General features: G+C 55.1%; 99 protein-coding genes, 1 pseudogene and 2 CRISPR repeat arrays (1 of these 102 running past the window's edge). Of the genes and pseudogenes, 69 read left to right on the forward strand and 31 right to left on the reverse strand.

What is annotated here, in order from left to right:
- The first annotated feature begins 41 nt into the window (after positions 1-41).
- Positions 42-489: a CRISPR direct-repeat array (repeat unit 28 nt; unit sequence GTGCACTGCCGTACAGGCAGCTTAGAAA).
- 274 nt (positions 490-763) lie between these two features.
- Positions 764-1,033, reverse strand: a complete 270-nt coding sequence (locus tag M8370_RS03045) for a GrxA family glutaredoxin (RefSeq protein WP_006809455.1) — start codon at positions 1,031-1,033, stop codon at positions 764-766.
- A gap of 184 nt (positions 1,034-1,217) precedes the next feature.
- Between M8370_RS03045 and nfsA the strand changes: the two genes are divergently transcribed.
- The 11 genes from nfsA to M8370_RS03100 all read left to right on the forward strand — a co-directional run bounded on the left by nfsA (position 1,218) and on the right by M8370_RS03100 (position 11,966).
- Positions 1,218-1,940 (forward strand): nitroreductase NfsA, encoded by a 723-nt coding sequence (nfsA, locus tag M8370_RS03050; RefSeq protein WP_013097374.1) that lies wholly within the window; start codon positions 1,218-1,220, stop codon positions 1,938-1,940.
- Between the two features lie 51 nt (positions 1,941-1,991).
- Complete coding sequence (gene rimK, locus M8370_RS03055) at positions 1,992-2,894, forward strand: 30S ribosomal protein S6--L-glutamate ligase (RefSeq protein ID WP_013097373.1); 903 nt, start codon at positions 1,992-1,994, stop codon at positions 2,892-2,894.
- A 63-nt stretch (positions 2,895-2,957) separates the two neighbouring features.
- Complete coding sequence (locus M8370_RS03060; protein ID WP_003858385.1) at positions 2,958-3,434, forward strand: YbjN domain-containing protein; 477 nt, start codon at positions 2,958-2,960, stop codon at positions 3,432-3,434.
- A 351-nt stretch (positions 3,435-3,785) separates the two neighbouring features.
- Positions 3,786-4,898 carry a spermidine/putrescine ABC transporter substrate-binding protein PotF gene (gene potF, locus M8370_RS03065; protein WP_013097372.1) on the forward strand — a complete coding sequence of 371 codons (1,113 nt, stop codon included), beginning with the start codon at positions 3,786-3,788 and terminating at the stop codon, positions 4,896-4,898.
- A 143-nt stretch (positions 4,899-5,041) separates the two neighbouring features.
- Positions 5,042-6,175 (forward strand): putrescine ABC transporter ATP-binding subunit PotG, encoded by a 1,134-nt coding sequence (gene potG / locus M8370_RS03070; protein WP_013097371.1) that lies wholly within the window; start codon positions 5,042-5,044, stop codon positions 6,173-6,175.
- 10 nt (positions 6,176-6,185) lie between these two features.
- Complete coding sequence (gene potH, locus M8370_RS03075) at positions 6,186-7,139, forward strand: putrescine ABC transporter permease PotH (protein WP_020689896.1); 954 nt, start codon at positions 6,186-6,188, stop codon at positions 7,137-7,139.
- Positions 7,136-7,981, forward strand: a complete 846-nt coding sequence (potI, locus tag M8370_RS03080; protein WP_013097369.1) for a putrescine ABC transporter permease PotI — start codon at positions 7,136-7,138, stop codon at positions 7,979-7,981. Before potH ends, potI begins: the two co-directional genes overlap by 4 nt.
- Positions 7,982-8,046: 65 nt before the next feature.
- Positions 8,047-8,520 carry a YbjO family protein gene (locus M8370_RS03085; protein WP_020689898.1) on the forward strand — a complete coding sequence of 158 codons (474 nt, stop codon included), beginning with the start codon at positions 8,047-8,049 and terminating at the stop codon, positions 8,518-8,520.
- A gap of 40 nt (positions 8,521-8,560) precedes the next feature.
- Positions 8,561-9,700 (forward strand): 23S rRNA (uracil(747)-C(5))-methyltransferase RlmC, encoded by a 1,140-nt coding sequence (rlmC, locus tag M8370_RS03090; RefSeq protein ID WP_161670612.1) that lies wholly within the window; start codon positions 8,561-8,563, stop codon positions 9,698-9,700.
- Between the two features lie 105 nt (positions 9,701-9,805).
- Positions 9,806-10,513: a response regulator transcription factor gene (locus tag M8370_RS03095; protein ID WP_029883196.1), complete on the forward strand. Its 708-nt coding sequence runs from the start codon at positions 9,806-9,808 to the stop codon at positions 10,511-10,513.
- A complete protein-coding gene (locus M8370_RS03100) occupies positions 10,497-11,966 on the forward strand; it encodes a sensor histidine kinase (RefSeq protein WP_048971432.1) in 1,470 nt (489 codons plus the stop codon). The genes M8370_RS03095 and M8370_RS03100 overlap by 17 nt, the downstream gene beginning before the upstream one ends.
- An 86-nt stretch (positions 11,967-12,052) precedes the next feature.
- Here the strand turns inward: M8370_RS03100 and artJ are convergent, their stop codons facing one another.
- The 6 genes from artJ to M8370_RS03130 all read right to left on the reverse strand — a co-directional run bounded on the left by artJ (position 12,053) and on the right by M8370_RS03130 (position 16,556).
- Positions 12,053-12,784, reverse strand: coding sequence for an arginine ABC transporter substrate-binding protein ArtJ (artJ, locus tag M8370_RS03105; RefSeq protein WP_013097364.1), 732 nt, complete (start codon positions 12,782-12,784; stop codon positions 12,053-12,055).
- Positions 12,785-12,939: 155 nt separating this feature from the next.
- Complete coding sequence (artM, locus tag M8370_RS03110; RefSeq protein WP_013097363.1) at positions 12,940-13,608, reverse strand: arginine ABC transporter permease ArtM; 669 nt, start codon at positions 13,606-13,608, stop codon at positions 12,940-12,942.
- Positions 13,608-14,324 carry an arginine ABC transporter permease ArtQ gene (gene artQ / locus M8370_RS03115; RefSeq protein ID WP_013097362.1) on the reverse strand — a complete coding sequence of 239 codons (717 nt, stop codon included), beginning with the start codon at positions 14,322-14,324 and terminating at the stop codon, positions 13,608-13,610. The genes artM and artQ overlap by 1 nt, the downstream gene beginning before the upstream one ends.
- A 6-nt stretch (positions 14,325-14,330) precedes the next feature.
- Positions 14,331-15,062, reverse strand: coding sequence for an arginine ABC transporter substrate-binding protein ArtI (gene artI / locus M8370_RS03120; protein WP_020689903.1), 732 nt, complete (start codon positions 15,060-15,062; stop codon positions 14,331-14,333).
- 20 nt (positions 15,063-15,082) lie between these two features.
- Positions 15,083-15,811 carry an arginine ABC transporter ATP-binding protein ArtP gene (gene artP, locus M8370_RS03125; RefSeq protein WP_013097360.1) on the reverse strand — a complete coding sequence of 243 codons (729 nt, stop codon included), beginning with the start codon at positions 15,809-15,811 and terminating at the stop codon, positions 15,083-15,085.
- Positions 15,812-16,037: 226 nt separating this feature from the next.
- A complete protein-coding gene (locus tag M8370_RS03130; protein WP_013097359.1) occupies positions 16,038-16,556 on the reverse strand; it encodes a lipoprotein in 519 nt (172 codons plus the stop codon).
- A gap of 107 nt (positions 16,557-16,663) precedes the next feature.
- On the opposite strand from M8370_RS03130, the gene M8370_RS03135 reads away from it, so the two are divergent.
- From M8370_RS03135 to M8370_RS03145, 3 genes are all read left to right on the forward strand, one after another.
- Positions 16,664-16,987, forward strand: a complete 324-nt coding sequence (locus M8370_RS03135; RefSeq protein WP_006174327.1) for a heavy metal-binding domain-containing protein — start codon at positions 16,664-16,666, stop codon at positions 16,985-16,987.
- Positions 16,984-17,814, forward strand: a complete 831-nt coding sequence (locus tag M8370_RS03140; protein ID WP_013097358.1) for an N-acetylmuramoyl-L-alanine amidase — start codon at positions 16,984-16,986, stop codon at positions 17,812-17,814. Before M8370_RS03135 ends, M8370_RS03140 begins: the two co-directional genes overlap by 4 nt.
- 263 nt (positions 17,815-18,077) lie before the next feature.
- Positions 18,078-18,701: a helix-turn-helix domain-containing protein gene (locus M8370_RS03145; protein WP_013097357.1), complete on the forward strand. Its 624-nt coding sequence runs from the start codon at positions 18,078-18,080 to the stop codon at positions 18,699-18,701.
- Here the strand turns inward: M8370_RS03145 and M8370_RS03150 are convergent.
- Positions 18,698-19,324, reverse strand: a complete 627-nt coding sequence (locus M8370_RS03150) for a type II secretion system protein GspB, cryptic system variant (RefSeq protein WP_013097356.1) — start codon at positions 19,322-19,324, stop codon at positions 18,698-18,700. The genes M8370_RS03145 and M8370_RS03150 overlap by 4 nt on opposite strands.
- Positions 19,324-20,877, reverse strand: coding sequence for an ExeA family protein (locus tag M8370_RS03155; protein ID WP_095439961.1), 1,554 nt, complete (start codon positions 20,875-20,877; stop codon positions 19,324-19,326). The genes M8370_RS03150 and M8370_RS03155 overlap by 1 nt, the downstream gene beginning before the upstream one ends.
- A 299-nt stretch (positions 20,878-21,176) precedes the next feature.
- Here M8370_RS03155 and gspC point away from each other — a divergent pair.
- The 15 genes and pseudogenes from gspC to M8370_RS03230 all read left to right on the forward strand — a co-directional run bounded on the left by gspC (position 21,177) and on the right by M8370_RS03230 (position 37,491).
- A pseudogene (gene gspC / locus M8370_RS03160) lies at positions 21,177-21,907 on the forward strand (type II secretion system protein GspC).
- 12 nt (positions 21,908-21,919) lie between these two features.
- Positions 21,920-23,848, forward strand: coding sequence for a type II secretion system secretin GspD (gene gspD / locus M8370_RS03165; protein WP_013097352.1), 1,929 nt, complete (start codon positions 21,920-21,922; stop codon positions 23,846-23,848).
- Between the two features lie 13 nt (positions 23,849-23,861).
- A complete protein-coding gene (gene gspE, locus M8370_RS03170; protein ID WP_013097351.1) occupies positions 23,862-25,340 on the forward strand; it encodes a type II secretion system ATPase GspE in 1,479 nt (492 codons plus the stop codon).
- The gene (gene gspF, locus M8370_RS03175) at positions 25,340-26,548 is read left to right on the forward strand and encodes a type II secretion system inner membrane protein GspF (protein ID WP_013097350.1); all 1,209 of its coding nucleotides are present in this window, start codon (positions 25,340-25,342) and stop codon (positions 26,546-26,548) included. Before gspE ends, gspF begins: the two co-directional genes overlap by 1 nt.
- A gap of 2 nt (positions 26,549-26,550) precedes the next feature.
- Positions 26,551-27,000: a type II secretion system major pseudopilin GspG gene (gene gspG / locus M8370_RS03180; protein WP_013097349.1), complete on the forward strand. Its 450-nt coding sequence runs from the start codon at positions 26,551-26,553 to the stop codon at positions 26,998-27,000.
- Positions 27,000-27,485, forward strand: coding sequence for a type II secretion system minor pseudopilin GspH (gspH, locus tag M8370_RS03185; protein ID WP_020689911.1), 486 nt, complete (start codon positions 27,000-27,002; stop codon positions 27,483-27,485). The genes gspG and gspH overlap by 1 nt, the downstream gene beginning before the upstream one ends.
- The gene (gspI, locus tag M8370_RS03190) at positions 27,478-27,852 is read left to right on the forward strand and encodes a type II secretion system minor pseudopilin GspI (protein WP_013097347.1); all 375 of its coding nucleotides are present in this window, start codon (positions 27,478-27,480) and stop codon (positions 27,850-27,852) included. The genes gspH and gspI overlap by 8 nt, the downstream gene beginning before the upstream one ends.
- Positions 27,849-28,520, forward strand: coding sequence for a type II secretion system minor pseudopilin GspJ (gene gspJ / locus M8370_RS03195; protein WP_013097346.1), 672 nt, complete (start codon positions 27,849-27,851; stop codon positions 28,518-28,520). Before gspI ends, gspJ begins: the two co-directional genes overlap by 4 nt.
- Complete coding sequence (gene gspK / locus M8370_RS03200) at positions 28,517-29,533, forward strand: type II secretion system minor pseudopilin GspK (protein WP_013097345.1); 1,017 nt, start codon at positions 28,517-28,519, stop codon at positions 29,531-29,533. Before gspJ ends, gspK begins: the two co-directional genes overlap by 4 nt.
- A 15-nt stretch (positions 29,534-29,548) precedes the next feature.
- Positions 29,549-30,679, forward strand: a complete 1,131-nt coding sequence (gspL, locus tag M8370_RS03205) for a type II secretion system protein GspL (protein WP_013097344.1) — start codon at positions 29,549-29,551, stop codon at positions 30,677-30,679.
- On the forward strand, positions 30,676-31,161 hold the full coding sequence (locus M8370_RS03210; RefSeq protein WP_013097343.1) for a type II secretion system protein M: 486 nt from the start codon (positions 30,676-30,678) through the stop codon (positions 31,159-31,161). The genes gspL and M8370_RS03210 overlap by 4 nt, the downstream gene beginning before the upstream one ends.
- Positions 31,158-31,955 carry a prepilin peptidase gene (locus M8370_RS03215; RefSeq protein WP_013097342.1) on the forward strand — a complete coding sequence of 266 codons (798 nt, stop codon included), beginning with the start codon at positions 31,158-31,160 and terminating at the stop codon, positions 31,953-31,955. The genes M8370_RS03210 and M8370_RS03215 overlap by 4 nt, the downstream gene beginning before the upstream one ends.
- Positions 31,956-32,218: 263 nt before the next feature.
- Positions 32,219-34,921, forward strand: coding sequence for a glycosyl hydrolase family 18 protein (locus M8370_RS03220; RefSeq protein ID WP_250020472.1), 2,703 nt, complete (start codon positions 32,219-32,221; stop codon positions 34,919-34,921).
- A 138-nt stretch (positions 34,922-35,059) separates the two neighbouring features.
- Positions 35,060-35,512 carry a type III secretion system invasion protein IagB gene (gene iagB / locus M8370_RS03225; protein ID WP_058679289.1) on the forward strand — a complete coding sequence of 151 codons (453 nt, stop codon included), beginning with the start codon at positions 35,060-35,062 and terminating at the stop codon, positions 35,510-35,512.
- A 137-nt stretch (positions 35,513-35,649) separates the two neighbouring features.
- Positions 35,650-37,491 carry a glycoside hydrolase family 19 protein gene (locus tag M8370_RS03230; protein WP_013097339.1) on the forward strand — a complete coding sequence of 614 codons (1,842 nt, stop codon included), beginning with the start codon at positions 35,650-35,652 and terminating at the stop codon, positions 37,489-37,491.
- Positions 37,492-37,636: 145 nt separating this feature from the next.
- Here M8370_RS03230 and M8370_RS03235 read toward each other — a convergent pair whose 3' ends face one another.
- The 4 genes from M8370_RS03235 to poxB form a co-directional block, all read right to left on the reverse strand.
- Positions 37,637-38,650: a 3-beta-hydroxysteroid dehydrogenase gene (locus tag M8370_RS03235; protein ID WP_045901416.1), complete on the reverse strand. Its 1,014-nt coding sequence runs from the start codon at positions 38,648-38,650 to the stop codon at positions 37,637-37,639.
- 92 nt (positions 38,651-38,742) lie between these two features.
- Positions 38,743-40,179 (reverse strand): SDR family oxidoreductase, encoded by a 1,437-nt coding sequence (locus tag M8370_RS03240; RefSeq protein WP_250020473.1) that lies wholly within the window; start codon positions 40,177-40,179, stop codon positions 38,743-38,745.
- 10 nt (positions 40,180-40,189) lie between these two features.
- Positions 40,190-41,191, reverse strand: a complete 1,002-nt coding sequence (gene ltaE / locus M8370_RS03245) for a low-specificity L-threonine aldolase (RefSeq protein WP_020689923.1) — start codon at positions 41,189-41,191, stop codon at positions 40,190-40,192.
- 38 nt (positions 41,192-41,229) lie between these two features.
- On the reverse strand, positions 41,230-42,948 hold the full coding sequence (gene poxB / locus M8370_RS03250; protein ID WP_250020474.1) for a ubiquinone-dependent pyruvate dehydrogenase: 1,719 nt from the start codon (positions 42,946-42,948) through the stop codon (positions 41,230-41,232).
- A 152-nt stretch (positions 42,949-43,100) separates the two neighbouring features.
- On the opposite strand from poxB, the gene M8370_RS03255 reads away from it, so the two are divergent.
- On the forward strand, positions 43,101-43,535 hold the full coding sequence (locus M8370_RS03255) for a DoxX family protein (protein ID WP_029883004.1): 435 nt from the start codon (positions 43,101-43,103) through the stop codon (positions 43,533-43,535).
- A 59-nt stretch (positions 43,536-43,594) separates the two neighbouring features.
- Here the strand turns inward: M8370_RS03255 and hcr are convergent, their stop codons facing one another.
- The 4 genes from hcr to aqpZ all read right to left on the reverse strand — a co-directional run bounded on the left by hcr (position 43,595) and on the right by aqpZ (position 48,123).
- Positions 43,595-44,563, reverse strand: a complete 969-nt coding sequence (gene hcr, locus M8370_RS03260; RefSeq protein WP_058681022.1) for an NADH oxidoreductase — start codon at positions 44,561-44,563, stop codon at positions 43,595-43,597.
- 10 nt (positions 44,564-44,573) lie between these two features.
- Positions 44,574-46,226 carry a hydroxylamine reductase gene (hcp, locus tag M8370_RS03265; RefSeq protein ID WP_250020475.1) on the reverse strand — a complete coding sequence of 551 codons (1,653 nt, stop codon included), beginning with the start codon at positions 46,224-46,226 and terminating at the stop codon, positions 44,574-44,576.
- Between the two features lie 144 nt (positions 46,227-46,370).
- The gene (locus M8370_RS03270) at positions 46,371-47,270 is read right to left on the reverse strand and encodes a LysO family transporter (RefSeq protein ID WP_250020476.1); all 900 of its coding nucleotides are present in this window, start codon (positions 47,268-47,270) and stop codon (positions 46,371-46,373) included.
- Between the two features lie 157 nt (positions 47,271-47,427).
- Positions 47,428-48,123 carry an aquaporin Z gene (aqpZ, locus tag M8370_RS03275; protein ID WP_013097330.1) on the reverse strand — a complete coding sequence of 232 codons (696 nt, stop codon included), beginning with the start codon at positions 48,121-48,123 and terminating at the stop codon, positions 47,428-47,430.
- A 371-nt stretch (positions 48,124-48,494) separates the two neighbouring features.
- Here aqpZ and M8370_RS03280 point away from each other — a divergent pair, with 371 nt between their 5' ends.
- Positions 48,495-50,153, forward strand: coding sequence for an ATP-dependent endonuclease (locus M8370_RS03280; RefSeq protein ID WP_013097329.1), 1,659 nt, complete (start codon positions 48,495-48,497; stop codon positions 50,151-50,153).
- On the opposite strand, the gene M8370_RS03285 is transcribed toward M8370_RS03280, so the two are convergent.
- Positions 50,150-51,106: a VirK/YbjX family protein gene (locus M8370_RS03285; protein WP_038419018.1), complete on the reverse strand. Its 957-nt coding sequence runs from the start codon at positions 51,104-51,106 to the stop codon at positions 50,150-50,152. The genes M8370_RS03280 and M8370_RS03285 overlap by 4 nt on opposite strands.
- Before the next feature lie 159 nt (positions 51,107-51,265).
- On the opposite strand from M8370_RS03285, the gene macA reads away from it, so the two are divergent.
- Together macA and macB are read left to right on the forward strand one after the other, a co-directional pair.
- Entirely contained in the window at positions 51,266-52,381 is a 1,116-nt protein-coding gene (gene macA, locus M8370_RS03290) for a macrolide transporter subunit MacA (protein ID WP_219246896.1), read from the forward strand.
- Positions 52,378-54,318 carry a macrolide ABC transporter ATP-binding protein/permease MacB gene (gene macB / locus M8370_RS03295; RefSeq protein WP_250020477.1) on the forward strand — a complete coding sequence of 647 codons (1,941 nt, stop codon included), beginning with the start codon at positions 52,378-52,380 and terminating at the stop codon, positions 54,316-54,318. Before macA ends, macB begins: the two co-directional genes overlap by 4 nt.
- Before the next feature lie 70 nt (positions 54,319-54,388).
- On the opposite strand, the gene cspD is transcribed toward macB, so the two are convergent.
- A complete protein-coding gene (gene cspD, locus M8370_RS03300) occupies positions 54,389-54,610 on the reverse strand; it encodes a cold shock-like protein CspD (protein WP_008499993.1) in 222 nt (73 codons plus the stop codon).
- A 267-nt stretch (positions 54,611-54,877) separates the two neighbouring features.
- Between cspD and clpS the strand changes: the two genes are divergently transcribed.
- The 9 genes from clpS (at position 54,878) to cas6f (ending at position 67,543) form a co-directional block, all read left to right on the forward strand.
- A complete protein-coding gene (gene clpS / locus M8370_RS03305) occupies positions 54,878-55,198 on the forward strand; it encodes an ATP-dependent Clp protease adapter ClpS (protein WP_006174393.1) in 321 nt (106 codons plus the stop codon).
- Positions 55,199-55,225: 27 nt separating this feature from the next.
- Positions 55,226-57,505, forward strand: coding sequence for an ATP-dependent Clp protease ATP-binding subunit ClpA (gene clpA, locus M8370_RS03310; protein ID WP_023622164.1), 2,280 nt, complete (start codon positions 55,226-55,228; stop codon positions 57,503-57,505).
- 415 nt (positions 57,506-57,920) lie between these two features.
- Positions 57,921-58,361: a hypothetical protein gene (locus M8370_RS03315; RefSeq protein ID WP_250020478.1), complete on the forward strand. Its 441-nt coding sequence runs from the start codon at positions 57,921-57,923 to the stop codon at positions 58,359-58,361.
- 176 nt (positions 58,362-58,537) lie between these two features.
- Positions 58,538-59,168: direct repeats of the CRISPR family, unit length 28 nt; unit sequence GCTCACTGCCGTACAGGCAGCTTAGAAA.
- A 331-nt stretch (positions 59,169-59,499) separates the two neighbouring features.
- On the forward strand, positions 59,500-60,483 hold the full coding sequence (gene cas1f / locus M8370_RS03320; protein WP_250020479.1) for a type I-F CRISPR-associated endonuclease Cas1f: 984 nt from the start codon (positions 59,500-59,502) through the stop codon (positions 60,481-60,483).
- Positions 60,480-63,707 (forward strand): type I-F CRISPR-associated helicase Cas3f, encoded by a 3,228-nt coding sequence (gene cas3f, locus M8370_RS03325; RefSeq protein ID WP_250020480.1) that lies wholly within the window; start codon positions 60,480-60,482, stop codon positions 63,705-63,707. The genes cas1f and cas3f overlap by 4 nt, the downstream gene beginning before the upstream one ends.
- 16 nt (positions 63,708-63,723) lie before the next feature.
- Complete coding sequence (csy1, locus tag M8370_RS03330; protein WP_250020481.1) at positions 63,724-65,034, forward strand: type I-F CRISPR-associated protein Csy1; 1,311 nt, start codon at positions 63,724-63,726, stop codon at positions 65,032-65,034.
- Positions 65,031-65,966 (forward strand): type I-F CRISPR-associated protein Csy2, encoded by a 936-nt coding sequence (csy2, locus tag M8370_RS03335; protein ID WP_250020482.1) that lies wholly within the window; start codon positions 65,031-65,033, stop codon positions 65,964-65,966. The genes csy1 and csy2 overlap by 4 nt, the downstream gene beginning before the upstream one ends.
- A 13-nt stretch (positions 65,967-65,979) precedes the next feature.
- A complete protein-coding gene (gene csy3 / locus M8370_RS03340) occupies positions 65,980-66,978 on the forward strand; it encodes a type I-F CRISPR-associated protein Csy3 (RefSeq protein ID WP_058679278.1) in 999 nt (332 codons plus the stop codon).
- Positions 66,979-66,988: 10 nt separating this feature from the next.
- Complete coding sequence (cas6f, locus tag M8370_RS03345) at positions 66,989-67,543, forward strand: type I-F CRISPR-associated endoribonuclease Cas6/Csy4 (RefSeq protein ID WP_038981404.1); 555 nt, start codon at positions 66,989-66,991, stop codon at positions 67,541-67,543.
- 22 nt (positions 67,544-67,565) lie between these two features.
- On the opposite strand, the gene M8370_RS03350 is transcribed toward cas6f, so the two are convergent.
- The 7 genes from M8370_RS03350 to trxB form a co-directional block, all read right to left on the reverse strand.
- Positions 67,566-68,039 (reverse strand): RES family NAD+ phosphorylase, encoded by a 474-nt coding sequence (locus M8370_RS03350; protein ID WP_040022898.1) that lies wholly within the window; start codon positions 68,037-68,039, stop codon positions 67,566-67,568.
- Positions 68,036-68,479: an Xre family toxin-antitoxin system antitoxin gene (locus M8370_RS03355; RefSeq protein ID WP_100168428.1), complete on the reverse strand. Its 444-nt coding sequence runs from the start codon at positions 68,477-68,479 to the stop codon at positions 68,036-68,038. Before M8370_RS03355 ends, M8370_RS03350 begins: the two co-directional genes overlap by 4 nt.
- 304 nt (positions 68,480-68,783) lie before the next feature.
- Entirely contained in the window at positions 68,784-69,002 is a 219-nt protein-coding gene (gene infA / locus M8370_RS03360; protein WP_002211347.1) for a translation initiation factor IF-1, read from the reverse strand.
- Between the two features lie 284 nt (positions 69,003-69,286).
- Positions 69,287-69,991 (reverse strand): leucyl/phenylalanyl-tRNA--protein transferase, encoded by a 705-nt coding sequence (gene aat / locus M8370_RS03365; protein ID WP_013097324.1) that lies wholly within the window; start codon positions 69,989-69,991, stop codon positions 69,287-69,289.
- 45 nt (positions 69,992-70,036) lie between these two features.
- Positions 70,037-71,758: a heme ABC transporter ATP-binding protein/permease CydC gene (cydC, locus tag M8370_RS03370; RefSeq protein ID WP_250020483.1), complete on the reverse strand. Its 1,722-nt coding sequence runs from the start codon at positions 71,756-71,758 to the stop codon at positions 70,037-70,039.
- Positions 71,758-73,524 carry a heme ABC transporter permease/ATP-binding protein CydD gene (gene cydD, locus M8370_RS03375; protein ID WP_029882997.1) on the reverse strand — a complete coding sequence of 589 codons (1,767 nt, stop codon included), beginning with the start codon at positions 73,522-73,524 and terminating at the stop codon, positions 71,758-71,760. Before cydD ends, cydC begins: the two co-directional genes overlap by 1 nt.
- A 114-nt stretch (positions 73,525-73,638) precedes the next feature.
- Positions 73,639-74,607 carry a thioredoxin-disulfide reductase gene (gene trxB, locus M8370_RS03380; protein WP_013097321.1) on the reverse strand — a complete coding sequence of 323 codons (969 nt, stop codon included), beginning with the start codon at positions 74,605-74,607 and terminating at the stop codon, positions 73,639-73,641.
- Between the two features lie 544 nt (positions 74,608-75,151).
- Between trxB and lrp the strand changes: the two genes are divergently transcribed.
- The 10 genes from lrp (at position 75,152) to M8370_RS03430 (ending at position 89,195) form a co-directional block, all read left to right on the forward strand.
- A complete protein-coding gene (lrp, locus tag M8370_RS03385) occupies positions 75,152-75,646 on the forward strand; it encodes a leucine-responsive transcriptional regulator Lrp (RefSeq protein WP_000228469.1) in 495 nt (164 codons plus the stop codon).
- Between the two features lie 135 nt (positions 75,647-75,781).
- Positions 75,782-79,495 carry a DNA translocase FtsK gene (locus M8370_RS03390; protein ID WP_250020484.1) on the forward strand — a complete coding sequence of 1,238 codons (3,714 nt, stop codon included), beginning with the start codon at positions 75,782-75,784 and terminating at the stop codon, positions 79,493-79,495.
- 128 nt (positions 79,496-79,623) lie between these two features.
- On the forward strand, positions 79,624-80,235 hold the full coding sequence (gene lolA, locus M8370_RS03395) for an outer membrane lipoprotein periplasmic chaperone LolA (RefSeq protein ID WP_013097319.1): 612 nt from the start codon (positions 79,624-79,626) through the stop codon (positions 80,233-80,235).
- A gap of 9 nt (positions 80,236-80,244) precedes the next feature.
- Positions 80,245-81,588 carry a replication-associated recombination protein RarA gene (gene rarA / locus M8370_RS03400; protein ID WP_191979557.1) on the forward strand — a complete coding sequence of 448 codons (1,344 nt, stop codon included), beginning with the start codon at positions 80,245-80,247 and terminating at the stop codon, positions 81,586-81,588.
- Between the two features lie 92 nt (positions 81,589-81,680).
- Positions 81,681-82,973, forward strand: coding sequence for a serine--tRNA ligase (serS, locus tag M8370_RS03405; RefSeq protein ID WP_008499983.1), 1,293 nt, complete (start codon positions 81,681-81,683; stop codon positions 82,971-82,973).
- Between the two features lie 210 nt (positions 82,974-83,183).
- Positions 83,184-85,628 carry a dimethylsulfoxide reductase subunit A gene (gene dmsA, locus M8370_RS03410; RefSeq protein ID WP_250020485.1) on the forward strand — a complete coding sequence of 815 codons (2,445 nt, stop codon included), beginning with the start codon at positions 83,184-83,186 and terminating at the stop codon, positions 85,626-85,628.
- A 10-nt stretch (positions 85,629-85,638) separates the two neighbouring features.
- Complete coding sequence (gene dmsB / locus M8370_RS03415) at positions 85,639-86,256, forward strand: dimethylsulfoxide reductase iron-sulfur subunit DmsB (RefSeq protein ID WP_013097316.1); 618 nt, start codon at positions 85,639-85,641, stop codon at positions 86,254-86,256.
- Between the two features lies 1 nt (position 86,257).
- On the forward strand, positions 86,258-87,121 hold the full coding sequence (locus M8370_RS03420; protein WP_013097315.1) for a dimethyl sulfoxide reductase anchor subunit family protein: 864 nt from the start codon (positions 86,258-86,260) through the stop codon (positions 87,119-87,121).
- 274 nt (positions 87,122-87,395) lie between these two features.
- Entirely contained in the window at positions 87,396-88,544 is a 1,149-nt protein-coding gene (locus M8370_RS03425) for an MFS transporter (RefSeq protein ID WP_013097314.1), read from the forward strand.
- A 123-nt stretch (positions 88,545-88,667) separates the two neighbouring features.
- A complete protein-coding gene (locus M8370_RS03430; RefSeq protein ID WP_058684574.1) occupies positions 88,668-89,195 on the forward strand; it encodes an anti-virulence regulator CigR family protein in 528 nt (175 codons plus the stop codon).
- A gap of 36 nt (positions 89,196-89,231) precedes the next feature.
- Here M8370_RS03430 and pflA read toward each other — a convergent pair whose 3' ends face one another.
- The 4 genes from pflA to ycaO all read right to left on the reverse strand — a co-directional run bounded on the left by pflA (position 89,232) and on the right by ycaO (position 95,528).
- Entirely contained in the window at positions 89,232-89,972 is a 741-nt protein-coding gene (pflA, locus tag M8370_RS03435) for a pyruvate formate lyase 1-activating protein (RefSeq protein ID WP_014831281.1), read from the reverse strand.
- A gap of 198 nt (positions 89,973-90,170) precedes the next feature.
- Positions 90,171-92,453 (reverse strand): formate C-acetyltransferase, encoded by a 2,283-nt coding sequence (gene pflB, locus M8370_RS03440; RefSeq protein ID WP_013097311.1) that lies wholly within the window; start codon positions 92,451-92,453, stop codon positions 90,171-90,173.
- Positions 92,454-92,504: 51 nt separating this feature from the next.
- Positions 92,505-93,362 carry a formate transporter FocA gene (gene focA / locus M8370_RS03445; RefSeq protein WP_013097310.1) on the reverse strand — a complete coding sequence of 286 codons (858 nt, stop codon included), beginning with the start codon at positions 93,360-93,362 and terminating at the stop codon, positions 92,505-92,507.
- A gap of 405 nt (positions 93,363-93,767) precedes the next feature.
- Positions 93,768-95,528, reverse strand: coding sequence for a 30S ribosomal protein S12 methylthiotransferase accessory factor YcaO (ycaO, locus tag M8370_RS03450; protein ID WP_250020486.1), 1,761 nt, complete (start codon positions 95,526-95,528; stop codon positions 93,768-93,770).
- A gap of 127 nt (positions 95,529-95,655) precedes the next feature.
- Here ycaO and M8370_RS03455 point away from each other — a divergent pair, with 127 nt between their 5' ends.
- The 13 genes from M8370_RS03455 to M8370_RS03515 all read left to right on the forward strand — a co-directional run bounded on the left by M8370_RS03455 (position 95,656) and on the right by M8370_RS03515 (position 110,582).
- A complete protein-coding gene (locus tag M8370_RS03455) occupies positions 95,656-96,348 on the forward strand; it encodes a DUF421 domain-containing protein (RefSeq protein WP_250020487.1) in 693 nt (230 codons plus the stop codon).
- Positions 96,349-96,510: 162 nt separating this feature from the next.
- A complete protein-coding gene (gene serC / locus M8370_RS03460) occupies positions 96,511-97,599 on the forward strand; it encodes a 3-phosphoserine/phosphohydroxythreonine transaminase (protein WP_045902750.1) in 1,089 nt (362 codons plus the stop codon).
- A gap of 68 nt (positions 97,600-97,667) precedes the next feature.
- Positions 97,668-98,951 carry a 3-phosphoshikimate 1-carboxyvinyltransferase gene (aroA, locus tag M8370_RS03465; RefSeq protein ID WP_013097306.1) on the forward strand — a complete coding sequence of 428 codons (1,284 nt, stop codon included), beginning with the start codon at positions 97,668-97,670 and terminating at the stop codon, positions 98,949-98,951.
- Between the two features lie 185 nt (positions 98,952-99,136).
- Positions 99,137-99,820, forward strand: a complete 684-nt coding sequence (cmk, locus tag M8370_RS03470) for a (d)CMP kinase (RefSeq protein ID WP_250020488.1) — start codon at positions 99,137-99,139, stop codon at positions 99,818-99,820.
- A 111-nt stretch (positions 99,821-99,931) separates the two neighbouring features.
- Positions 99,932-101,605, forward strand: coding sequence for a 30S ribosomal protein S1 (rpsA, locus tag M8370_RS03475; protein ID WP_008499966.1), 1,674 nt, complete (start codon positions 99,932-99,934; stop codon positions 101,603-101,605).
- A 170-nt stretch (positions 101,606-101,775) separates the two neighbouring features.
- Complete coding sequence (gene ihfB, locus M8370_RS03480; RefSeq protein WP_003858233.1) at positions 101,776-102,063, forward strand: integration host factor subunit beta; 288 nt, start codon at positions 101,776-101,778, stop codon at positions 102,061-102,063.
- A 214-nt stretch (positions 102,064-102,277) separates the two neighbouring features.
- Positions 102,278-104,542, forward strand: coding sequence for a ComEC family protein (locus tag M8370_RS03485; RefSeq protein WP_250020489.1), 2,265 nt, complete (start codon positions 102,278-102,280; stop codon positions 104,540-104,542).
- Positions 104,543-104,578: 36 nt separating this feature from the next.
- A complete protein-coding gene (gene msbA / locus M8370_RS03490; RefSeq protein ID WP_095427258.1) occupies positions 104,579-106,327 on the forward strand; it encodes a lipid A ABC transporter ATP-binding protein/permease MsbA in 1,749 nt (582 codons plus the stop codon).
- Positions 106,324-107,301 (forward strand): tetraacyldisaccharide 4'-kinase, encoded by a 978-nt coding sequence (gene lpxK / locus M8370_RS03495; RefSeq protein ID WP_114519101.1) that lies wholly within the window; start codon positions 106,324-106,326, stop codon positions 107,299-107,301. Before msbA ends, lpxK begins: the two co-directional genes overlap by 4 nt.
- A 44-nt stretch (positions 107,302-107,345) precedes the next feature.
- Positions 107,346-108,575: a winged helix-turn-helix domain-containing protein gene (locus tag M8370_RS03500; RefSeq protein WP_114519100.1), complete on the forward strand. Its 1,230-nt coding sequence runs from the start codon at positions 107,346-107,348 to the stop codon at positions 108,573-108,575.
- Between the two features lie 45 nt (positions 108,576-108,620).
- Positions 108,621-108,803 (forward strand): protein YcaR, encoded by a 183-nt coding sequence (ycaR, locus tag M8370_RS03505; RefSeq protein ID WP_013097300.1) that lies wholly within the window; start codon positions 108,621-108,623, stop codon positions 108,801-108,803.
- Entirely contained in the window at positions 108,800-109,546 is a 747-nt protein-coding gene (gene kdsB / locus M8370_RS03510) for a 3-deoxy-manno-octulosonate cytidylyltransferase (protein WP_013097299.1), read from the forward strand. The genes ycaR and kdsB overlap by 4 nt, the downstream gene beginning before the upstream one ends.
- Before the next feature lie 142 nt (positions 109,547-109,688).
- A complete protein-coding gene (locus M8370_RS03515) occupies positions 109,689-110,582 on the forward strand; it encodes a YcbJ family phosphotransferase (RefSeq protein ID WP_250020490.1) in 894 nt (297 codons plus the stop codon).
- On the opposite strand, the gene elyC is transcribed toward M8370_RS03515, so the two are convergent.
- Positions 110,559-111,338, reverse strand: a complete 780-nt coding sequence (elyC, locus tag M8370_RS03520) for an envelope biogenesis factor ElyC (protein ID WP_129327632.1) — start codon at positions 111,336-111,338, stop codon at positions 110,559-110,561. The two genes, M8370_RS03515 and elyC, sit on opposite strands and share 24 nt — an antisense overlap.
- A gap of 124 nt (positions 111,339-111,462) precedes the next feature.
- Between elyC and cmoM the strand changes: the two genes are divergently transcribed.
- The 4 genes in view from cmoM to mukB are tightly spaced (at most 3 nt apart) and all read left to right on the forward strand, a layout consistent with a single transcriptional unit that may run on beyond the window.
- Positions 111,463-112,242: a tRNA uridine 5-oxyacetic acid(34) methyltransferase CmoM gene (gene cmoM, locus M8370_RS03525; protein WP_013097296.1), complete on the forward strand. Its 780-nt coding sequence runs from the start codon at positions 111,463-111,465 to the stop codon at positions 112,240-112,242.
- 3 nt (positions 112,243-112,245) lie between these two features.
- A complete protein-coding gene (mukF, locus tag M8370_RS03530; RefSeq protein WP_013097295.1) occupies positions 112,246-113,568 on the forward strand; it encodes a chromosome partition protein MukF in 1,323 nt (440 codons plus the stop codon).
- A complete protein-coding gene (gene mukE / locus M8370_RS03535) occupies positions 113,549-114,253 on the forward strand; it encodes a chromosome partition protein MukE (RefSeq protein WP_013097294.1) in 705 nt (234 codons plus the stop codon). Before mukF ends, mukE begins: the two co-directional genes overlap by 20 nt.
- A protein-coding gene (mukB, locus tag M8370_RS03540) for a chromosome partition protein MukB (RefSeq protein ID WP_250020491.1) crosses the window boundary here: on the forward strand, positions 114,253-115,343 show its 5' portion. The gene runs 3,358 nt beyond the window's last position; only the first 1,091 of its 4,449 coding nucleotides appear in the window; the start codon lies at positions 114,253-114,255; its stop codon lies off the right edge, out of view. The genes mukE and mukB overlap by 1 nt, the downstream gene beginning before the upstream one ends.

Raw genomic sequence — 115,343 nt, forward strand, 5'->3', positions numbered from 1 at the left:
GCTTAGAAAGAGCTCCGCAACATGGCGGTAATCAGATCGGTGTGCACTGCCGTACAGGCAGCTTAGAAAATTACTCTATCCTTACCTGACACCCGCCCAGAGTGCACTGCCGTACAGGCAGCTTAGAAAAGATGCTGGCCAGCAGCGCGGTTACTTATGAAGTGCACTGCCGTACAGGCAGCTTAGAAAGCGAGCGTCATGCCTTTCCACTGACCTGATTGGTGCACTGCCGTACAGGCAGCTTAGAAAAGTAGGTCTGGCCGTCCCTTTTTTCAGACAGTGTGCACTGCCGTACAGGCAGCTTAGAAATTCCGGCTGCAGCTCGTTCACGACAGGGAAGTGTGCATTGCCGTACAGGCAGCTCAGAAAGCAAATAAATGGCAGCGGCAGACGGGCGGTGTGTGCACTGCCGTACAGGCAGCTTAGAAAAGCGGGAAACGAGCCAGCGCGATACTGGGTGGGTGCACTGCCGTACTGGCAGCTTAAAAAGAATTAACCGACAGTTCCGGGAGCAGAGACATTTTTACTGCCGTTCAGGAAGATTTATAGCAACCTGGCTGTCAACAATGCCGGGTGGCGCTGCGCTTACCCGGCCTACAATCGGCCAAAATTTCAAGGAAATGGTAGGGCAAAACGCAAGACGCGCACTGGATTAACAGGCTAATCCATGCTTCATATGGTTCAATTCTATTGGGTTAAGCGAAAAAGCAATGACTGGCAAATAGACAAAACCCCACGTCAGGGCGCGGGGTTTGCTTAGTGATTACTGAGCGGCAAACAGACCCAGATGTTCTTTAGCGTAAGCTTCAAAATCGGTGCAGCCGCCAATGTGTTTCTGATCGAGGAAGATCTGCGGTACGGTTTCAACCGGTTTACCCACGGTTTTTTCCAGATCGGCTTTGGTGATGCCTTCTGCGTGGATATCCACATAGCGGAAGTTAAAGTCATCACGCTCTTCAGTCAGTTTTTCAGCCAGCTCTTTTGCGCGCACACAGTAAGGACATCCTGGACGACCAAAAATTACTGCAAACATTTCTCTCTCCTCAAAAAAAAAGCCTGACGGCGAATGACACGTATAGTGCACGATAACCTGCCGTCATTAAAGTAGGTTTCGCCTGTCGCTTTAATACCCTTGAGCTATGTTTCGCCAATTACATGCCGCGCATCATTGCCTATACTGGCTGCCACACGTATTAAGCAAGACAAAGAGAGAGACGATGACGCCAACAATTGACCTGCTCCGTTCCCACCGTTCTATCCGCCACTTCACCGATGAGCCCATTACCGAGGCGCAGCGTGAGGCCATCATCGACAGCGCCAGAGCCACCTCCAGCTCCAGCTTCCTGCAGTGCAGTTCGATTATTCGTATTACCGACAAGGCCATGCGCGAGCAGCTGGTGACGCTCACGGGCGGGCAGAAGCATGTAGCCCAGGCCGCCGAGTTCTGGGTATTCTGCGCTGACTTTAACCGCCACCTGCAAATTTGCCCTGAAGCCGAGCTGGGGCTGGCAGAACAGCTGCTGCTGGGTGTGGTCGATACCGCGCTGATGGCGCAAAACGCCTTTACGGCGGCGGAATCGCTGGGATTAGGCGGCGTGTATATCGGCGGGCTGCGTAACAATATTGAAAGCGTAACCGAACTGCTGAAGCTGCCGAAGCACGTCCTGCCCCTGTTCGGTCTCTGCCTCGGCTGGCCTGCTGACAACCCGGATCTCAAGCCGCGCCTGCCTGCAGCGATGCTGGTCCATGAAAACCACTACCAGCCGGTCGACCAGGATGTTCTGAATCAATACGATGAAGAGCTGGCGCACTACTACATGACGCGCGGCAGCAATAACCGCCGCGATACCTGGAGCGACCACATCCGCCGTACCATCATTAAAGAAAATCGCCCGTTTATTCTCGATTATCTGCACAAACAGGGCTGGGCGACGCGCTAGTCCATTCGGTATGATACGCAGGCTTTTCCCATGTCTTTAGAGAGGTGCAGGGTGAAAATTGCCATTTTGTCCCGGGATGGAACGCTCTATTCATGCAAACGCCTGCGAGAAGCGGCGGCAAAACGCGGACATCAGATTGAGATCCTCGATCCGATGTCCTGCTATATGAACATTGACCCTGCAGCTTCCTCGATCCATTACAAAGGCCGCAAGCTACCGCATTTTGATGCGGTGATCCCCCGCATTGGCTCGCAGATCACCTATTACGGTACGGCCGCGCTGCGCCAGTTTGAAATGCTGGGCAGCTATCCTCTCAACGAATCTGTCGCCATTTCCCGCGCCCGGGATAAGCTGCGCTCGCTGCAGCTGCTCGCCCGCCAGGGGATCGATCTCCCGGTCACCGGCATCGCTCACTCACCGGACGACACCAGCGATCTGATCGACATGGTGGGCGGCGCGCCGCTGGTCATCAAGCTGGTGGAAGGCACACAAGGTATTGGCGTGGTGCTGGCAGAGACGCGACAGGCGGCAGAGAGCGTGATTGACGCCTTCCGCGGCCTGAATGCGCACATTCTGGTGCAGGAGTACATCGAAGAGGCCAAAGGGCGCGATATCCGCTGTTTCGTGGTGGGCAATGAGGTGGTGGCGGCCATTGAGCGTCAGGCGAAAGAGGGCGATTTTCGCTCCAACCTCCACCGGGGCGGCGTTGCGCGGGTTGCTGATATCAGCGAGCGCGAGCGGGAGATTGCCGTGAAAGCGGCGCAAACGCTGGGGCTGGACGTGGCAGGCGTAGACCTTCTGCGCGCAACGCGCGGGCCGCTGGTGATGGAAGTGAATGCCTCGCCCGGGCTGGAAGGGGTAGAAAAAACCACCGGTGTCGATATTGCAGGTAAAATGATTGCATGGATTGAGCGTCATGCCACGCCGGGCTACTGTCTTAAAACGGGTGGTTAAATGGATTACCGCGCACTTTTTGAGTACCCTATGCGAAGTTTTTACTAAAGAGGCTCCACCGCGATGGATTTACAGGTCGTTCCAACACTGGATACGTTACGTCAATGGCTTGATGATGCCGGTATCACCTTCTTTGAATGTGATTCCTGCCAGGCGCTGCATCTGCCTCACATGCAGAATTTCGACGGCATTTTTGATGCCAAAATCGATCTCATTAACGACGTGATCCTCTTCTCTGCGCTGGCAGAAGTTAAGCCATCTGCGCTGCTGGCGCTGGCCTCTGACCTCTCTGCGATCAACGCCAGTTCTTTGACGGTGAAAGCATTCCTCGATATACAGGATGATAATCTGCCAAAACTGGTCGTTTGCCAGTCTTTGTTCTCCGGCGCGGGGCTCTCCTTCAAGCAGTTCGCCTGGTTTATGCGTTTGAGTGAAGAGCAAATTTCAATGGTAATGATGGAAGCCAATGCACACCATCTGCTGTACAGCGCGGAAGACGATGCAGAGAATAATGATGCATCTCCCAATTTTCTTCACTAAGCCTGTCTGACTTTTGCGCAGTCGCTGCCAGAGCGGCTGCATAACGCCATTTATTCTGCTGCTTTTAACCTTTCTTTAAAGAATTTTTCACCTCCTCAAAGGCCATTTCGGCTTATCACGTAGACATAACCTGCATAAAAAATTGATAAAAGGCGTTTTTTCGTCTGGGCTATAGCCGGAGACACGGGCTACAGTTATTCTTGCGATGCTTAAAAAAGCGAGCGGATCCTGCCGGGTAAAGAGGTTTCTTTTTATTTTGAGCAGAGCGACAAACTATGCATGATTTTTGCATATATCCAGATTGCACAGTTTTGGTTCGTTTGTTAACGAGCTTTCAGAAGGAATAACACTATGATCGCCTTGAATAAAAAATGGTTATCGGGTCTGGTTGCGGGTGCTCTGATGGCCGTCTCTGCCGGCACGCTCGCTGCGGAACAAAAAACGCTGCATGTTTATAACTGGTCTGACTATATTGCCCCGGACACGGTGGCTAATTTTGAAAAAGAGACCGGCATTAAAGTGGTCTACGACGTGTTTGATTCCAACGAAGTGCTGGAAGGCAAACTGATGGCAGGCAGCACTGGTTTTGACCTGGTGGTACCGTCCGCAAGTTTCCTGGAGCGTCAGCTGACCGCAGGCGTTTTCCAGCCGCTGGACAAGAGCAAGTTACCAAACTGGAAAAACCTCGACCCGGAAGTGCTGAAGCTGGTCTCTAAGCATGACCCGGAGAACAAATACGCCATGCCGTATCTGTGGGCGACCACCGGTATTGGCTACAACGTGGATAAAGTCAAAGCGGCGCTGGGCCCGGACGTCAAGCTGGACAGCTGGGACGTGGTGCTGAAGCCGGAGAACCTTGCGAAGCTGAAAAGCTGCGGCGTCTCCTTCCTGGATGCCCCGGAAGAGATTTTCGCCACCGTGCTGAACTATCTCGGCAAAGATCCGAACAGCAACAAGGCGGATGACTACACCGGCCCGGCGACCGATCTGTTGCTGAAGCTGCGTCCGAATATCCGTTACTTCCACTCTTCACAGTACATTAACGACCTGGCTAACGGCGACATCTGCGTGGCAATTGGCTGGGCAGGGGACGTCTGGCAGGCGGCTAACCGCGCGAAAGAGGCGAAAAACGGCGTGAATGTCTCCTACTTCATTCCGAAAGAGGGGGCGCTGGCCTTCTTTGATGTCTTCGCCATGCCTGCCGATGCGAAAAACAAAGATGAAGCGTATCAGTTCCTAAACTACCTGATGCGTCCGGAAGTGATTGCTCATATCAGCGACCATGTCTACTACGCCAACGGTAACAAGGCCTCCTTGCCACTGATTAGCGAAGAGATCCGTAATAATCCGGCTATCTATCCGCCAGCGGATGTGTTTGCCAAGCTCTTCACCCTGAAAGTTCAGGATCCAAAAATTGACCGCGTACGTACCCGTGCGTGGACCAAGGTGAAAAGCGGGAAATAACGGCGTTTGGTAACGTTGCCCGGTGGCGCTATCGCTTACCGGGCCGACACAACCCGTAGGCCGGGCAAGCGTTCGCGCCGCCCGGCGATGCGCACCCTGACGGTGCGTTTGCACCAGTTTTGATCTATGCCGGAGAACACCCCGTGAATGACGCGATCCCCCGCCCGCAGGCGAAAGTCCGTAAAGCGCTGACCCCGCTACTTGAAATTCGTAACCTCACCAAATCTTTCGATGGCCAGCATGCCGTGGACGACGTCAGCCTGACTATCTACAAAGGCGAAATATTTGCCCTTCTCGGGGCGTCTGGTTGCGGTAAATCAACCTTGCTGCGCATGCTGGCCGGGTTTGAACAACCTACCGCCGGGCAGATTGTGCTGGATGGCGTGGATCTCTCCAGCGTACCGCCGTATCAGCGTCCGATTAACATGATGTTCCAGTCTTACGCACTGTTCCCGCATATGACGGTGGAGCAGAACATCGCGTTTGGCCTGAAGCAGGACAAGCTGCCAAAAGCCGAAATCACCGCGCGTGTGGCGGAGATGCTGAGCCTGGTGCACATGCAGGAGTTCGCGAAGCGTAAACCGCACCAGCTTTCTGGTGGTCAGCGTCAGCGAGTGGCACTGGCCCGAAGCCTGGCGAAACGCCCGAAACTGCTGCTGCTTGATGAGCCGATGGGTGCTCTGGATAAAAAACTGCGCGACCGTATGCAGCTCGAAGTGGTGGATATCCTCGAACGCGTAGGCGTGACCTGCGTGATGGTCACCCACGACCAGGAAGAGGCCATGACCATGGCCGGGCGTATCGCGATCATGAACCGCGGTAAGTTCGTGCAGATTGGCGAGCCGGAAGAGATTTATGAACACCCGACTACCCGATACAGCGCGGAGTTCATCGGCTCGGTGAATGTTTTTGAAGGGCTGCTGAAAGCGCGTGAAGAAGACGGGCTGATCATCGAATCGCCGGGGCTGCAGCATCCGCTGAAGGTCGACCCGGATAACTCCGTGGTAGACAACGTGCCGGTCTATATCGCCCTGCGACCGGAGAAAATCATGCTCTGTGAAGATCCTCCGGCCGATGGCTTTAACTTTGCCGTGGGCGAAGTGGTGCACATTGCCTATCTGGGCGATCTCTCTATCTACCACGTCCGTCTGAAGAGCGGGCAGATGCTCAGCGCCCAGTTGCAAAACGAACATCGCTACCGTAAAGGACTGCCGACCTGGGGCGACGAAGTGCGTCTGTGCTGGGATGCGGACAGTTGTGTCGTGCTGACGGTATAAGGAGCGGCCAATGAGTACACTTGAACCGCCAGCCCGCGTCGAAAAACCGGGCGGCTTTGCGCACTGGCTGGCGCGCATGCAGATGAACCACGGCCGCAAGCTGGTGATTGCCATGCCTTACGTGTGGCTGATCCTGCTGTTCATGCTGCCGTTCCTGATCGTTTTCAAGATAAGCCTGGCGGAAATGGCGCGGGCGATCCCGCCCTACACCAATCTGCTGGACTGGGCAGACGGACAGCTGACGCTGACGCTTAACCTTGGCAACTTCCTGCAGCTGACGGAAGATCCGCTTTATGTCGAAGCCTACCTGCAGTCGCTGCAGGTGGCGGCCATCTCCACGCTCTGCTGTCTGCTGATGGGCTACCCGCTGGCATGGGCGGTGGCGCACAGTAAGCCCTCGACGCGCAACATTCTGCTGCTGCTGGTGATCCTGCCGTCGTGGACCTCGTTCCTGATCCGCGTCTACGCGTGGATGGGGATCCTGAAAAATAACGGGGTGCTGAATAACTTCCTGATGTGGTTAGGGGTTATCGATCAGCCGCTGACTATTCTGCACACCAATCTCGCGGTCTATATCGGGATTGTATATGCCTACCTGCCGTTTATGGTGCTGCCGATCTATACGGCACTGACGCGTATCGACTACTCGCTGGTGGAAGCCTCGCTGGATCTGGGCGCCCGTCCGCTGAAGACTTTCTTCAGCGTGATTGTGCCGCTGACCAAAGGCGGGATTATCGCCGGGTCGATGCTGGTGTTCATTCCGGCGGTTGGGGAGTTTGTGATCCCGGAACTGCTCGGCGGCCCGGACAGCATCATGATTGGCCGCGTGTTGTGGCAGGAGTTCTTCAATAACCGCGACTGGCCGGTGGCCTCCGCGGTGGCGATCGTGATGTTGCTGCTGCTGATCGTGCCGATCATGTGGTTCCACAAGCATCAGCAGAAACAGATGGGAGACCACGGATGAACAACTTACCGGTAGTGCGCTCTCCGTGGCGAATTGCGATCCTGGTGATCGGCTTTACCTTCCTGTATGCGCCGATGCTGATGCTGGTGATCTACTCGTTCAACAGCTCCAAACTGGTCACCGTATGGGCAGGCTGGTCGACGCGCTGGTACAGCGAACTGTTTCACGACGATGCGATGATGAGTGCGGTGGGGCTGAGCCTGACCATCGCGGCGCTGGCGGCCACAATGGCCTGCGTGCTGGGCACGATTGCCGCGCTGGTGATGGTGCGCTTCGGGCGTTTTCGCGGCTCGAACGGCTTTGCCTTTATGATCACCGCGCCGCTGGTGATGCCGGACGTGATCACCGGCCTGTCGCTGCTGCTGCTATTTGTGGCGCTGGCGCATGCCATTGGCTGGCCGGCGGATCGCGGCATGCTCACGATCTGGCTGGCGCATGTGACCTTCTGTACCGCGTACGTGGCGGTGGTCATCTCCTCGCGTCTGCGCGAGCTGGATCGCTCCATTGAAGAGGCGGCGATGGATCTCGGTGCCACGCCGGTGAAGGTCTTTTTCATCATCACGCTGCCGATGATTATGCCTGCGGTGATCTCCGGCTGGCTGCTGGCCTTTACCCTGTCGCTCGACGATCTGGTGATCGCCAGCTTTGTTTCCGGGCCAGGGGCGACGACGCTGCCAATGCTGGTCTTCTCCAGCGTGCGCATGGGGGTGAACCCGGAGATCAACGCCCTGGCGTCGATTATCCTCGGCGTGGTCGGAATTGTCGGATTTATCGCCTGGTATTTGATGGCGCGCGCGGAAAAGCAGCGCGTGCGCGATATCCAGCGTGCAAGACGCGGCTGAAGGAATTATTATTTCCAGTGATGTGCCGCGCATGACGCGGCACTGTTTTTCAGGGAAGTAAAACATTGGGATTATTAAAAAAATCACGTCTTACGCACGCTCGTCCAAACGTACCTGCGCTGGTGCAGGTGGCGGCGCTCGCTATTATTATGATCCGCTGTCTTGATGTACTGATGATCCTCAACACCCTGGGGGCGCGCGGCATCGGTGAGTTCATTCACCGCAGCGTGCAAACCTGGAACCTCACGCTGGTATTCCTCAGCAGCCTTGTGCTGGTGTTTATCGAAATCTACTGCGCGTTTTCGCTGGTTAAAGGGCGCAACTGGGCGCGCTGGGTCTATCTGCTGACGCAGGTGACCGCCGCCAGCTATCTGTGGGCCGCCTCGCTGGGCTATGGTTATCCGGAGCTGTTCAGCATTGCCGGTGGATCCAAACGTGAGATCTTCCATGCGCTGGTCATGCAGAAATTACCCGATATGCTGGTGCTCCTGCTGCTCTTTGCTCCAGCCTCAAGCCGGCGGTTCTTCCGCCTGCAATAATGTGTATAATCGCAGCCCTCGTTATTCTTAAGGTTTTCCTATGCAGTGCGCACTCTATGACGCCGGACGCTGCCGCTCCTGTCAGTGGATAGAACAGCCGGTCTCTCAACAACTCACCGCCAAAATGGCCGACCTGCAACACCTGCTGGCTGAACATGCGGTGGGCGAGTGGTGCGCCCCCGTCAGCGGCCCGGAGCAGGGTTTTCGTAATAAAGCCAAAATGGTGGTCAGCGGCAGCGTAGAAAAACCGCTGTTGGGCATGCTGCATCGCGACGGCACGCCGGAAGATCTCACCGGCTGCCCGCTTTATCCTGCCTCGTTTGAGCCGGTCTTCGCGGCACTCAAACCGTTTATTGCCCGCGCGGGGTTAACGCCTTATAACGTCGCCCGTAAGCGCGGCGAGCTGAAATATCTCCTCCTGACCGAGAGCCAGATGGACGGCGGTATGATGCTGCGTTTCGTGCTGCGCTCGCAAGCCAAGCTGGAACAACTGCGCGCGGCGCTGCCGTGGCTGCAGGAGCAGCTTCCGCAACTGAAGGTCATTACCGCCAATATTCAGCCGGTGCATATGGCGATTATGGAGGGGGAGACAGAGATCTTCTTCACCGGGCAGCATGCACTGGCGGAAACGTTCAACGACGTGCCGCTGTGGATCCGCCCGCAAAGTTTCTTCCAGACCAACCCGACGGTGGCGAGTGCGTTATATGCCACCGCCCGCGACTGGGTGAGGGCGTTAAACATCCATCATATGTGGGATCTGTTCTGCGGTGTCGGGGGCTTTGGTCTGCACTGCGCCACGCCTGAGATGCAGCTGACCGGGATTGAGATCGCCGCCGAAGCGATTGCCTGCGCGAAACAGTCTGCCGCTGAGCTCGGATTAACCAATCTGCACTTCCAGGCGCTGGACTCCACGCAGTTCGCGACCGGCCAGGGCAACGTACCGGAGCTGGTGCTGGTCAACCCGCCGCGCCGGGGCATTGGCAAGGCGCTGTGCGACTATCTGAGCCAGATGGCGCCGGATTACATTATTTACTCCAGTTGCAACGCCCGTACCATGGCGACAGATATCGCTCACCTGCCGGGCTACCGCATTGAACGCGTTCAGCTTTTCGATATGTTCCCGCATACCGCGCATTATGAAGTGTTGACGTTGTTAACCCGCATCCCGGGTAAGGCGTAGCCGCCACCCGGCATGACATCCGCAAAATCTTCAACAAAATGTGAACTCTTCAACCCTGCGAAATCAGGTAAGCTTACGTCATAAGAGATGAAATAAGGCTTACCCATGAAGCAGATCCTGCTGGTGGAAGATGACCACGATATCGCGGCACTTCTGCGACTCAATTTAGAAGATGAAGGCTACATCATCACCCACGAGCCCGACGGCGGCAACGCGTTACAGTGCCTTGAAAAACAGCCGTGGGACGCGGTGATCCTCGATCTCATGCTCCCCAACGTCGACGGCCTGGAGATTTGCCGTCGTATTCGCCAGATGACCCGCTACCTGCCGGTGATCATTATTAGCGCCCGCAGCAGCGAAACCGATCGGATCACCGGCCTGGAAACCGGCGCGGATGATTATCTGGCAAAGCCGTTCTCGGTGCAGGAGCTGATTGCGCGCATTAAGGCGCTGTTCCGCCGCCAGCAGGCGATGGGGCAGGCGCAGAGTGCCGGGAATATTCAGGCGCATGGCCTGACAATCGACCCGCTGGCCCGCAGCGTGCTGCTTCACGGCCAGATAGTGGATCTCACCCCGCGCGAGTTTGAACTGCTGTACTTCTTTGCCCGCCATCCTGGCGAGGTCTTCTCGCGTCTGGCGCTGCTGGAGCAGGTGTGGGGCTATCAGCACGAAGGTTACGAGCATACCGTTAACACCCATATCAACCGCCTGCGCATCAAGATTGAAAAAGACGCTGCCGAGCCGGAGATCATTCGCACCGTCTGGGGCAAAGGTTATAAATTTGCGGAGCCGCACCATGATGCGCCGCTTTAGCCTGAGCCAGCGCCTGACGCTGCTGTTCATTTTATTGATGATGCTCTGTGCCGCCGTCGCCTGCGCCGTCCAGCTCTACAGCAGCATGCAGTATGGTAACGCCATGGTTCAGCGTCTCTCTGGCGGCCTGGCGCAACAGATCGTGCAGCGCGAACCAATTCTGAACGCCCAGGGCAGGGTCGACCGTACCGCGCTGAAACCGCTCTTTGACAGGCTGATGACCTTCAACCCGAGCGTGGAACTGTACGTCGTCTCCCCGGATGGCGATATCCTGGCCGATGCCGCCCCGCCGGGCCATATTCAGCGACAAAGCATCAATCTCGCGCCGGTACAGGAGTTCCTCAGCGGTGCGGCCATGCCGGTTTTTGGCGACGATCCGCGTAGCCAGAACAAGAAAGTGTTCAGCGCGACGCCGTTACGTCAGGACGGCGAGCTTAAAGGCTATCTGTATATTATTTTACAGGGCGAGGAGTCGAACGCGCTGGCGGACATGGCCTGGCACAAGGCGCTGTGGAGTACGGTGCTCTGGTCGATGCTGTGGGTGGCGCTGTTTGGCCTGCTGGCGGGCTTACTGATCTGGTACTGGGTCACGCGTCCGGTTAAACGATTGACGCGTGAAGTGGCCGGGCTGGAGCATGACAGCATGAGCGCGATACGCGCGCTGGCGGTCCAACAGCCGGATGTGGCAGCAAAAGATGAAGTGGCGCTCCTGCGTAACAGTTTTATCGAGCTGGCACGCAAAATCACCCAGCAGTGGGATCAGCTGGCCGACAGCGACCGCCAGCGCCGGGAGTTTATCGCCAATATTTCCCACGACTTACGCACGCCGCTGACCTCGCTGCTGGGCTATCTGGAGACGCTGTCGCTGAAATCCGCCACACTGACGCCGCAGGAGCATCAGCAATACCTCGCCACGGCGTTGCGTCAGGGGCAAAAGGTGCGTCACCTGTCACAGCAGCTGTTTGAGCTTGCGCGTCTTGAGCACGGCGGCATCAAGCCCCAGCGCGAGCGTTTTGCGATGGGAGAGCTTATTTCCGACGTGGCGCAAAAGTTTGAGCTCACGGCTCGCACGCGCGAGCTTCAGCTCCAGATAGACGTTCCCGGGCCGCTGCCGCTGGTGTATGCCGATGTCTCGATGATAGAGCGCGTGGTGACCAATCTGCTGGATAACGCCATCCGCCATACCCCCACCGGCGGCAAGATCCGTCTCGCCGTATGGCAGGAGAATGAAAAGCTACAGGTTGAGGTGGCCGATTCAGGAACCGGTGTGGATGCCGCGCTGCGCGACGATCTGTTCCAGCGGCCTTCAGCGTTGAATCCGCAGGCAACGCGGGAGAATCGCGGTGGGTTAGGGCTGTTGATTGTCAAACGGATGCTGGAACTACACGGGGGAGGGATCAGGCTGATGGAGTCGGTGAGCGGGGCGCGGTTCAGGTTCTTCGTGCCGTTGTGAGAGAGTGCCGGGTGGCGCTGCGCTTACCCGGCCTACAACTCCCCCCGTAGGCCGGGTAAGGCGAAGCCGTCACCCGGCAAAAAAAGTTACTGCGGGAACCACTGGTCGCTGATTTTCTGATACGTACCGTCAGCTTTAATCGCCTTCAGCGCGCCGTTCAGTTTGGCCAGCAACGCTTTGTTATCCGGACGCACCGCAATGCCCAGACCCGTACCGAAGTACTGCGGATCGGTCACTTTTTCGGTTGCCGTACCGAGCTGCGGGTTGGTTTTCAGCCATTCGTTGACGACCGCGGTGTCACCAAATACGCCATCGATACGGCCGTTTTTCAGGTCGATAATCGCGTTCTGGTAGCTGTCATAGGCCACGGTTTTCACTTCAGGATGTTTGTCCTGCAGGTACTTCTGGTGCGTGGTGCCGTTTTCCATCCCGATGCGCTTGCCTTTCAGCTCATCAAAGGATTTATAAGCCCCTTTCTTCGCGATGACCACCGCCGAGTTGGCGTAGTACGGGTCGGTGAAGGCCACCTGCTTGCTACGCTCTGGCGTGATGTCCATACCGGAGATCACCGCGTCGTATTTTTTAAATTTCAGGGACGGGATCAGGCTGTCAAAGGCATGGTTGGTAAAGGTGCAGTCGGCCTGCATCTGTTTGCACAGCGCTTTTGCCAGATCGATATCAAAACCCACGATCTGGTTGCTGGCATCCAGCGATTCAAATGGTGGATACGTGGCAGAAACGCCGAAATTGATTTTATCGGCAGCCGTTGCGCCTGCGGCAAACGTTGCCAGTAATGCGGCCAGAACTAACTTTTTCATTGTAATACTCCCGTCTGTAGGTCTTATGAAAGTACAATGCCACTTAATGAATTTATATTCAATATAAATGATTAAATATTTATTGTGGAATAAAAAAAAGCGGATAACCCATCAGGTTACCCGCTTTATCAATACCGTTTTATGCATTTATGTGATTAATTTCTGCGCTCAAATGCCAGCGCTTTACGCTCGATCAGGCGCATCATCAACGTCAACAGTCCGTTAACCACCAGATACACCACGCCTGCCGCGCCAAACACCATCACATCGTAGGTGCGTCCATACAGCAGTTGCCCGTGGCCCATCACTTCCATCAGGGTGATGGTGTAGGCCAGCGAGGTACTCTTGAACACCAGCACCACTTCGTTGGAGTAAGAGGAGAGGGCACGCTTAAAGGCGTACGGCAGCAAAATGGCCAGCGTATCTTTTTTGCTCATGCCGAGCGCGCCGCAGGACTGCCATTGTCCTTCCGGAATGGCGCGGATCGCTCCGTAGAACAGCTGAGTGGTGTAGGCGGCGCTGTTCAGTGAAAGGGCGATCAGGGCACACAGCCACGGCTCAGAGAGCAGATGCCAGATAACCGGATACTCCTGTAGCGACGGGAACTGGCCCGGGCCGTAGTAAATCAGGAAGATCTGCACCAGCAGCGGCGTACCGGTAAAGAGGGTGATATAGCCGCGCACAATCCACACCAGCACCGGCGTTTTCAGCGTCAGGATGATGGTAAAGATCAGCGCCAGGATCAGCGCCACGATGATGGACGCCACGGTCAACGTCAGGCTGGTGTGCAGCCCTTTCATCAGCTCGGGTAAATAGTCCAGCATCAGCCTGGTCTCCGTTCAAAGCGCGTCGCACGCAGGTCAATACGCTTAAGGATGTACTGACTCAGCAACGTGATCACCAGGTAGATAGCCGCCGCCACAATGTACCAGGTAAACGGCTCCTGGGTGCGGGTAGCGATGCTTTTGGTCTGCAACATTAAATCGTTAACGCTTATCAGGCTCACCAGCGCCGTATCTTTCAGCAGCACCAGCCACTGGTTCCCTAAACCCGGCAGGGCATGACGCCACATCTGCGGCATCACCAGGCGGAAGAAGATCGCCGCTTTCGACATTCCCAGCGCCTGGCCAGATTCCCATTGTCCTTGCGGTACCGCTTTCAGCGCACCGCGCAGGGTTTGCGACGCGTACGCAGAATAGAGCAGGGAAAGGGCAATGACGCCACAGAGGAACGGGCTGACGTCGAAGTTTTCAATCTGCATCTGCACCGGGATCTGCACGACACCAAGATTGAGGGTAAAGCCGTCCGACAGCGTGAGCAGCAGCTGTGAGGAACCGAAATAGATAAACAGGACCACCAGAATCTCCGGTAGCCCACGCAGCACGGTGACCAGCGCGGAGCCGGTCCAGGCGACAGGGAACCATTTTGCAGATTCCCATACCGCAAAGAACATCGCCAGCACCAGGCCGATAATCAGTGCGCAAACGGCAAGGCCGACGGTCATCCCGGCGGCGCTTGCTAAAGGAAGAATTTCATTCATCAGGAATTACTTCTGGAACCATTTTTTATAGATGGTTTCGTAGGTGCCGTCTTTCTTCACTTTTTCCAGCGCAGCGTTGAATTTCTGCTGCAGCTCAGTGTTGCCCTGACGAACGGCAATCCCCAGACCTGTGCCGAAGTAGTCCTTGTCGGTCACTTTGTCGCCCACTGGCGCGAGTTTATCGTTGGCTTTCAGCCATTCGGTTACTACCGCGGTGTCACCAAACACGCCATCGATACGGCCGTTCTGCAGATCCAGCTTCGCGTTCTGGTAGCTGTCGTAAGGCACGGTGGTGATTTCCGGATGTTTATCCATGATGAATTTCTGGTGCGTGGTGCCGTTCTGTACGCCCACTTTTTTGCCTTTCAGCTGGTCAACAGAGGTAAATTTCCCTTTCTGACCAATAAACAGGGCGGAGTTGTCATAGTACGGCGTGGTGAACAGCACCTGCTTTTCACGCTCTGGGGTGATGTCCATACCGGCCATCACGGCGTCGATACGGCGGAACTTCAGGCTTGGGATCAGGCTGTCAAACGCCTGGTTGCTGAAGGTACAGGTCGCGTCGATCTCTTTACACAGCGCGTTAGCCAGATCGACATCGAAGCCCACAATCTTGTTGTTGGCGTCGATAGATTCAAACGGAGGATAGGACGCTTCGGTGGCGAAACGGATGGTCTGGGCTGCGGTAGCGGAAAGGCTGACGCTAGCGAGCAGCGCGGCAATCAATACTTTTTTCATTATCATTTTCCCTGGCACTCTCAGTGAGATAAGTAGTTTTTGAAGGCATCGGTTTGCGGGTTGGTAAAGCAACTCGCATCACCTTGCTCAACGATATACCCGTTTTCCATGTAGACCACACGGCTGGCGGTTTTACGCGCCACTTCCACTTCATGGGTGACGATGACCTGAGTAATGTTGGTTTCCGCCAGCTCACGAATGATGCTCACGATCTGGGCGGTGATTTCCGGGTCCAGCGCAGCGGTCGGCTCATCAAACAGCAGTACCGCTGGCTCCATCATCAGCGCACGGGCAATCGCCACACGCTGTTGTTGACCCCCGGAGAGGTGCAGCGGATAACGATCGCTGTAGGGCTTAAGGCGCAGACGCTCCAGCAGCTTTTCAGCACGCGCCATCGCCTGATCCTTGCTCAAACCGAGAACGCGGCAGGGCGCTTCAATCAGGTTTTGCAGGACGGTCAGGTGCGGCCAGAGGTTGTATTGCTGGAAGACCATGCCAACGTTTTGACGCAGTTCACGAATCGCTTTATCGGACGGCGTTTTCGCAAAATCAAAGTGGTTACCGGCGATAGCCAGCGTTCCTGAACGGGGCATTTCAAGCAGATTAAGGACACGCAAAAGAGAACTTTTACCCGCGCCACTTGGGCCAAGCAAAACCAGCGTTTCGCCTTCCGGGCACTCCAGCGTGATGTCGAACAGCGCCTGGTGTGCGCCGTAGAAGCAGTTAATGCCGTTTAGTTTAATACTCATCGGGGCAGTCTTTACTCATCCAGGCAATCTATAGCAATTGAGGCCGCAGATAGTACCGTTGACAGAATAGTTATGCAATATTTCTGCGTTAAAAGTTAAATATAACCCGTAATACCCCTTAAACATAGCACAAAATAGCGAAGCCCAAGGTCGGCGAGTATAAATGTCGGCATTCCGCATGAAATGCCGCACATTTTTCGGGGTTTACAATTCTGAAACAGTGGGTTTAGCGATTCTCAATCGACTGGCGAAGCGTGCCTGCCGGGGCATGTACGCTCCCGCCGATATAGCGTACGTCATCCACCGCCCAGCACTGGCCTTCGCGGATCATCAGCACTTCATCCTGCCAGGTTTGGGTGCCCTGGGTCAGCTTCACGCGCAGGGGGATGTTACGCGCATCGGTGTTCGGGATGGTCGAGGCGCTGGCCACCTCGGCGCTGTCCGGCAACGTCGTGCGACTGGAGAACGGATCGGATTTCAGCAGCGCGTTGTGCTGCGGATCGCGCGTGGCATCGTTCAGCAGTTTTGCCAGCCCATCGCTCAGATACGGACGCAGGCCGGTGAGATCGTTGCTGCGGTGTTGAATGCGATAATCATAGAACTGTTGCGCCACGGTATCCGGGCCGCCCTCTATACAGGGGCCGCTGCGGGTACCGATATCCTTAAAGGCTGGCGTGACCGTGGTGGTACACGCGCTGAGCACCAGCGCGCAGGGCACCAAAAGCGTTAAAGCAGAGTAGCGCATGTTGATTTCCTTATTTATTAACTATCCTTTCAATCATAGCGTAACGAACCGATAATGCTGGTGAAGTTATGGGCTAAGGCATTGAACGCTAAAGAAGGAGAGAAACCATGCAGTTTTCAACAACGCCAACCCTGGAAGGGCAGCCGATTACCGAGTATTGCGGTGTGGTCACGGGCGAAGCCATTCTGGGGGCCAACATTTTTCGCGATTTCTTTGCCGGTATCCGCGATATCGTCGGCGGCCGCTCTGGCGCGTATGAAAAAGAGCTGCGTAAAGCCCGGGAAATCGCCTTTAAGGAGCTGGGCGAACAGGCCAAAGCACTGGGGGCGGATGCGGTTGTGGGGATTGATATCGACTACGAAACCGTCGGTAAAGATGCCAGCATGCTGATGGTGAGCGTAAGCGGTACGGCGGTGAAAACCCGTCGATGAAACGCGCGTTTTCAACACTCCTGCTGGCGCTGTTGCTGGCAGGGTGCGCCACGGAAAAAGGCATTGTGGATAAAGGCGCCTATGAACTGGATACCCGCCACCAGGCGCAGGCGGCCTATCCGCGCATCAAGGTGCTGGTTATCCACTATACGGCGGATGACTTTGACAGTTCGCTGGCCACGCTGACGGACAAGAACGTCAGCTCCCACTATTTGATCCCGGCGAAGCCGCCCGCGCCGGACGGTAAACCGCGCATCTGGCAGCTGGTTCCCGAGAACGAACTGGCCTGGCATGCGGGTATCAGCTTCTGGCGCGGCACCAACCGTATTAATGATACGTCGGTTGGCATTGAGCTTGAGAATCGCGGCTGGCAAAAAACGGCCGGAGTAAAACACTTTTCGCCGTTCGAACCCGCGCAAATTGCGGCCCTGGTACCGCTCGCAAAAGACATTATTGCCCGCTATCACATTAAACCCGAGAACGTGGTGGCCCATGCGGATATCGCGCCTCAGCGCAAGGACGATCCCGGTCCGCTGTTCCCGTGGCGCGAGCTTGCAGAGCAGGGGATTGGCGCCTGGCCCGACGCGTCCCGGGTGGCGTTCTATATGAACGGGCGGCCACGGTATCAGGCCGTGGAGACCGCAGCGTTACTTGATTTGCTCGCGCGTTACGGTTACGAGGTTCCCGACAACAGCACCCCCGCTCAGCAGAAGCGCATCATTATGGTCTTCCAGATGCACTTCAGGCCGCAGCTGTGGAACGGCGTGGCAGATGTGGAAACGCTGGCCATTGCCGAAGCACTTTTAGAGAAATACGGGCAGGGGTAATCCTTCGGGATTAACCCGAATGCCTCGTTTTTGTGAGCATGATCATAAGATTAATCTTAAGTACATTCTCAATTCATTTTAAGTAAATTGATTTAAAATCGCCCTCATCTAAGATTGATTCATCGATTCACAGCATGAATCAAATTAAAGAAACAGTCCTCTTTTGGTTTTTTTAATTTCAAAAAGAATACCAACACATTTTACGGCAACGTAACACCTTGCCGGACAATTTTCTTATTTAAACATCTTAATTGGGTATAATAATGTTAAGCATTTTTGGTAAAAAAACACGTCCCCATCATGAAATGGAAGCCATTATTTCTGCAACGGCCGGGTATGAAGAAAAAACGTTAAGAAAATGGCAAAAAATATCAACCTGTAACTCCGATAATATTCACATTATCGTCAGCGGAGAAGTCGAGTTCCGCCGCAGTTCTGATGACTTATGTATGTTTACGCTACAGGGACAATGTATCTTTGGTCTCTCCGCTATTTTCTACAACTCTACGCATATGCAGGGCGTGGTGCGCAGTAATACCGTGGTTCGTACCATACATAAAGATCAATTCCAGCAGTTAATGACTCAGCACGGGCTGTGGCCTGAACTGACCAAAGTGCTGGCATGGTATATCTGTTTGCTCAGCAAGCGGGATGATGTTTTAGTTGCCCGCAGCGCGTACTCCGTCGTCCGTGAATTCCTGATAGAAATTAACGAGCTGATTGTTGATCATCAGCGAGATATTAATATTTATGATTATATTCAGGAATACACCAACCTGGCACGCAGCACCATTATTAAAATTCTCTCAGACCTGAAAAAAGGTCAATATATTGTGGTCGAGAAAGGGCGACTGATTAGCCTGACCACCCTGCCGGAAAAATATTAATCCCCTCCTGCGTCTCCTTTTATTATCGAAGGAGACGCATTTTGCGTTTCGTCAACCGGTGGTGCGGGCATTTTTCCCTTCGCCATATCATCCTGCTGCTGTTTTAGCGCCTGCATAAATAACGTTTTTAATGAATTGTCTTCATCCGGCTGCGTTGCCTGCGCGTGTTTCATCGCCTGTTCGTGCGCTTCGGTGCCGGGTAAGGTATCGCGCGAAGTATCATGCGTGACGGGGCTGTCCGGCAATGCGCCATCAGGTGCCTGCTGCCACTCATTTTCGTCACTATTAATGGGCATATTGTCCATCGGCGGTAAATCTTCCTGCACTTTTACAGACTGCGGCTTTGGCTGCGGGTGCGGGAACGGTTTGGTGACATACACGTAATGCATATCAGAAAGGGTGGTGTCTGGCTTCGCGACGCTCACCTTTTTTATCACCGGCGCCGGGTGGCGCAGGTTCCAGTACACGTGCGCATACAGGCCTGCGACGATCAGCGCGCACAGCCCCAGACACCAGAGCGTCAGCACGCTGATAATTTTACTGAATGACGGCAAACGCCATGAGAACCAGACCGGTTCCCCGGTGGTATAGCTGCGCTGGGCAGCGAGGCAGATGGTAGACATTATGCGTGCTTCTCTTGCGTAGTCGGGTTAGCCTGGGTTGTCTGGATCAACACGCTCGGCGTGGTATGGGTTTCGCGCATCAGCTGCATCAGAGTGTCTTCACCCGGAATACCGTCGACGCGGAGGTGCATTTTTTCCTGGAATTCGCGGGTGCGCTTCATCAGTTCCGCCGTCCAGTTTTTATCGTGCGTTTCGTTTTCGCCCAGCGCCACGCTCAGCTGCTGATCCAGCCACTCAAGATCTTTACTGTCGCTGGCGGCGGTGATTTCGTCTTTACCTGACGGGGTCAGGCGGTGCAGAAGGGTGTAATTGCCCGTTGCGTGCTGGTTATACCACGTGCGGCTCACCTGCCAGGTGCGGTTGTTCATCAGCAGATCGAGGGAATTTTTCCCGGCACGCGCCACGACGGCGTAATTAATGTGATCGCCTGTTTTAATCTCGCTCACCCACGGGTAACCGTCATTAGCCAGCGTGTCCAGGGAGGCATTACCCTGTTTACACATCAGGTTCACTTTTGCGGCATTCTGGCACAGGGCATCGTCGGCAGAGGCGTCATAGCCCCACATGGCATAAAGCTGGTGCATGGCATCGGGCTGATTCACCACCTCCTGTTCGATAACCGGCAGTACCGGCGCGTCTGGCGTTTTTACCTGCTGTTTCCAGCTGGCCGGTACTGGCAGCGCCACCGGCAGTTTTGCCGTAATGGACGAGGTTATCATCCAGCCGCAGGCGGCGAACAGGACGGACGCGAACAACCCGATGGAGGCCAGCGTTTTACCACGCTTAGGCGCTGGCAGGGCTTCACCGGTGGCGAGACGCAAATGACGCGGTCCAACGTTTGGCGCCCGTTCGGTCCAGGCGGCCAGCATGGAAAGATGAGCCAGTTCGTTCAGCTTGCTGATGTTGCCTTTGGTCAGGGCGTGGATTTTTTTCACGCGAGCGGGCGTCAGCGGAGAGACATCCGCGCCGTGCTCGTGGCACTGGGCGTCAACGTAGCTCAGGAACTCGCGGCAGGTCAGGTTGCGCAGGGTGTGGCAGGTCAGCACATATTCCTGCAGGGCAGAGGCTTTCAGCATCACTTCCTGGTCGGCCGTGCCCATCAGCACAATCGACAGGCGAACATCCAGCTCCTGCGCACGGGTAAGCAGTATGCCCAGCACGTCATAGCCGCTGGCCTTCATCGCCTGCGCCTGGGAAATGACCAGCACCTTATGGGTCGACTTCGCATCGCGCCACAGGCGAATAATAGCGTCAACCGCCTGGAGCTTGTTCTTCTCTTTCGCTACCGGGTTGAGTTTGAAGAGCAGGCTACTGGCGCTCAGCTTCGGAAAGGCATTAATGCAGAGCACCGATTTGCTGTTGGCTTTGAGGGCATCGCTGAACTGCCCCAGCAGTTCGCTGTCGTGGTAAAAGAGCCCGGTGATCCCTGCCTGCTGGCTTTTCTCTTTCAGAAGATTAAACACATCCTGATGATAAGGCACCAGAAAATCGCCCGACTTGCGGGTGATATTTCTGAACGGCGGGGTACTGAATTTAAAATGGCTCTGATACATAACGACTTACCGTCTCTTCTCTTTAATAGCAATGGGCGAAAAGTACGGTAAGCCCCTGTCATGGTCAATTTAACACCAGAGTAAAAATAACCTGTCAGGCCGCATCTAACACTCCCTTTTTTTCCGGTCAATCATTTTCTTCATTAAAGTTAATAGCGAAGCCGGTGGTTTGCACTGGTCACGCTTATTACTATTTGCTCACTAAGTTATGCAGCATACCGCTGCGAATTCCTGCTTTGCTAAAAGGCCCGATAATAATGAGGAACGCATTCCTTTCCAGGCTAATGACGCCCTGCATAATGCTAGTCATGCTAATTTTTTGCAGCCAGCAGGGTTATGTCGTTTTTAAAGATTATAAAAAGGTTACGAATAAGTTAGCGAATGCTGATAAAACGCCGCTAAAACCGCGTAACAGTGACAAAACGTTTGGTCTTTTTACGGCTGCGGTCCGTCAGGCCGACGTTCCGGCGGCGTAAAAGCGCCGCTGTCTGCAGAAATTGAAGGCATCATCCGCAGCGATGAGTCGTGGCTGTCGTTCGCCGTGATTAAGACCCCCGCCGGGCAGCAGAGCTACCGGGAAGGGGAGCCGCTGGTGGGGTTCGATGACGCATATGTGGATGAAATTAATAAAGATAACGTGGTTGTTCAGTATGAAGGCACGAAGCAAACGCTCGCCCTCAAACAGCCGCCTTATTTTAAGGGCGATGCAGGCAATAGCCCGGTGACGAAATCGAAAAAAGATGCCGGCGCGGACAGTCTGCATCTCGATGATTATCTGGTGTTAAAGCCGTTAATCGATAAAGGCCAACTGGAAGGCTTTAACATTAATCCACGCAATGCTTCGCCTTTTTACAGTGAAACAGGACTGAAACAGGGTGATGTGGTGGTGAAAGTGAATGACGTCGATATGACGAAAGAAGCGCAGGCGAAAAATATTATCGCCAACTGGTCGAAAATGAAAGAAGCGGAGGTCGTCGTCAGACGGCACGCTCACCTTGAAAATATTCGGGTTAATGTTCTAAACAATTAACAAGTGTAAATCATGAAGAAATTTCCATGGGCGTGCGTGGCGCTGACCGCATTGTCGTTATATTCCGGTTCGCTGTTTGCAGCCAACTTTAGCGCCAGTTTTAAAAATACCGATATTCGCGAATTTATCGATACGGTAAGTCGCAATCTGAATAAAACGATTCTCGTCGATCCGTCCGTTCAGGGCACGGTGTCGGTGAGAACCTATAACGTGCTGTCGGAAGAGGAATATTATCAGTTCTTCCTGAGCGTGCTGGATCTCTACGGTCTGTCGGTGATCCCAATGGATAACGGCATGATCAAAGTGGTGCGTTCAAGCGTGGCGCGTACCGCCGGGGTGCCGGTGGCCGACAGTAAAAACCCGGGCAAAGGGGATGAGATCATCACCCGCGTAGTGCGCATGGAGAACGTGCCGGTACGCGAGCTGGCCCCGCTGCTGCGCCAGCTGAACGATGCCTCGGGGATCGGCAACGTGGTCCATTTTGAACCCTCTAACGTGCTGCTGTTAACCGGGAAAGCCTCGGTGGTGAATCGCCTGGTGGATCTGGTTGAGCGCGTGGACCGTTCCGGTATGCAGCGTCGCGAAATCGTACCGTTGCGCTATGCCTCGGCGAAAGAGCTCTCCGATATGTTGAACAACCTCAACAATGAAGAGCAGAAAGGGCAGAACGCCCCACAGCTGGCGACCAAAGTGGTGGCCGATGATGAAACCAACAGCCTGGTGATCAGCGGCACCGAAGATGCCCGCGCGCGTACCCGCTCGCTGATTGGCCAGCTCGACCGCGAACAGAACAACGAGGGCAATACCCGCGTCTTCTACCTGAAATACGCCAACGCCTCGAAAGTGGTGCCGGTGCTGACCGGTATCGGTGAGCAGCTGAAAGACAAAGCCGGTACCGCGAAAAGCAAAACCGCGACAACCAATAGCGAGCTGAATATCACCGCCGATGAGTCCACTAACTCGCTGGTGATCACCGCTCAGCCAAACGTCATGAACTCGCTGGAGAAGGTGATCGACAAGCTGGATATTCGTCGTCCGCAGGTGCTGGTGGAAGCCATCATTGCGGAAGTGCAGGACGGTAACGGCATGGATCTCGGCGTGCAGTGGACCGGCAAACACGGCGGCGTGCAGTTCGGTTCAACCGGTCTGCCCATTAGCCAGGTCAAAAACGGCACGATCAAAGGGGCCTCCTTTACTGGCCTGGCGACCGGTTTCTTCAACGGTGACTATGGCGCACTGCTGACCGCGCTCTCCACCAGCGGCAAGAACGATATTCTCTCCACGCCAAGCGTGGTGACGCTGGATAACAAAGAAGCGTCGTTCAACGTGGGTCAGGATGTGCCGGTGCTGTCGGGTTCTCAGACCACCAGCGGCGACAACGTCTTTAACTCGGTTGAGCGTAAAACCGTCGGTACCAAGCTGAAGATTGTTCCGCAGATCAACGACGGGGACATGATCCACCTGAAGATCGAGCAGGAGGTCTCCAGCGTTGACGCCAGCGCCACCGAAGACGCCAGCCTCGGCCCAACCTTCAACACCCGTACCATCAACAACGAAGTGATGGTCCACAGTGGCCAGACGGTGGTGCTGGGTGGTCTGATGGAAAACGTCAGCAAACAGAACGTGTCGAAAGTGCCGCTGCTCGGCGATCTGCCGCTGGTGGGACAGCTGTTCCGCTATACCTCGGAGGATACGTCGAAGCGCAACCTGATGGTCTTTATCCATACCACGGTGCTGCGTGATGATGACAACTACAGCGCGGCGACGAAGGAGAAATACGACCAGATCCGCGCCCGTCAACAGCAGCGTCTGGAGGAGAAAAAGCTCGGCATCGTTGAGAACACCGATAACGCCGTCCTGCCTGCCTATCCAAAGCAGGATCACTCCATGCCGGTCGGCGTGAGCGCACCTGCCACCACGCGCAACCCCTTCAAAGAGTAAGGGGAGGTGACGCGTGGATGAACTGACGAAACAGCTTTGCACCAGCGGCTTTGCGAAGGAGAACGGCATCCTTTTCTGGAACGACACGGTCTATATCCGTGACGACGTCCCCGCGTTTGCGCTACTGGAGATGCGCCGGGTACTGGGGCGTGCCTTTGTGCCCCAGACGCTGAGCGCGGAAGCGTTTGATGAGATGCTGGCTAAAATCTGGCAGCAGAACAGCGGCGTTTCGCAGCAGCTGGTGGACGATATGGATGCGGATATCGATCTGATGGCGTTAACCGAGGAGATCCCGGACAACGAAGATCTGCTGGATAACGACGAAAACTCGCCGGTGATCCGCCTGATCAACGCCATTCTCGGCGAAGCGGTGAAAGACGGTGCATCGGATATCCATATCGAAACCTTTGAGCGCACGCTGAGCATCCGTTTTCGCGTTGACGGCGTGCTGCGCCCGGTGCTCCAGCCCGCACGTAAACTGGCCCCGCTGCTGGTCTCGCGTATTAAGGTCATGTCGAAACTCGACATTGCCGAAAAACGACTGCCGCAGGATGGCCGTATCTCCCTGCGCATTGGCCGCAAGGCGATTGACGTGCGTGTCTCGACCATTCCGTCGCAGTACGGCGAGCGCGTGGTCATGCGTCTGCTCGACAAGAGCAACCTGAAACCGGATATCAACAAGCTCGGACTCATTGATGAAGAGCTGGAAAAACTGAAAGGGCTGATTAACCGCCCGCACGGCATCATCCTGGTCACCGGGCCGACAGGCTCCGGTAAAAGTACCACCCTGTATGCCATTCTGTCGGCCCTGAACGGACATGAACGCAACATTCTGACCGTCGAAGATCCGATTGAGTACGAGCTGGAAGGGGTGGGGCAGACGCAGGTCAACCCGCGCGTGGACATGACCTTTGCCCGCGGCCTGCGCGCCATTTTGCGTCAGGATCCGGACGTGGTGATGATCGGGGAAATTCGTGACGGTGAAACCGCGCAAATCGCGGTGCAGGCGTCGCTCACCGGTCACCTGGTCATGTCTACGCTGCACACCAACAGTGCGGCGGGAGCCATCACCCGTCTGCGGGATATGGGGCTGGAGTCCTTTTTAATTGGTTCGTCGCTACTCGGCGTCATTGCCCAGCGTCTGGTGCGTCGGCTGTGTCCGCACTGCCGTACCACCAGTCCGCTGGATGACAATGAAAAAGCGCTGTTTAGCTTTATGGATAAGCCACCAAAGGCCATCTATCGCGCCGTTGGTTGCGACCAGTGCCGCCAGAGCGGGTATCAGGGACGCGCGGGCATTCACGAGTTTCTGGTGGTCGACAGCGCCATGCGTCGCGCCATTCATGAAGACAAAGATGAGATGTCCATTGAGACCGAGCTGTTCAAACAGGCCTACAGCCTGCGCGAAAACGGGTTGATGAAGGTCATCAGCGGTATCACGTCCCTTGAAGAGGTGATGCGCGTGACCGCCGAGCGTGGAGGCGATGAGTAATGGCTTTCTACGCGTGGACTGCGACCGATGCCGCCGGAAAAACCCAGCGCGGCACGCTGCAGGCGGAAGGACCTAAGCAGGTGCGCCAGTCGCTGCGTGAGCAGAAGCTGATGCCGCTCACCATCACCGAAACCCGTGAAAATGCGGCCAGCGCTAAAGCCAAAACCGGCGCCAGACTCTCTGTGCCGGTGCTGTCGATGTTCACCCGTCAGCTGTCAACACTGGTTAACGCGTCGCTGCCGCTGGAAAGCGCCCTGAAGGCCATTTCAAAGCAGACGGAAGACAAAAAGCTGGCGGCTATGGTGACGGAGATCCGCGAGAAAGTGGTGGAAGGCCATACGCTGTTTGATGCCTTCAGCCAGTTCCCGCGCACCTTTGACAAGCTGTACTGCACGCTGGTGATGGCCGGGGAAAAAACCGGCCACCTCGGCGATGTGCTGGAGAAGCTGGCGGAGTACAACGAGCAGCGCCAGAAGATGAAAAGCAAGCTGACGCAGGCGATGGTCTACCCGATCACCCTGACGGTCGTTGCCGTGGCGGTGATCAGCATCCTGCTGGTGGCGGTGGTACCGCAGGTCATCGAGCAGTTCGTGCACATGAAACAGCAACTGCCGATCACCACCCGCACGCTGATTGCGGTGAGCGATTTTCTGCAGGCGTACGGGATCTACATTGCCGGGGGGCTGTTCGGCGCAATCGTGGGCTTTAAGACGTGGGTGAAGAAAACCACAAACCGCTTTCGCTGGCACAGCTGGCTGGTGAATGGCTCGCCGATTAAAAAGCTGGTTTGCGCCATCAATAGCGCCCGCTATATCCGTACGCTCAGCATACTGCAGGCCAGTAGCGTCCCGCTGCTGGAGGGGATGTATATCGCGATGGACGGGATCGAAAACCTCTATGCCCGGAAGGTGCTGGAGCAGGCGGCGGATACCGTACGTCAGGGCGCTTCTCTGTATAACGCGCTGGACCAGGCGAAGCTCTTTCCGCCGACCATGCTGTACATGATTGCCTCCGGCGAAGAGAGCGGGGAATTAGGTTCATTGATGGATCGCGCCGCGGAAAACCAGGAATCGGCATTACAGCATCGAATTACGTTAACGCTGTCGGTATTTGAACCGGCACTGGTGGTGACAATGGCGACAGTGGTTTTATTTATCGTGCTGTCAATATTACAACCGCTTCTTCAGCTCAATAATATGGTGGGTTAAATATGTCTTTAAAACGAAATAGCCTGAAAGGTCAGGCCGGTTTTACCTTGCTCGAATTAATGGTGGTGATCGTTATTCTCGGTGTGCTCGCCAGTATGGTGGTACCAAATTTAATGGGGAATAAAGAAAAAGCCGATGCCCAGAAAGCAACCAGCGATATTGTGGCGCTGGAAGGTTCGCTGGATATGTACAAGCTGGATAACCACCGTTACCCCACGACGGAGCAGGGTTTGCAGGCGCTGGTCACCAAACCTGATATCGCGCCAATCCCGAAAAACTATCGTGATGATGGCTATATTCGCCGCCTGCCGGAAGATCCGTGGGGCAATGATTATATTCTGGTTAGCCCGGGCGAACATGGCGCAGTGGATGTTTTCTCTGCGGGCCCGGATGCCGAAGCGAATACCGCGGATGATATTACCAACTGGTCTTTAGATAAAAAAGAGAAGTAATGAATAAGCAACGTGGGTTTACCTTACTGGAAATTATTCTGGCGCTGGTGATATTTGCCTCCTGCGCCATGATGGTGGTGTCGACAATCCCCTCGCGCAGCGGCGCGGATATTTTCGGTCAGCAGTTAAAAGCCCTCGTTGAATATGGTTCAGACCGTGCGGTAATGGACGGAAATATCGTTGGGCTGGTGATCACCACCTCAGAATATCAGCTGGTGACCTGGGCCGAAAAAGAGGGCGAACGACACTGGGAACCCTTAACCGCCGGGCGCATTGTCACCCACGGCCAGTTCCCGGAAGAGATGCACGTGTCGCTGTCACCGCAGCGCATTGCTGCCACAACCGACGCCACGCCGCAGATTGTCTTTTTGCCGGACGGGGAGATAAGCCGCTTCACGCTGTCCCTGCAGAGTTTCGATAAAAAACAGCGTTTTCGCGTGGTGTCGCAGGGGGCATCACCGGTTTCGGTAGAGAACGATGACTAAACGCAAAGAACAGGGGATGACCCTGCTGGAAGTGATGGTCGCTCTGGTCATCTTCTCCACCGCCGCGCTGGCGCTGATGAACTCCGTCTCGCTGAACGTGCGCTTTACCCATGGCCTGGGCGATTCGCTGCAGGCGAGCTGGGTGGCGGAAAACCAGCTGGCGGAAGCAAAGCTGAGCAACACGCCGTTCCCGGATGCCCTGCAGACAGGGACAGAAATCATGGGGGGGCGAAGCTGGATCTGGCGCAAGCAGCGGGTGAAAACCGCCGAAAATCGCTTTGCCGATGAAGTGCAGGTGTACGCCGAAGATGATGAAGACAAACCGGTGTTGAGCCTGCAGATACCGGAACCCGGAGAGGTGAAATGAGCAAGCACATTCAGCGTCAGCAGGGCTTTACGCTGCTGGAGATCATGATTGCGCTAACCATCTTCGCGGTTATCAGCACGCTTGCCTGGCAAATTCTGGACGGGGCGATGCGCACCTCGAACGCCACCGACGTGGCGGCGACTCAACTCAACCAGCTTCAGCGCGCCTATAACCTGCTGGAGCGGGATTTCTTTCAGCTTCAGGCACGCGCGCCACGCAACGAGCCTGACGTATTTGTCCAGCACGACGATGCGCTGGAGTTGACCACGCTGAACGGCGTGAGCGGTCAGGTCCAGCTGGAGCGCGTGCGCTGGCGGCTTGAGGACAAAAAACTGTGGCGCGATATCTGGCCGGTTATCGACAGCCCTGCCGATGTGAAGCCAGAAGAGGTGCCGATCCTCAGCGATGTCAAAGAGATGACGTGGCGCTTCTGGAAAGAGGGCTGGCAGAACAAATGGACCGACACGGCGCATCAGCCGGACGGCGTAGAACTTCTGCTGACCATGGAGAACGGCGATACCTGGCGCTGGGTATTTACCACGCCGGGTGATATGCCGGTCGCCCCGGCGGCTCCAGCAGAACAAACGCCTGCGCCATCGGGGGATGCGGCCACGCCAGCGCAGCCACAACCGCAGCCGGTGCCCGCTCCGTCAGGAGAGAACAAATGAGCGGAAAATCGGTTCGAAAACAGCGCGGTGTCGCGCTGCTGGTGGTGCTAATTTTGCTGGTCATGATGTCGGCGCTGGCGGCCAAAATCAGCCAGCAGTTCTGCCGCAATCTGCAGAAAACCCGTTATCAGGTGAGTCAGCAGCAGCTGCGCTGGGCCATTCAGAGCCAGCAAAAAACCATTGAAGGTCTGCTTCAGACCTACGCCAGCGGTGACAGCCAGGGGCTGTCGCCCAAAGGGGAGTGGACAGAGCCGGTGGAGACAGAGGGTGAACACTACACCGTGGTGAGCCAGATTGAGGATGCCCAGACCTGCTTTAACGTCAATAACCTGCTGGCGGCCGATCCAACCCCCGCGGTACAGACCGCAGGGGCGCTGCCGGAAAAACCGGTCAAAGCGCGCATCGTTGAACAGCTTCTGACCGACAGCGGCATTTCCGCCGGTGACGCAGAAGAGATTTACCAGCAACTGATGGACTATCTCGACGGTGATACCACAACGGCAAAAGAGGGGCTGGAGACAGATGCCTGGGCGGGCGTAGAGCCTGCGCGGCTGCCTGCGAATCAGATGATGCGCACCCCGGGCGAGCTAAAGCTGCTGCCCGCGTTTCCGGTGGCGGCCTACGGCAAGGTCAGTAAAGTGCTGTGCGCCTTACCCGACACCGCCAGCAAGGTGGATGTCAACACCCTGACCGAAGAACAGGCACCGCTATTGGCAGCCCTGTTTATCGGCTCGCTGAGCGAGGACGAGGCCGCCCGTCTGATCGCCTCCCGCCCGGAAGAGGGCTGGGAGTCGATGGAGGCATTCCAGAAAGAGCTTGAGACAAATTATCCGCAGACCAAAGACGCCCTCAAGCAGGTTCAGGCGTTTCTTGCGGTAAACAGTCACTATTTCCGGGTCAACAGTACCGGCAATACCGATGATTTAACGCTGCGCGTCGTCAGCCAGCTTCATGTTGATAATGAAGCCGGGAAGGTGATTACCTGGCAACGTCGCTACCGAATGGTTGAATAACACAAGACGAATTCTATGAAACAGGTGCTTTTTATTCGTCCCGACACGCATGAGGACGGGAACATAATGTGGTGCGAGTCCGGTAGCGACCAGGTGGAACAGCGTCAGGGCGGGGCGTCACTGGCGGCGCTTGCCGGTCACGCGTTAGCCGCACGCGTCTGCCTGCTACTGCCGGCCAGCGAAATGATCTTCCGTCGCTTCACGTTGCCCAAAAAAGGCAGCGTTGAGTTCTCCTGGCTGGCTGAAGAGACGCTGATTGGCGATGTGGACACGCTTCACTGGACGGTGCTCAACAAGAAGGGGCGGGAAGTGGACGCGGTGGCCATTGATGCGGGGCGTCTGCAGTACTGGCTGGACCGCTGTGCCGATGCCGGGCTGACGGTGGTGCAGGTGCTGCCCGATGCGATCCTTCTGCCGGTAACCGAAGGCGGCAGCACGCTGGTCTCCACCGACAGCGGCTACTGGATGCGCTATTCGCCGTTTGGCGCCTGTGAAACCGACGCTGCCCTGTTGCCGCTGCTGTTGAGCCAGCAGTGCGCCGGTAACCTCGTCTGTTACGGCGATGCGCCAGCGGACGTGCAGGTGGATGAGCAACGGGCCTGGCAGCATCCGCTGGTGCTGATCCAGCCGCAGTGGAAAAGCTGCAAAGCAAACCTGCTGCACGGCGTTTTTAGCACCACGGGTGCACAGACCGGTTTCCGTTATGCGAAACCGGCCCTTGCCGCCATGGCGGTGCTGAGCCTCGGGTTGCTGGTTGGCCCTCGCATCGGCATGGCCTGGATGCTCTCTACCCAGGAAAACCTGGCCCAGCAGCAGATGGTGGAATTGGCCCAGCACTATTTCCCCACGCTGCGCCAGACCACCAACCTGAAGTACCACTTCGGGCAGAACATCAAGAAAGAGAAGAAAGGGATCTTTCTTCAACTGGACGCACTGGAGCAGATCAAGCAATCGCTCCCGGCGGTCGAACTGAGTGAAGTGGGATACGACGACACCCAGAATCAGCTCACGCTGAACATCCGTTCGATGGATCCCACGGCGTTGCAGGCGTTCGTCAATAAGGCGAGTGATACCTTCGACTTTACGCTCCAGCCGGTCTCCAGTGAAGCGCCTTATACCGCTATCATCACAGGGAAATATAAATGAAAGAGAAAATTGGACAATTAAAAGCACGCTATTTGCGTTACAGCCCGCGCGAACGAACGCTGATTAAACTCTGTGGTTCGGCGCTCTGTTGCGCCATTATCTGGTACGGTGTGATGACCCCGCTGGATAATATTATTAAAAATGAGAAAGCCACGCTGCAAAAACAGAAACAGACCCTGAACTGGATGCGTGCAGAAATTAATAAAAATCACCTTCAGGCGAAAGTCTTAAAAACCAGTAACCCGAGAAGCGTGGTGGAAGAGAGCGCCAAAGAGATCCACGTTGCGCTGAGTAATATCCAGCAGGACGGGCAAACCCTGACGTTTAATATTGATCGGGTCAACGTCTATGAACTGAAAAACTGGCTTCGGGAGGTGAATTTAACCACCGGGGTTCGTCTGGAGAAAATGGATCTCACGCCGGTTGATCACCTTAGCGATGTAAAGGCCCAGATTAAGCTCTCCTGGGCGAAAGTGGCATGAATTCGCTGACGCTGCTTCAGGGCAGCCAGATGCCCGCCCTTTGCCTGCTCAGCGGCACGCTTGGCGGCATTATCGGCAGCTTTCTGGGGGTGGTGGTCGAACGCATTCCCCCGCTCATTAAAGAGGAGGAGGGTGCCGGAAACCTGCTGTTTCCGGCCTCCCACTGTCCCGCATGCTCCCACACGCTCGCCTGGTGGGAAAATATCCCGGTTCTGAGCTGGTGTTGCCTGCGTGGGCGCTGCCGCTGCTGCCAGACTGCGATCCCGCTGCGTCTGCTGTTGCTTGAACTTTCCAGTGCCCTGTTTTTTGCCCTGACGGCGGCGTATGCCCCGTCTGCGGCTGCATTGATGTCGCTATGGGTGCTCTGGTGTGGACTGCTGCCGCTGGCGGCGATAGACGCAAAACACATGCTGCTGCCGGACTGCCTGACGCAGCCGCTGCTGTGGGCGGGCCTGCTGAATCATGCGCTTTTTCATACCTTACCGTTGTCGGATGCCCTGTTTGGCGCAGCGGCGGGCTACCTGTCGCTGTGGCTTCTCTACTGGGCCTTTCGCCTGACAACAGGACGCGAGGGATTGGGCTACGGTGATTTTAAGCTGCTGGCTGCGCTGGGCGCGTGGTGCGGCTGGCAGGCGTTACCTTCGTTATTGCTCGCGGCGGCATTAAGCGGTATCGCACTGTATTTTGTTTTTTATAAAGCGGTTAAAGAAAATAGCGTTATTCCGTTTGGCCCTCTGTTGTCACTCGCCGGTTTGGTTATTTTTATTCTGCAGACCTTGCAATTCACATTCTGATTTATGTGGTCAAGTTTTTTTTGAAATTTTTTCGCTGAGGGAATGAAAGGACGTCAACTAATTCCCGGAGTATTGTAAGAAACATAAGCTGTAAGGATTGCCGCTCATGTCTTTTTATGGAGGGTATATTAGCACTATACATGGTTAGTAAAATTAAATTGGGTTTGTGGTTTTAATTAAATAGCTTATTCAGTACTCGCCCATGTTATATGGAATACATGGTCCTTTTCATTTATCAAAAATAAGATTATCAGGAATTAATAATGAAATTTATGAAGCCAACCTATCTGGCACTCTTTGTCGCAGCCGTTTCCGGCTCTGCGTTCGCCGCAGCGCCAGGTACGCCTTCAATCAGCAGCGGTAACGATAAATTTGCCATCGTTGAAGTGGACCAGGCCGTAGTGGACTACGGTAATCTTGTTAAGGTTCATAACGACGGTGTCGACGTAAAAGTCGAGTGGAACGTCTGGAGCGGCGACGCGCCGACCTCCGGTAAAGTGCTGCTGGATGGCAAGACCGTCTGGTCCGGTGCTGCCGGTGCATCCGGTTCTGCCACCTTTAAAGTGAAAAAAGGCGGTCGCTACCAGGAGCAGGTTGAACTCTGTAACAACAGCGGCTGTACCAAAAGCGCAAGCAAGCTGATCATCGTGGCGGATACTGACGGTAGCCACCTCCTGCCGCTGAATGCGCCTCTGCAGGAAAACAACAAAACCTTCGCAAAACATACCGATAAAGTGGTTGCCGCCTACTTCCCTGAGTGGGGCGTTTATGGCCGTAACTTCCCGGTCGATAAAATCCCTGCCGCTAACCTGAACCACATCCTGTACGGCTTCATTCCAATCTGTGGCGGCGACGGCATCAACGACGGTCTGAAAACCGTTGAAAACGGCAACAGCTTCGCCAACCTGCAGAAAGCCTGTGCTGGCCGTCCTGACTACACCGTGGCGATCCACGACCCGTGGGCTGCGCTGCAGAAACCACAGTCCGGCGTATCTAACTGGGACGACCCGTACAAAGGTAACTTCGGCCAGTTGATGGCGCTGAAAAAAGCCCATCCTGACCTGAAAATTCTGCCATCCATTGGCGGCTGGACCATGTCCGATCCGTTCTATCACATGAATGATTCCGCGATCCGTGCACGTTTCGTGGCCTCTGTTAAAGACTTCCTGAAAACCTGGAAATTCTTCGACGGCGTGGATATCGACTGGGAATTCCCGGGCGGCGGCGGTGTGAACGAATCACTGGGTAACCCGCAGCAGGATAAGGCAACCTATACTGCCGTGATTCGCGATCTGCGTACCATGCTGAACGAACTGTCCGCTGAAACCGGACGCACCTATGAACTGACCAGCGCCATCGGTGCCGGTAAAGATAAGATTGAAGACGTGGATTACACCACGGCGCAGCAGTACCTCGATCACATCTTCCTGATGAGCTACGACTTCTACGGCGCGTGGAGCATGACCGATCTGGGCCACCAGGCTGCGCTGCATGCACCAGCATGGCGTCCGGACACCAACTACACCACCGAAAATGGCGTTAACGCGCTGCTGGAGCAGGGCGTACAGCCAGGCAAAATCGTGGTGGGTACCGGCATGTACGGTCGTGGCTGGACTGGCGTTCACGGCTATACCGGCAACAACCCGTTCACCGGTACCGCGACTGACGGCGTGAAAGGCACCTGGGAACCAGGCGTTGTTGACTATCGTCAGATTGTGAACGAGTACAAAGGCAAGCCAGGCTGGGAATATGGCTATGACGCAGACGCTGAAGCGCCATACGTCTTCAACAAATCCACCGGCGAGCTGATCTCTTATGAAGATGCCCGTTCCGCAACCGCAAAAGGTAAGTACGTTCTGGCGAAAAACCTGGGCGGCCTGTTCGCGTGGTCTATCGACTCCGATAACGGCGATATCCTGAACGCGATGAACGAAAGCCTGCTGGGCAGCTCCACGCCAGATCCGGTAGTGACCAACCATGCGCCGGTTGCTTCTGCGGCGGATCAAACCGTGACCGGCCCTGCGACCGTGACTCTGGATGGCTCTGCCTCCACCGATCCTGATGGCGATGCGCTGACCTACAAATGGACCCAGATCTCTGGCCCAAGCGTTACCCTGACCAACAGCACCAAAGCGAAGGCGACCTTCTCCGTTGGCGCTGTGACCAGCAACCAGACCCTGGCATTCCGTCTGACCGTGACCGATCCAAAAGGTCTGAGCAGCACCGCTGACGTACAGGTTCTGAACAAAGCGCCGAAAGCCAACCAGGCCCCTGTGGTTAACCAGATGCAGAACGTCACTCTGGAAGCCGGTCAGACCTACGCCCTGAACGTGCAGGCAGCGGATCCAGACGGTGATGTACTGACCTACGCCTGGAGCGTACCATCTGATATGCACGCGACCGGTACTGATACCTCCAGCGTACAGATCACCGCGCCGGACGTTACAACTGACTCAACCTACACCCTGAGCGTTGTCGTAAGCGACGGTAAAACCAGCGTACAGTCTAACGTACAGGTTACCGTAACGCCGAAAGCCACCCCGGTTGTGCCTGATGAAGACAATACCCCGTCTGACGAAGGCAACACGCCATCCGATGAAGGTAACACTCCATCTGATGAAGGCACTGCAACCGGCAGCTGCGATAACCCGGTAGATGCCAATGCCAGCAAATACGCGGCATGGGAATCCAGCAAAATCTACAACAACGGCGACATGGTCAGCTCCGATAATCTGGTATGGAAAGCGAAGTACTGGACTCAGGGCAACAAACCTGGCTTTAACGCCGATGCATGGGAACTGGTCAGCCAGGTGAAAATGAACTGGCGCTCCGACATGGTCTACAACGGTGGTGACAAGACAACCTATCAAGGTTTCGAGTACCGCGCGAAATGGTGGACAAAAGGTGACAAACCAGGCAACAGCGATGTATGGGTGAAAGAAGGCGCGTCAGCAGACTGCAAATAATCTTCTGAGCTTGAAATTGTGGGTGTGATATCAGCCCACAATCACTGGTCACACCCCGCTTCGGGTGTGGCCAGTACCTTCCACTAATTTAACAGGACGTGTTTGAGGAGAATAAAAAAACGGCCACGCAGGTGAAGAATGAAAAGATTTCTGTTTTTGTTATTGATATTAAGTCATAGCACATTTGCAAATTGCTGGAATAAAGCGGCGCATTATTATCATATTGATCCGTTTTTACTTTATGCCATCGCGAATGTGGAATCGGGAATGAACCCGTACGCCATTGGCATCAATCATGACGGAACGCGCGATGTCGGATTAATGCAAATCAACAGCTCGCACTTTCCTGAACTTGAACGCAAAGGCATTAATGAAAACCGTCTGATGACAGAGCCCTGCACCTCCATTATGGTCGGCGCCTCTATATTGTCAGGCATGATTAAAGTTTATGGATACAACTGGGAAGCGGTAGGTGCGTATAACGCCGGGCTTAAAAAAGAAAATTACCCTAAGCGCATGGTCTATGCCCATAAGGTCTGGAAAAAGTATCAGCAGTTAAAATTAGCCGCCCGCGACAGAACCAACTGGTAAGTTTTTTTGTTTTTTGAAGAGTACCCACCCGTATTCTTCAGAAAATGAAAAGCAGCTGTCTGAAGTTTATTTATTAACGGATTAATAAATGAATTTAGATTTATTTAACTTTATCGAAATTAACAGGAATAACCGAGATGAATAAAAGGACATTACTGAGCGTGCTTATTGCCGGTGCCTGCGTAGCGCCGGTGATTGCTCAGGCCACCATGCTGAAGGCGGAAAGCAGTGTGCCTTACACCATGAAAGCCAGCGATTTGGCTAAAAAGGAAAAAGAGCTCACCGATTTCCCACTGATGAAATCCGTGAAGGATACCATCCGTACGCTGGACAACGCTCAGGTCGAGCAGATTGAGCCAGGCCGTGCAGCCAACCCGGTAAACGTGAAACGCGTTGAAGGGATCCTTAAAGAGAGCGACTGGGAATACCTGTTCCCGCTGCGCGCGAAGGATTACAGCTACAGTAACTTCCTGAAAGCCGTGGGTAAATTCCCGGCGCTGTGTGATACCTACAACGATGGCCGCGACAGCGAAGCTATCTGCCGTAAAGAGCTGGCAACCATGTTTGCTCACTTCGCACAGGAAACCGGCGGCCACGAAAGCTGGCGTCCGGAGCCGGAATGGCGTCAGGCACTGGTCTATGTGCGCGAGATGGGCTGGAGTGAAGGCCAGAAGGGCGGCTATAACGGGGAGTGTAACCCGGACGTCTGGCAGGGTCAGACCTGGCCGTGCGGTAAAGACAAAGATGGCGACTTCCTGAGCTACTTTGGCCGCGGCGCTAAGCAGTTGTCCTACAACTACAACTACGGTCCATTCTCTGAAGCAATGTACGGCGATGTCCGCACACTGCTCGACAAACCTGAGCTGGTGGCCGACACCTGGCTGAACCTGGCGAGCGCCATCTTCTTCTTCGCCTATCCACAGCCGCCAAAACCAAGCATGCTTCAGGTTATCGACGGCACCTGGCAGCCGAACGACCACGATAAAGCCAACGGCCTTGTCCCTGGCTTTGGCGTGACCACCCAGATCATCAACGGCGGCGTAGAGTGCGGTGGCCCGACTGAAATTGCTCAGTCTCAGAACCGTATCAAATACTACAAAGAGTTCGCTAACTACCTGAAAGTCCCTGTACCGGCTGACGAAGTGCTTGGCTGTGCCAACATGAAGCAGTTCGATGAAGGTGGCGCAGGCGCCCTGAAGATCTACTGGGAACAGGACTGGGGATGGAGCGCGGATACCCCAGATGGCAAGACCTACGCTTGCCAGCTGGTGGGTTACCAGACGCCATTCAGCGCGTTCAAAGACGGCGACTACACCAAGTGTGTACAGAAGTTCTTTAACGTGAACATCGTTAACGACGACGGTTCCGCGGTCGTGCCGGATGAAACACCGGCTCCTGCTCCAGCCCCGTCTGAAGATGAGACGCCAGCGCCGACACCAACACCGGATGAAACCCCGGCACCTGTGCCAGACGACATCCCGGCGGTGGTAAACCATGCGCCTGTAGCGCAGATTGCCGGTCCGATCGGTGCGGTTGAAGCCGGTGCGCAGGTCTCCCTGAGCGCAGAAGGCTCTACCGACGAAGATGGCAACAAGCTGACCTACACCTGGCGTTCCCAGGACGGCCAGACCGTTACCGGCGACGATAAAGCGGTAGTGACCTTCAACGCGCCTGAAGCCGCGACGGCGCAGCAGTATGAAATCAGCCTGACCGTCAGCGACGGCGAGCTGAGCAGCACCACCACATACCTGCTGAACGTAAAAGCCAAAGCAGCCACCCCGTCTCAGGACGAAGGCACTTCCGGCTCTTACCCGGCGTGGAGCGCGAACAGCAAGTACAGCGCAGGCGATATCGTGAACAACCACGGTAAACTGTTCCAGTGCAAACCGTTCCCGTACAGCGGCTGGTGTAACAATGCACCAATGTACTATGAACCAGGCGCAGGTCTGGCATGGTCTGAGGCCTGGACGGCATTATAAACAGCAAACGGCAACCGAAAGGTTGCCGTTTTAGTCTTTACTCCCTCTCCCTGTGGGAGAGGGCTGGGGTGAGGGCATCAGGCCGCAGAGTTCTGTTTTTTGCCGGGTGGCGCTGCGCTTACCCGGCCTACATCGGGCAGGGCGCTTACCTGTGCAACTTCCCATGGTCCCGCAGCCACGCCGCGGTGCGCACAATCCCTTCATCCAGGGTCACAATCGGCTTATACCCCAGCTCATTCTCCGCACGCGAAATATCCAGCGTGAAATCAAAATTCAGCTTCGACACGCCGTAATGCGTCAGCGCAGGCTCTTTGGCGGTTTTGCTGCCAAAACGCTCCATGCTGCGGGCAATCATATCCAGCATAGGATAAGGCACCGAGCGAATGCGGCAGTCGATGTGCAGCTCGTCGATCAGGCGCTGCACAATGGTGCGAAGGCGGCAGGGTTCGCCGTTGGTAATGTTATAGGCGCGACCGGACGTCAGTTTATCGCTGTCTGGCTGGCTCGCCAGCCACATGGCGTACACGGCATTTTCGTAGTAAGTCATGTCCACCAGCGCATCACCGCCGCGCGGCAGCAGCACGCTGCCGTAGTGGTGCATCATCTGCGCCAGGCGTGGAATAAACACTTTATCGTGCGGTCCGAAAAGACTTTGCGGACGCAGGATCGTAAAGCGCGTATGCGGGTTCGACTGCGCCAGCAGGTCGATCACCTCTTCGCTGGCCGCCTTGCTGCGGGCAAACTCACAGGCAAAACGGGCCGGACGGAACGTTTCCTGGATATCCCTGTGGTGGTGATAGTCGAAGTAGAGCGACGGAGAGGAGATATGAATAAAGTTACGCACGCCCCAGGCAACGGCCCACTCGCCCAGACGGCGCGTGGCGCGCACGTTGGCCAGATCAAAGGCTTCCTGGGTTCCCCATGGAGAGGTAAAACTGGAGCAGTGCCACAGGGTGTCGATTCCGGCGAGCATCACTTTCGCCTGAGAGGAGACCAGCTCCGTCAGGTCGGCATGGACAAACTCTGCGCCCATTTTTTGCAGCAGCTTACCCATCGCCTCGTTGCGACCGGTAGCCCTGACGCTAATGCCTTTGTTGCGCAGAAATTCGACCGCATTTCGGCCTAAGCCGCTGGTCGCCCCGGTAACCAGTACCTTCATAACAATCCACTGTGTTGAAAAGAATTTCGTGCGCATTCTTTCGTGAATTACGGCGGGTTGCAATGGGAAAGGTGAAAGAAAGCGAGTTTTATTTAGTTCTTTTCCGTTTTTTGTTCTGCCAGTTGCGCAATCCGTTTTGCCATCCCGCGGAAGATAAACAGATGTGCGGGGATCATCAGTAACCAGTAGAACAGACCGGGCATCCCATGTGGGTGCCACCAGGCGCGGACGTCCAGTTCACGGCAATCGCCTTTGTCTTTCAGCGTGAAGCAGAGCCGTCCCAGCCCTGGCGCTTTCATGCCGAACAGCAGCGCCAGCTGTTTTTCCGGTTCGACGATGATGACTTTCCAGCTGTCGACCGTATCACCCACTTTGAGGTACGGCTGCGCAGGGCGGCCTTTCGCCAGCCGGTGGCCCACCAGCAGATCCATCGCTCCGCGTGTCTGCCAGAGAATATTGCCGAAGAAATAACGCTCTTTGCCGCCGATCTGGTTCACCACCTCCCACAGCGATGCCAGGCTGGCCGAGGTTTTCACCGTGCAGCCCGCCTGTTTCGGATAATAACCGTACTCCGGCCGCCAGCGGGCAAACGCCTGCGCGTCGTAGCCCCAGTCGCTGGAGTTCACCAGCTTCTCTTCTTCTTTCAGGGTATGGCGTACCGCGTCGTCAAAACGGATCAGCGTCTGCGGAATTAATGCGCGCAGTTCGCCATCGTCCGCCAGCAGATCGTGCTTCAGCCCCTGGATCAGCGCTTTCGCTGTCGTCGGCGGCACCGAGGTAATAACGTTTAAAAACCACACGGAGATCCAGCGGGTCGGGAAGGGAACGGGGATGAGCCAGCGTCGGCGGCCGCTGACGCGCATAAAATGCTCGAACTGTTCCTGATAGCTCAACACCTCCGGCCCCGCGGCCTCAAGCACGCGGTGCCGTTCGGCGGGATGGTCCAGCAGTGCCACCAGGTAATGCAGCAGGTTTTCCAGGGCAATCGGTGTGGTGCGCGACCGCACCCAGCGCGGTGGGGTGAGCACCGGCAGGTTGTAGACCATATCGCGCATCACTTCGAAGGCGGCAGAGCCCGCGCCGACGATGATCCCCGCCCGCAGTTCGGTAACGGGGATATCCGCACTGCGCAAGGTGTCCGCGGTAAGCTGACGGGCGCGCAGGTGGTCGGACTGCTCATTTTCGGGCGCCTGGAGCGAGCTTAAAAAAATCACCTGCTTAACCGGCGTTTGCCGCAGGGCATCGCGGACGTTCAGGGCCACCTGACGTTCGTGGGCGATAAAATCGCCGCCTTCGCCCATGCTGTGCACCAGGTAATACAGCGTGTCGACCCCTTCCAGCAGCGCGGGCAGCGACTCAGGCCAGTTAAGGTCGACGTTGTGGCAGGTGACGCCAGGCAGGTTTAGTTTTTGCAGGCGTTCCGTGTTGCGTGCCGCCGCCAGCACCTGATGCCCCTGCTGGCTTAACGCCGTGGTCAGATGCTGACCGATATACCCGCTGGCACCGAGCACCAGAATACGTTGCGGCACGTTCTGCTCCTTAACGCTGTAAAAACGCCTGCCAGTGTTTCACAACGTCCAACAGCTGCTCGCGGCTGACGTCGAGATGCATCACCAGACGCACAACGGGTGACGCGTTGATCAGTACGCCACGCGCTTTCATGAACTCCCCAAGCGCAGCGGCGTGCTCATCACCCACCCGAACAAACAGCATGTTGGTGTCGTGTCGCATCACGTCGGCGCCAATTTCACGCAGTTGCCCGGCCATCCACGCGGCGTTGTCGTGATCGTCCTGCAGGCGTGCCACGTTGTTTTTAAGGGCATACAGACCCGCTGCGGCCAGAATACCGGCCTGGCGCATGCCGCCACCGGTCATCTTGCGCCAGCGGTTGGCGCGTTTGATGTAGTCCGCATCGCCCACCAGCAGAGAACCCACGGGGGTGCCCAGCCCTTTTGAGAGGCAGATGGTGAACGAGTCACAATACTGCGTAATCTCGTTCAGCTCGCAGCCGTAGGCTACCACGGCGTTAAAGATTCGTGCGCCGTCCACGTGCAGGCCGAGCCTGCGCTCGCGGGTAAATTCCCACGCCGCTTTGAGGTACTCGCGCGGCAGGACTTTGCCGTTGTGGGTGTTTTCAAGGCTGAGTAATTTGGTGCGGGCGAAGTGGATGTCGTCGGCTTTGATTTTTGCGGCGACCTTGTCGAGCGGGAGAGTGCCGTCCGGTGCGGCGTCGATCGGCTGCGGCTGAATGCTGCCGAGCACCGCCGCGCCGCCCGCTTCGTACAGGTAGTTATGCGCTCCCTGGCCGACGATGTACTCTTCACCGCGTTCGCAGTGGCTGAGCAGCGCCACCAGGTTGGCTTGCGTTCCGGTGGGCAGGAACAGGGCGGCCTCTTTACCGCTGAGTTCTGCGGCATAGCGCTGCAGTTCGTTGACCGTTGGATCGTCACCGTAGACGTCGTCCCCGACCGGGGCGGCCATCATCTCTTCGAGCATGGCGCGACTCGGACGGGTAACGGTATCACTGCGTAAATCAATCATTTCACATCCCTTTATTTTAAGAGGTCATGCGAAATGTTTTACCTGAGCCAGTTAGTTTTTGCCAGTTCGATCACTTCATCGCCGCGGCCGCTGATGATCGCCCGCAGCATGTAGAGGCTGAAGCCTTTGGCCTGCTCCAGCTTGATCTGCGGCGGGATGGCCAGCTCCTCTTTGGCGACCACCACATCCACCAGCACCGGGCCGTCGATGGAAAACGCCCGTTGCAGAGCTTCATCCACCTCGGAGGCTTTCTCCACGCGGATACCGGTTATGCCGCAGGCTTCGGCAATGCGGGCAAAGTTGGTGTCGTGCAGCTCGGTGCCGTCCGTCAGATAGCCCCCGGCCTTCATCTCCATCGCCACAAAGCCCAGCACGCTGTTATTGAAGACCACGATTTTCAGCGGCAGCTTCATCTGCACCACCGACAGGAAATCGCCCATCAGCATGCTGAATCCGCCGTCACCGCACATCGCCACCACCTGACGCTCCGGGGCGGTGGCTTTGGCACCCAGCGCCTGCGGCATGGCGTTGGCCATTGAGCCGTGGTTGAACGAGCCGAGCAGGCGGCGTTTGCCGTTCATCTTCAGGTAGCGTGCCGCCCAGACGGTTGGCGTGCCGACGTCACAGGTAAAGATGGCATCGTCGTCCGCGAAGTGGCTGATCTGCTGCGCGAGATACTGCGGGTGGATCGCTTTGTCGCTCGGTTTGGCGAGTTCGTCCAGCCCCTTACGCGCATCGCGGTAATCGCTCAGGGCTTTGTCGAGGAATTTACGATCCGTTTTCTCTTCCAGCAGCGGCAGCAGGGCGGCAAGGGTGGATTTAATGTCGCCCACCAGCGCCATATCGACCTTGCTGTGTGCACCGATGCTGGCCGGGTTAATATCGATCTGAATGATTTTGGCATCCGTCGGGTAGAACGCGCGATAGGGGAACTGGGTACCGAGCAGGATCAGCGTGTCGGCATTCATCATGGTATGGAAGCCGGACGAAAAACCGATCAGCCCGGTCATGCCCACGTCGTAAGGGTTATCGTACTCAACGTGCTCTTTGCCGCGCAGGGCATGAACAATTGGGGCTTTTAGCTTACCTGCAAATTCAAGGAGTTCCTTGTGCGCGCCAGCACAGCCGCTGCCGCACATCAGGGCGATATTGCTGGCGTAACGCAGCAGTTGCGCCAGTTTTTTCAGCTCCTCTTCAGCTGGGGTAACGACCGGCTGGGGGGCGTGATACCAGTGGGTGCTGGCCCCTTCGGGCGCAGCCTTGAGCGCCACATCCCCCGGGATCACGACCACAGAAACACCGCGGTTCAGCACCGCCTTGCGCATGGCTATCGCCAGAACCTGCGGGATCTGCTCCGGCGAGGACACCAGCTCGCAATAGTGGCTGCATTCACGGAACAGCTCCTGCGGATGCGTCTCCTGAAAATAGCCACTGCCGATTTCAGATGAGGGAATATGGGCGGCAATCGCCAGCACCGGCACGTGATTGCGGTGACAGTCGAACAGCCTGTTAATCAGATGCAGGTTCCCTGGGCCACACGATCCGGCGCAGACGGCCAGCTCCCCGGTGAGCTGTGCTTCGGCCCCGGCGGCAAAGGCGGCGACCTCCTCATGACGGGTCGGCATCCATTCAATGGTTTTCATCTTGTTGAGGCTGTCGCTCAGCCCGTTCAGTGAATCGCCGGTTACGCCCCAGATACGTTTTACACCTGCCTGTTCAAGGGTCTTCGCTATGTATGCAGCCACGGTTTGTTTCATGGTTGTCCGTCTCCTTTTTGTGATATCGCTTACAAGCTTAGAAGAAAGTCACTGTATTGCCTGCACAATACCCCTCATTTCAGGGTGGTTTTCACCGGCAATGATTCGGCATAATCTGGCGACGGATTGGGTGAAAACGGGAATCATTTCAGATGGTTAAATCATTGTTAATTGCTGTAAACGAAAAGCTAACGTGCGACGATCTCGGCAAACTCTTGTTACGACTTGCCGTCGGTGGGCTGATGTTGTTTCACGGATTACACAAGTTATTTGGCGGTGTGGGCTTCATCAGCGGCCTGCTGGTGGAAAAAGGGCTGCCGGGGTTTATTGCTTACGGCGTATTGATTGGCGAAGTGGTGGCACCGATCCTGATCATTGTCGGCCTCTTTACGCGCCCGGCGGCGCTGGTGCTGGCGTTTACCATGATTGTGGCATGGCTGATGGTGGGCACGGGCAAAACCTTTGCACTCGATGCCGTCGGTGCGTGGGCCATTGAGAGCCTGGTGTATTTCTTTATCGGCTCGCTGGCGGTGGCGTTTTTAGGGGCAGGGCGGTACGCGGTAGGGAAAGGTCCTGCGTGGCGATAGGGCAAAAAAAAGCCCGGTGGCGCTGGCGCTTACCGGGCCTACAATGACACGTTTAATGATTACGCGAGCACAAGATCGCCCTGCGGATGACATGAGCACGCCAGCACATAACCTTCAGCAATTTCTGCATCGGTCAGCGTCATGGTGCTGGTCACGCTGTACTCCCCGGAGACTACCTTCGTTTTACAGCATCCGCATACGCCCGCGCGACAGGCAGCCACCACCGGCACCTTATTGCTTTCCAGCGCCTCCAGCAGCGTGGTGCCGACGCGGCCAAAGAAGGTTTGCGCCGGTTGCAGTTTGGTGAACTGAATCCCGCTGGTTGCCGCCTCCGCCACCGGCGTGAAGAACTGCTCTTTGAAGAAGCGGGTTACGCCCAGGGCTTTCACTTCCTGTTCCACAATCTCCATATACGGTGCCGGGCCGCAGGTCATCACCGTACGGTTCGCTATATCGGGCACGCGTTGCAGCAGCTCGCGGCTCAGACGTCCCTCGACAAAACCGTGCGTCGCGTTGTGCTCTGCCACCAGCGTCACCGGGTAGTTGTGCCACTCATCGGCAAAGATCACATCGTCCGGCGAGCGCACGCTGTAGATCACCTGCACGTCGGCCTGAGGGCGGTTTTTGGCCAGCCAGCGACGCATTGACATGATCGGCGTGACGCCACAGCCTGCGGCCAGCAGCAGGAATTTATCTTCGCTTTTGTCGTCACAGGTAAATTCCCCCTGAGCGTCAGACAGCCAGATGTAATCCCCGCGCTTGACGTCGCGCGTGAGCCACTGCGAGCCTGCACCGTCATCGATGCGGCGGATAGTGAGCGTAATGTATTCGCTCACGCCCGGCGTCGAGGAGATCGTATAGGCGCGCAATGTGTCCGCCGCGTTGCGGACACTGACCAGCGCATACTGACCGGCACGATACGGGTAGTAGTCATGGCACAGCAGCGACAGCGTCCACACATCCGGCGTCTCCTGATGGATGTGATGAACCTGCATCCGCCACGGGCACTGAGAGGTTGGCATGGTCATGAAATACTCCTTACGCGCTCAGCAGTTGCTGCATATCTTCTTCTACGGTGGTCACGGAACGCAGACCGAATTTCTCGTTCAGCACGGCCAGCAGGTCCGGCGTCAGGAAGCCTGGCGCGGTTGGGCCGGTGACGATATTGGTTACGCCCAGAGAGAGCAGGGTCAGCAGGATCACAATCGCTTTCTGCTCGAACCAGGAGAGCACCAGCGACAGCGGCAGATCGTTCACGCCGCAGCCCAGTTTCTCCGCCAGCGTGACCGCCAGAATGATGGCTGAATAGGCATCGTTACACTGACCAGCATCCACCAGACGCGGCAGCCCTTCAATGTTGCCGAAGTCCAGCTTGTTGAAACGGTATTTACCGCAGGCCAGCGTCAGGATCAGGCAATCTTCCGGCACGCGGGTGGCGAAATCGGTGAAGTAGTTACGCTCACTGCGCGCGCCGTCACAGCCGCCAATCAGGAAGATGTGGCGCAGTTTTTCACGGCTGACGAGGTCAATCAGCGAATCTGCGGCGCCGAGCAGCGTTTCGCGGCCAAAGCCAACGGTGATGAGGTGCGGAATTTCGCTGTACGGGAAGCCTGCCATCTGCTGCGCCTGGGCGATCACCGGACCGAAATCGTCACCTTCAAGGTGGCTCACGCCCGGCCAGCCGACGATGCTGCGGGTCCAGATGCGGTCATCATACGCGCCGACGGTCGGGTCGATGATGCAGTTAGAGGTCATCACAATCGGGCCCGGGAAGCGGGCGAACTCAACCTGCTGATTCTGCCAGCCGCTGCCGTAGTTCCCGATCAGATGTTTGAATTTACGCAGTTCCGGGTAGCCGTGTGCGGGCAGCATTTCGCCGTGGGTATAGACGTTAACGCCGGTGCCTTCGGTCTGCTTCAGCAGGTTGTAGAGATCTTTCAGGTCGTGGCCGGAGATGAGAATACATTTGCCTTCGGTCGCTTTCACATTGACCTGCGTTGGCGTTGGATGACCGTAGGTGCTGGTTTCACCGGCATCCAGAATGCTCATCACTTTGAAGTTCATCTGGCCGATTTCCATAGAGCACTCAAGCAGCGCATTCATATCGGCAGGCCAGGTGCCCAGCCACGCCATGATTTTGTGGTACTGCGCGTAGATGTCGTTATCGTACTGGCCAAGCACGTGCGCGTGCTCCATATAGGCTGCGGCACCTTTCAGGCCGTACAGGCACAGCAGGCGCAGGCCGAGAATGTTCTCGCCAATCGCGGCTTTGTCTTTGTTCGGGGTAAATTCTGCGGCCTGACGCTGTAATTCGCCCAGGTCGTCACTCACCAGCTGCAGTTCTGACATCGGGTTGTCCACGCGGGCGCTGGCATCGGCATTCAGGCACTGCGCTTTCAGCGCTTCGCGCAGGGCAATCGCTTCACGGGCGTACCCGACAATGCGCGGCGAATCAAAGTTAACGTTAGTCAGCGTGGAGAAAAAGGCGCGCGGCGCAAAGCTGTCTACGTAGTGGTCGACAATACCGTACTCGCGGGCTTTGAATGCCCAGGCGGAAAGCCCCTGCAGGGCAGCAATCAGCAGATCCTGCAGGTCTGATGTTTCTGCGGTTTTACCGCACATACCCTGCGCGTAAGAACAGCCATTGCCTGCCGGGGTACGGATAGTTTGTTCACATTGCACACAAAACATAATCACACCTGTTAAAGTTATATTTGATATACATGTTTAAGGTTATGCCTGTGTCCGGGCGGTGAAAAGGGCTTTTTTTGACAAAGTAGAGGGAGATTGATTTAGCGCAATTTTGGCGGCAGGAACCCTACCGCCAGAGAGGTATCAGGCGGAGAAAAAGGCCATCAGAACAGGCACCAGCAGGCTCAGAATAAAGCCGTGTACGATGGCGGCGGGCACCATTTCCAGCCCGCCAGAGCGTTGTATTACCGGCAGGGTAAAGTCCATAGACGTCGCCCCGCTCAGACCCAGCGCGGTAGAGCGGCTGCGGCGAACCAGACCCGGGATCAGCATGATGGCGATTAACTCCCGCGCCAGGTCGTTAAAGAAGGCGGCGCTGCCAATAACAGGGCCAAACGACTCGGTTAGCAGAATACCGGAGAGGGAATACCAGCCAAATCCGGAGGCCATGGCCAGGCCGGTTTTGAGCGGCAGGTCGAGAATCAAGGCGTTAATGACGCCTGCTACCATTGAACTGGCGACCACAATAACGGCAACAATCATTCCCCGACGATTCAGGACAATCTGTTTCAGGGTCATGCCATTATTGCGTAACTGGATACCAATAAGGAACAGCAGGAAGATCAGGGTATATTCGCTGGCTTCGGTGGCGTGCTGCAAAAAAGGCCATCCGGTGAGCCCAAGGACAAAACCGAGCACCACGACGCCGCACAGTTTTAATGATTCCAGCGCCATCGCAATTCGGGAAGGCAGTTTTTCCTGATGGTGATGATTTTTCCACGGAATAGTGCGCTCAAGCCAGAATAAGGCGGCGATATTGCAGAGCAAAATAACCACAACTGTGACCGCAGAATAATGCAGGATGGAAAGCAGATTGGTCGCCAGGTTATCCAGAAAGGCCAGGCTAATCCCCATAAAGAACAGAATGACGTAAACAATCCAGCTGAGAAAACGGTTGATAAGCCGTAATGCCGATGCCTGATGCAGCGGGATAAGATAGCCCACAATCAGGGGCAGCAGAATAATGAGGAGTCCTGAGAACATGAACAACCGGTCCTTGTGAGTAGCTGTTGAGCGCCAGAGACACTACCCAATAAAGGCTGTTCAGTAAAGCGGCAAAAGAAAGCCGGGTGGCGGCTGCGCCTTACCCGGCCTGTTGCCCTCACACTGGCCCTCTCCCACAGGGAGAGGGAGGGAAAGATTAATCGCGTTTTTCCAGCAGGGTGCGATACAGCACGCCGCCCAGAATACCGCCGACGATCGGCATTACCCAGAACAGCCACAGCTGCTCAAGTGCCCAACCGCCCTGGAAGATGGCGACGGCGGTGCTGCGCGCCGGGTTCACCGAGGTGTTGGTCACCGGAATGGAGATCAGGTGAATAAGCGTCAGTGCCAGACCAATGGCGATAGGCGCGAAGCCCGCAGGGGCGTATTTGTCGGTCGCGCCGTGGATCACCAGCAGGAAGCCGGCGGTCAGTACAATTTCAATCACAATGGCAGAGAGCATAGAGTAGCCGCCAGGCGAGTGCTCACCGAAGCCGTTGGAAGCAAAACCGCTGGCTGCGGCGTCAAAGCCGGCTTTACCGCTGGCAATCACGTACAGCACCGCGGCAGCAATAATACCGCCCACAACCTGAGCGACAATATAGCCAATGACCTCTTTAGCCGGGAAGCGACCACCAGCCCATAAGCCTAATGTCACGGCCGGGTTAAAATGACCACCGGAAATATGTCCCACGGCGAAGGCCATGGTTAATACCGTTAAACCAAATGCCAGCGCGACGCCGACAAAACCAATGCCGAGTTCCGGAAATGCTGCTGCCAGAACGGCACTACCGCAGCCACCAAACACCAGCCAGAATGTACCAAAGCATTCTGCTGCTAATTTTCTGAACATAACCACCTCAATTAACTACCGCACGCTTTCCCGCGCGCGGGATATATCGCCATAAAGGGATGACGACTCAAAGAGCCATTATTTTAGAAACCAACAACACCCCTTCGCCACTTAAATAAATTCGGATAATTTGATTTAAGGCAATGTGATGTCAATCCTTGTTCAAACTGGAGGTGAATAGATCATAGTCCAATTTGCGGGCGATAGTTTGTGGTGCTATTGAGACTATTTCAAATGAAACCTTGCACGTAAATTCTGAATTTTTCGTGCTGAGACAAAATAATCAGGAGGCCTGACAGTGTTCTGCGCGGCATCCTGCCGCTATACTGCTGATAACTTAAAGGAAAAAGTGATCATTTCTCGGGGGATGTATGCTTCTCGAACGTGTGGAAATTGTCGGGTTTCGCGGTATAAACCGTCTGTCACTCCAGCTGGAGCAGAATAACGTCCTCATCGGCGAGAACGCCTGGGGTAAGTCCAGTCTGCTGGACGCGCTGACGCTGCTGCTTTCGCCCGAGGGCGATTTGTATCACTTCGTTCATGATGATTTCTGGTTTCCGCCCGGCGATGTCAACGGCCGTGAGAAGCATCTCCATATCATTCTGACGTTCCGCGAATCCGAGCCGGGGCGTCACCGGGTGCGTCGCTTCCGCCCGATGTCACCGTGCTGGGTTCAGAGCGACGATGGCTTCCACCGTATTTTTTATCGTCTGGAAGGCGAGATGTCAGAGAATGAAGGGGTGCTGACCCTGCGTGAATTTCTCGACCAGAAAGGCAACCCCATACCGCTGGACAATATCGACGAGCTGGCCCGGCATCTGATTCGTTTGATGCCGGTGCTACGCTTGCGCGATGCGCGTTTTATGCGGCGTATCCGTAACGGTACCGTGCCGCATATGCCGGAAGTAGAAGTCACCGCCCGCGAGCTTGATTTCCTGGCACGCGAGCTGGTTTCGCGTCCGCAAAATCTCACCGATGGGCAAATCCGCCAGGGGCTCTCTGCCATGGTGCAACTGCTGGAGCACTATTTTTCCGAGCAGGGGACCTCGCAGTCGCGCCATCGTCTGATGCGCCGTCGATCCCATGATGAGCAACGAAGCTGGCGCTATCTCGATATCATTAACCGGATGATCGACCGGCCCGGCGGACGCACTCATCGGGTGATTTTGCTGGGGCTGTTTTCCACTCTTCTGCAGGCCAAGGGAACCGTTCGTCTGGATCGCGATGCGCGTCCGCTGCTGCTGGTGGAAGATCCGGAAACACGTCTGCACCCCATCATGCTCTCCGTTGCCTGGCACCTGTTGAATCTGCTGCCGCTTCAGCGCATTACCACCACCAATTCCGGCGAGTTGTTGTCGCTGACGCCGGTCGAGTATGTTTGCCGCCTGGTGCGTGAATCATCGCGCGTTTCTGCTTACCGGCTGGGGCCGGGAGGGATGAATGCCGAGGATGGTCGCCGTATTGCGTTTCATATCCGCTTTAATCGCGCCTCGTCGCTTTTTGCCCGCTGCTGGCTTCTGGTGGAGGGGGAAACCGAGACCTGGGTCATCAACGAGCTGGCGCGCCAGTGCGGCCACCATTTTGATGCGGAGGGGATTAAGGTCATCGAGTTTGCGCAGTCAGGGTTAAAGCCGCTGATCAAATTCGCCCGGCGGATGGGCATAGAATGGCACGTGCTGGTCGACGGCGATGAGGCGGGTAAAAAATACGCATCCACCGTGCGCAGCCTGTTGAACGATGAGCGAGAAGAAGAGCGGGATCATTTAACCATGCTGCCTGCCATGGACATGGAGCACTTTATGTACCGCCAGGGGTTCGATGACGTGTTCCACAGGATAGCGATGGTGCCGGTCGATGTGCCGATGAACATGCGGCGCGTGATCGCCAAAGCGATCCACCGCTCTTCAAAACCGGATTTAGCCATTGAAGTGGCAACAGAAGCAGGGCGGAGAGGGATCGAATCGGTGCCTACTCTGCTGCGTAAAATGTTCTCCCGCGTCCTGTGGCTGGCACGCGGGAAAGCCGATTAACGTCGGGTTGCCTGGGTGACCTGCTCCGTCAGGCTATCCAGCAGCTCATAGCGGCGGCGATATTCCGCGCGTTTTTTACTGGCAATCTCTTCCATGGACTTACGCGGCATGGCAAGCGGCAGTTCAAAGTTACCGTTATCCTGTTTGTGTCCGCCGAGGGAGATCCAGAAGCTGTCGTAATCCGCCAGCAGTTTCCCCTCTTTTTTCTTGCGATATCGCCAGCTGCGATAGATGTGGGTGGCATTACTCACCGCTACAATCTGCTCCACCGGAAAGGCGCTGCCGAGCGTCATGACAGCTTCAACCAGCAGTCGTTTCGGGAAAAGGCCATGGCACGCCTTGGTTGCCTTCTGGATCAGCTCATGCGGAACGTGGGCTTTCGCCCCCTGCAGACCGCCGATAAAGAGTGTGCTTTTGCCTTCAAACGGGCACAGCGTAAACGTTATTTCCGCCAGCACGGTATCCTGATGGTCACTGAAAAAGAGGGTAGCTTCTCCCTCTTTATCCAGGAACGCATCGGCGCACAACCGAACGGTAAACTGCTGTTCATCCTTACCGGTTAAGGTCAGGAGCGTCACGCCCTGCTTAGAAAGATAGCCTTTGAGCAGCGCGGCCGGCAGGTGGTGACTCATGGTCTGGTAGTGCCAGTTCAGGGCTTCCAGCGCATGCGGGCGATCCATATTCACGGTCAGCCAAGGGCGATGCAGGCGACAGGGCAGGCCAGGCTGGACCTGCAGCATTTGCATCAAACGGGGCTGCTTTGCCAGGCTTGAGAGCAGACGTGCGGTGCTGAGCGGCGTGGCCAGCGTGCGAAGCGCAAACTTACGTCGATAGGCGGGATTTTGCCATGCCAGGCCCGGCGTAATGGTGCCAGTGACCAGGCTTTTAAACAGCTGCCAGCCGGATTTAGGCTGCGACAGAGTGGAATACGGTGTATCGACGATGGAAGACATGTGAGATCCTGCTTCTTATGGAATGGCGTTATTTCAGCAGGCCCTTTGTCAACGTTGTGTCAACAAATCCAGGCATTTCCTGAATTCAGGGGTTTCGTTGAGGAGTGGTTTAGATAAAATCGACGTTGATGTAAGCCAGAATAATTATTTGGAATATTTATGAACCTTAAGGGAAAACGCAGAAAGTGGTTTCTGCTGCTGGCGATAGTGGTGATAGCGGCCGGATACTGGTTATGGCAAGTGCTCAACGCGCCGGTTCCGCAGTATCAAACGCTGATCGTCCGTCCGGGTGAATTGCAGCAAAACGTGCTGGCGACCGGCAAACTTGATGCGCTGCGCAAGGTTGACGTGGGCGCACAGGTTAGCGGGCAGTTAAAAACGCTGTCCGTTGAGATTGGCGATAAGGTGAAAAAGGGGCAGCTGCTCGGCGTTATCGACCCGGAACAGGCTGAAAACCAGATCCGGGAAGTGGAAGCCACGCTGATGGAGCTGCGCGCGCAGCGTGCGCAGGCGCTGGCGGAGCGTAATCTTGCCCAGGTGACCCTGACGCGTCAGCAGGCGCTGGCCAAAACGCAGGCGATCTCGAAACAGGATCTCGACACGGCCGCCACCGAACTGGCGGTGAAACAGGCGCAGATTGGCACCATTGACGCGCAAATCAAGCGCAACCAGGCCTCGCTGGATACGGCGAAAACCAACCTCGATTATACGAAGATTATGGCGCCCATGGCCGGGGAAGTGACCCAGATCACCACGCTTCAGGGTCAGACGGTGATTGCCGCCCAACAGGCGCCGAACATTCTGACGCTGGCGGACATGAGCACTATGCTAGTGAAAGCGCAGGTTTCCGAGGCGGATGTTATCCATCTTAAGCCGGGGCAGAACGCCTGGTTTACCGTACTGGGCGATCCGCAGACGCGCTATGAAGGCGTGCTGAAGGACATTCTGCCTACGCCGGAAAAAGTGAACGATGCGATCTTCTACTATGCCCGTTTTGAAGTCCCCAACCCGCAGGGCGTGCTGCGTCTGGATATGACCGCGCAGGTCCATATTCAGCTGACCGGCGTCAAAAACGTGCTGACCGTTCCGCTCTCTGCGCTGGGGGAATCCGCCGGGGATAACCGCTATAAGGTGAAGGTGTTACGCAACGGCGAGACGCGCGAGCGTGAAGTGGTGATTGGCGCACGCAACGATACTGACGTGGTGGTGGTGAAAGGGCTGGAAGAGGGTGACGAGGTAGTCACCAGCGAAACCCTGCCCGGAGCGGCGAAATGACGGCGTTGCTTGAGCTGACTGATATTCGTCGCAGCTATCCGTCGGGCGATGGTCCGGTGGAGGTGCTGAAGGGCATCTCCCTGCGCGTGGAAGCGGGCGAGATGGTGGCGATTGTCGGCGCGTCGGGGTCCGGTAAATCGACGCTGATGAACATTCTTGGCTGTCTGGATAAACCGACCAGTGGCACCTACCGCGTGGCCGGAACGGACGTTTCCACTCTGGACGGCGACGCGCTGGCAAAGCTGCGTCGGGAACACTTCGGCTTTATCTTTCAGCGTTACCATCTGCTCTCTCACCTGAGTGCGGCGCAGAACGTGGAGGTCCCGGCGGTCTATGCAGGTGTGGAGCGCAAGAAACGCCTTGCGCGGGCGCAGGCGCTGTTAACGCGTCTTGGCCTGGCGGAGCGGGTAGAGTATCAGCCCTCACAGCTTTCTGGCGGTCAGCAGCAGCGCGTGAGTATTGCCCGTGCGCTGATGAACGGCGGGCAGGTGATCCTGGCCGATGAACCCACCGGAGCGCTCGACAGCCATTCCGGTGAAGAGGTGATGGCGATCCTCCATCAGCTTCGCGATCAGGGGCACACGGTCATTATCGTGACTCACGATCCGCAGGTGGCGGCGCAGGCTGAACGCATTATCGAGATCCACGACGGCGAGCTGGTGAGCAACCCGCCGCCGCGTGCGTCCAGAGCGGACGCGCCAAAAGAAGCCTTGCCTGCTGCAACCGGCTGGGGACAGTTTTCCAGCGGCTTTCGCGAGGCGCTGACCATGGCCTGGCTGGCGATGGCGGCCAATAAAATGCGCACCCTGCTGACCATGCTTGGGATCATCATCGGTATTGCATCGGTGGTGTCGATTGTGGTGGTGGGCGATGCAGCCAAACAGCTGGTGCTGGCGGATATTCGCGCTATCGGGACCAACACCATTGACGTCTATCCCGGGAAAGACTTTGGTGATGACGAACCGCAGTATCAGCAGGCGTTGAAATACGACGACCTGGCGGCCATTCAGAAACAGCCGTGGGTCAATTCGGCGACGCCTGCCGTGTCGCAAAACCTTCGCCTGCGCGTGGGTAACGTGGACGTTGCTGCCAGCGCAAATGGCGTCAGCGGAGATTATTTCAACGTCTACGGCATGACCTTCAGCGAAGGGGCGACCTTCAACGCCGAACAGCTGGCGGGCAGGGCGCAGGTGGTGGTACTGGATGCGAACTCGCGCAGACAGCTCTTCCCCAATAAAACCAACGTCGTGGGCGAAGTGATCCTCGTAGGGAACATGCCAGCCACCGTGATTGGCGTGGCGGAAGAGAAGCAGTCCATGTTTGGCAGCAGCAAGATCCTGCGGGTCTGGCTACCGTACAGCACCATTTCCGGGCGGATTATGGGGCAGTCATGGCTGAACTCCATCACCGTGCGCGTGAAGGAGGGTTATGACAGCGCGCTGGCCGAACAGCAGCTTGAGCGGCTGTTAACCCTGCGTCACGGGAAGAAGGATTTCTTCACCTGGAATATGGACGGCCTCTTGAAAACGGCGGAAAAGACCACACGTACTCTTCAGCTGTTCCTCACGCTGGTGGCGGTGATTTCGCTGGTCGTTGGCGGTATCGGGGTAATGAATATCATGCTGGTCTCGGTGACGGAACGTACCCGGGAAATTGGTATTCGCATGGCGGTCGGGGCCAGAGCCAGCGACGTGCTGCAGCAATTTTTGATTGAAGCGGTGCTGGTGTGTCTGGTGGGCGGCGCCATGGGGATTGCGCTGTCGATGATGATCGCTTTTGCCCTGCAGATTTTCTTACCCGGCTGGGAGATTGGGTTTTCACCGGTGGCCATTCTTACCGCATTTTTATGCTCGACCTTTACCGGCATCTTGTTTGGCTGGCTGCCGGCCCGCAACGCGGCGCGGCTGGATCCGGTGGATGCGCTGGCTCGGGAATAACCCGAAAATAAAAATGCCAGCCGATCGGGCTGGCATTTTGACTGCGGGATGTACACAATAAAACAGAGAGCTAAGCAACCGTTTCTGCTTCAATCGGTACGATAAGGCTTGCGTGATTGCCTTTGGGTCCCTGATGTACATCGAACCGGACGGACTGCCCGGCTTTGAGCGTTCTGTAACCATCCATCTGAATGGTGGAATAGTGAGCGAATATATCCTCGCCGCCGCCTTCGGGGCAGATGAAGCCAAACCCTTTGGCGTTGTTGAACCACTTAACAGTACCCATTTCCATGCTTCGACATCCTTCGTAAATCTTATAAGTTAAGATGGAATGAACCGGTGGTGGAGTGGGGGCTGTTCAAAACCTCGCCATCTCACGCTTGTACAATTTAGAGAATCGAAAGACATCGTCAAGCGTTTGGCGCTGGAGATGGGACAATAATCAACCAAAGTTTGAAGCAGTTAACGCTATTGCAACAGTTTGTGACAGACATCGCGGATGACAGTAATAGATGATTGTTATCTAACATCTGAGGTAGATTCAAAGTGGTTATGCAAAATGGGTAAGACCAACGACTGGCTGGATTTTGACCAGCTGGCGGAAGACAAAGTGCGTGACGCGCTAAAACCGCCATCTATGTATAAAGTTATGTTAATGAACGATGATTACACGCCGATGGAATTTGTTATTGACGTGCTACAAAAGTTCTTTTCTTATGATGTAGAACGTGCAACGCAACTGATGCTTACCGTTCATTATCGTGGCAAAGCTATCTGCGGCATCTTTACCGCCGAGGTGGCAGAAACCAAAGTGGCGATGGTGAACGACTATGCGAGGGAGAACGAGCATCCGTTGCTGTGTACGCTGGAAAAGGCCTGATAAGGCATAAAATTGGGGGAGGTGCCTATGCTCAATCAAGAACTGGAACTCAGTTTAAATATGGCTTTCGCCAGAGCGCGTGAGCACCGACATGAGTTTATGACCGTCGAGCATTTACTGCTCGCACTGCTTAGCAACCCATCTGCCCGCGAAGCGCTGGAAGCCTGCTCCGTGGATCTGGTGGCGCTACGTCAGGAACTCGAAGCCTTCATCGAACAAACGACACCGGTGCTGCCAGCCAGTGAAGAAGAGCGCGACACACAGCCGACGCTCAGCTTTCAGCGTGTGCTGCAGCGCGCGGTATTCCACGTCCAGTCTTCCGGACGTAGCGAAGTGACGGGCGCAAACGTCCTGGTCGCCATCTTCAGCGAGCAGGAGTCACAGGCTGCCTACCTGCTGCGCAAACACGAAGTCAGCCGACTCGATGTGGTTAACTTTATTTCCCACGGCACGCGCAAAGACGAGCCTAACCAGGCATCGGATCCCAGCAATCAGGTCAATAACAATGAAGAGCAAGCAGGCGGGGAGGATCGTATGGAAAACTTCACCACCAACCTTAATCAGCTTGCTCGCGTTGGCGGTATCGACCCGCTGATTGGTCGCGATAAAGAGCTGGAGCGCGCGATTCAGGTGCTGTGCCGTCGCCGCAAAAATAACCCGCTGCTGGTGGGGGAATCGGGCGTGGGTAAAACCGCGATTGCCGAAGGTCTCGCCTGGCGCATTGTGCAGGGCGACGTACCGGAAGTAATTGCCGATTGCACCATCTACTCGCTGGATATCGGCTCTTTGCTGGCGGGCACCAAATACCGTGGTGATTTTGAAAAACGCTTCAAGGCGCTGTTAAAACAGCTGGAGCAGGATACCAACAGCATCCTGTTTATCGATGAAATTCATACCATCATCGGTGCGGGTGCCGCTTCGGGTGGGCAGGTGGACGCCGCTAACCTGATCAAACCGCTGCTCTCCAGCGGCAAGATCCGTGTGATTGGCTCGACCACTTACCAGGAGTTCAGCAACATCTTTGAGAAGGATCGTGCCCTGGCACGTCGCTTCCAGAAAATCGATGTCACTGAACCGTCCGTCGAGGAAACGGTGCAGATCATCAACGGCCTGAAACCGAAGTATGAAGCGCACCACGACGTGCGTTACACCGCGAAAGCGGTGCGTGCTGCGGTGGAGCTGGCGGTGAAATACATCAACGATCGCCATTTGCCGGATAAGGCGATTGACGTGATTGACGAGGCAGGGGCGCGTGCGCGTCTGATGCCAGCCAGCAAGCGTAAGAAAACCGTCAACGTGGCGGATATTGAGTCCGTAGTGGCTCGTATCGCGCGCATTCCTGAGAAGAGCGTTTCTCAGAGCGATCGCGACACGCTGCGTACCCTTGGCAATCGTCTGAAGATGCTGGTCTTTGGTCAGGATAAAGCCATTGAGGCCTTAACCGAAGCGATCAAGATGGCCCGTGCCGGACTTGGGCATGAGCATAAGCCTGTCGGTTCGTTCCTGTTCGCCGGTCCAACCGGTGTCGGGAAAACCGAAGTAACGGTGCAGCTCTCCAAAGCGCTGGGCATTGAACTGCTGCGCTTTGATATGTCCGAGTATATGGAGCGTCACACCGTCAGCCGCTTGATTGGTGCGCCTCCGGGATACGTGGGCTTTGACCAGGGCGGTCTGCTCACCGACGCGGTGATCAAGCATCCACATGCGGTACTGCTGCTCGATGAAATCGAGAAAGCGCACCCGGACGTGTTCAACATCCTGCTGCAGGTGATGGACAACGGGACGCTGACCGACAACAACGGGCGCAAGGCGGACTTCCGTAACGTGGTGCTGGTGATGACCACCAACGCCGGTGTCCGTGAAACCGAGCGTAAATCCATCGGCCTGATCCACCAGGATAACAGCACCGATGCGATGGAGGAGATCAAGAAGATCTTCACGCCGGAGTTCCGCAACCGTCTGGACAACATTATCTGGTTCGATCACCTGTCTACCGAGGTGATCCATCAGGTGGTGGACAAGTTCATCGTCGAGCTGCAGGTTCAGCTTGATCAGAAAGGCGTGTCGCTGGAAGTGAGCCAGGAGGCCCGCAACTGGCTGGCTGAGAAAGGCTACGACCGTGCAATGGGTGCCCGTCCGATGGCGCGTGTGATTCAGGACAACCTGAAGAAACCGCTGGCGAACGAACTGCTGTTTGGCTCGCTGGTGGACGGCGGCCAGGTGACAGTGGCACTGGATCAGGCGAAGAACGAACTGACGTACGATTTCCAGAGTGCGGCGAAGCACAAGCCGGAAGCGGCTCACTGACTTCTTACGTAGGTCTAAAAACCGGGCAATAGCCCGGTTTTTTTATGCCTGCTTTTCTCCCTCTCCCGGTGGGAGAGGGGCGGGGTGAGGGCAACAGCCTGCAGAGGAATTTTGCGAGGCGCTTTCCAGATTCTTTCGAAGTCAGTTGCTGGATAAATCCACAGTAATAAAATGGCGGCGCACCTGCAAAATCAGGTGTCAGGATTGGCGTCCTGAAAGTGTGTGAGCAGCAGTGATGCTGCAGGCTTCGTTCGCCCTATGGAAAGGGGTATAATCTGCATCTGGCGGGCGAATCGGAAGCTTCTTTTGAAGCGCCAGTAGCACACACACTGGTACGCCAATTCCTTTTCGTCCGCCGCCAGCGAATTGGCGTTTCCTGCGGTGGTAAATTCAAAGTGTGTGAAGGAATTACCCAATGAATACAGAAAACAATTTCGCCCATTTATACAGTGAACTCTCCCTCAGCCCCGATCTCCCAACCCTCGCCAAACGCTGCACACTGCTCACCGAAATCCTCCTCGATTGCAAATCCCTCCCACAAACGCAGCCCGTATGCCGCTGTCTCGGAGCCTGGCTGGAAGAAGTGAAAACCGGCCTCACAGAATCAATGCGTGATTTTCAGGTAGTGGAATTTGAGGACGACGCGGAGCAACCGCGACAAAAAGAGTGGTTGCTGGAGGATACCGAAACGAAATGCGACTACTGCCGGGCGTTAAACCATGTGCTGCTGGTGTCGCATGTTGACCGCGATATATTGCCACACCTGACGGGACTGCTTCATGACATTACGCATTCAATGGCGGCAGATGTCTTTGCACCTCAACCTTCAGAAAAGTTAATGCTCATTATTTCCTGAGTGCGAGCTGAGGAATCGAGAAAGATCCTCTGATGCCAATGGTTTAACCCTTTTTTTTGATGTGTACGTAACTCATTGATTTATATGGTGCGGATTTACGTTTCTGAAAAAAGGGTTTTATGCGTAAAAGTTGATTATTTTCTTTTCTAACAATAAGATGGCGTTGTTTCCTTTCAGTTCACTGCCGTACAGGCAGCTTAGAAATTCAGGGCGCTCAGAGCGCTAAGACGCTCGCAGTTCACTGCCGTACAGGCAGCTTAGAAAGCTGCCGCCTTCGGTATTGGTGATGCGTTTATGTTCACTGCCGTACAGGCAGCTTAGAAAGGTGGCGGGAGCAAACTCATATCGATTGTCTTGTTCACTGCCGTACAGGCAGCTTAGAAAAGATTCGGCCAGCAGGTCGGCTTAATCGCATAGTTCACTGCCGTACAGGCAGCTTAGAAACATAGCGCATGGGCGCGATATACATTTGCATCGTTCACTGCCGTACAGGCAGCTTAGAAATGGCCGTCAAGCGTCTTCGGAAAGAACTGCTTGCTCACTGCCGTACAGGCAGCTTAGAAAAGGTAATGCTGTCGTCGCCATATTCAAACGAGCGCTCACTGCCGTACAGGCAGCTTAGAAATTAAGTTCGTTTTCAAGTAAAATGTCGCTGATTGCTCACTGCCGTACAGGCAGCTTAGAAAAATGAGTGCTCCGATAATTGGTATGGCGCAAATGCTCACTGCCGTACAGGCAGCTTAGAAAATCAGGCAAGTAGATAACATATTGAGTATTAAGCTCACTGCCGTACAGGCAGCTTAGAAAGAGAAAACATAATCAAAGGTGCAATACTGGATGTTCACTGCCGCACAGACAGCACAAACATGTCCCCATCACCAATATTCACCCTATCTATTTAAACATTAAATAGCATCACACGTGTACCCTCTATTTCAGATTAAATAAAAAATATATTCACGCACAAATTATATTTCTGCTCATATATTATTCGTAAAAATGATATTTCAAATTGAAAAATGATTTTTCGCTTAATTATCACTGCAATTACTATTCGTTTGATATCCATCACATTTGCTTGTGGCTTATTTTCGATAACATACCGCACATTCAACACATTGAAATTAAAGCCCTCGCCATGCCCGTCAACAGCATCACTCCAACAGACTTAAAAACTATTCTTCATTCTAAGCGCGCCAATATTTATTACCAGGAAAAATGTCGTATTCAGGTGAATGGTGGGCGCGTTGAATATGTCACTCAGGAAGGCAAAGAATCGTTTTACTGGAATATTCCCATCGCCAATACCACGGCAGTGATGCTGGGTATGGGAACATCCGTTACGCAAATGGCAATGCGGGAGTTCGCACGAGCAGGCGTGATGGTTGGTTTTTGTGGAACGGACGGCACGCCGCTTTATTCCGCGAACGAGGTGGATATTGACGTCTCATGGCTCAGCCCGCAAAGCGAATATCGTCCCACGGCATATTTACAAAACTGGGTCTCATTCTGGTTTGATGAAGAGAAACGTCTGCTGGCGGCAAAGCAGTTTCAGTTTATTCGTTTACAGCAAATCGAAAAACAGTGGGCAGGGCTGCGGATGCAGCGAGAAACGTTTTTTCAGCCAGGTCGGGACGCGCTGGAAACTATTCTGGAGCGTGCAAGGCGGGGTATGGAAAACGCGCAGGATCATACGTCGCTGATGCTCCAGGAAGCTCAGCTCACAAAATCGCTCTACAAATTGGTAAGCCAGACGGTGGGCTATGGCTGTTTTACCCGAGCCAAACGGGGCGGTGGTGCAGATATGGCGAACCGTTTTCTCGATCAGGGCAATTATCTGGCATACGGACTGGCTGCGGTTGCGGCATGGGTGACGGGGATCCCTCATGGTCTGGCGGTTATGCACGGTAAAACCCGTCGCGGTGGGCTGGTTTTTGATATTGCCGATTTAATAAAAGATGCCCTCGTTATGCCGCAAGCATTTATTACGGCTATGGAAGGTGAGGATAATCAACAGTTTCGTCAGCGCTGCATTAACGCGTTTCAGCAGTCCGATGCGCTGGATGTGATGATTGCCACCTTGCAGGAAACCTCGCACTCGCTGGGGGGCGTCGCAAAATGAATGTGCTGATTATCTCTCGGTGTACCAAACGTGCGCGCGAGCAAAGCTGCCAGATTATCGATCAGTTTGCTGAGCGTATGGGTGATGCGGCGTGGCAGACGACGATTACGATGGAAGGCGCCATTACGCTGCGCAAGCTGCTGCGTAAAACGGCACGTCGTAACACCGCCGTGGCCTGCCACTGGCTGAAAAAAAACGGTCAAAGTGAACTGTTGTGGATTGTCGGGAATTTGCGTCGCTTTAACGCGCAAGGGCGCGTGCCAACAAACCGCACAACCCTGCAAATTATCCGGAACGACAGTGAACACCGCTGGCACAGCGCGGAAAGCATCGCCTTGCTGGCAGCGATTGCCGGGCTGTTTCATGATTTTGGTAAAGCGGGGATGTGCTTCCAGCAGACGCTTAAGGGGGAAAGTAAGCACATTTGCCAGCCGTATCGTCATGAGTGGATCTCGGTTCGTCTGTTCGAGACGTTTGTAGGAAAACAAACCGATGAACAGTGGCTGGCATCCCTCACTCAGCTAAAAGCCGCTGACGAAAAGGCCATGTTGAAAGCGTTGAAGATGGACACAGACAAGAACTGCAGCCTTTTGGGGGAGCTCCCGCCTCTGGCTAAAGTGGTGGTATGGCTGATTTTGTCGCATCACCGTTTGCCGCAGTCATATTCGACACGTCCTCAGATGATCTACTGCGAAGGCTGGTTTGAGAAACAGCTGAACGCAGACTGGAACTCGCTTAATCATAAATCTACCGAAAAACATCAGTGGAAAGAGCGTGATTTTAAAAATGTCTGGAAATTCCCCTACGGTACGCCGCTAAGAAGTAAAACCTGGCGCGAGAAGGCCCGACAGATTGGTAAACGTATCCGGAATCTGCCTGCGCTGCTTCACGCGGGAACGATGGATAATATCTTCACCCTCCATCTCGCCCGCCTGTCGCTAATGCTGGCCGATCACGTTTACTCCTCTCAACCAGCTTATTCCGGATGGCAGGATGATGCCATACAGGCGTGGGCTAACACTCACCACGGAACCGAACTTAACCAAAAACTTGATGAGCACAATGTTGGTGTCGCCCATCATGCGCTGTTGATGGGACGCTCTCTTCCGGCGTTGCGACGTTCATTACCCGCCATCGCCCGGCATAAAACGTTTCGGGAAAGGGCGAAAGAAGAGCGTTTTCACTGGCAAAACAAGGCGTGGGACGTCGCGTCTTCTCTGCGCGAGAAGAGTGCTGAGCAGGGCTTTTTCGGCATCAATATGGCCTCGACCGGATGCGGTAAAACCTTTGCCAATGCCCGGATTATGTACGCTCTGGCAGATGAGCAGGCAGGGTGTCGTTTTAGCGTGGCGCTGGGGTTACGCACGCTGACGCTGCAGACGGGTCAGGCTTTGCAGTCGCGCCTGAGGCTGGATGACGACACGCTGGCCGTGGTGACCGGTGCCGCAGCAGTGAAGGAACTCTATCAGGGGAATGACGCCGAAGATCCCCGCAGTGCCAGCGACGAAACGTTCTTCTCCAGCCATCACTACGTGCATTACGAAGGGACAACCAGTAGCGGGATCGCTCAGCAGTGGCTGGCGAAAGAACCGGCGCTCAATCGCCTGGTCAGTGCTCCGGTGCTGGTGACAACCCTCGATCACCTGATGCCTGCAACGGAAGGGGTGCGCGGTGGCAAGCAGATCCCCGCTATGCTGCGCCTGCTGACCAGCGATCTGGTGCTTGATGAGCCTGATGATTTTGACGTTGATGATTTACATGCCCTTTGTCGGCTGGTGAACTGGGCGGGAATGCTCGGCTCCCGCGTACTGCTTTCCTCTGCAACGCTGCCCCCTGCATTAACGGAAGCGCTGTTTGAAGCCTATCGGGAAGGGCGGAGAGTCTGGCAGGCCGCGTGCGGTCAGTCGGACAGACCGATGAGTATCTGCTGCGCCTGGTTTGATGAGTATGGCGCGCAGCCGCAGGATGTGGCCGACGATGCTCAATTCCGTCAGGCACATGGCGAATTTGTCAGGCAGCGGATTAAACGTCTGCCAAAGCAGCCCAGGCTTCGCCTGGGGAAACTGGCCGTCGTGAAGCCTCACTCGTCCTGTACTGCCGACGTTGTCTCTGCGCTGGCGCAGACGTTGCACCAGCAAACAATCGCGCTGCACGGTCATCATCACAGCACACATAAAGGCGGCAAAACCGTGTCATTTGGTCTGGTGAGGATGGCGAACATCAACCCGCTGGTTGCCGTCGCGCAGGCGCTGATGGCATTACCTTCTCCGGACAATTACCGCATTCAGTATTGCGTGTACCACAGCCAGCACCCGCTGGCGGTGCGTGCGGCGATTGAAAAACGCCTTGATGCCGCGTTCACACGGCACAAATCGGCGCTGGTTTGGCAGTTGCCTGAAGTTAAGCAGGCGCTGACGTCACCGGAACAGCACCATCTTTTTGTCGTGCTCGGCACATCCGTTCTGGAGGTTGGGCGCGATTTTGATGCCGACTGGGGAATTATCGAGCCGAGTTCGATGCGTTCTCTTATACAGTTTGCGGGGCGTATTCAGCGCCATCGCCAGATCGTTCCGGATACTGAAAACCTGGTGATTCTGGAACGCAATGTACGCGCGCTCCGTGGAGAAAAGGTGGCTTATTGTAAGCCAGGATTTGAAACCGAACACCATCTTCTGCCTCATCACGATCTCCATGAGCTGCTCAGTGAAGAGGGCTATCGCACACTAAATGCAATACCGCGCATCGTTGAAAATCTGCCCGGCAATGCGCTGGCGACGCTGGAGCATGCCCGGTTGCGCGCCGCGCTGCTGGACGGCGGCGATAAATCAAATGTGGTGGCCGCGTCGTGGTGGCGGCTGCCGCTGACGTGGAACGGTGAATTGCAGCGGCGAACGCCGTTTCGTCGTGCTTCACCGCAGGAGACTTTCTTTTTGAGTATGGAAGAGGAAGGCGATGAATCAGAGTTTTACCTGATGCAGGAAAACGGGGTGTTAAAACCTGCGGGAGGATTTTGCGAACAGGCGTTATCCATGGCAGACGGCGTAGAGCCGTGGATAGCAATTGATTATGCCGAGGTATTACAGGCGCTGGCCGAGACCAAGCAAATGGAGTTGGCCGCGGTGTCGCGACGGTATGGCGAAATCACATTGAGAGTAAGTCGGGAGGAGGAAACAGAGCAGTGGTTGTATCACCCTTTGTTGGGTGTGTTCAGGGAATACCGATAATTGATCAGGAGCGATTATGTCAGTTGAAGCACTAAGCGCTTTCATCGCTAAGTACATTGCCGAACGACGGCAAACAAAGCTGGAAGCATTTGATAAAGAGGCCGCAAAACGCAGCGATATTGATAGCGCAACGCTTGCGGCAGAACGCCGGGAACTGGAGCTTCGTTACGAGCCGAAAGCATGGCTGACGGATGCCGCGAAGCGAGCCGGACAAATTAACCTCGTGACCCATGCGGCGAAGTTTACCCACGGGGATTCAAAAAGTAGCAGTATCTACAGCGAGGCAGTGGCTAAGGAAGGGTATCTCAGCACAGCGACGCTGTCAGGTCTGGAACCGGATGCGGTGGGTAACGCCGCTGCACTGGATGTCGCGAAACTGCTGCAAACACGGGTTGAAGGCGGCGACTCGCTTCTGGCAAGCCTGAAACGTGGCGACCACGCAGCGTTGGCTACTTTTACCGATGACGCCAGTCAACTGAGCGAATGGATTGCCGGATTTTGCCGTGCGTTGACGCCCGGTGAACCCGCTTCGCACAAGCTGGCGAAACAGAATTATTTTCCGGTTGATGATGATTATCATCTGTTAAGCCCGCTGTTTGCCACCTCACTTGTTCACGCCCTGCATCAGAAAATGATTGCCTTCCGTTTTGGAGACGATGTTAAAGCCATCTGGAAAGCCAGGCGCGAGAAAACCTGGCATCCCACTCCGCTGACGTTATTCCCGGATTCAGCGGAAATACACTTCGGAGGCACTAAACCACAAAACATTTCCTATCTCAACAGCGTGCGTGGCGGACGTAGCTGGCTACTTTCCTGCCAGCCGCCGCAGTGGAAAAGGGCAGAAAAGCCGCCAACGAGTTTACGTTCTGTTTTCGCCTGGGGTGGGCAATTTGACCGCCGAGCGAAGAGCCACATTCAGCTGCTTGTTTCCCTACTGACGAAAGCGGGTGATTACACCAATTTTCGTATTCGCGAAGCCCGCGATGGCTACATCAATATGATTATCGATCTCTTGTTCGAGATCGCATCTGATTTTCAACGTGAAACCGCGCAGAACTGGACGCGCAACTGTCCCGATCTGAAACCCCATCAACAGCTCTGGCTCGATCCCTGGCGTACAAAAACAGATGAAGCCTTTCGTCTTGAGCGAGAAAAAGACGACTGGCAGGACGCTGTGGCAGAAGATTTTTCCCTTTGGCTGAACGCACGTCTGCGCAAGTCGATGCCGGATTTAGGCGCTGTGGAAAAACGTGAATGGGAAACCCGCGAGCACTTACGGGCCAACCTCCGTGAGATGGGAAAAATTATCCAGGAGGCGCTGAAATGAGTTCATTGATTTTGCTTCGCCGTGTGAGAGTTGAAAACGCCAACGCGGTTGCTGGCCTGACCTGGGGGTTTCCAGCGATCACCCATTTCATGGGATTTTCTCATGCTTTATCGCGCAGGTTGACAGAAAAGCATGGGCTGCACATTGATGGCTGTGCTGTCGTGAGCCACGAACACCAGATCCACGCGCATACGTCTGGCCGCGATTATCAGTTCGCCCTGACCCGCAATCCTCTTACCCGTGAAGCGAAAACCGCCTCCTTTAATGAAGAGGGGCGTATGCATTTGACGGTTTCATTGCTGCTGGAGTGTCATGGGGAAATCCCAAACGGTGAATACGGGCAGCGCGACCTCGCCGAGTTTTTGTCTCAGATATGCCCGACGCTTCGACTGGCGGGGGGAATCATCGTCGATATCCGGAATATTTCGGTTATGGCGATGCCTGCCAGCGTTCGGGAAATGGGCCGATTACAGTGGCAATTGATGCCGGGCTTTGCCCTGCGCGACCGCAGCAGCTGGCTGGGCGAACATCATCAAACACTTCTTGAAAACAATCCTGATGCCACGCTACTTGATGCCTGGCTCGATTTTGCTTCGCTGAAAATGCAGGCCGAAATGCCGGACGAGGGCGATATCCAGGAAGGCGATCCGGCCAGGTGGCACTACGTTCCCAAACCTAAACCCGGGTATCTGGTGCCATTAATGACAGGATACCAGCGCATCTCTGAACTCTACGCACCCGGCGTCGTGGCAAATGCGCGTGATGTAGAAACACCGTTTGCGTTTACCGAAGCCGTATATGGCGTGGGCGAGTGGTGCGGTCTGCACCGGATTCGGTCATTAGAAGACATCTTCTGGCGCTATCGCACGACGGAAACAGGCTACTACTGTCAGGGTGCGAGCGCGCCGGTGACATCTGAACCTCTAAATTAAAAAGGACTTATTTATGGCAAAGGCTCCAACTGCCGTTAAAACGGCATCTGTACTGGCATTTGAACGTAAACTGGCGACCTCGGATGCGGTGATGTATTCAGGATGCTGGGAAGGAGAAACCTGGCAACCGATTCGGATTCAGGAAAAAGCAGTACGCGGCACTATCTCTAACCGTCTAAAAAACGCGCTCACCAACGATCCGGCAAAACTGGATGCTGAGATCCAGAAAGCCAATCTCCAGCGGGTAGATGTGGCGGCACTGCCTGCGGACGCGGATACCTTACAGGTTAAATTTACCCTGCGCGTGTTGGGAAACTTATCGACTCCTTCTGTATGTAATGACCGCGCTTATCAGGAAGAACTCCAGCAGGCTATCGACGGCTACATACATGAACATGGTTTTGCCGAACTGGCGCGTCGTTACGCCAATAACCTGGCGAATGGTCGTTTTTTATGGCGTAACCGCGTTGGTGCAGAAAAAATCGTTGTGAAAGTGACAGGTAGCCAGTCGTGGACGTTTGATGCGTACAGTTATGCGCTGCGTGATTTTACCGCCCGTGACAAGAGCCTCACAGAACTCGCTCAGGAAATAGAAAAGGGGCTCAGTGGAAAAGGATTTGTTCTGCTCAACGTAGAGGCGCAGGTTTTGCTTGGCGCAGGGCAGGAGATCTTCCCGTCGCAGGAGTTAGTACTGGACAGCAACAACAGCAAGAGCCGTCTGCTTTATCAGGTGGATGAAGTCGCTGGCATCCACTCGCAGAAAATCGGTAATGCGATTCGAACTATCGATACCTGGCATCCTAAAGTGGACGAACTTGGTGCGATAGCCGTTGAACCCTATGGATCTGTCACCAGCCGTGGAGTGGCGTGTCGTCAGCCGAAAGAGAAAATGGATTTCTACACGCTTCTCGATAATTGGGTCACCAAAGGCCAGAAGCCGGATGTGGATCAGCAACATTACGTGATGGCCGTATTGATCCGTGGTGGTGTCTTCGGCGAGAAGAGCGAGTAAGGAGCTGTTTATGGATCACTATCTTGAGATCCGTGTGTTGCCAGATCCCGAATTCAGTGAAGAGATGCTAATGGCCGCGCTGGTGGCAAAACTGCATCGCGCATTGGGTCAGAGAGGGCAGGGCGATATTGGTATTAGTTTCCCTGCGTATGCAGTAAAACCTGGCGCTATTCTGCGTTTGCATGGCCACCGGCAGGCACTCAATGAGCTTGAGCAACTGGCCTGGAGAAAAGGGCTGAGTGATTACTGCGACTGTACGGAGATTAAGAATGTGCCAGAGGTAAATCACTGGCGTTGTGTCAGCCGGGTACAGGTCAAAAGTAGTGCGCAGCGGCTCATGCGACGTTCGGTGAAGAAGGGATGGTTAACTGAAGAGGAAGCGCAGCAGCGTATGTTGACGATGGCAGAGGCAAGGACTGATTTGCCGTGGCTAAATTTGCGTAGTCTCTCTACGGGTCAATCGTTCAGGCTGTTTATCCGTCATGGTGATTTGCTCTCCGCACCCGTTACGGGAGTATTTTCCACCTACGGGCTAAGCGCTACAGCCACGATCCCCTGGTTTTGAAACGTGACAACCGCATTCGTTCTCAGGATGCGGTTTTTTCTGCTAGCCGGTTATCAAAGCTAAAAGGGAGTTGCTGGACGGTTTCCAGTCTCTGATGAAAATCGGGATGCAGCGGATTCAGTATGGCGTTATTTTCATAAGGAATGATGCAGGACGGTAGAATAAGCGCCAGCGCGCTGCTGGACTGGAGCCAACCGGTTCCCAGATCCATTGTCGACATCGGTGCAGGATCCTCCTGCCAGTCTTTGGGTAGCCATGCTTTATCCAGATACTCAATTTGCTCTTCTGGGATATCAATGCTGAAAAGCTGGTACTGGTTTAACACGGTATCTTTTTTAACGTGAACCAGAATTTCAAGTGATGCCAGCGAGATGGATGTAGAGACGTATACCGCCGGGTGTCCTTTGTGATTCCAGCGGCCGCCATACTGGTTTGCGCCGCTTCCACTCCACGCTTCGCTGGCATATCGTCCTGTCACCAGACGATAAAAAATCATGCGAATACTCCATGTTCCAGGCGACCAATCAAATCGGTCACTTCCAGTGCACCGGTTTCTGTTGCAATCAAATCGACAGGCGCAACATTTCCGAGTCCACGGACCGGTGATTGCAGCCAGTTCCATGCATCATCTTTACTGCCAAAATAATCAACGGCAGCATCCAAAACGCGTACGAAGCGCGCCACGCGCTCACTTTCATCGGGGGTCAACGTACGACCCGCACTTTTACGACGCGCGACATTGCGTTCGTTTATACCGGTGACGCGCAAAATGTCTGCTTTTGACATCGCCGTCCATTCATGAATGTTGTCGAGCACGCTAACGGGTAGACCTTGGTTGAGTAACTCGATCAGTTGCATACCTCGATTTGCAGGTAAACCTGCATAGCGCCAAAGCGCGTTATCAGCAGGCTTCTGCGCAGGAACCCATGTTCTCATTTTGACCTCCTGATATGTCATTTGTCATGATCTAGTATAGTCATTTGTCTGGTAATGCGAAATGAATATGTTCTGCACAAAGAAAGATAGGGTCAGCCAGATTCTGACCTTAACTGGCGGCGCTACGCTTGCACAGGCCTACAATGAGTTAGGTAATTTATTGACATCGACGTAGGCTGGGTAAGCGCAGCGCCACCCGGCAAGAAAGGCGGTTGTATAACAGAGGGTAGGGTTTTTCATAAATTTAAGGCCGGGAATTTCCCGGCCTTATTAAATATTCATCTGCCATTACAGGCGAAAACAATTAGCGACTACGGAAGACAATGCGGCCTTTGCTCAGGTCGTACGGGGTCAGTTCAACAGTCACTTTGTCGCCCGTCAAAATGCGGATATAGTTTTTGCGCATTTTACCGGAGATGTGCGCAGTTACCACGTGACCGTTTTCCAGCTCTACGCGAAACATGGTGTTAGGCAACGTATCAAGTACGGTACCCTGCATTTCAATATTGTCTTCTTTGGCCATCTAATCCTCTGGGGTATCACTACCAAGTTTTGAACCGGCAAGATAATGCCGAAATTCATCAATTAAGTAAAGAATTGCGCGTTTAAAACGCAGCAAAACAGTTTCGGCGCATTGCCCAAGCGTCACGGTACAACCGAACGGAAAGCGCATTCGTAAAGGGGATACAACAGGATAAACGTCAGGACGTTATCTGAAGCGAAGGTCCCAAACGGCGGCGGGGCAACAGGCAGAAGCTACTCTGCGGCATAATTATAACACCCTCATAAAAAATATGCGGAAAACATTTAGACATTGGGCATAAAGAGTGTCCGCGGTACCCAAAAATCGCGCGGCAGCTTCTCCTGACGGCAGTTATCCAGGTGCTCAATGTAGTGGCGGCGGGAGATTTCAACAGCACCGAGAGAGGCGGTATGCTCGTTCAGAACCTGACAATCCAGCAGCTGCCCGCCGCGCTGAGCAAACTCCTGGCAGAAAACCAGCAGGGCCGTTTTCGAGGCGTTTACCGCCCGGGAGAACATCGACTCACCGCAGAACAACGTCCCCTGCGCGACGCCGTACATACCGCCAACAAGTTCGCCACCTTCCCACACCTCAATGGAGTGGGCGTAGCCAAGCTCGTGAAGTTGATGATAGGCAGTGATGATATCGCGGGTGATCCATGTCCCTTCATGACGGTCTTCCGCACACCCTTCTATCACCTGACCGAAGGCGTGATTCAATGTGACCCGATACGGTGACTTTGCGTGGAAACGCTTCATGCTGCGGCTCAGGTGAAACTGCGTGGGCCAGAGCACGGCGCGCGGATCGGGAGACCACCATAAAATAGGGTCGCCAGGTGAAAACCACGGGAATATGCCGCGCTGGTAGGCCATCAGGAGCCGGGCAGGGCTGAGATCGCCGCCAAGTGCCAGCAGCCCATTGGGTTCACGCAGCGCTCCCTCTGGCGACGGGAACGCAATGTTATGACGAGAAAGCTGGACCAGGCGCATGACAGCAAAACTCCAGTACGCGAGTGAGGACGCTACAAATATAGTCTACAGACGCTGTTTAAACTGGTAGTAGCGACCCTGTTTCGTCAACAGCTCTGCGTGACTACCTTGCTCAATAATGTGTCCGTTGTCCATCACAATTATCCGATCAAAACTTGCCAGTCCACGCAGGCGGTGTGTCACCATCAGGACGGTTTTACCGGCCATAACATTCGCAAGTAAATCAAGGATCTGGCTTTCAGTTGTCGCATCAAGCCCTTCTGTGGGCTCGTCGAGCAACATTAGCGGCGCATCATGCAGCAGCGCGCGCGCAATCGCCAGACGACGCAGCTCACCGCCAGAGAGTTGACGACCGCCTTCACCCAGCCAGCTGTTCAGGCCATCGTCTTCAAGCAGCTTATGCAGCCCGACCTGCTCCAGCATGGCGCGGAGTACGTCATCAGTGGCCTCCGATGCAGCCAGCAGCAGGTTATCGCGCAGCGTGGCGCTGAAGAGATGAACGCGCTGCGGAACCACGCTGACGGTTTTGCGCAGCGCCTGTTCGCTGAAGTCTGCCAGCGGAGTTCCGTTAAACTGAATCTGACCTTGCTGTGGATCCCAGGCTCGCGTTAACAGTTGCAAAAGCGTGGATTTGCCGCAGCCGGTACGGCCGAGGATCGCAATCCGCTGACCCGCATCCACAGCGAGGCTGATGCCTTCCAGCGCATTCTGTGCCTGCTTGTCATAGGCGAAGGTGACGTTATTGAGCGTCAGGGCAACCTGCTCAGGCGTGGCCGTTTGCTCTGCGGTGAACTTCACCTCCGGATCCTGCTCCGCAATCTCCGTGATGCGCAGGGCGGAGGCGATGACCTGGCCGAGATGCTGGAAGGCACCCGTCACCGGCGCCAGCGCTTCAAAGGCCGCCAGAGCACAGAATACGAACAAGGCAATCAGAGGGCCCGGCTGTGCGTTATTGCCAACGCCACCGGACGCCATCCAGAGCATGGCGATGACTGCGACACCCCCGATTAACATCATAAGCGCCTGAGAGAACGCGGTAAGCTCAGACTGACGGCGCTGGGCTTCATGCCAGTTCAGTTCTGTATTCTCCATTCGCGCACGGTAGCGCTCGCTGGCGCCAAATATCGTCAGTTCGGCCTGCCCCTGTAACCAGGAGGTGAGCTGCTGGCGGTACTCCCCGCGCAGACGCGTCAGGTTCTCTCCAGTGGATTTACCCGCGCGGTAAAATAGCGGCGGCAGGATAATGAGCGTCAAAAGCATGATCCCGCCCAGCGTCAGCGCAACAGCGACATCCAGCACCGACAGACCCAGCGTGACCACCACAATCACCACAAACGCGCCGACTATCGGGGAAATCACGCGCAGGTAGAGGTGATCCAGGGTGTCGACATCCGCAACCACACGGTTGAGCAATTCCCCCTGACGAAAACGCGCCAGTCCGGCAGGGGAGAGGGGCAGCAGTTTACTGAAGGTGTAAATGCGCAGATGTTGCAGCACGCGGAATGTCGCGTCATGGCTGACCAGTCGCTCGAAGTACCGTCCAGCCGTACGGGTAATGGCGGTGCCGCGGACGCCCGCCGCCGGAAGCATGTAGTTGAAGCTGTAGAGCCCGGCAACCCCCGCCACGGCAGAGGCAGACAAGAACCAGCCGGAAAGCGTGAGCAGGCCGATGCTGGCAAGCAGGGTCACAATGGCCAACACGATGCCCAGCGTCAGCATCCATTTGTGGCGTTTATAGAGCGCGAGATAGGGAAGCAGGGCACGCATCAGATGTCCTCCTGACGATTCGCCAGCAGGGCAGCGAAGGGGCCCTGCGCGGTAACGAGAGAGGCGTAATCGCCTTGCTCAACAATACGACCGTTTTCCATGACCCAGATCTGGTCCCAGTCGGCAATGCCTTCCAGCTGATGAGTGACCATCAGGGTGGTTTGCTGCCGCGAGGCGGCGTTCAGGGCCGCCATCACGCGCTGTTCACTGTGCGCATCCAGGCTGGCCGCTGGCTCGTCCAGCAGCATTAACTGGCATGGATTAAGCAACGCGCGGGCGACCGCCACGCGCTGCGCCTGGCCCACGGATAATCCGGCAGACTGATCGCCGACAACGGTATCGACGCCATGCGGAAGCAGCGGCAGAAACTCGCTGACCCAGGCGCGGTCGAGAACAGATTGCAACTCGTCTTCACGTGCATCCGGGCGAGCCAGCAGGACGTTTTCCCGTAGCGTCGGGGCTGGCAGCTGCGGGTTTTGCCCCACCCAACTGAGCTGTTTACGCCAGGCGTCCGGATCGAGATCGCGCAGTTCGGTTTTGTTGATGCGCAGTGAGCCGGTATAAGCCATAAAACCGGATAATGCATTGATCAGCGAGCTTTTTCCTGAACCACTGGTCCCTACCAGCACCACCCGTTGCCCGGCGGGTAAGGTAAAGTTCAGTGGGCCAGCCAGCACTTTCCCTTCCGGTGACAGGATAGAGAAATCACGTGCTTCAATGGTCACGGGTTCATTGGCGTTCAGCGTTACCTCTCCCCGCTCCGGATGCGCCAACGGCGTCTCCAGGAACGTTTTCAGGCTGTCAGCCGCGCCAACGGCCTGCGCTTTGGCATGGTAGAAGGTGCCAAGATCGCGAAGCGGCTGGAAAAATTCCGGAGCCAGAATAAGCGCCAGGAAACCGGCCGACAGCGTTACCGCCGTGCCGTAATGACCAAAATCCAGCGCGCCGAGATACGAGAAACCAAAATAGACCGCCACGAGGGCGATAGAGAGCGAGGTAAAGAATTCCAGTACGCCAGACGACAGAAATGCCAGACGTAACACTTCCATCGTGCGCTGACGGAAATCCTGCGACGCCAGGCGAATGTTTTCCGTTTCGGCTTCACCCCGGCCAAAAATGCGTAACGTCTCCATCCCGCGCAGACGGTCAAGGAAATGGCCGCTCAGGCGACCCAACGCAAGGAAGTTACGGCGGTTCGCATCGGCCGCTCCCATCCCCACCATCGCCATAAACAGGGGGATCAGCGGGGCGGTACCCAGCAGGATCAGCGCAGCTACCCAGTTGACAGGGAAAATGGTTATCACAATCAGCAGCGGGACGCAGACGGCCAGCGCCATCTGCGGAAGGTAGCGGGCGTAGTAGTCGTGCATATCGTCAATTTGTTCAAGGATTAACGTTGCCCAGCTTCCGGCTGGTTTTCCCTGGATCCATGCGGGCCCGGCTTCCTGAAGACGATCAAGCACCTGTCGGCGAATTTCGTAGCGAATATGCTGCCCTGCGTGAAAACCAACGCGTTCGCGCAGCCAGACGACCCAGGCGCGCAGAATGAAAACCAGGATCAGGACGATGAAGGGCAGCAGAAGCGCTTCACGCGGAATGTTCTCCATGATCATATGATTGAGAATGCGGGCCAGCAGCCATGCCTGGGCAACAATCAACAGACCACTGATCAGTCCCAGAAGACGGGAAATCATGAGCCAGCGGCGGGAAAGAACGCTCTGCTGTTTTAGCCAGCGTGTTAACTCTTGTTGACGGGTTTTTTCCATTGCGTGCTTTGCAGGTGATGTTATTAGAAAGTGGGCAGCGCAATGTTACAACGAGGAGACAATAAAGGCGACTTATCGCCGCCTTTATTTACGTTTGTTACTGACTTGTAAAGATTATTTACCTTGTTCAGCCAGCCCATCAAGGTAGCGTTCAGCGTCCAGCGCGGCCATGCAACCGGTGCCTGCGGAGGTGATCGCCTGACGGTAAATGTGGTCCATGACGTCACCAGCAGCGAACACACCCGGGATACTAGTCTGGGTCGCGTTGCCGTGAATACCGGACTGCACTTTGATGTAGCCGTTTTCCAGCTCAAGTTGCCCCTCGAAGATCGCCGTGTTCGGGCTGTGACCGATAGCCACAAACAGGCCCGCCACTTCCAGCGTTTCGACGTTGTCGGTGTTCTGGGTATCACGAATACGCAGACCGGCAACGCCCATCTGATCGCCCGTCACTTCTTCCAGCGTACGGTTGGTGTGCAGCACAATGTTGCCGCTCGCCACTTTATCCATCAGACGTTTGATCAGGATCTTCTCGGCGCGGAAGGTGTCGCGACGGTGGATCAGGTGCACTTCAGAAGCGATGTTCGCCAGATAGAGCGCCTCTTCTACGGCAGTGTTACCGCCGCCGATGACCGCGACTTTCTGGTTGCGATAGAAGAAACCGTCGCAGGTTGCGCAGGCAGAAACGCCGCGACCTTTGAACGCCTCTTCTGACGGCAGGCCGAGGTAGCGGGCAGAAGCTCCCGTTGCGATGATCAGCGCATCGCAGGTGTACTCGCCGCTGTCGCCCGTCAGGCGGAACGGACGGTTCTGCAAATCGACCTTGTTAATATGATCGAACAGAATTTCGGTTTCGAATTTAGCCGCATGCTCGTGCATACGCTCCATCAGCAGCGGCCCGGTCAGGTCGTTAGGGTCGCCTGGCCAGTTTTCCACTTCAGTGGTGGTGGTCAGCTGACCGCCTTTTTCCATACCGGTAATCAAAACCGGTTGCAGGTTAGCGCGTGCAGCATAGACCGCCGCGGTATATCCCGCAGGTCCAGAACCAAGAATTAGCAGCTTACTGTGTTTGGCCGTGCCCATGAGATCCCCATTGTTGTTGGCAGACAGTTGGCTGGATTGTAGGGAATTTGTTGCCGTAAAAAAAGAGCACAGCAATGTTGATCTCAATCTGTACGATAGGCAATGACGATAAAATGAGCGCTATAACATCAGGCTTACTTCTTAAATTCGCTTGTTTATAAGGCAATAAAATGAGGATTAATACCCCACCGAAATGAATATCCGGCATGTTGTACTAAAAATCGATGTTTTGCTTTGACAATCCCCTGCGCTTTTGCGAAAACATTCAAGGAAGAAAAAAAACCGCGTTAACCGTGTGCCGCATAGGCATGCACGTAAATGCCATTTTTACCGGGTCAGTGAAATCTACGCATGGCGTGGACAGACGCCATACGTGATGTCGGTGACTGCCTTCGGGCAACGGTCTTCTTACCAACAGAACCCGAATCCGCATCGCGTCTAATAGATAACCAGGCGATGTGATGACTAACGGGTACAGGCTCTGAACAGTGATGTGCACAGGGTCCAGGCAGGAGTAGGGAAGGAATACAGAGAGACAATAATAATGGTAGATAGCAAGAAGCGCCCTGGCAAAGATCTCGACCGTATCGATCGTAACATTCTTAATGAATTGCAAAAGGATGGGCGTATTTCCAACGTCGAGCTTTCAAAACGTGTGGGACTTTCCCCGACGCCGTGCCTTGAGCGTGTGCGCCGACTGGAAAGACAGGGTTTTATTCAGGGCTATACGGCTCTGCTGAACCCGCATTATCTGGATGCCTCACTTCTGGTATTTGTTGAGATTACTCTGAATCGTGGTGCACCGGATGTGTTTGAGCAATTTAACGCCGCTGTACAAAAACTTGAAGAAATTCAAGAGTGTCATCTGGTTTCTGGCGATTTCGACTACCTGTTGAAAACCCGCGTACCAGATATGTCCGCCTACCGTAAGCTGCTGGGTGAAACCCTGCTGCGTCTGCCAGGCGTGAACGACACCCGTACCTATGTGGTGATGGAAGAGGTCAAACAGAGCAATCGTCTGGTTATTAAGACGCGCTAACACGGAACAGGTGCAAAATCAGTGTAGTTTGATTACACTCCTGTTAATCCATACAGCAACAGTGCCGGGGTGTCCCGGCGCTGTTGTCCGTTTTAGCAAACAGGCAGGATATGCCTGATACCTGGAGAGCCTTTCTTGAGCCAGGAATACACTGAAGACAAAGAAGTCACATTATCGAAGCTAAGCAGCGGACGTCGGCTCCTTGAGGCGTTGCTGATTGTTATTGCCCTTTTTGCCGTCTGGCTGATGGCAGCCTTACTCAGTTTCAACCCCTCAGATCCCAGCTGGTCACAAACTGCATGGCATGAGCCTATCCATAATTTAGGCGGCGTTCCCGGTGCCTGGCTTGCGGACACCCTGTTTTTCATTTTCGGTGTGATGGCCTATACCATTCCCGTCATTATTATTGGCGGATGCTGGTTTGCCTGGCGCCATCGTCAGAACGACGACTACATCGATTATTTCGCGGTTTCGCTGCGCCTGATAGGCGCGCTGGCGTTGATCCTCACCTCCTGCGGGCTGGCAGCCATCAACGCCGATGACATCTGGTATTTCGCCTCTGGCGGGGTCATCGGTAGCCTGCTGAGCTCTGCGTTACAGCCTATGCTTCACAGCAGCGGCGGTACCCTGGCCTTGCTGTGTATCTGGGCGGCAGGATTAACGCTGTTCACCGGCTGGTCGTGGGTGAGCATTGCCGAGAAGATCGGCAGTTTTGTCCTCACTATTCTGACCTTTGCCAGCAACCGTACCCGTCGTGACGACACATGGGTTGATGAAGACGAATATGAAGATGAGTACGAAGAGGAAGACGATGCGCCCGTACAGCGTCGTGAATCTCGTCGTGCACGTATTTTACGTGGAGCACTGGCACGCCGTCAGCGCGTCGCCGAGAAATTTGCCAACCCGCTGGGCCGTAAAACCGATGCGGCGCTCTTCTCCGGTAAACGCATGGACGAAGACGATCATGTTGAGTACCGTTCAGCCGGTGCCGCCGTCGATCCTGATGATGTGCTTTTCTCTGGCAGTCGCGCCACGCTGGGCGATTTTGATGAATACGATCCACTGCTAAACGGTCATTCTGTTACCGCACCGGTTGCCGCCGCGGCAGCCGCGACCACGGCGGCGCAGGCTTATGCAGCACCAGCGGAAGCCGTTATGCCGTCTGCGTCGGTTCCCGCTCCCGAGTCCGCTATTCAACAGCCTCAGGTAGAGTGGCAAACGGCGCCTGGCGTGCATACGCCAGAGCCGGTTATCGCACCAGAGCCAGAAAGCTATGCGCCGGTCCAGCAGGAACCGTGGCAGCAACCTTATCAGCCTGAGCCCGTTCATGAGCCGCAGGGGTACCCGTACGACGAGCAGCCCGTCGCGCAACCGTATCAGGAGTATGTCCCTGAGCCTGTTCCGCCTGCTGAGCCTTACGTCGCGCCTCAACCAGAACCTGAGGTGGTGGAAGAGGTCAAACCGTCTCGTCCGCCAATGTACTATTTCGAAGAGGTTGAAGAGCGCCGTGCCCGTGAGCGCGAGCAATTGGCAGCATGGTATCAGCCTGTTCCTGAGCCGGTGCAGGAGCCTGTTGTGAATACACCTTCTGTCTCCCCACCGCCGGTTACTCCAACGCCTGCGGTTGCACCAGTGGCAGAGAGCGTGAAACAGGCTACAGCAGCCGCTTCGGCTGCGGCGCCGGTCTTTAGCCTGGCGACAGGTGGAACACCACGTCCTCAGGTAAAAGAGGGGATTGGCCCGCAGTTGCCGCGTCCTAACCGTGTGCGTGTGCCAACCCGCCGCGAGCTGGCATCCTATGGCATTAAACTGCCTTCTCAGCGTATGGCTGAGGAGAAAGCCCGTGAATCTGATTACGACGATGATGCAGATGAAATGCAGCAGGATGAACTGGCGCGTCAGTTCGCCGCACAGCAGCATCAGCGCTATGGCGAGGAGTATCAGCACGATCATCCTGCTCAGGCGGACGATGATGATGCAGCAGAGGCAGAATTAGCACGCCAGTTTGCGGCCACCCAGCAGCAACGCTATTCAGGTGAGCAACCTGCTGGTGCGAACCCGTTCTCGCTGTCGGATTTCGAATTCTCACCGATGAAAGATCTGGTGGATGATGGTCCGAGCGAACCGCTGTTCACACCGAGCGTCATGCCGGAAGCCGAGCCGGTGCGTCAGCAGCCGGCCCCAGCGCCACAGGCTTACGCCCAGCCGCAGCAGCCTGCGCCACAATCTTATGCGCAGCCACAGCAGCCACAGCAGCCACAGCAGCCACAGCAGCCGCAATTCCAGCAGCCTCAGGCACAGCCGCAGGAAAGTCTCATTCATCCGCTGCTGATGCGTAACGGTGATAGTCGTCCGTTGCAACGTCCGAGCACGCCTCTGCCGTCGCTGGATCTGTTAACGCCGCCGCCAGCAGAAGTTGAGCCGGTCGACACCTTCGCGCTGGAGCAAATGGCCCGTCTGGTAGAAGCGCGTCTGGCTGACTTCCGCATTAAAGCGGACGTGGTCAACTACTCTCCAGGCCCTGTCATTACCCGTTTCGAACTCAACCTGGCGCCTGGCGTTAAAGCCGCGCGTATTTCAAACCTGTCCCGCGACCTGGCGCGTTCTCTGTCGACCGTTGCGGTTCGTGTGGTTGAAGTCATTCCTGGTAAACCTTATGTCGGTCTTGAGCTGCCGAACAAAAAACGTCAGACCGTTTACCTGCGTGAAGTGCTGGATAACACCAAATTCCGCGACAACCCTTCACCACTGACCGTGGTGCTGGGTAAAGATATCGCGGGTGAGCCGGTGGTAGCCGATCTGGCGAAAATGCCTCACCTGCTGGTCGCGGGTACAACCGGTTCCGGTAAGTCGGTGGGTGTGAACGCCATGATCCTCAGCATGCTCTACAAAGCGCAGCCGGAAGATGTCCGTTTCATCATGATCGATCCGAAAATGCTGGAACTGTCGGTCTATGAGGGGATCCCGCATCTGCTGACGGAAGTTGTGACCGACATGAAAGACGCGGCCAACGCTCTGCGCTGGAGCGTCAACGAGATGGAGCGCCGTTATAAGCTGATGTCGGCTCTGGGCGTGCGTAACCTTGCCGGTTATAACGAGAAAATCGCCGAGGCGGCGCGGATGGGTCGTCCAATTCCCGATCCATACTGGAAACCGGGCGATAGCATGGATGCCCAACATCCGGTGCTGGAAAAACTGCCTTACATCGTCGTGCTGGTGGATGAGTTCGCCGACCTGATGATGACCGTCGGTAAGAAAGTGGAAGAGTTGATTGCCCGTCTGGCACAGAAAGCGCGTGCGGCCGGTATTCACCTCGTCCTGGCGACGCAGCGTCCTTCTGTGGACGTCATTACGGGTCTGATTAAAGCCAACATTCCGACCCGTATCGCCTTTACCGTATCAAGCAAAATTGACTCGCGTACCATCCTTGATCAGGGCGGTGCTGAATCGCTGCTGGGGATGGGGGATATGCTCTACTCCGGCCCGAACTCCACCTCTCCGGTGCGCGTTCACGGCGCATTCGTTCGCGACCAGGAAGTGCATGCCGTGGTGCAGGACTGGAAAGCGCGCGGTCGTCCACAATACGTTGACGGCATTACCTCCGACAGCGAAAGCGAAGGCGGCGGCGGTGGCTTTGACGGCGGCGAAGAGCTGGATCCGTTATTCGACCAGGCGGTTAATTTTGTTACCGAAAAACGCAAAGCGTCGATCTCCGGCGTTCAGCGTCAGTTCCGTATTGGCTACAACCGCGCGGCGCGCATCATTGAGCAGATGGAAGCTCAGGGCATTGTCAGTGAGCAGGGGCATAACGGTAACCGTGAGGTGCTGGCTCCGCCGCCGTTTGATTGATCTTCAGCGTGTGCAAAGAAGGGTAAATCAGCCAAATTTAAGCATTTTCTTCTGTCACCTGCCTGCGGGCAGGTCCAGAATAGAAAACGGAAACCCCATTTCGGGATGACGTATTTTAAGGAACAACAATGAAAAAAATCGCAATCGCCTGTGCATTACTCACCAGTTTTGTCGCCAGCAGCGTCTGGGCTGATGCGGCCAGCGACCTTAAAAGCCGCCTGGATAAAGTGAGCAGCTTCCACGCCAGCTTTACGCAAAAAGTGACTGACGGCAGCGGTAATGCGGTGCAGGAAGGCCAAGGCGATCTGTGGGTAAAACGCCCAAATCTTTTCAACTGGCACATGACTCAGCCGGATGAGAGCATCCTGGTCTCTGACGGCAAAACCCTGTGGTTCTTCAACCCGTTTGTTGAGCAGGCAACCGCCACCTGGCTGAAAGATGCGACCAGCAACACGCCCTTTATGCTGATTGCCCGTAACCAGGCCAGCGACTGGCAGCAGTATAATATTAAGCAGAACGGTGATGAGTTTGTCCTGACGCCAAAAGGCAGCAACGGCAACCTGAAGCAGTTCACCATCAATGTAAGCACCAACGGTACCATCAATCAGTTCGGCGCCGTTGAGCAGGACGATCAGCGCAGCAGCTATCAGCTCAAATCTCAGCAAAATGGCGCTGTCGATGCATCTAAATTTACCTTTACCCCGCCGCAGGGCGTAACGGTGGACGACCAACGTAAGTAAGAGGCATGAGTGGGCAACCTGTCGCTCGATTTTTCAGATAATGCGTTTCAACCTCTGGCCGCGCGTATGCGGCCAGAAAATTTAGCTCAGTATATTGGCCAGCAGCACCTGCTGGCTGCGGGTAAGCCGTTGCCGCGGGCCATTGAGGCCGGGCATCTGCACTCGATGATCCTCTGGGGACCACCCGGTACCGGTAAAACCACGCTTGCTGAAGTGATCGCCCGCTACGCTAACGCGGACGTCGAGCGCATCTCGGCCGTCACATCCGGTGTGAAGGAGATCCGCGAGGCAATCGAGCGCGCGCGCCAGAACCGTAACGCCGGGCGACGAACCATCCTCTTTGTGGACGAAGTCCATCGCTTCAATAAAAGTCAGCAGGATGCATTCCTGCCGCACATCGAAGATGGCACCATCTTCTTCATAGGTGCCACCACCGAAAACCCGTCATTTGAACTCAACTCGGCACTGCTTTCCCGGGCGCGCGTCTACCTGCTTAAATCGCTCACCATCGAGGATATTGAAAAAGTTCTCACCCAGGCGATGGACGACAAAGCCCGCGGCTATGGCGGACAGGACATTGTCCTGCCTGACGACACGCGTCGGGCAATTGCGGAACTGGTTAACGGCGATGCGCGGCGGGCGCTGAATACCCTGGAAATGATGGCCGATATGGCCGAAGTCGACGACGCCGGCAAACGGGTATTAAAACCGGAACTTTTGACCGAAATTGCCGGTGAGCGTAGCGCCCGTTTTGATAACAAAGGCGATCGCTTTTACGATCTGATCTCGGCGCTGCATAAGTCGGTACGCGGCAGCGCGCCGGATGCCGCGCTTTACTGGTACGCTCGCATTATCACTGCCGGTGGCGATCCGCTGTACGTCGCGCGTCGCTGTCTGGCGATTGCCTCAGAAGATGTTGGCAATGCCGATCCGCGCGCCATGCAGGTGGCGCTTTCGGCCTGGGATTGTTTTACTCGCGTCGGGCCGGCAGAAGGTGAGCGTGCTATTGCTCAGGCGATTGTCTATCTGGCCTGCGCGCCGAAAAGTAATGCCATCTATACCGCATTCAAAGCGGCCATGTCGGATGCGCGTGAGCGCCCGGACTACGATGTGCCGGTGCATCTGCGTAATGCGCCAACGAAGCTGATGAAAGAGATGGGTTACGGGCAGGAGTATCGTTACGCTCACGATGAACCCAACGCTTACGCGGCCGGGGAGGAGTATTTCCCGCAGGAAATGGCACAAACCCGCTATTATCACCCCACAAACAGAGGTCTTGAAGGCAAGATTGGCGAAAAGCTCGCCTGGCTCGCCGGACAGGATCAAAATAGCCCTATAAAACGCTACCGTTAGTTCAGTCGTTGCGGTAATGTTGGCATTGTATCCCTGTGGCCGCAGGCTGTGGCCACATTTTCCTATTTTAATTCGATAAGCACAGGATAAGCATGCTCGATCCCAATCTGCTGCGTAATGAGCCAGACGCAGTCGCTGAAAAACTGGCACGCCGGGGCTTTAAGCTGGATGTAGATAAGCTGCGCGCTCTTGAAGAGCGTCGTAAAGTTCTGCAGGTACAAACTGAAAATCTGCAGGCAGAGCGTAACTCTCGATCGAAGTCCATCGGCCAGGCGAAAGCGCGCGGGGAAGACATTGAGCCATTACGCCTGGAAGTGAACAAACTGGGTGAAGAGCTGGACCAGGCGAAAGCTGAGCTGGACGTTCTTCAGGCCGAAATCCGTGATATCGCCCTGGCTATCCCGAACATTCCTGACGACAGCGTTCCTGTCGGTAAAGACGAAAACGACAACGTTGAAGTGAAACGCTGGGGTACGCCTCGTGAGTTCGACTTCGAGGTTCGCGATCACGTTACTCTGGGCGAAATGCACGCGGGCCTGGACTTTGCGGCAGCCGTGAAGCTGACCGGTTCTCGCTTCGTGGTGATGAAAGGTCAGATTGCTCATCTGCACCGTGCGCTGGCACAGTTCATGCTGGATCTGCACACTGAGCAGCACGGTTACAGCGAAACCTACGTTCCGTATCTGGTTAACCACGATACTCTGTACGGTACCGGACAACTGCCGAAATTTGCCGGCGATCTGTTCCATACCCGTCCGCTGGACGAGGAAGCCGACAGCAGCAACTACGCGCTGATCCCAACCGCGGAAGTGCCGCTGACCAACCTCGTGCGTGATGAGATCATCGACGAAGACGACCTGCCAATCAAACTGACGGCGCACTCTCCGTGCTTCCGCTCTGAAGCGGGTTCTTACGGCCGTGACACGCGTGGTCTGATCCGTATGCACCAGTTCGATAAAGTTGAGATGGTACAGATCGTTCGTCCGGAAGAGTCCATGGACGCGCTGGAAGAGATGACCGGCCACGCGGAGAAAGTGCTGGAGCTGCTCGGTCTGCCGTACCGTCGTATGGCGCTGTGCACCGGTGATATGGGCTTTGGCGCCTGCAAAACCTTCGATCTGGAAGTGTGGGTACCCGCGCAGAACACCTACCGTGAAATCTCCTCCTGCTCTAACGTCTGGGATTTCCAGGCGCGTCGTATGCAGGCACGCTGCCGCAGCAAGTCCGACAAGAAAACCCGTCTGGTGCATACCCTGAACGGCTCTGGTCTGGCTGTTGGCCGTACGCTGGTTGCCGTGCTGGAAAACTATCAGCAGGCAGACGGACGTATTGAGATCCCTGAAGTACTGCGCCCATACATGAAAGGCCAGCAGTACATCGGCTAATTCTTTGCCTTACAACAAAAAAGCGCCTTTTGGCGCTTTTTTTATACCCTCGGTTTGATACGACGCAATACCCCCTCCCTCTAAAGTAGTAATACTCCTGCGAATGAAAGCCAGCATAAAACACGCATAACGCATTAGCTCGTTATATATAAAACTATATCGCGGTTAATTCCGCCCCTTATTCTTTGTGAGCAACCAAAGTGAGTCTTTATGAAAATCAAAGCGCCTGAAGCGTTAATGGCTGCCGAGGTCACTCGCCGTGGGTTGATGAAAACCACGGCAATTGGCGGTCTCGCCGTTGCCAGCAGTGCCTTCACTCTCCCTTTTACCCGACTGGCGTCGGCGGCGGATGCGTTGTCCCCGGCTACGGCCCCGGAAAACGTGGTGTGGAGCGCCTGTACCGTAAACTGTGGTAGCCGTTGTCCATTACGTATGCATGTGGTGGATGGCGAGATCAAATACGTCGAAACCGACAATACCGGTGACGATAACTACGACGGCTTGCATCAGGTTCGCGCCTGTCTGCGTGGCCGCTCAATGCGCCGCCGGGTTTATAACCCGGACCGTCTGAAGTACCCGATGAAACGCGTCGGTAAGCGCGGGGAAGGGAAGTTCGAGCGCATCAGCTGGGATGAAGCTTACGATATCATCGCCAGCAATATGCAGCGTCTGATAAAAGAGTACGGTAACGAATCCATCTATCTGAACTATGGCACCGGAACGCTTGGGGGAACGCTGACCCGCTCCTGGCCACCGGGCAAAACGCTGGTGGCGCGCTTGATGAACTGCTGCGGCGGTTATCTCAATCACTACGGTGACTACTCTTCTGCACAGATTGCTGCCGGCCTGAACTACACCTACGGTGGCTGGGCAGACGGTAACAGCCCGTCCGATATCGAAAACAGCAAACTGGTGGTGCTTTTCGGTAACAACCCTGGTGAAACGCGGATGAGCGGCGGTGGGGTAACCTATTACCTTGAGCAGGCTCGCGCCAAATCTAACGCCCGGATGATCATCATCGATCCGCGTTATACCGATACGGGTGCAGGCCGGGAAGATGAGTGGATCCCTATTCGCCCGGGTACCGATGCGGCGCTGGTCAGTGCGCTGGCGTGGGTCATGATCACCGAGGACCTTGTCGATCAGCCATTCCTCGATAAATACTGCGTCGGCTATGACGAGAAAACCCTGCCCGCCAGTGCGCCTGCCAACGGGCATTACAAGGCGTATATTCTGGGTCAGGGCAGTGACGGCGTGGCGAAGACCCCGGAGTGGGCATCAAAAATCACCGGGATACCGGCGGAACGTATTGTCCAGCTGGCGCGTGAAATCGGTTCAGCGAAACCGGCCTATATCAGCCAGGGCTGGGGGCCACAGCGTCACGCGAATGGCGAAATCGCCACTCGTGCTATTTCGATGCTCTCCATTCTGACCGGTAACGTGGGTATTAATGGTGGGAATAGTGGCGCGCGCGAAGGTTCCTATTCGCTGCCGTTTGAACGGATGCCAACCCTGGAAAACCCGGTTCAGACCAGTATCTCCATGTTTATGTGGACCGACGCCATTGAGCGCGGGCCGGAGATGACCGCCCTGCGCGATGGCGTACGGGGCAAAGACAAGCTGGATGTGCCGATCAAGATGATCTGGAACTACGCCGGTAACTGCCTTATTAACCAGCACTCGGAGATCAACCGCACCCACGAAATCCTGCAGGATGACAAGAAGTGTGAGATGATTGTGGTGATCGACTGCCACATGACCTCATCGGCGAAATATGCGGATATTCTGCTGCCGGATTGCACCGCCTCGGAGCAGATGGATTTCGCGCTGGATGCCTCCTGCGGCAACATGTCCTACGTGATCTTCACCGACCGGGCCATCAAACCGCGTTTCGAGTGCAAAACCATCTATGAGATGACCTCTGAGCTGGCGAAACGTCTTGGCGTCGAACAACAGTTCACAGAAGGCCGCACTCAGGAAGAGTGGATGCGTCATCTGCATGAACTTTCCCGTAAAGCGATCCCTGACCTGCCGGATTTCGATACCTTCCGCAAGCAGGGCATCTATAAACAGCGCGATCCGCAAGGGCACCACGTGGCGTACAAAGCCTTCCGCGACGATCCGCAGGCAAATCCGCTGACCACGCCATCGGGCAAAATCGAGATTTACTCCGAAGAGCTGGCAAACATTGCCGCAACCTGGGAATTGCCGGACGGGGATGTTATCGATCCCCTGCCGATCTACACGCCCGGGTTTGAAAACTATAACGATCCGCTGACCGCAAAATTCCCGCTGCAACTGACCGGATTCCACTACAAAGCGCGCGTTCACTCCACCTACGGCAACGTTGATGTGCTGAAAGCCGCCTGCCGCCAGGAGATGTGGATTAACCCGATGGATGCGAAAGCGCGAGGTATCAGCAATGGCGATCGCGTGCGTATCTTTAACGGTCGCGGCGAGGTGCATATCGAAGCCAAAGTGACGCCCCGCATGATGCCTGGTGTTGTCGCGTTGGGGGAAGGCGCGTGGTACAGCCCGGATGCAAACCGCATCGACCAGGCTGGCAGTATTAACGTACTGACCACGCAGCGCCCGTCGCCGCTGGCGAAAGGCAACCCGTCCCACACAAACCTTGTTCAGGTTGAGAAGGTGTAAGGAGTAACCGATGACAACCCAGTATGGATTTTTTATTGATTCCAGCCGTTGCACCGGGTGCAAAACCTGCGAGCTGGCCTGCAAGGATTACAAAGACCTGACCCCGGATGTCAGCTTCCGCCGGATCTACGAATACGCGGGCGGCGACTGGCAGGAGGATAACGGCGTCTGGCATCAGAACGTCTTTGCCTATTACCTGTCGATTGCCTGTAACCATTGTGAAGACCCGGCCTGCACCAAAGTGTGCCCGAGCGGGGCAATGCACAAGCGTGACGACGGGTTTGTGGTGGTGGATGAGGATGTCTGCATCGGCTGCCGCTACTGCCATATGGCCTGCCCGTACGGTGCGCCGCAGTACAACGCCGCCAAAGGCCACATGACCAAGTGCGACGGCTGCCACGACCGCGTCGCAGAGGGCAAAAAGCCGATTTGCGTGGAGTCCTGTCCGCTGCGCGCGCTGGACTTCGGCCCGATTGACGAGCTGCGTAAAAAACACGGCCAGCTTGCGGCCGTCGCGCCACTGCCGTCCGCGCACTTCACCAAGCCGAGCATTGTGATTAAACCTAACGCCAACAGCCGCCCGACGGGAGATACCACCGGCTATCTGGCAAACCCGAAGGAGGTGTGAGATGGGAAGTGGATGGCATGAATGGCCGCTGATGATCTTCACGGTCTTTGGGCAGTGCGTGGCGGGTGGTTTTATTGTGCTCGCGCTGGCGTTACTGAAAGGTGATTTGAAAGCTGAACAGCAGCAGCGCGTGGTGCTGAGTATGTTTGGTCTGTGGGTATTGATGGGGATCGGTTTTATTGCCTCTACGCTGCACCTCGGCTCGCCAATGCGCGCGTTCAACTCTCTCAATCGCGTGGGGGCATCCTCACTGAGTAACGAAATTGCCAGCGGGGCGATCTTCTTTGCCGTCGGTGGGCTGGGGTGGCTGCTGGCAGCCCTGAAAAAGCTTCCTGCGGGGCTGCGCAACGTGTGGCTGATCGTGACAATGGTGCTGGGCGTGGTCTTCGTGTGGATGATGGTGCGGGTTTATAACACCATCGATACCGTTCCCACCTGGTATAGCGTCTGGACGCCAATGAGTTTCTTCCTGACGATGTTTATCGGTGGGCCGCTGCTGGGCTACCTGCTGCTGCGCGTGGCGGGTGTGGACGGTTGGGCGATGCGTCTGCTTCCCGCCGTTTCGCTGTTGGCGCTGGTGGTGAGCACGATGGTTGCGCTGATGCAGGGCGCTGAGCTGGCAACCATTCACAGCTCCATTCAGCAGGCCTCAGCCCTGGTGCCAGATTACGGTTCTCTGATGGCCTGGCGTGTGGTGTTGCTGGCTGTTGCGCTGGTGTGCTGGATTGCCCCTCAGCTTAAAGGTTATCAGCCCGCACTGCCGTTACTGTCAGTGGCCTTTGTGCTGGTGCTGGCAGGGGAGTTGATCGGTCGCGGTGTGTTTTACGGCCTGCATATGACGGTAGGCATGGCTATCGCCAGCTGATTTGATTTTTCGTTATAAAAAGCCGGGACATAGCGCCCGGCTTTTCTTTTTTCCATCATGAAATTTTTCGACTGATGTTTGGTATTAAAAATCCCCTGAAATAAATAAAAACAACCAGATAATTAATATCAGTAGCAGACTTTGCATTAGCAGGATGAGTTTTTTAAATCGACATGGCACATATCGTGCGTGACGCCTGAATCGGTGGATTGACTTTGTTTTTGCCAGTGGCATGATGCGCACGAAATCTGAACTTCCTCACGGTTTTTAATCCATGACCATCTATACCCGGCCAGTGCTCCTGTTGCTCTGTGGCCTGCTTTTGTTGACCCTGGCGATCGCAGTGTTGAATACGCTCGTCCCGCTATGGCTTGCCCATGAAAACTTACCAACCTGGCAGGTGGGTATGGTCAGCTCGTCCTTTTTCACGGGGAACCTGCTGGGCACCCTGATGACGGGGAGCCTGATTAAACGCGTTGGCTTTAACCGCAGCTATTATCTGGCCTCGCTGATTTTCGCTGCCGGATGTGCCGGGCTGGGCCTGATGGTCGGCTTCTGGAGCTGGATGATCTGGCGCTTTATCGCTGGCGTAGGCTGCGCGATGATTTGGGTCGTGGTGGAAAGTGCGCTGATGTGCAGCGGTACCTCGCGCAACCGGGGACGTCTGCTGGCAGCGTATATGATGGTCTATTACGTCGGAACCGTGCTTGGGCAATTAATGGTCAGCAAACTGCCGACCGACCTGATGAGCGTTCTGCCGTGGGTAACAGGCATGGTCCTGGCGGCGATCCTGCCGCTGCTCTTTACACGCATTGTGAATCAGAACAGTGAGCATCAGGAAGCGACCCACGTCTGGCCGATGCTGAGACTGCGACAGGCGCGTCTGGGCGTGAACGGCTGCATCATCTCCGGGATTGTTCTGGGGTCGCTTTATGGTCTGATGCCGCTCTACCTGAACCATCAGGGCGTCAGTGATTCCGGGATCGGCTTCTGGATGGCGGTAATGGTCAGCGCGGGCATCGTCGGACAGTGGCCGATTGGCCGTCTGGCAGACCGTTTTGGGCGTCTGCTGGTGTTGCGCGTTCAGGTCTTCGTGGTGATCATGGGTTGCCTTGCCATGCTCAGCAATGCCGCGATGGCGCCAGCGCTGTTTATTCTGGGGGCGGCAGGCTTCACACTTTATCCGGTCGCGATGGCCTGGGCCTGTGAAAAAGTTGAACATCACCAGCTGGTGGCGATGAACCAGGCGCTGTTATTAAGCTATACCATTGGCAGTTTGCTGGGGCCGACATTCACCGCGATGCTGATGCAGAATTATTCCGACAATTTGCTGTTTATCATGATTGCCAGCGTGTCGTTTATTTATCTCTTAATGCTACTGCGCAAAGCGGGCGAACATCCCACGCCAGTGGCGCATGCCTGATGAATTAAAAGCCAGTCATTGACTGGCTTTTTTGTCCCCATCACATATAAGAATTTTACGCATTGTTTGTTTATCACGCCAGGCGATAATTCAGGTGAGTTCTAACACTAAAAGGCAGCAATCATGGCTACACGTCGTTTAACCACTACCGCATTGGCAGTAGTGTTGTCTTTAACGTTTGCTACAGCACCGGTCATGGCTAACCCTGGAAACGGAAATGGCGGTGGTGGTCACGGTAACAGTGGCGGACAAGGTAATGGCGGTAATCACGGCAACGGGAATTCCGGCAATCATGGCAACGGAATGTCCGATACTCATGGCAATAAAAAAAGTGGTCTGGAAAACCCGGGTAAATCGAATAAAAGCGTCAGCGATGATGTCGATGCTCGCGTGAGCTTCGATCATGCTCGCCATCTGGCAGTGAACTATGGATTAACGGGGTATGAATCGCTGCCTCCGGGCATCGCTAAAAACCTCGCGCGCGGCAAACCACTGCCTCCAGGTATTGCGAAGAAAACCGTGCCAGCCTCCATGCTGGGCCAGCTCCCTAACTATCCTGGCTATGAATGGCGCGTGGTCGGTGACGATCTGGTCCTGGTTGCGCTGAGTACTGCGATTGTGACTTCCATTATTAATGGTGTCTTTAAATAAAATACAAAAAGGCCCGGTTCTTACCGGGCCTCTTCTTTAATACATGACCTTGTGTCCGTATTGTTCCAGAATACCTTTCACGCGCTCCATCGTTTCTTTCTTCGGCGGCTTAACGCCATCAAGCTTATATTCTTCACCCATCGCCACCCATTTATGTTTACCCAGCTCATGGTAGGGCAGAAGCTCAATTTTCTCGACGTTGCCCATATCGCGGGTAAATTCGCCCAGGCGATGTGCGGAATCATCATCATCAGACCAGCCTGGAACCACGACATAGCGGATCCAGGTTTTGATGCCCTTGGCTGAAATATATTTGGCGAACTCCAGCGTACGGTGGTTGGATACGCCAACCAGGTTCTGGTGGATCTCATCATTCATCTGTTTGAGATCGAGCATGACCAGGTCGGTGACTTCAAGCAATTCATCAATGACCGGATCGTAGCGGCGCACAAACCCGTTCGTGTCGAGGCAGGTGTGTATGCCTTCTTTGTGGCAGGCGCGGAACCAGTCGCGCACAAATTCCGCCTGAAGAATGGCTTCACCACCGGATGCGGTGACGCCCCCGCCGGACGCGTTCATAAAGTGGCGGTAAGTCACCACCTCTTTCATCAGATCTTCAACGGTCACTTCTTTGCCGCCGTGCGTATCCCATGTGTCACGGTTATGGCAGTACAGGCAGCGCATCAGGCAGCCCTGGAAAAAGGTGATAAAACGGATGCCCGGGCCATCAACAGTGCCACAGGATTCAAAGGAGTGAATGCGACCAATAATTGACATTGCGGTGATATCTCCGAATTTGGCCCATCCCGGGGCCTGTGTTGATGCACAGCTCAAAGGCTATGTCGAGTCTGTTTTGGCTGTTATCCATTCAGTATAGATAGCGGCCAAAAGAGACTGGGGTGGGGAAGAAAAAGGCCCCACTGACGTGGAGCCTTTATTGTACGCTTTTTAACGCGTGATTTCAGTCAATTCCAGTTACATGGACTGAGTGAAAGTACGGGTGATAACGTCCTGCTGCTGTTCTTTAGTCAGGGAGTTAAAGCGTACTGCGTAGCCAGATACACGGATGGTCAGCTGAGGATATTTCTCAGGGTGTTCCATTGCGTCGAGCAGCATTTCACGGTTCATGACGTTCACGTTCAGGTGCTGACCACCTTCGATGGACGCTTCGTGGTGGAAGTAACCATCCATCAGACCCGCGAGGTTGGTTTTACGCACTTCGTCGTCTTTACCCAGCGCGTTTGGCACGATAGAGAAGGTGTAAGAGATACCATCTTTCGCGTAAGCAAACGGCAGTTTTGCAACGGAAGTCAGAGAGGCAACCGCACCTTTCTGGTCACGACCGTGCATTGGGTTAGCACCTGGGCCAAATGGCGCGCCAGCACGACGACCGTCTGGGGTGTTACCGGTTTTCTTACCATACACAACGTTAGAGGTGATGGTCAGAACAGACTGAGTCGGGATAGCGTTACGGTAAGTGGTCAGTTTCTGAATTTTCTTCATGAAACGTTCAACCAGGTCAACCGCCATGTCATCAACGCGAGCGTCGTTGTTACCAAACTGCGGATATTCGCCTTCGATTTCGAAGTCGATAGCCAGACCGTCTTCGTCACGAATTGGTTTAACTTTCGCATATTTGATAGCAGACAGGGAGTCAGCAGCAACGGACAGACCTGCGATACCACACGCCATGGTACGGATAACGTCACGGTCATGCAGCGCCATCAGAGAGGCTTCGTAGCTGTACTTGTCGTGCATGTAGTGGATAACGTTCAGTGCAGTAACGTACTGTTTCGCCAGCCAGTCCATGAAGTGATCCATGCGATCCATGACTTCGTCATAGTTCAGCACATCGCCTTTGATTGGTTCAGACTTAGGACCAACCTGCATTTTCAGTTTTTCATCAACGCCGCCGTTGATAGCGTACAGCATGGTTTTCGCCAGGTTTGCACGCGCACCGAAGAACTGCATTTGTTTACCAACAACCATTGGGCTTACGCAGCATGCGATAGCGTAGTCGTCGTTGTTGAAGTCCGGACGCATCAGGTCATCGTTCTCATACTGCAGAGAAGAGGTGTCGATGGACACTTTAGCGGCGAATTTCTTGAAGTTCAGAGGCAGTTTTTCAGACCACAGAACGGTGATGTTTGGCTCCGGAGAAGGACCCATGGTGTACAGGGTGTTCAGGAAGCGGAAGCTGTTTTTGGTGACCAGAGTACGGCCATCTACGCCCATACCACCGATAGATTCGGTTGCCCAGATTGGGTCACCAGAGAACAGTTCATCATACTCTGGGGTACGCAGGAAGCGAACCATACGCAGTTTCATGACCAGGTGGTCAATCATTTCCTGAGCGTCTTGCTCGGTGATTTTACCTGCTTTCAGGTCACGTTCGATGTACGCATCCAGGAAGGTGGATACACGACCGAAGGACATTGCTGCACCATTCTGAGACTTAACCGCGGCCAGGTAGCCGAAGTAGGTCCACTGGATAGCTTCCTGAGCGTTAGTTGCAGGACCAGAGATATCGCAGCCATATTTAGCAGCCATCTCTTTGATCTGACCCAGCGCACGGTGCTGTTCAGCGATCTCTTCACGCAGACGGATGGTGGCTTCCAGGTTTACGCCGTTTTCCAGATCGGACTGCAGGGAAACGAACTGCGCGTATTTGTCTTTCATCAGGAAGTCGATACCGTACAGCGCAACGCGACGGTAGTCACCGATGATACGGCCACGGCCGTAGGCATCTGGCAGACCAGTCAGAACACCGGATTTACGGCAGTTCAGAATGTCTTTGGTGTAAACATCGAATACACCCTGGTTGTGGGTTTTACGGTATTCGGTGAAGATTTTTTTCAGCATTGGGTCCAGCTCGCGGTTGTACGCTTTGCAGGAACCTTCAACCATTTTGATACCACCGAACGGGATGATCGCACGTTTCAGTGGTGCTTCAGTCTGCAGACCAACGATTTTCTCAAGGGCTTTGTTGATGTAACCAGCATCGTGAGAAGTGATGGTGGAAGCAACGGAGGTGTCAAAATCAACTGGCGCGTGAGTGCGGTTTTCCAGTTTTACGCCTTCCATTACGCTGTCCCACAGCTTGGTGGTCGCTTCAGTTGCGCCAGCCAGGAAGGATTCGTCACCTTCATAAGGGGTATAGTTTTTCTGAATGAAGTCACGTACGTTTACTTCATTCTGCCAGTCACCTTTTGCAAAACCTTCCCAGGCTGTGGCTAACTTTTCATTAAGCTCGGACATGTAACACCTACCTTCTTAAGTGGATTTTTTATTTACTGCCTGAGATAACCATCAATGATGATCGTCGCCACGCAGGTAAATGACCCAGTATGTCAACCCAACTAACAGACCCCCACCGATAATGTTCCCGATAGTGACAGGGATCAGGTTATCAGTAATGAAATTCATAATAGTCAGGTGAGAGAAACTTTCCGGGGTTGAACCAACTGCAGTCCAGAACTCCGGGCTCGCAAAGTTGCGGATTACAATACCCATTGGGATCATAAACATGTTCGCGATACTGTGCTCGAAGCCGCTGGCAACAAACATCGCAACCGGCAGAACCATAATCATGGCTTTGTCCATCAGGCTACGGCCGGAGTAACTCATCCATACCGCCAGACAGACCATCAGGTTCGCGAGGATGCCAAGTGCAACCGCTTCGATAAATGTGTGGTGCATTTTGTGGTCTGCGGTCTGCAGGACGTTTAGTCCCCAGCCACCGTTGGCGGTCATATACTCGCCAGAGAGCCACATCAACAAAACAAAGAGCAGACAGCCAATCAGGTTACCAACATAGACGTTAAGCCAGTTGCGCGCCAGTTGACCCCAGGTAATTCTTCCGCTGGCTTTTGCTACGACAATCAGCACCGTTGAGGTGAAGAGGTCGGCGCCGCAGATAACGCACAGAATCAGACCCAGTGAGAAGCAAATGCCGCCAATCAGTTTGGCCATGCCGTAAGGCATCGCGGCAGTACCGGTGGTGGCAGTGATGTAGAAGACGAACGCGATAGAGATGAACACACCAGCCGTGATCGCCAGATAGAACGTCTTCATCGGGTGTTTCGTTGCTTTATAGACACCTGCTTCTTCGGCCACTTTGGCCATCGCAGCAGGGAGTAAAAGATCAAAAGGGTTGTCAGCTTTCACACTAACTCTCTCTTTATTAAGTCGGCGACGAGATACTAACAAAGCATTATAGAAGAGAAATTGATATAGATCATATCTCGCCTGGCTTATAGGCCCGCAGTGTGTATGGTTTTACGACAATTGCGGTGTAAGTTTTTGATTATCCGTGTAAAAATAAATTTTAAAAGTTATGAAAAGAGTTGAATTTTTTCGGTCGGCCACCTCTGAAACAGTTAATTAATATGGAGTATTTGCCATAAAAAGTAACAGTAAAGCCCAGGTAAATATTATTATATTTACCCATATTTAACTTTATTATTACATTCAACGTTCATTGCCGAAAAAATAAAAAACGGGGCAATGAAATTGCCCCGTAATATAGCCCAGACGATTAAATACGCCTACTGCTGATAATGTTATATGCGCTTATTTTGACCAATAAGCGGCTTTTGCTTTCTGCAGTTTTTCATAGGCCTTCAACAGCGACTGATGCGCAGGGAAGGCTTTCAGATCGCTGTCTACCGCCTGCAGTCCGTAGAATGGCGCTTCGCCGCTCAGGGCCGCGCTGGCGGCTTCTACCGCCTCGGCACCGTACATGCGCACGAAGGCATTCAGGTACTGCAGTGGCTCACGATCCTCTTCCTGCGCAAGAAGCAGGAGGGTTTGCAGGCAGCGGTAGTAGTTGGTGCGCTCGGCAGAGAACACTGACTGGTTGAATTCCATGGTCCACTCGGTCCAGGCCAGGGCCTGATCCAGATCGCCGCCAGCCAGCGCCAGCATCGCTTTCAGCTCGCCGATGCGCAGGGTATACCAGCCGTTGTCTTTACCGGTAGCCAGACCCAGCAGTTCACGTACGCGCGTGAAGTCATCATGGCCTTCGTCGTCCAGCTGGGCGATCAGGTTCAGATAATCCTCTTTTTCCCACTCGCTGCCCGGCAGGGCCAGCAGCGTTTCACGCAGGTGCGCACCCATGCTGTTGTTCGCCAGCCACAGATCTTCAGCCGGATAGATATCGGACATGCCCGGCACCAGAATACGGCAGGCGTAAACACCCAGATGTTCGTAGTCAGCAATGTAGACTTCTTTATCTTCCGCGTTGAAGATAGCCATCAGGGTAGCGAACTCTTCTTCGGTCGTACCGGCAAAGCTCCAGTCGACGAATGGATAGTCTGCGTCCTGCTTGAACATATCCCAGGAGATCAAACCGCTGGAGTCGATGAAGTGGGTTTCGAGGTTGGTATGCTCGGCCACTTCTTCATCGTCAAAGGTTGGTGGAGTAAATACATTGAGATCTTTCAGGCTACGGCCCTGCAGCAGCTCGGTGACGGTACGCTCCAGTGCCACGCCAAAGTCAGGATGCGCGCCGAAGGAGGCGAAGCAGGTGCCGTTCGTCGGGTTAAACAGCACAACGCAGATAACCGGGTATTTACCGCCCAGCGAGCCATCATACGCAAAGATGGGGAAGCCTTCTGCCTCCAGCTTAGCAATGGATTCCACCACGCCCGGATAGCGCGCCAGCACGTCGGCCGGAATTTCAGGCAGACTGATGGATTCAGCAATGATGCGGTTTTTAATGTGGCGCTCAAACACTTCTGACAGCCCCTGCACACGCGCTTCATTGCGGGTATTACCGGCGGACATGCCGTTAGAGACATACAGGTTACCGACAATGTTCATCGGGATGTACACGGTCTGTTCATCAGACTGACGGGTGAACGGCAGGGCGCAGATCCCACGCTCTTCATTACCCGACTGCAGATCGATCAGCATGCTGGCGGTCAGTTCATTTTCCGGATCGTAGAACGCACGCAGACGCGCATCCAGAATGTCTTCCGGCAGTTCATCGTCTTCGGTCAGCGGGAACCATTTTTCATTGGGATAGTGAACGAACGGGCCGTTAGCGATGGTTTCACCCAGCCAGAAATCGGCGAAGAAGTAGTTGGTCGACAGACGTTCAAAATACTCACCCAGCGCAGAAGCCAGCGCCGCTTTTTTCGTCGCGCCTTTACCGTTGGTAAAGCACAGTGCACAGTCTTTATCGCGAATATGCACGGACCAGACGTGAGGCACTGGATTAAGCCAGGAGGCTTCTTCGATATTAAAGCCCAGGTCGGTCAGTTTCTGCTGGAAGCGAGCGATGGAATCTTCCAGGGCGGCGTCTTTGCCGGGGATAAACGTTTGAGTCATGGCGTTCACTTTTATCGTACGTAAAGCGCGCAATGATACGGGTTTTGCGTGACGGGTGCTATCTCCGGCGAAAATAAAAGACTGGGCTATGCTTACTGTCAGTAACTGACTGTTAAGGCATAAAAAAATGAAAGCATTCGATCTGCAAAGGATGGCGTTTGATAAAGTCCCACCCGAATTTTTAGGCGAAGTGGCGCTGCGTAGTCTGTATACCTTCGTCCTGGTCTTCCTGTTTCTTAAAATCACCGGTCGGCGTGGCGTACGGCAGATGTCGTTGTTTGAGGTGCTGATCATTCTGACGCTGGGTTCAGCGGCGGGGGATGTCGCTTTTTACGATGATGTGCCAATGGTGCCGGTGTTTATTGTCTTCGTCACGCTGGCGCTGCTTTACCGGCTGGTCATGTGGCTGATGTCGAAAAGTGAAAAGCTGGAAGACATGCTTGAAGGGAAACCCGTCGTTATCGTTGAGAACGGACAGCTGGCCTGGGAAAATGTCCAAAGCGCCAATATGACCGAATTTGAGTTCTTTATGGAGTTGCGGCTGAACAGCGTGGAGCAGCTTGGGCAAGTGCGTCTGGCGATAATGGAAACGAATGGGCAAATCAGCGTGTATTACTATCCTGAGGACGAGGTTAAGCCAGGGCTCTGTATTCTGCCGGATATGTTGATCGAGCGGTTTAAAACGGTACCGGAATCCGGCGAATATGCCTGTGTAAGATGTAGCCATGTCGTTGCCATGCACGTGGGCGATCATCAATTATGTCCCCGCTGTACAAATCCGGAATGGTCGAAGGTTAGCCGGGCCAAACGCCTTGTCTGACAGCCATTTTGTCGGTTTTGTGACAGCGAGGCGGCAGATTGTATTGTGTGACGAGGGGCACATTTCACCGGTCATAAGTTTTAGACATTGCGGCGCGTGTCACTGAATGATAAAACCGATATCCACAGTTATAACTTATGGCTTTTAGCGTGGTGAGGGGAAATGGCTCAAGTCTTTAATTTCAGTTCAGGTCCGGCAATGTTACCGGCAGACGTGCTTAAACAGGCTCAACAGGAACTTTGTGACTGGAACGGTCTGGGTACGTCGGTGATGGAAATCAGCCACCGAGGTAAAGAGTTTATTCAGGTGGCGGAAGAGGCAGAAAAGGATTTTCGCGATCTGCTGAACATTCCCTCGAACTACAAAGTATTGTTCTGCCACGGTGGTGGACGCGGCCAGTTTGCTGGCGTACCGCTGAATATTCTGGGTGACAAAACCACGGCAGACTATGTTGACGCTGGCTACTGGGCGGCCAGCGCGGTGAAAGAGGCGCACAAGTATTGCACGCCAAACGTCATCGACGCCAAAGTGACCGTTGATGGCCTACGCGCCGTGAAGCCAATGAGCGAGTGGCAGCTCTCTGACAACGCCGCGTATCTGCACTACTGCCCGAACGAAACCATTGACGGGATTGCCATCGACGAGACGCCGAACTTCGGTAAAGACGTGGTGGTTGCCGCTGACTTCTCCTCCACCATTCTCTCTGCGCCGATTGACGTCAGCCGCTACGGTGTCATCTATGCGGGTGCGCAGAAAAATATCGGCCCTGCAGGCCTGACTATCGTCATCGTACGTGACGATCTGCTGGGTAAAGCGCATAAATCCTGCCCGTCGATTCTTGATTACACTGTGCTGAACGATAACGACTCCATGTTCAACACCCCACCGACGTTTGCCTGGTATCTCTCCGGCCTGGTCTTTAAATGGCTGAAGCAAAACGGCGGCGTGGCGCAGATGGACAAGATCAACCAGCAGAAAGCTGAACTGCTGTACGGCGTCATTGATAAGAGTGATTTTTATCGTAACGATGTGGCGAAAGCCAATCGTTCCCGCATGAACGTGCCATTCCAGCTGGCGGACAGCAACCTGGATAAAGTTTTCCTGGAAAAGTCCTTCGCCGCAGGTCTGCATGCGCTGAAAGGTCACCGTGTGGTAGGCGGCATGCGCGCCTCCATCTATAACGCCATGCCGCTGGAAGGCGTTAAAGCCCTGACCGATTTCATGATTGACTTCGAACGTCGCCACGGTTGATTGCGCTGTTTTCACCCCCGTAGCCCTGCTGCGGGGTTTTTATTATGTTGAGTTGAGAGTTAAGTTTCATGGAATCCCTGACGTTACAACCTATCGCGCGGGTAGATGGCACCATCAATCTGCCTGGTTCAAAAAGTGTCTCGAACCGCGCTCTGCTGCTGGCAGCTCTGGCAAACGGCACCACCGTCCTCACGAACCTCCTGGACAGCGATGACGTGCGCCATATGCTCAATGCGCTGAAAGCGTTGGGAGTTCACTACACGCTGTCTGACGACCGTACCCGCTGTGAAGTGACGGGGAACGGCGGTGCGCTACGTTCAGCCGAGGAACTGGAGCTGTTTCTGGGTAACGCGGGAACCGCCATGCGCCCACTGGCGGCAGCTCTGTGCCTGGGCAGCAACAATATTGTTCTGACCGGCGAGCCGCGCATGAAAGAGCGTCCGATCGGTCATCTGGTGGATGCCCTTCGTCAGGGCGGTGCCCAGATTGACTATCTGGAGCAAGAAAATTACCCACCACTGCGCCTTCGCGGTGGCTTTACCGGCGGCAACGTCGAGGTGGACGGCAGCGTCTCCAGCCAGTTCCTGACGGCACTGCTGATGACTGCACCGCTGGCACCGCAGGATACGGTCATCACCATCAAGGGCGACCTGGTGTCTAAGCCGTACATTGATATCACCCTGCATCTGATGAAAACCTTTGGTGTGGAGGTGGAAAACCAGGCGTATCAGCGCTTCGTGGTTCGCGGTGCGCAGCAGTATCAGTCTCCGGGTAACTATCTGGTTGAAGGTGACGCCTCATCTGCGTCTTACTTCCTGGCGGCAGGTGCTATTAAAGGCGGTACGGTGAAAGTGACCGGTATTGGCCGTAACAGCGTGCAGGGCGATATTCGTTTTGCTGATGTGCTGGAGAAAATGGGTGCGGTAGTGACCTGGGGGGAGGATTTCATCGCCTGTACACGTGGTGAACTCAACGCCATCGACATGGACATGAACCACATTCCTGACGCGGCAATGACCATTGCTACCGCTGCGCTCTTTGCAAAAGGCACCACGACGCTGCGTAACATCTACAACTGGCGCGTGAAAGAAACCGACCGTCTATTCGCGATGGCCACCGAGTTGCGTAAAGTAGGCGCCGAAGTGGAAGAGGGCGAAGATTACATTCGCGTAACGCCTCCGGCAAAACTGCAGTTCGCGGAAATCGGAACTTACAACGATCACCGTATGGCGATGTGCTTCTCGCTGGTGGCGTTGTCCGATACACCTGTCACGATCCTCGATCCGAAATGTACGGCGAAAACCTTCCCGGACTATTTCGAACAGCTGGCCCGCATCAGTACACTGGCCTGATGACATAACGCCGCATCACCCGATGCGGCATTTCCTTACGTTTTCTGACGTTTGTTCCCGCACATTTCTTCTACACTCTGCTTCATTAATTCCGTAATTTGCACGCAAAGGTAACAGTTGCGCACGTTGGCGCGTATAATGCGCGGCGTTCATGTTAACGGTATGCCTTTATTAAGGAGAAAAAGATGACGGCAGTTGCCCCGGTAATCACCATTGATGGGCCTAGTGGCGCAGGGAAAGGAACTCTGTGCAAGGCGATGGCGGAAGCATTGCAATGGCATCTTTTAGATTCGGGAGCTATCTATCGCGTGCTGGCGCTGGCAGCGCTGCATCACCATGTTGATGTTGCGTCTGAAGAGGCGCTGGTTCCGCTGGCTGCGCATCTGGATGTGCGTTTTGTCTCGACCGATGGAAACCTCGAAGTGATCCTGGAAGGGGAAGATGTGAGCGGCGAAATTCGTACGCAGGAGGTTGCTAACGCTGCCTCTCAGGTAGCGACTTTCCCGCGCGTTCGTGAGGCCCTGTTACGCCGTCAGCGTGCTTTCCGTGAAGCACCCGGCCTGATCGCTGACGGGCGAGATATGGGGACGGTGGTATTCCCTGATGCGCCAGTGAAAATTTTCCTTGACGCCTCCTCGGAAGAACGGGCTCAACGCCGCATGCTTCAGTTGCAGGAGAAGGGGTTTAGTGTTAACTTTGATCGCCTTTTATCCGAGATAAAAGAGCGTGATGACCGCGACCGTAACCGCGCCGTCGCCCCACTTGTTCCTGCAGAAGATGCATTAGTTCTGGATTCCACCAGTTTAACTATTGAGCAAGTGATTGAAAAAGCGCTACAATATGCGCGCCAAAAACTGGCACTCGCGTAATTGCGACCGATTTAGCAGTACCCCCGCTGCAATGGATTGACGGCGGGTATGTGAAACAACCCCATCCGGCACGGAGCCAGGTGGACGTTAATATTAACCTGAAGATTAAACATGACTGAATCTTTTGCTCAACTGTTTGAAGAATCCTTAAAAGAAATCGAAACCCGTCCGGGTTCCATCGTTCGCGGTGTTGTTGTTGCTATCGACAAAGACGTAGTACTGGTTGACGCCGGTCTGAAATCTGAGTCCGCCATTCCGGCAGAGCAGTTCAAAAACGCCCAGGGCGAGCTGGAAATCCAGGTAGGTGACGAAGTTGACGTTGCTCTGGACGCAGTAGAAGACGGCTTCGGCGAAACCCTGCTGTCTCGTGAAAAAGCTAAACGTCACGAAGCATGGATCACGCTGGAGAAAGCTTACGAAGAAGCTGAAACTGTGGTCGGTGTTATCAACGGCAAAGTTAAAGGTGGCTTCACTGTTGAGCTGAATGGTATTCGTGCGTTCCTGCCAGGTTCTCTGGTAGACGTTCGTCCAGTCCGTGACACCCTGCACCTCGAAGGCAAAGAGCTTGAGTTCAAAGTAATCAAGCTGGACCAGAAGCGTAACAACGTTGTTGTTTCCCGTCGTGCCGTTATCGAATCCGAAAACAGCGCAGAACGCGATCAGCTGCTGGAAAACCTGCAGGAAGGCATGGAAGTCAAAGGTATCGTTAAGAACCTCACTGACTACGGCGCATTCGTTGACCTGGGCGGCGTTGATGGCCTGCTGCACATCACCGACATGGCGTGGAAACGCGTTAAGCACCCAAGCGAAATCGTGAACGTGGGCGACGAAATCACTGTTAAAGTGCTGAAGTTCGACCGCGAGCGTACTCGTGTATCCCTCGGCCTGAAACAGCTGGGCGAAGATCCATGGGTAGCTATCGCTAAGCGTTACCCAGAAGGTACCAAACTGACTGGCCGCGTGACCAACCTGACTGACTACGGCTGCTTCGTTGAAATCGAAGAAGGCGTTGAAGGTCTGGTACACGTTTCCGAAATGGACTGGACCAACAAAAACATCCACCCATCCAAAGTTGTTAACGTTGGTGACGTAGTGGAAGTTATGGTTCTGGATATCGACGAAGAACGTCGTCGTATCTCCCTGGGTCTGAAGCAGTGCAAAAACAACCCATGGCAGCAGTTCGCGGAAACCCACAACAAGGGCGACCGTGTTGAAGGTAAAATCAAGTCTATCACTGACTTCGGTATCTTCATCGGCCTGGACGGCGGCATCGACGGCCTGGTTCACCTGTCTGACATCTCCTGGAACGTTGCAGGCGAAGAAGCAGTTCGTGAATACAAAAAAGGCGACGAAATCGCAGCAGTTGTTCTGCAGGTTGACGCAGAGCGTGAGCGTATCTCTCTGGGCGTTAAACAGCTCGCAGAAGATCCGTTCAACAACTGGGTTGCACTGAACAAGAAAGGCGCAATCGTAAACGGTAAAGTGACTGCAGTTGACGCTAAAGGCGCAACCGTAGAACTGGCTGACGGCGTTGAAGGTTACCTGCGCGCTTCTGAAGCTTCACGTGACCGCGTTGAAGATGCCACTCTGGTTCTGAACGTTGGCGACGATGTTGAAGCTAAGTTCACCGGTGTTGACCGTAAGAACCGTGCAATCAGCCTGTCTGTTCGTGCGAAAGACGAAGCTGACGAGAAAGATGCAATCGCTACTGTTAACAAACAGGAAGATGCAAACTTCTCTAACAACGCAATGGCTGAAGCTTTCAAAGCAGCTAAAGGCGAGTAATATCAAGTCCTCAGCATCCTTTGAGCGGTAACGCATTTATCGCGCGAAGGATGAGGAGCAAACTTGACAGATTGCAGGATTCGTCCTGTAATCAATAACAAAGGGCGGCTACGGCCGCCCTTGTTTAATGAGCTGTTCAGCTAATTGGTTTGAAAGGAACCGGAGGAATCATGACCAAGTCAGAATTGATTGAAAGACTTGCCAGTCAGCAACCGCATATCCCAGCTAAAGCAGTGGAAGATGCCGTAAAAGAGATGCTGGAGCATATGGCCACCACTCTTGCCCAGGGCGAGCGCATTGAAATCCGCGGTTTCGGTAGTTTTTCTCTGCACTATCGTGCTCCACGTACCGGGCGTAACCCGAAGACTGGCGATAAAGTCGAGCTGGAAGGTAAGTACGTTCCACACTTTAAGCCGGGTAAAGAACTGCGCGATCGCGCCAATATTTACGGCAACTGAGTTTAGCCATCAGGTTAAACTGGGTTCAAAAGAAAGCACCTCCGGGTGCTTTTTTTGTACTTATCGTTTTTATTCTGAAGCCGTGCCGCAATCCCCGTGTCGTTTTCTGCAAACCGACAAAAACAGTGCAGCGTGCGCTGTAACCTGCATTTTATTCAACTGACGCCTCTCTCCCTCTTCTTACATACTGCCGCCCTGAAACAGGGAGGTCGTAATGGGAATTCCCACACTAAGTCTGTGCGCCATTCTGGCGATAGTGCCGCTACTCTGGTTACCAGAACTACCTGCACGGCATACTGTATGGATCATGGTTGCCGGTGGGGTGTTGCTGGGCTTACAGCGAAGCTTCAGTCTGAAGTGTATCGGTATGGGGTTGTTATTTTGCGCGTGGGGCATTCTGGCAGCGCAGGAAAGCGTCTGGCCGATGCAGCATCTAACCACCGGTGCAGTCAAGGCTGAGGTAGAGATCACCGCCACCGATGGCACAACAGTCCATCAGGGGAAACTCGTTGCACTTAATGGCAAACGCTGGTGGGCATCGACGGGCATCGTGCTGTATGGCAATTACCTGCCGCAAAAGGCCTGCGCGGGTCAGCGCTGGGCCATGACGCTCAGGCTCAGGCCTGTACATGGTGAACTGAACGACGGAGGATATGATCCTCAGCGAAATGCTTTTGCCCGGCATCAAACGTTGAGCGGACGTTTTACACGGGCAGAAATCATTGATGAACGCTGCAGCTTGCGTGCCCGCTATCTGTCATCGCTGCACGACACCCTTTCAGCCTATCGATGGGGAGCGGTGATCCTGGGGCTGGGGATGGGCGAGCGCCTGGATGTGCCCCGGGAAATAAAAACACTGATGCGTGAAACCGGCACGTCGCATCTGATGGCGATCTCGGGTTTGCACATTGCGCTGGCGGCCTCCATCGTCTGGATGCTTGCCAGGGGTTTTCAGCTTTTATTGCCGTGTCAGTGGATCCGCTGGCAGATGCCCCTGCTTGCTGGACTGTTTTTTGCGGCCTTCTACGCATGGCTAACGGGTTTGCAGCCGCCAGCATTACGCACGGTCATCGCGCTTGCGGTGCTGGCCGCTCTGCGGATCGGCGCGCGTCAGTGGTCTGCATGGCAGGTCTGGTGTAGCTGTATTGCAGCGATACTCATCGTTGATCCGCTGGCGGTGCTTTCTCAAAGCCTGGCGTTGTCAGCGTTTGCTGTCGCGGCGTTGATTTTCTGGTTTCAGTGGCTGCCACTCCCCAGCTGGCGCTGGACTCGCCGGGTGCGACCCCTGATAAATTTACTCTATCTGCAGGTTGGGATGTTGCTGCTGCTCCTGCCTTTGCAGGTGTTGATGTTCCATGGCTTCAGCGTCTCTTCGCTGGTGGCCAATCTCTTTGCCGTTCCGCTGGTGACCTTTATCTCGGTTCCGCTGATCCTGCTCGGTATGCTACTGCACCTGCTCCCGCTGGTCTCCCTGGAAACTGGCGTATGGTTTGCGGCAGATAAGTCCCTGGCCGGTTTGTTCTGGCTGCTGCAGCGTCTGCCTGATGGCTGGCAGGACGTCGATGAGCGCTGGCAGTACCTGACATTGCTGCCCTGGCTGGCCATTATCGGCTGGCGTTTTCGCTCCTGGAAAGGCATGCCGGCGGTGTGTCTGACAGGAACTGTCGTGCTGGCATCCCCATTCATGCGAACGGCGAAAACCGATAGCTGGACGTTGCATATGCTGGATGTAGGGCAGGGGCTATCAATGGTTATTGAGCGGCAGGGTAAAGCGCTTCTATACGACACCGGTCCCGGCTGGCCTGGGGGAGACAGTGCGCAGCAGTTGATTATTCCTTGGTTACGCTGGCATCACCTGCAACCAGAGGGCGTTATTCTCAGTCACGAGCACCTGGACCATGCTGGTGGTCTGGCATCGCTGCAGGCGGCATGGCCCGGCTTATGGGTACGAAGCCCGCTGGGGTGGGCGCAGCATCTTCCCTGCTTTCGCGGGCTGCAGTGGAAATGGCAGGGGTTAACATTCACCGTCCACTGGCCACCGGCTGGATCCTCTGCCCTGGGTAACAATCGCTCCTGCGTGGTTAAAATTGATGACGGTGAGCAGAGTGTTTTGCTGACAGGGGACATTGAAGCGCAAGCGGAACAGGCTATGCTTAGCCATTACTGGCGTTATCTGACGTCAACGGTGATACAGGTGCCGCACCATGGCAGTAATACCTCCTCATCGTTGCCGCTGGTACAACGGGTGGGAGGCGATATCGCGCTGGATTCTGCGGCCCGTTACAATGCGTGGCGATTCCCGTCAGTGAAGGTGGTGAAGCGTTATCGAAAGGAGGGCTATGTCTGGCACGATACCCCTCATTCGGGCCAAATATCGGTGACGTTTTCGCAACATGCCTGGCAAATCCGACGGTTGCGGGAGCAATATTTACCGCGTTGGTATCATCAGTGGTTTGGCGCGCCCGTCGATAACGGGTAGAATATGCGGCTATTTCAACAGATGCTGGTTTTTTGAATGCATAACGACAAAGATCTCTCCACGTGGCAAACCTTCCGCCGACTCTGGCCGATGATTGCACCTTTTAAAGCAGGTTTAATCGTGGCGGGTATAGCGTTAGTTCTCAACGCAGCCAGCGATACTTTTATGTTATCGCTCCTCAAACCGTTACTGGATGACGGTTTTGGTAAAACGGATCGCTCAGTGTTGCTATGGATGCCTCTGGTGGTGATCGGACTGATGATCTTACGCGGTATCACCAGCTATATTTCCAGTTATTGCATCTCCTGGGTGTCAGGAAAAGTGGTCATGACAATGCGCCGTCGGCTGTTCAGCCACATGATGGGCATGCCGGTGGCCTTCTTTGACAAACAATCGACGGGTACGTTGCTGTCACGTATCACCTATGACTCAGAGCAGGTGGCATCCTCTTCCTCCAGCGCACTGATTACCGTTGTGCGTGAAGGCGCGTCAATTATCGGTCTGTTCGCGATGATGTTCTATTACAGCTGGCAGCTGTCGCTGATCCTCATCGTGCTGGCGCCGGTTGTTTCTGTCGCGATCCGCGTCGTCTCAAAGCGTTTTCGCAATATCAGTAAGAATATGCAGAATACGATGGGGCAGGTGACCACCAGCGCTGAACAGATGCTGAAAGGACATAAAGAGGTGTTGATTTTCGGCGGGCAGGAGGTCGAAACAAAACGCTTCGATAAAGTCAGCAACAAAATGCGTCTGCAGGGGATGAAAATGGTCTCGGCCTCTTCAATCTCTGATCCCATTATTCAGCTGATTGCCTCTCTGGCTCTGGCATTCGTCCTGTATGCGGCAAGCTTCCCGAGCGTAATGGAAACGCTGACGGCGGGGACCATCACCGTTGTGTTCTCTTCCATGATTGCGCTGATGCGTCCGCTGAAGTCGCTGACCAACGTTAACGCCCAGTTTCAGCGCGGGATGGCAGCATGCCAGACGCTGTTCAGCATCCTGGATTCCGAGCAAGAGAAAGACGAAGGCACTCGCGTCATTGAGCGCGCAAAGGGCGATGTCGAATTCCGCAACGTGACCTTCACTTACCCTGGCCGTGAAGTTCCAGCATTACGTAACATCAACCTGACCATTCCGGCAGGCAAAACCGTTGCGCTGGTCGGCCGTTCCGGTTCGGGTAAATCGACGATTGCCAGCCTGATTACCCGTTTCTACGACATCGATCAGGGTGAAATTTTGTTAGACGGTCACGACCTGCGGGAATACACCCTGCAGTCGCTGCGTAACCAGGTTGCGCTGGTGTCTCAGAACGTGCATCTGTTCAACGATACTGTTGCGAACAACATTGCCTATGCGCGCACTGAAGAGTACAGCCGCGAGCAGATTGAAGAAGCCGCTCGCATGGCCTATGCCATGGACTTTATTAACAAGATGGACAACGGCCTGGATACCATCATCGGTGAGAATGGGGTTCTGCTCTCCGGTGGTCAACGCCAGCGTATCGCCATCGCCCGTGCACTGCTGCGTAACAGCCCTATTCTGATCCTTGACGAAGCAACCTCTGCTTTGGATACAGAATCTGAACGTGCAATTCAGTCTGCGCTGGATGAACTGCAAAAGAACCGTACATCACTGGTGATTGCGCACCGCCTGTCAACGATTGAACAGGCTGACGAAATCGTCGTTGTGGAAGATGGGGTCATTGTAGAACGCGGTAGCCATACCGATTTACTGGCACAGCGTGGTGTTTACGCTCAGCTCCATAAGATGCAGTTCGGCGAATGATTGCCCGTATCTGGTCCGGTGAGTCCCCGCTGTGGCTGCTGCTTCTGCCGCTCTCCTGGCTGTATGGTCTGGTGAGCGGCATTATTCGTCTGCTTTACCGTCTGGGGCTAAAGCGGGCGTGGCGTGCGCCGGTACCGGTTGTCGTGGTGGGCAACCTCACGGCAGGGGGGAACGGCAAAACCCCTGTGGTCATCTGGCTGGTTGAGCAACTGCAAAAGCGCGGCATCCGCCCCGGCGTGGTGTCGCGAGGTTACGGCGGCAAAGCAGCGCACTATCCACTGCTCCTGTCGCCGGTCACGACGACCGCCGAGGCGGGGGATGAGCCAGTATTGATTTATCAGCGTACTGGCGCGCCTGTCGCAGTCTCTCCGGTGCGTAGTGATGCTGTTCAGGCGTTGCTTGCCGAAGACGACGTGCAAATAATTATTACCGATGACGGTCTGCAGCATTACGCGCTGGCGCGTGATAAAGAGATTGTGGTCATTGATGGCGTCCGCCGTTTTGGCAACGGCTGGTGGCTGCCTGCAGGCCCCATGCGTGAACGCGCTTCTCGCCTGAAGTCCGTGGATGCGGTGATTGTTAACGGCGGTGCGGCACAGCCGGGGGAGATCCCGATGCAACTCCAGCCAGGTATGGCAATTAACCTGTTGACCGGTGAACGACAGGCCGTTTCCCGGCTACCGGCGCTGGTCGCGATGGCTGGTATTGGTCATCCTCCGCGTTTCTTCGCAACGCTGGAACAGTGTGGTGCCCGCCTTGAAAAGCGTGTTCCGCTGGCCGATCACCAGGCGCTGGTGGCGGAGCAGGTAGACGCGTTGACAACATCCGGTCAGACATTAATCATGACCGAAAAAGATGCGGTGAAATGCCGCGCTTTTGCGAAAGAAAACTGGTGGTATCTGCCGGTTGACGCCGAACTCAGCGGCGAGCAGCCGGAACACTTGCTCCAGGAACTGATTGCGTTGGTGCATTAAGAGCTTACGCGGTTCTGGTGGCGCTTTGACTGACAGGAAAACGCATGTCTTTACCGCAACTCTCGCTTTCAGCCGCACGTAACTTGCACCTTGCCGCGCAAGGACTTCTTAAAAAGCCCCGTCGCCGCGCGCAGCCTGCCGATATCCTCACTACCGTGCAACGCATGTCGTTGTTGCAAATCGACACCATCAACATTGTGGCTCGTAGCCCCTACCTGGTGCTGTTCAGCCGGCTGGGCAATTATCCGCCTCAGTGGCTCGATGATGCGCTCAGCAAGGGAGAGCTGATGGAATACTGGGCACATGAAGCCTGTTTCCTGCCCCGCAGCGATTTTGCCCTGGTTCGCCACCGTATGCTTGCCCCGGAAAAAATGGGCTGGAAATACCGGCAGGCGTGGATGCACGAGCATGCGGCTGAGATTGAGCAGCTCATTGCCCATATCGCGGAAAAGGGGCCAGTACGTTCCGCGGATTTTGAACATCCACGAAAAGGGGCAAGCGGCTGGTGGGAATGGAAACCGCACAAGCGTCATCTGGAAGGGTTGTTTACATCAGGCAAGGTGATGGTAGTCGAGCGGCGTAATTTTCAACGGGTGTACGACCTGACGCAGCGGGTGATGCCTCACTGGGACGACGAGCGCGACCTGCTCACACAGGAGGCAGCCGAAGCCGTCATGCTTGAAAACAGCGCCCGCAGTCTGGGTATTTTCCGTCCGCAATGGCTGGCCGATTATTACCGTCTCCGACAGCCCACGCTGAAACCGTTGCTGGATAACTGGCAGCGCGAGCAGCGGGTTATCCCGGTCTCTGTAGAGAGGTTGGGCGATATGTGGCTGCATGCGGATTTACTCCCGCTGCTGCCACAAGCTGAAGCAGGTAAACTTCAGGCAACCCATAGCGCGGTGCTGTCACCTTTTGATCCGGTGGTCTGGGACAGAAAACGGGCCGAGCAGTTGTTTGATTTCAGCTACCGGCTGGAGTGCTACACTCCCGCGCCAAAGCGCCAGTACGGTTACTTTGTTTTGCCCCTGCTGCACAAGGGACAACTGGTAGGGCGCATGGATGCCAAAATGCACCGTAAAACCGGCACGCTAGAGGTCATTGCGCTGTATCTGGAAGATGGCGTCAGGATAACCGCGACCCTGGAAAAAGGGTTAACATCCGCCATCAATGATTTTGCCTGCTGGCAGAAGGCCTGCGAAGTGACGCTGGGCCGCGTGCCTGACGGACTCTTTACATCCTGTCGAAGTGGCTGGGAAACAGGCACGCCCTGAAAAGGGAATGTGATAAGCTTTAGCGATTACCCATACGGAGGAACTATGGATCACCGTTTACTTGAAATTATTGCCTGCCCGGTGTGCAACGGCAAACTCTACTATAGCCAGGACAAACAAGAGCTGATTTGCAAACCGGACAGCCTCGCTTTCCCGCTGCGTGACGGTATTCCGGTACTGCTGGAAAACGAAGCCCGTTCCCTGGTGGCTGAAGAGAGCAAACCATGAGCTTTGTCGTCATTATTCCTGCCCGTTACGCCTCAACGCGTCTGCCGGGTAAGCCGCTGGTAGATATCAACGGCAAGCCAATGATTGTGCATGTACTTGAACGCGCCCGTGAGTCCGGCGCTGACCGTATTATCGTGGCCACCGATCATCCTGATGTTGCGCGTGCGGTTGAAGCCGCAGGCGGGGAAGTATGCATGACCCGCGCCGATCACCAGTCTGGTACTGAACGACTGGCTGAAGTGGTTGAGAAATGCGCATTCAGCGACGATACGGTAATCGTTAACGTGCAGGGCGACGAGCCGATGATCCCGGCGGCGATTATTCGTCAGGTGGCGGAAAACCTGGCGCAGCGTCAGGTTGGCATGGCAACTCTCGCGGTACCTATCCACCACGCGGAAGAAGCGTTCAACCCGAACGCGGTGAAGGTTGTGACGGATGCGGAGGGCTATGCGCTCTATTTCTCCCGTGCCACCATCCCGTGGGATCGCGATCGCTTTGCGGTGTCCAAAGAGACCATTGGCGATACCTTCCTGCGCCATATTGGCATCTACGGCTATCGCGCTGGCTTTATTCGCCGGTATGTAACCTGGACACCGAGTCCGCTGGAGCATATTGAAATGCTGGAACAGCTTCGTGTGCTCTGGTACGGCGAAAAGATCCACGTTGCCGTCGCCGAAGAGGTGCCTGGTACAGGCGTAGACACCCCAGAAGATCTTGAGCGCGTTCGCGCTGAATTGCGTTAATCCTTGCGGCATCCCTCTTTTGGGAGGGATGCACTCCGCCGTTTATTTTCTCTTATCTTTTCCATAATTGATCTCCGCAGGGTGACATCTGCGTCCTGCGCGCTCATTATAAAAGCAGTAGTCTTAATGGGGGTAATCTCATATGGAACAGCTGCGTGCCGAACTGAGTCACCTGCTTGGCGAGAAGTTAAGCCGGGTGGAATGTGTAAGTGAAAAGGCAGATACCGCGCTCTGGTCGTTGTACGACAGTCAGGGAAACCCAATGCCTCTGATGGCCCGAAGCTTTACCTCGCCGGGTGTGGCCAGGCAGCTCGCCTGGAAAATTTCAATGCTCGCGCGGCAAGGAACCGTGCGTATGCCGACGGTTTACGGAGTGATGACGCATGAAGAGCACCCCGGTCCGGATGTTCTGCTGATTGAGCGTTTACGCGGCGTATCCGTTGAAGCCCCGGCGCGTACACCGGAGCGCTGGGAACAGCTGAAAGACCAGATTGTGGAGGCTCTGCTGGCCTGGCACCGGCAGGATAGCCGTGGCCTTGTGGGACCCGTCGACAGCACTCAGGAAAATCTCTGGCCGCTGTGGTATCGCCAGCGGGTGGAGGTGCTGTGGGGAACGCTTAATCAGTTCAACAACACCGGCTTGACCATGCAGGATAAACGTATCCTGTTCCGCACCCGGGAGTGTTTACCGGCGCTGTTTGTAGGCTTTAACGACAACTGCGTGTTGATACACGGTAATTTTACCCTGCGTAGCATGCTTAAAGATTCTCGTAGCGACCAGCTTCTGGCGATGCTGGGGCCAGGGGTCATGCTCTGGGCTCCGCGCGAGTACGACTTGTTCAGGCTCAGCGACAGCGCGGCCGCTGAAGGCTTGCTGTGGCACTATCTGCAGCGCGCGCCCGTTGCGGAGGCGTTTCTCTGGCGGCGCTGGCTTTATTTATTGTGGGATGAAGTGGCGCAGCTGGTGAATACCGGACGTTTCAACCGCGCCAACTTTGACCTTGCGACAAAATCACTCCTGCCCTGGCTCGCCTGAGGAGCCTTTCAGCCACTGCCAGACGCGTCCCAGCGTCTCATAGCCGACGCGATCGCTATGCATCAACCACATCGGGGACGGGATCATCCGTTCCCATGGGTTTAGCGGGGCGTTAATGGCCATCTGGTTCGCCGGCGCGGGAAGCGGGTGCAGTCCTTGTTTTTCGAAGAAAATCATTGCCCTTGGCAGATGCGATGCAGATGTAACCAGTAAGAACGGAACATCGCCAATAGCCTGTTTCACCGCGGCGGCTTCTTCTTCGGTATCTTTCGGACTGTCCAGCGTGATAATAGCGGAGCGCGGCACGCCGAGGGATTCTGCCACCCTGGCGCCGGCTTCAGCCGTGCTGACCGGGTTGGTTTTGGCTGGCGCGCCAGTGAAGATCATTTTCGATCCCGGATTAGCCAGCCACAGGCGAATACCTTCGTTCAGGCGCGGCAGGCTGTTATTGATCAGGTTGGAGCTGGGAGCCCAGTTTGGATCCCAGGTATACCCGCCGCCCAGCACCACGATGTACTCCACCTTCTGGTTTCCCTGCCAGGTTGGGTAGGTGTTTTCGATGGGACGTAACAGTTTGTCTGCGACAGGTTGCAGGCTCAGCAGCAGCAGTACCAGCCAGCCGAAGGTGATCAGCGTTTTGCCACTTTTCTGAAAGCGACTAAACCACACCAGCCCCAGCCCCAGCGCGATGATGAGCAGCAGTAGCGGAAGGGGAAGCATCATGCCTCCAATGTATTTCTTCAGGGTAAAAAGCATCCTTTTTGGTTCCTTTTTTAACCATATAGCAGGCGAATACCCGTGATATTACACCAGAGAGGTTCATTCTCCGCGCGGGTGTGACAAAATAGCGGTTTTGCAGTTAGCGAGTGGAACTCTCCCAATGCGGGATCGCAATTTTGATGACATCGCGGAAAAGTTTTCGCGCAACATATACGGCACCACAAAAGGGCAGTTACGTCAGACGATCCTCTGGCAGGATCTGGACACCATTCTGGCCACGTATGGCGGTCAAACGTTGCGCGTGCTTGACGCCGGAGGCGGTGAAGGGCAGACGGCCATAAAAATGGCTGAGCGCGGTCATCACGTCACACTTTGCGATCTTTCTGCTGAGATGGTTGCGCGTGCCACGCGTGCAGCAGAGGAGAAAGGTGTGAGCGACAACATGCATTTTGTACAATGCGCCGCTCAGGACATCGCACAGCATTTGGAAACCCAGGTTGATCTGATATTGTTTCATGCGGTGCTGGAATGGGTAGCCGATCCGTTAAGCGTGTTACAAACCCTGTGGTCGATGCTACGCCCGGGCGGTACGCTGTCGCTGATGTTCTACAATGCTAACGGCTTCCTGATGCACAACATGGTTGCGGGCAACTTCGACTATGTTCAGGTCGGAATGCCGAAAAAGAAAAAGCGCACGCTTTCCCCGGACTATCCGCGCGATCCCCAGCAGGTTTACGGCTGGCTGGAAGAGATTGGCTGGCAGATAACCGGGAAGACGGGCGTCAGGGTGTTTCATGATTATCTGCGTGAAAAACACAAACAGCGTGACTGTTTTGACACCTTAACAGAATTAGAAACGCGGTATTGCCGTCAGGAACCGTTTATCAGTCTTGGCCGCTATATTCACGTCACCGCGCACAAGCCGCAGATGCAAGGATAACCTATGAGTGAATTTTCCCAGACAGTCCCCGAACTGGTTGCCTGGGCCAGGAAAAATGATTTCTCCATCTCGCTGCCGGTAGACAGACTCTCTTTCCTGCTGGCGGTTGCCACGCTGAACGGCGAACGGCTCGATGGCGAAATGAGCGAGGGTGAACTGGTGGATGCGTTCCGCCATGTGAGTGATGCGTTTGAGCAAACCAGCGAAACCATTAGCGTGCGTGCCAACAACGCAATCAACGATATGGTGCGTCAACGTCTGCTGAACCGCTTTACCAGCGAGCAGGCGGAAGGTAACGCCATTTATCGACTGACGCCACTGGGCATCGGCATTACCGATTACTACATCCGCCAGCGTGAGTTTTCCACGCTGCGTCTTTCCATGCAGCTCTCGATTGTGGCGGGTGAACTCAAGCGTGCAGCCGATGCCGCGGATGAAAACGGTGATGAATTCCACTGGCACCGCAACGTCTACGCGCCGCTGAAATATTCGGTAGCGGAGATTTTTGACAGTATCGATCTGACCCAGCGTCTGATGGACGAACAGCAGCAGCAGGTGAAAGATGATATCGCGCAGCTGCTGAATAAAGACTGGCGTGCGGCCATCTCCAGCTGTGAACTGCTGCTGTCGGAAACTTCCGGCACGCTGCGTGAACTGCAGGATACGCTGGAGGCCGCAGGCGATAAGCTCCAGGCCAACCTACTGCGCATTCAGGATGCGACTATGGCACATGACGATCTGCATTTTATCGACCGTCTGGTCTTTGATTTGCAGAGCAAGCTCGATCGCATCATTAGCTGGGGCCAGCAATCGATTGACCTGTGGATCGGTTACGATCGTCATGTACATAAATTTATCCGTACCGCTATCGATATGGATAAAAACCGCGTCTTTGCTCAGCGTCTGCGTCAGTCTGTTCAAACCTACTTCGATGCGCCGTGGGCGCTAACCTACGCCAATGCCGATCGTCTGCTCGATATGCGTGACGAAGAGATGGCGCTGCGTGATGAAGAGGTAACCGGTGAGCTGCCACCGGATCTGGAATACGAAGAATTTAACGAAATTCGTGAGCAACTTGCGGCCATGATCGAAGAACAGCTCGCTGTCTACAAAACCAGACAGGTTCCGCTGGATCTTGGTCTCGTGGTGCGCGACTATCTGGCGCAATATCCTCGCGCGCGCCACTTCGACGTTGCCCGCATTGTGGTAGACCAGGCGGTTCGCCTGGGTATCGCGCAAGCAGATTTCACCGGACTGCCGCCGAAGTGGCAGCCGATTAACGATTACGGAGCCAAGGTACAGGCGCATGTCATTGACAAATATTGAACAAGTGATGCCATTAAAGCTGGCACAGGCGCTGGCGAATCCGTTATTTCCGGCGCTGGACAGCCAGCTGCGTGCCGGTCGTCATATTGGCCTCGACGAGCTGGATAATCACGCCTTTTTGATGGACTTCCAGGAGTATCTGGAAGAGTTTTACGCACGCTATAACGTTGAGCTTATCCGCGCGCCGGAAGGTTTCTTCTACCTGCGTCCGCGTTCCACCACGCTTATTCCGCGCTCCGTGCTTTCCGAGCTGGATATGATGGTCGGCAAAATTCTGTGCTACCTCTACCTCAGCCCGGAACGTCTGGCAAATGAAGGGATCTTCACCCAGCAGGAGCTTTACGATGAGCTGTTGACGCTGGCCGACGAAAGCAAGCTGCTGAAGCTTGTGAACAACCGTTCAACGGGGTCGGATCTCGATCGTCAGAAATTGCAGGAAAAAGTTCGCTCTTCTCTGAACCGTCTGCGTCGTCTGGGGATGGTCTGGTTTATGGGCCACGACAGCAGCAAATTCCGCATTACGGAATCTGTTTTCCGCTTCGGTGCCGACGTGCGTGCGGGCGACGACGCGCGTGAAGCGCAGCTTCGTATGATCCGCGACGGTGAGGCGATGCCGGTGGAAAACCATTTGCAGCTCAATGACGAGCCTGAAGACAATCAGCCGGATAGCGGGGAGGAAGAGTAATGATTGAACGCGGTAAATTTCGCTCACTAACGCTGATTAACTGGAACGGTTTCTTTGCCCGAACCTTTGATCTCGATGAGCTGGTGACAACGCTCTCCGGCGGTAACGGTGCGGGTAAATCCACCACCATGGCGGCCTTTGTGACGGCGCTGATCCCTGATTTGACGCTGCTGCACTTCCGTAACACCACCGAAGCGGGCGCGACAAGCGGCTCCCGCGATAAAGGCCTGCACGGTAAGCTCAAAGCTGGCGTCTGTTATTCGGTGCTGGATGTGATCAACTCCCGTCACCAGCGTGTGGTGGTGGGCGTGCATCTGCAGCAGGTCGCCGGTCGCGATCGAAAAGTGGATATCAAGCCGTTCGCGATTCAGGGCCTGCCAACCTCAATGCAGCCAACGGCGCTGCTGACGGAAACGCTCAATGAGCGCCAGGCGCGCGTACTCACGCTGCAGGAGCTGAAAGACAAGCTCGAAGCTATCGAAGGCGTGCAGTTCAAGCAGTTCAACTCAATTACCGATTACCACTCCCTGATGTTCGATCTGGGCGTGGTGGCGCGTCGTCTGCGTACCGCATCCGACCGCAGCAAATATTACCGTCTGATTGAAGCCTCCCTGTACGGCGGGATCTCCAGCGCCATTACCCGCTCCCTGCGCGACTACCTGTTGCCGGAAAACAGCGGCGTGCGTAAGGCCTTCCAGGACATGGAAGCCGCGCTGCGTGAAAACCGCATGACGCTGGAAGCGATTCGCGTTACCCAGTCTGACCGCGATCTGTTTAAACACCTGATCAGTGAAGCCACCAACTATGTGGCGGCGGATTATATGCGTCACGCCAACGAGCGCCGCGTGCATCTCGATCAGGCATTAGAGTACCGCCGCGAGCTGTTCACCTCCCGTAAACAGCTGGTGGCTGAGCAGTATAAGCACGTTGAAATGGCCCGTGAACTGGGCGAACACAACGGGGCTGAGGGCGATCTGGAAGCCGATTATCAGGCCGCCAGCGATCACCTGAACCTGGTTCAGACCGCGCTGCGCCAGCAGGAAAAAATCGAGCGCTACGAAGCCGATCTCGATGAACTGCAAATTCGTCT

The organism is Enterobacter cloacae complex sp. OE43NF (assembly GCF_023544405.1).
GTDB lineage: Bacteria > Pseudomonadota > Gammaproteobacteria > Enterobacterales > Enterobacteriaceae > Enterobacter > Enterobacter cloacae.

What these genes read in the sequence shown, in the direction of transcription:
- ltaE (WP_020689923.1), bottom strand. Translation starts at nt 41,191, where the DNA reads ATGATTGATTTACGCAGTGATACCGTTACCCGTCCGAGTCGCGCCATG.
- M8370_RS03485 (WP_250020489.1), top strand. Translation starts at nt 102,278, where the DNA reads ATGGGAATTCCCACACTAAGTCTGTGCGCCATTCTGGCGATAGTGCCG.
- trxB (WP_013097321.1), bottom strand. Translation starts at nt 74,607, where the DNA reads ATGGGCACGGCCAAACACAGTAAGCTGCTAATTCTTGGTTCTGGACCT.
- lrp (WP_000228469.1), top strand. Translation starts at nt 75,152, where the DNA reads ATGGTAGATAGCAAGAAGCGCCCTGGCAAAGATCTCGACCGTATCGAT.
- poxB (WP_250020474.1), bottom strand. Translation starts at nt 42,948, where the DNA reads ATGAAACAAACCGTGGCTGCATACATAGCGAAGACCCTTGAACAGGCA.
- M8370_RS03420 (WP_013097315.1), top strand. Translation starts at nt 86,258, where the DNA reads ATGGGAAGTGGATGGCATGAATGGCCGCTGATGATCTTCACGGTCTTT.
- cas3f (WP_250020480.1), top strand. Translation starts at nt 60,480, where the DNA reads ATGAATGTGCTGATTATCTCTCGGTGTACCAAACGTGCGCGCGAGCAA.
- ihfB (WP_003858233.1), top strand. Translation starts at nt 101,776, where the DNA reads ATGACCAAGTCAGAATTGATTGAAAGACTTGCCAGTCAGCAACCGCAT.
- csy2 (WP_250020482.1), top strand. Translation starts at nt 65,031, where the DNA reads ATGAGTTCATTGATTTTGCTTCGCCGTGTGAGAGTTGAAAACGCCAAC.
- M8370_RS03140 (WP_013097358.1), top strand. Translation starts at nt 16,984, where the DNA reads ATGAAACGCGCGTTTTCAACACTCCTGCTGGCGCTGTTGCTGGCAGGG.
- elyC (WP_129327632.1), bottom strand. Translation starts at nt 111,338, where the DNA reads ATGCTTTTTACCCTGAAGAAATACATTGGAGGCATGATGCTTCCCCTT.
- macA (WP_219246896.1), top strand. Translation starts at nt 51,266, where the DNA reads ATGAACCTTAAGGGAAAACGCAGAAAGTGGTTTCTGCTGCTGGCGATA.
- dmsB (WP_013097316.1), top strand. Translation starts at nt 85,639, where the DNA reads ATGACAACCCAGTATGGATTTTTTATTGATTCCAGCCGTTGCACCGGG.
- clpA (WP_023622164.1), top strand. Translation starts at nt 55,226, where the DNA reads ATGCTCAATCAAGAACTGGAACTCAGTTTAAATATGGCTTTCGCCAGA.
- aroA (WP_013097306.1), top strand. Translation starts at nt 97,668, where the DNA reads ATGGAATCCCTGACGTTACAACCTATCGCGCGGGTAGATGGCACCATC.
- aqpZ (WP_013097330.1), bottom strand. Translation starts at nt 48,123, where the DNA reads ATGTTCAGAAAATTAGCAGCAGAATGCTTTGGTACATTCTGGCTGGTG.
- macB (WP_250020477.1), top strand. Translation starts at nt 52,378, where the DNA reads ATGACGGCGTTGCTTGAGCTGACTGATATTCGTCGCAGCTATCCGTCG.
- serC (WP_045902750.1), top strand. Translation starts at nt 96,511, where the DNA reads ATGGCTCAAGTCTTTAATTTCAGTTCAGGTCCGGCAATGTTACCGGCA.
- hcp (WP_250020475.1), bottom strand. Translation starts at nt 46,226, where the DNA reads ATGTTTTGTGTGCAATGTGAACAAACTATCCGTACCCCGGCAGGCAAT.
- gspF (WP_013097350.1), top strand. Translation starts at nt 25,340, where the DNA reads ATGGCTTTCTACGCGTGGACTGCGACCGATGCCGCCGGAAAAACCCAG.
- gspK (WP_013097345.1), top strand. Translation starts at nt 28,517, where the DNA reads ATGAGCGGAAAATCGGTTCGAAAACAGCGCGGTGTCGCGCTGCTGGTG.
- rpsA (WP_008499966.1), top strand. Translation starts at nt 99,932, where the DNA reads ATGACTGAATCTTTTGCTCAACTGTTTGAAGAATCCTTAAAAGAAATC.
- M8370_RS03270 (WP_250020476.1), bottom strand. Translation starts at nt 47,270, where the DNA reads ATGTTCTCAGGACTCCTCATTATTCTGCTGCCCCTGATTGTGGGCTAT.
- M8370_RS03425 (WP_013097314.1), top strand. Translation starts at nt 87,396, where the DNA reads ATGACCATCTATACCCGGCCAGTGCTCCTGTTGCTCTGTGGCCTGCTT.
- pflA (WP_014831281.1), bottom strand. Translation starts at nt 89,972, where the DNA reads ATGTCAATTATTGGTCGCATTCACTCCTTTGAATCCTGTGGCACTGTT.
- M8370_RS03515 (WP_250020490.1), top strand. Translation starts at nt 109,689, where the DNA reads ATGGAACAGCTGCGTGCCGAACTGAGTCACCTGCTTGGCGAGAAGTTA.
- M8370_RS03150 (WP_013097356.1), bottom strand. Translation starts at nt 19,324, where the DNA reads ATGTCTACCATCTGCCTCGCTGCCCAGCGCAGCTATACCACCGGGGAA.
- M8370_RS03500 (WP_114519100.1), top strand. Translation starts at nt 107,346, where the DNA reads ATGTCTTTACCGCAACTCTCGCTTTCAGCCGCACGTAACTTGCACCTT.
- M8370_RS03350 (WP_040022898.1), bottom strand. Translation starts at nt 68,039, where the DNA reads ATGATTTTTTATCGTCTGGTGACAGGACGATATGCCAGCGAAGCGTGG.
- gspJ (WP_013097346.1), top strand. Translation starts at nt 27,849, where the DNA reads ATGAGCAAGCACATTCAGCGTCAGCAGGGCTTTACGCTGCTGGAGATC.
- ycaO (WP_250020486.1), bottom strand. Translation starts at nt 95,528, where the DNA reads ATGACTCAAACGTTTATCCCCGGCAAAGACGCCGCCCTGGAAGATTCC.
- M8370_RS03430 (WP_058684574.1), top strand. Translation starts at nt 88,668, where the DNA reads ATGGCTACACGTCGTTTAACCACTACCGCATTGGCAGTAGTGTTGTCT.
- artQ (WP_013097362.1), bottom strand. Translation starts at nt 14,324, where the DNA reads ATGAATGAAATTCTTCCTTTAGCAAGCGCCGCCGGGATGACCGTCGGC.
- cas1f (WP_250020479.1), top strand. Translation starts at nt 59,500, where the DNA reads ATGCCCGTCAACAGCATCACTCCAACAGACTTAAAAACTATTCTTCAT.
- potF (WP_013097372.1), top strand. Translation starts at nt 3,786, where the DNA reads ATGATCGCCTTGAATAAAAAATGGTTATCGGGTCTGGTTGCGGGTGCT.
- csy3 (WP_058679278.1), top strand. Translation starts at nt 65,980, where the DNA reads ATGGCAAAGGCTCCAACTGCCGTTAAAACGGCATCTGTACTGGCATTT.
- artM (WP_013097363.1), bottom strand. Translation starts at nt 13,608, where the DNA reads ATGCTGGACTATTTACCCGAGCTGATGAAAGGGCTGCACACCAGCCTG.
- M8370_RS03045 (WP_006809455.1), bottom strand. Translation starts at nt 1,033, where the DNA reads ATGTTTGCAGTAATTTTTGGTCGTCCAGGATGTCCTTACTGTGTGCGC.
- M8370_RS03315 (WP_250020478.1), top strand. Translation starts at nt 57,921, where the DNA reads ATGAATACAGAAAACAATTTCGCCCATTTATACAGTGAACTCTCCCTC.
- M8370_RS03135 (WP_006174327.1), top strand. Translation starts at nt 16,664, where the DNA reads ATGCAGTTTTCAACAACGCCAACCCTGGAAGGGCAGCCGATTACCGAG.
- kdsB (WP_013097299.1), top strand. Translation starts at nt 108,800, where the DNA reads ATGAGCTTTGTCGTCATTATTCCTGCCCGTTACGCCTCAACGCGTCTG.
- potI (WP_013097369.1), top strand. Translation starts at nt 7,136, where the DNA reads ATGAACAACTTACCGGTAGTGCGCTCTCCGTGGCGAATTGCGATCCTG.
- ycaR (WP_013097300.1), top strand. Translation starts at nt 108,621, where the DNA reads ATGGATCACCGTTTACTTGAAATTATTGCCTGCCCGGTGTGCAACGGC.
- potH (WP_020689896.1), top strand. Translation starts at nt 6,186, where the DNA reads ATGAGTACACTTGAACCGCCAGCCCGCGTCGAAAAACCGGGCGGCTTT.
- iagB (WP_058679289.1), top strand. Translation starts at nt 35,060, where the DNA reads ATGAAAAGATTTCTGTTTTTGTTATTGATATTAAGTCATAGCACATTT.
- infA (WP_002211347.1), bottom strand. Translation starts at nt 69,002, where the DNA reads ATGGCCAAAGAAGACAATATTGAAATGCAGGGTACCGTACTTGATACG.
- M8370_RS03230 (WP_013097339.1), top strand. Translation starts at nt 35,650, where the DNA reads ATGAATAAAAGGACATTACTGAGCGTGCTTATTGCCGGTGCCTGCGTA.
- lpxK (WP_114519101.1), top strand. Translation starts at nt 106,324, where the DNA reads ATGATTGCCCGTATCTGGTCCGGTGAGTCCCCGCTGTGGCTGCTGCTT.
- M8370_RS03215 (WP_013097342.1), top strand. Translation starts at nt 31,158, where the DNA reads ATGAATTCGCTGACGCTGCTTCAGGGCAGCCAGATGCCCGCCCTTTGC.
- cydD (WP_029882997.1), bottom strand. Translation starts at nt 73,524, where the DNA reads ATGGAAAAAACCCGTCAACAAGAGTTAACACGCTGGCTAAAACAGCAG.
- M8370_RS03285 (WP_038419018.1), bottom strand. Translation starts at nt 51,106, where the DNA reads ATGTCTTCCATCGTCGATACACCGTATTCCACTCTGTCGCAGCCTAAA.
- M8370_RS03220 (WP_250020472.1), top strand. Translation starts at nt 32,219, where the DNA reads ATGAAATTTATGAAGCCAACCTATCTGGCACTCTTTGTCGCAGCCGTT.
- M8370_RS03355 (WP_100168428.1), bottom strand. Translation starts at nt 68,479, where the DNA reads ATGAGAACATGGGTTCCTGCGCAGAAGCCTGCTGATAACGCGCTTTGG.
- M8370_RS03280 (WP_013097329.1), top strand. Translation starts at nt 48,495, where the DNA reads ATGCTTCTCGAACGTGTGGAAATTGTCGGGTTTCGCGGTATAAACCGT.
- artI (WP_020689903.1), bottom strand. Translation starts at nt 15,062, where the DNA reads ATGAAAAAAGTATTGATTGCCGCGCTGCTCGCTAGCGTCAGCCTTTCC.
- serS (WP_008499983.1), top strand. Translation starts at nt 81,681, where the DNA reads ATGCTCGATCCCAATCTGCTGCGTAATGAGCCAGACGCAGTCGCTGAA.
- rlmC (WP_161670612.1), top strand. Translation starts at nt 8,561, where the DNA reads ATGCAGTGCGCACTCTATGACGCCGGACGCTGCCGCTCCTGTCAGTGG.
- cas6f (WP_038981404.1), top strand. Translation starts at nt 66,989, where the DNA reads ATGGATCACTATCTTGAGATCCGTGTGTTGCCAGATCCCGAATTCAGT.
- M8370_RS03130 (WP_013097359.1), bottom strand. Translation starts at nt 16,556, where the DNA reads ATGCGCTACTCTGCTTTAACGCTTTTGGTGCCCTGCGCGCTGGTGCTC.
- hcr (WP_058681022.1), bottom strand. Translation starts at nt 44,563, where the DNA reads ATGACCATGCCAACCTCTCAGTGCCCGTGGCGGATGCAGGTTCATCAC.
- mukE (WP_013097294.1), top strand. Translation starts at nt 113,549, where the DNA reads ATGTCATTGACAAATATTGAACAAGTGATGCCATTAAAGCTGGCACAG.
- M8370_RS03155 (WP_095439961.1), bottom strand. Translation starts at nt 20,877, where the DNA reads ATGTATCAGAGCCATTTTAAATTCAGTACCCCGCCGTTCAGAAATATC.
- clpS (WP_006174393.1), top strand. Translation starts at nt 54,878, where the DNA reads ATGGGTAAGACCAACGACTGGCTGGATTTTGACCAGCTGGCGGAAGAC.
- cmk (WP_250020488.1), top strand. Translation starts at nt 99,137, where the DNA reads ATGACGGCAGTTGCCCCGGTAATCACCATTGATGGGCCTAGTGGCGCA.
- artP (WP_013097360.1), bottom strand. Translation starts at nt 15,811, where the DNA reads ATGAGTATTAAACTAAACGGCATTAACTGCTTCTACGGCGCACACCAG.
- aat (WP_013097324.1), bottom strand. Translation starts at nt 69,991, where the DNA reads ATGCGCCTGGTCCAGCTTTCTCGTCATAACATTGCGTTCCCGTCGCCA.
- M8370_RS03060 (WP_003858385.1), top strand. Translation starts at nt 2,958, where the DNA reads ATGGATTTACAGGTCGTTCCAACACTGGATACGTTACGTCAATGGCTT.
- M8370_RS03255 (WP_029883004.1), top strand. Translation starts at nt 43,101, where the DNA reads ATGGTTAAATCATTGTTAATTGCTGTAAACGAAAAGCTAACGTGCGAC.
- lolA (WP_013097319.1), top strand. Translation starts at nt 79,624, where the DNA reads ATGAAAAAAATCGCAATCGCCTGTGCATTACTCACCAGTTTTGTCGCC.
- nfsA (WP_013097374.1), top strand. Translation starts at nt 1,218, where the DNA reads ATGACGCCAACAATTGACCTGCTCCGTTCCCACCGTTCTATCCGCCAC.
- cmoM (WP_013097296.1), top strand. Translation starts at nt 111,463, where the DNA reads ATGCGGGATCGCAATTTTGATGACATCGCGGAAAAGTTTTCGCGCAAC.
- M8370_RS03145 (WP_013097357.1), top strand. Translation starts at nt 18,078, where the DNA reads ATGTTAAGCATTTTTGGTAAAAAAACACGTCCCCATCATGAAATGGAA.
- M8370_RS03210 (WP_013097343.1), top strand. Translation starts at nt 30,676, where the DNA reads ATGAAAGAGAAAATTGGACAATTAAAAGCACGCTATTTGCGTTACAGC.
- M8370_RS03100 (WP_048971432.1), top strand. Translation starts at nt 10,497, where the DNA reads ATGATGCGCCGCTTTAGCCTGAGCCAGCGCCTGACGCTGCTGTTCATT.
- gspH (WP_020689911.1), top strand. Translation starts at nt 27,000, where the DNA reads ATGAATAAGCAACGTGGGTTTACCTTACTGGAAATTATTCTGGCGCTG.
- artJ (WP_013097364.1), bottom strand. Translation starts at nt 12,784, where the DNA reads ATGAAAAAGTTAGTTCTGGCCGCATTACTGGCAACGTTTGCCGCAGGC.
- msbA (WP_095427258.1), top strand. Translation starts at nt 104,579, where the DNA reads ATGCATAACGACAAAGATCTCTCCACGTGGCAAACCTTCCGCCGACTC.
- M8370_RS03235 (WP_045901416.1), bottom strand. Translation starts at nt 38,650, where the DNA reads ATGAAGGTACTGGTTACCGGGGCGACCAGCGGCTTAGGCCGAAATGCG.
- M8370_RS03455 (WP_250020487.1), top strand. Translation starts at nt 95,656, where the DNA reads ATGAAAGCATTCGATCTGCAAAGGATGGCGTTTGATAAAGTCCCACCC.
- gspD (WP_013097352.1), top strand. Translation starts at nt 21,920, where the DNA reads ATGAAGAAATTTCCATGGGCGTGCGTGGCGCTGACCGCATTGTCGTTA.
- gspG (WP_013097349.1), top strand. Translation starts at nt 26,551, where the DNA reads ATGTCTTTAAAACGAAATAGCCTGAAAGGTCAGGCCGGTTTTACCTTG.
- M8370_RS03095 (WP_029883196.1), top strand. Translation starts at nt 9,806, where the DNA reads ATGAAGCAGATCCTGCTGGTGGAAGATGACCACGATATCGCGGCACTT.
- cydC (WP_250020483.1), bottom strand. Translation starts at nt 71,758, where the DNA reads ATGCGTGCCCTGCTTCCCTATCTCGCGCTCTATAAACGCCACAAATGG.
- gspL (WP_013097344.1), top strand. Translation starts at nt 29,549, where the DNA reads ATGAAACAGGTGCTTTTTATTCGTCCCGACACGCATGAGGACGGGAAC.
- pflB (WP_013097311.1), bottom strand. Translation starts at nt 92,453, where the DNA reads ATGTCCGAGCTTAATGAAAAGTTAGCCACAGCCTGGGAAGGTTTTGCA.
- gspI (WP_013097347.1), top strand. Translation starts at nt 27,478, where the DNA reads ATGACTAAACGCAAAGAACAGGGGATGACCCTGCTGGAAGTGATGGTC.
- dmsA (WP_250020485.1), top strand. Translation starts at nt 83,184, where the DNA reads ATGAAAATCAAAGCGCCTGAAGCGTTAATGGCTGCCGAGGTCACTCGC.
- mukF (WP_013097295.1), top strand. Translation starts at nt 112,246, where the DNA reads ATGAGTGAATTTTCCCAGACAGTCCCCGAACTGGTTGCCTGGGCCAGG.
- csy1 (WP_250020481.1), top strand. Translation starts at nt 63,724, where the DNA reads ATGTCAGTTGAAGCACTAAGCGCTTTCATCGCTAAGTACATTGCCGAA.
- cspD (WP_008499993.1), bottom strand. Translation starts at nt 54,610, where the DNA reads ATGGAAATGGGTACTGTTAAGTGGTTCAACAACGCCAAAGGGTTTGGC.